General features: G+C 71.8%; 102 protein-coding genes and 2 pseudogenes (1 of these 104 only partly in view). 58 read left to right on the top strand and 46 right to left on the bottom strand.

All coding sequences use genetic code 11. The features are described from left to right. The 7 genes from hypB to ACIRQ7_RS34235 form a co-directional block, all read left to right on the top strand. Positions 1-623: the 3' portion of a hydrogenase nickel incorporation protein HypB gene (gene hypB, locus ACIRQ7_RS34265; protein WP_404266443.1), read on the top strand. It extends 238 nt beyond the left edge of the window; only the last 623 of its 861 coding nucleotides appear in the window; its start codon lies beyond the left edge, outside the window; its stop codon occupies positions 621-623. Then, the gene (hypF, locus tag ACIRQ7_RS34260) at positions 623-3,034 is read left to right on the top strand and encodes a carbamoyltransferase HypF (protein ID WP_404266442.1); all 2,412 of its coding nucleotides are present in this window, start codon (positions 623-625) and stop codon (positions 3,032-3,034) included. Before hypB ends, hypF begins: the two co-directional genes overlap by 1 nt. 53 nt (positions 3,035-3,087) lie before the next feature. Further along, positions 3,088-3,432 (top strand): HypC/HybG/HupF family hydrogenase formation chaperone, encoded by a 345-nt coding sequence (locus tag ACIRQ7_RS34255; protein WP_404266441.1) that lies wholly within the window; start codon positions 3,088-3,090, stop codon positions 3,430-3,432. Next, entirely contained in the window at positions 3,429-4,553 is a 1,125-nt protein-coding gene (gene hypD / locus ACIRQ7_RS34250; RefSeq protein ID WP_404266440.1) for a hydrogenase formation protein HypD, read from the top strand. Before ACIRQ7_RS34255 ends, hypD begins: the two co-directional genes overlap by 4 nt. Continuing rightward, positions 4,546-5,655: a hydrogenase expression/formation protein HypE gene (gene hypE, locus ACIRQ7_RS34245; RefSeq protein ID WP_404266439.1), complete on the top strand. Its 1,110-nt coding sequence runs from the start codon at positions 4,546-4,548 to the stop codon at positions 5,653-5,655. Before hypD ends, hypE begins: the two co-directional genes overlap by 8 nt. 241 nt (positions 5,656-5,896) lie before the next feature. Continuing rightward, positions 5,897-6,163: an acyl-CoA carboxylase epsilon subunit gene (locus ACIRQ7_RS34240; protein ID WP_404266438.1), complete on the top strand. Its 267-nt coding sequence runs from the start codon at positions 5,897-5,899 to the stop codon at positions 6,161-6,163. 165 nt (positions 6,164-6,328) lie between these two features. Then, positions 6,329-6,583: a hypothetical protein gene (locus tag ACIRQ7_RS34235; protein ID WP_404266437.1), complete on the top strand. Its 255-nt coding sequence runs from the start codon at positions 6,329-6,331 to the stop codon at positions 6,581-6,583. On the opposite strand, the gene ACIRQ7_RS34230 is transcribed toward ACIRQ7_RS34235, so the two are convergent. Further along, on the bottom strand, positions 6,574-8,049 hold the full coding sequence (locus tag ACIRQ7_RS34230; RefSeq protein WP_404266436.1) for an MFS transporter: 1,476 nt from the start codon (positions 8,047-8,049) through the stop codon (positions 6,574-6,576). The two genes, ACIRQ7_RS34235 and ACIRQ7_RS34230, sit on opposite strands and share 10 nt — an antisense overlap. A 124-nt stretch (positions 8,050-8,173) precedes the next feature. Here ACIRQ7_RS34230 and ACIRQ7_RS34225 point away from each other — a divergent pair, with 124 nt between their 5' ends. The 5 genes from ACIRQ7_RS34225 to ACIRQ7_RS34205 all read left to right on the top strand — a co-directional run bounded on the left by ACIRQ7_RS34225 (position 8,174) and on the right by ACIRQ7_RS34205 (position 12,913). Further along, positions 8,174-8,473 carry an ArsR/SmtB family transcription factor gene (locus ACIRQ7_RS34225; RefSeq protein WP_404266435.1) on the top strand — a complete coding sequence of 100 codons (300 nt, stop codon included), beginning with the start codon at positions 8,174-8,176 and terminating at the stop codon, positions 8,471-8,473. Continuing rightward, positions 8,461-8,913: a hypothetical protein gene (locus ACIRQ7_RS34220; RefSeq protein WP_404266434.1), complete on the top strand. Its 453-nt coding sequence runs from the start codon at positions 8,461-8,463 to the stop codon at positions 8,911-8,913. The genes ACIRQ7_RS34225 and ACIRQ7_RS34220 overlap by 13 nt, the downstream gene beginning before the upstream one ends. A 284-nt stretch (positions 8,914-9,197) precedes the next feature. After that, positions 9,198-10,733 carry an APC family permease gene (locus ACIRQ7_RS34215; RefSeq protein WP_404266460.1) on the top strand — a complete coding sequence of 512 codons (1,536 nt, stop codon included), beginning with the start codon at positions 9,198-9,200 and terminating at the stop codon, positions 10,731-10,733. Positions 10,734-11,026: 293 nt separating this feature from the next. Further along, positions 11,027-11,860, top strand: a complete 834-nt coding sequence (locus tag ACIRQ7_RS34210) for a PP2C family protein-serine/threonine phosphatase (RefSeq protein WP_404266459.1) — start codon at positions 11,027-11,029, stop codon at positions 11,858-11,860. A gap of 63 nt (positions 11,861-11,923) precedes the next feature. Further along, positions 11,924-12,913: an MASE1 domain-containing protein gene (locus ACIRQ7_RS34205; protein WP_404266458.1), complete on the top strand. Its 990-nt coding sequence runs from the start codon at positions 11,924-11,926 to the stop codon at positions 12,911-12,913. Positions 12,914-12,956: 43 nt separating this feature from the next. Here the strand turns inward: ACIRQ7_RS34205 and ACIRQ7_RS34200 are convergent, their stop codons facing one another. Beyond that, complete coding sequence (locus ACIRQ7_RS34200) at positions 12,957-14,018, bottom strand: ATP-dependent DNA ligase (RefSeq protein WP_401477924.1); 1,062 nt, start codon at positions 14,016-14,018, stop codon at positions 12,957-12,959. Positions 14,019-14,110: 92 nt separating this feature from the next. Here ACIRQ7_RS34200 and ligD point away from each other — a divergent pair, with 92 nt between their 5' ends. The 5 genes from ligD to ACIRQ7_RS34175 all read left to right on the top strand — a co-directional run bounded on the left by ligD (position 14,111) and on the right by ACIRQ7_RS34175 (position 19,309). Next, a complete protein-coding gene (gene ligD / locus ACIRQ7_RS34195; protein WP_403669440.1) occupies positions 14,111-15,121 on the top strand; it encodes a non-homologous end-joining DNA ligase in 1,011 nt (336 codons plus the stop codon). Between the two features lie 239 nt (positions 15,122-15,360). Next, positions 15,361-16,866, top strand: a complete 1,506-nt coding sequence (locus ACIRQ7_RS34190) for an MFS transporter (RefSeq protein WP_401478417.1) — start codon at positions 15,361-15,363, stop codon at positions 16,864-16,866. 104 nt (positions 16,867-16,970) lie between these two features. Further along, positions 16,971-18,212 (top strand): PP2C family protein-serine/threonine phosphatase, encoded by a 1,242-nt coding sequence (locus ACIRQ7_RS34185; protein ID WP_404266433.1) that lies wholly within the window; start codon positions 16,971-16,973, stop codon positions 18,210-18,212. 204 nt (positions 18,213-18,416) lie between these two features. Beyond that, positions 18,417-19,040, top strand: coding sequence for a DUF6629 family protein (locus ACIRQ7_RS34180; RefSeq protein ID WP_404266432.1), 624 nt, complete (start codon positions 18,417-18,419; stop codon positions 19,038-19,040). 59 nt (positions 19,041-19,099) lie between these two features. Further along, on the top strand, positions 19,100-19,309 hold the full coding sequence (locus ACIRQ7_RS34175) for a hypothetical protein (RefSeq protein ID WP_404266431.1): 210 nt from the start codon (positions 19,100-19,102) through the stop codon (positions 19,307-19,309). A gap of 18 nt (positions 19,310-19,327) precedes the next feature. Here the strand turns inward: ACIRQ7_RS34175 and ACIRQ7_RS34170 are convergent, their stop codons facing one another. Then, positions 19,328-20,875 carry an AMP-binding protein gene (locus tag ACIRQ7_RS34170; RefSeq protein ID WP_404266430.1) on the bottom strand — a complete coding sequence of 516 codons (1,548 nt, stop codon included), beginning with the start codon at positions 20,873-20,875 and terminating at the stop codon, positions 19,328-19,330. A gap of 376 nt (positions 20,876-21,251) precedes the next feature. On the opposite strand from ACIRQ7_RS34170, the gene ACIRQ7_RS34165 reads away from it, so the two are divergent. Both ACIRQ7_RS34165 and ACIRQ7_RS34160 read left to right on the top strand, forming a co-directional pair. Beyond that, on the top strand, positions 21,252-23,333 hold the full coding sequence (locus ACIRQ7_RS34165) for a SpoIIE family protein phosphatase (protein WP_404266429.1): 2,082 nt from the start codon (positions 21,252-21,254) through the stop codon (positions 23,331-23,333). 317 nt (positions 23,334-23,650) lie between these two features. After that, complete coding sequence (locus ACIRQ7_RS34160) at positions 23,651-25,147, top strand: APC family permease (protein WP_404266428.1); 1,497 nt, start codon at positions 23,651-23,653, stop codon at positions 25,145-25,147. Between the two features lie 325 nt (positions 25,148-25,472). Here ACIRQ7_RS34160 and ACIRQ7_RS34155 read toward each other — a convergent pair whose 3' ends face one another. Beyond that, positions 25,473-25,829, bottom strand: a complete 357-nt coding sequence (locus ACIRQ7_RS34155) for a hypothetical protein (protein ID WP_404266427.1) — start codon at positions 25,827-25,829, stop codon at positions 25,473-25,475. Between the two features lie 625 nt (positions 25,830-26,454). Between ACIRQ7_RS34155 and ACIRQ7_RS34150 the strand changes: the two genes are divergently transcribed. Continuing rightward, a complete protein-coding gene (locus ACIRQ7_RS34150; protein WP_404266426.1) occupies positions 26,455-29,160 on the top strand; it encodes a SpoIIE family protein phosphatase in 2,706 nt (901 codons plus the stop codon). A 226-nt stretch (positions 29,161-29,386) separates the two neighbouring features. After that, on the top strand, positions 29,387-30,202 hold the full coding sequence (locus tag ACIRQ7_RS34145; RefSeq protein ID WP_404266425.1) for a hypothetical protein: 816 nt from the start codon (positions 29,387-29,389) through the stop codon (positions 30,200-30,202). 94 nt (positions 30,203-30,296) lie between these two features. Here the strand turns inward: ACIRQ7_RS34145 and ACIRQ7_RS34140 are convergent, their stop codons facing one another. Next, positions 30,297-31,145 (bottom strand): bifunctional 5,10-methylenetetrahydrofolate dehydrogenase/5,10-methenyltetrahydrofolate cyclohydrolase, encoded by an 849-nt coding sequence (locus ACIRQ7_RS34140; protein WP_404266457.1) that lies wholly within the window; start codon positions 31,143-31,145, stop codon positions 30,297-30,299. A gap of 221 nt (positions 31,146-31,366) precedes the next feature. On the opposite strand from ACIRQ7_RS34140, the gene ACIRQ7_RS34135 reads away from it, so the two are divergent. Further along, the gene (locus ACIRQ7_RS34135) at positions 31,367-31,642 is read left to right on the top strand and encodes a hypothetical protein (protein WP_403669423.1); all 276 of its coding nucleotides are present in this window, start codon (positions 31,367-31,369) and stop codon (positions 31,640-31,642) included. A gap of 164 nt (positions 31,643-31,806) precedes the next feature. Further along, positions 31,807-32,052, top strand: a complete 246-nt coding sequence (locus ACIRQ7_RS34130; protein ID WP_404266424.1) for a hypothetical protein — start codon at positions 31,807-31,809, stop codon at positions 32,050-32,052. 192 nt (positions 32,053-32,244) lie between these two features. Here ACIRQ7_RS34130 and ACIRQ7_RS34125 read toward each other — a convergent pair whose 3' ends face one another. Next, positions 32,245-32,784: a TetR/AcrR family transcriptional regulator gene (locus ACIRQ7_RS34125; protein WP_404266423.1), complete on the bottom strand. Its 540-nt coding sequence runs from the start codon at positions 32,782-32,784 to the stop codon at positions 32,245-32,247. A 185-nt stretch (positions 32,785-32,969) separates the two neighbouring features. On the opposite strand from ACIRQ7_RS34125, the gene ACIRQ7_RS34120 reads away from it, so the two are divergent. Both ACIRQ7_RS34120 and ACIRQ7_RS34115 read left to right on the top strand, forming a co-directional pair. Further along, complete coding sequence (locus ACIRQ7_RS34120; RefSeq protein ID WP_404266422.1) at positions 32,970-33,383, top strand: PPOX class F420-dependent oxidoreductase; 414 nt, start codon at positions 32,970-32,972, stop codon at positions 33,381-33,383. A 453-nt stretch (positions 33,384-33,836) separates the two neighbouring features. After that, positions 33,837-34,196: a hypothetical protein gene (locus tag ACIRQ7_RS34115; protein ID WP_404266421.1), complete on the top strand. Its 360-nt coding sequence runs from the start codon at positions 33,837-33,839 to the stop codon at positions 34,194-34,196. Positions 34,197-34,258: 62 nt separating this feature from the next. On the opposite strand, the gene ACIRQ7_RS34110 is transcribed toward ACIRQ7_RS34115, so the two are convergent. The 3 genes from ACIRQ7_RS34110 to ACIRQ7_RS34100 all read right to left on the bottom strand — a co-directional run bounded on the left by ACIRQ7_RS34110 (position 34,259) and on the right by ACIRQ7_RS34100 (position 37,433). After that, entirely contained in the window at positions 34,259-35,428 is a 1,170-nt protein-coding gene (locus ACIRQ7_RS34110) for a hypothetical protein (RefSeq protein ID WP_404266420.1), read from the bottom strand. A 213-nt stretch (positions 35,429-35,641) separates the two neighbouring features. Further along, on the bottom strand, positions 35,642-36,514 hold the full coding sequence (locus ACIRQ7_RS34105; RefSeq protein WP_404266419.1) for an undecaprenyl-diphosphate phosphatase: 873 nt from the start codon (positions 36,512-36,514) through the stop codon (positions 35,642-35,644). 217 nt (positions 36,515-36,731) lie between these two features. After that, positions 36,732-37,433, bottom strand: coding sequence for a TVP38/TMEM64 family protein (locus tag ACIRQ7_RS34100; protein ID WP_403669408.1), 702 nt, complete (start codon positions 37,431-37,433; stop codon positions 36,732-36,734). A gap of 430 nt (positions 37,434-37,863) precedes the next feature. On the opposite strand from ACIRQ7_RS34100, the gene tuf reads away from it, so the two are divergent. The 3 genes from tuf (at position 37,864) to ACIRQ7_RS34085 (ending at position 40,984) form a co-directional block, all read left to right on the top strand. Beyond that, positions 37,864-39,036 (top strand): elongation factor Tu, encoded by a 1,173-nt coding sequence (gene tuf / locus ACIRQ7_RS34095; protein ID WP_401477985.1) that lies wholly within the window; start codon positions 37,864-37,866, stop codon positions 39,034-39,036. Between the two features lie 178 nt (positions 39,037-39,214). Next, positions 39,215-40,099, top strand: a complete 885-nt coding sequence (locus ACIRQ7_RS34090; RefSeq protein ID WP_404266418.1) for a patatin-like phospholipase family protein — start codon at positions 39,215-39,217, stop codon at positions 40,097-40,099. 30 nt (positions 40,100-40,129) lie between these two features. After that, positions 40,130-40,984: a spermidine synthase gene (locus tag ACIRQ7_RS34085; protein WP_404266417.1), complete on the top strand. Its 855-nt coding sequence runs from the start codon at positions 40,130-40,132 to the stop codon at positions 40,982-40,984. On the opposite strand, the gene ACIRQ7_RS34080 is transcribed toward ACIRQ7_RS34085, so the two are convergent. Continuing rightward, entirely contained in the window at positions 40,971-42,239 is a 1,269-nt protein-coding gene (locus ACIRQ7_RS34080; RefSeq protein WP_404266416.1) for an MFS transporter, read from the bottom strand. The two genes, ACIRQ7_RS34085 and ACIRQ7_RS34080, sit on opposite strands and share 14 nt — an antisense overlap. Positions 42,240-42,467: 228 nt before the next feature. Here ACIRQ7_RS34080 and ACIRQ7_RS34075 point away from each other — a divergent pair, with 228 nt between their 5' ends. Next, positions 42,468-42,923 carry a DUF4442 domain-containing protein gene (locus ACIRQ7_RS34075; RefSeq protein ID WP_403669401.1) on the top strand — a complete coding sequence of 152 codons (456 nt, stop codon included), beginning with the start codon at positions 42,468-42,470 and terminating at the stop codon, positions 42,921-42,923. 237 nt (positions 42,924-43,160) lie between these two features. Further along, complete coding sequence (locus tag ACIRQ7_RS34070; RefSeq protein WP_401478000.1) at positions 43,161-43,808, top strand: DedA family protein; 648 nt, start codon at positions 43,161-43,163, stop codon at positions 43,806-43,808. Positions 43,809-43,910: 102 nt separating this feature from the next. On the opposite strand, the gene ACIRQ7_RS34065 is transcribed toward ACIRQ7_RS34070, so the two are convergent. The 4 genes from ACIRQ7_RS34065 to ACIRQ7_RS34050 all read right to left on the bottom strand — a co-directional run bounded on the left by ACIRQ7_RS34065 (position 43,911) and on the right by ACIRQ7_RS34050 (position 47,398). Beyond that, positions 43,911-44,627, bottom strand: coding sequence for a hypothetical protein (locus ACIRQ7_RS34065; protein ID WP_404266415.1), 717 nt, complete (start codon positions 44,625-44,627; stop codon positions 43,911-43,913). 242 nt (positions 44,628-44,869) lie between these two features. Continuing rightward, complete coding sequence (locus ACIRQ7_RS34060; protein ID WP_403669395.1) at positions 44,870-45,091, bottom strand: hypothetical protein; 222 nt, start codon at positions 45,089-45,091, stop codon at positions 44,870-44,872. Positions 45,092-45,345: 254 nt separating this feature from the next. Further along, complete coding sequence (locus ACIRQ7_RS34055) at positions 45,346-46,995, bottom strand: ATP-binding protein (protein ID WP_404266414.1); 1,650 nt, start codon at positions 46,993-46,995, stop codon at positions 45,346-45,348. A gap of 31 nt (positions 46,996-47,026) precedes the next feature. Then, on the bottom strand, positions 47,027-47,398 hold the full coding sequence (locus ACIRQ7_RS34050) for a hypothetical protein (protein WP_404266413.1): 372 nt from the start codon (positions 47,396-47,398) through the stop codon (positions 47,027-47,029). Between the two features lie 607 nt (positions 47,399-48,005). Between ACIRQ7_RS34050 and ACIRQ7_RS34045 the strand changes: the two genes are divergently transcribed. From ACIRQ7_RS34045 to ACIRQ7_RS34015, 7 genes are all read left to right on the top strand, one after another. Next, the gene (locus tag ACIRQ7_RS34045) at positions 48,006-49,202 is read left to right on the top strand and encodes an ATP-binding protein (protein WP_404266456.1); all 1,197 of its coding nucleotides are present in this window, start codon (positions 48,006-48,008) and stop codon (positions 49,200-49,202) included. Continuing rightward, a complete protein-coding gene (locus ACIRQ7_RS34040) occupies positions 49,199-49,606 on the top strand; it encodes a roadblock/LC7 domain-containing protein (RefSeq protein WP_401478012.1) in 408 nt (135 codons plus the stop codon). The genes ACIRQ7_RS34045 and ACIRQ7_RS34040 overlap by 4 nt, the downstream gene beginning before the upstream one ends. Further along, positions 49,603-49,983, top strand: a complete 381-nt coding sequence (locus ACIRQ7_RS34035) for a DUF742 domain-containing protein (protein ID WP_401478015.1) — start codon at positions 49,603-49,605, stop codon at positions 49,981-49,983. Before ACIRQ7_RS34040 ends, ACIRQ7_RS34035 begins: the two co-directional genes overlap by 4 nt. Continuing rightward, complete coding sequence (locus tag ACIRQ7_RS34030) at positions 49,958-50,548, top strand: GTP-binding protein (RefSeq protein WP_401478018.1); 591 nt, start codon at positions 49,958-49,960, stop codon at positions 50,546-50,548. Before ACIRQ7_RS34035 ends, ACIRQ7_RS34030 begins: the two co-directional genes overlap by 26 nt. A 12-nt stretch (positions 50,549-50,560) precedes the next feature. After that, on the top strand, positions 50,561-51,928 hold the full coding sequence (locus ACIRQ7_RS34025) for a cytochrome P450 (RefSeq protein WP_404266412.1): 1,368 nt from the start codon (positions 50,561-50,563) through the stop codon (positions 51,926-51,928). 465 nt (positions 51,929-52,393) lie between these two features. Next, positions 52,394-53,293, top strand: a complete 900-nt coding sequence (locus ACIRQ7_RS34020; RefSeq protein ID WP_404266411.1) for a cytochrome P450 — start codon at positions 52,394-52,396, stop codon at positions 53,291-53,293. A 54-nt stretch (positions 53,294-53,347) separates the two neighbouring features. Then, positions 53,348-54,112: an enoyl-CoA hydratase/isomerase family protein gene (locus tag ACIRQ7_RS34015; protein WP_404266410.1), complete on the top strand. Its 765-nt coding sequence runs from the start codon at positions 53,348-53,350 to the stop codon at positions 54,110-54,112. Between the two features lie 90 nt (positions 54,113-54,202). On the opposite strand, the gene ACIRQ7_RS34010 is transcribed toward ACIRQ7_RS34015, so the two are convergent. Then, a complete protein-coding gene (locus ACIRQ7_RS34010) occupies positions 54,203-54,742 on the bottom strand; it encodes a gamma carbonic anhydrase family protein (protein WP_404266409.1) in 540 nt (179 codons plus the stop codon). Between the two features lie 142 nt (positions 54,743-54,884). On the opposite strand from ACIRQ7_RS34010, the gene ACIRQ7_RS34005 reads away from it, so the two are divergent. Then, on the top strand, positions 54,885-55,643 hold the full coding sequence (locus tag ACIRQ7_RS34005) for an acyltransferase (RefSeq protein WP_401478031.1): 759 nt from the start codon (positions 54,885-54,887) through the stop codon (positions 55,641-55,643). 39 nt (positions 55,644-55,682) lie between these two features. Here ACIRQ7_RS34005 and ACIRQ7_RS34000 read toward each other — a convergent pair whose 3' ends face one another. After that, a complete protein-coding gene (locus tag ACIRQ7_RS34000) occupies positions 55,683-56,279 on the bottom strand; it encodes a dihydrofolate reductase family protein (protein WP_404266408.1) in 597 nt (198 codons plus the stop codon). 133 nt (positions 56,280-56,412) lie between these two features. Continuing rightward, the gene (locus ACIRQ7_RS33995) at positions 56,413-57,282 is read right to left on the bottom strand and encodes an EamA family transporter (RefSeq protein ID WP_404266407.1); all 870 of its coding nucleotides are present in this window, start codon (positions 57,280-57,282) and stop codon (positions 56,413-56,415) included. A 130-nt stretch (positions 57,283-57,412) separates the two neighbouring features. Here ACIRQ7_RS33995 and ACIRQ7_RS33990 point away from each other — a divergent pair, with 130 nt between their 5' ends. Both ACIRQ7_RS33990 and ACIRQ7_RS33985 read left to right on the top strand, forming a co-directional pair. Further along, a complete protein-coding gene (locus tag ACIRQ7_RS33990) occupies positions 57,413-57,985 on the top strand; it encodes a helix-turn-helix domain-containing protein (protein WP_401478039.1) in 573 nt (190 codons plus the stop codon). A gap of 97 nt (positions 57,986-58,082) precedes the next feature. After that, positions 58,083-58,640 carry a YbaK/EbsC family protein gene (locus ACIRQ7_RS33985; RefSeq protein ID WP_404266406.1) on the top strand — a complete coding sequence of 186 codons (558 nt, stop codon included), beginning with the start codon at positions 58,083-58,085 and terminating at the stop codon, positions 58,638-58,640. A gap of 36 nt (positions 58,641-58,676) precedes the next feature. Here the strand turns inward: ACIRQ7_RS33985 and ACIRQ7_RS33980 are convergent, their stop codons facing one another. From ACIRQ7_RS33980 to ACIRQ7_RS33970, 3 genes are all read right to left on the bottom strand, one after another. Beyond that, on the bottom strand, positions 58,677-59,168 hold the full coding sequence (locus tag ACIRQ7_RS33980) for a GNAT family N-acetyltransferase (protein ID WP_404266405.1): 492 nt from the start codon (positions 59,166-59,168) through the stop codon (positions 58,677-58,679). Positions 59,169-59,193: 25 nt separating this feature from the next. Next, positions 59,194-59,601, bottom strand: a complete 408-nt coding sequence (locus tag ACIRQ7_RS33975) for a CoA-binding protein (protein ID WP_404266404.1) — start codon at positions 59,599-59,601, stop codon at positions 59,194-59,196. Between the two features lie 178 nt (positions 59,602-59,779). Continuing rightward, on the bottom strand, positions 59,780-60,565 hold the full coding sequence (locus ACIRQ7_RS33970; protein WP_404266403.1) for a type VII secretion system-associated protein: 786 nt from the start codon (positions 60,563-60,565) through the stop codon (positions 59,780-59,782). Between the two features lie 212 nt (positions 60,566-60,777). Between ACIRQ7_RS33970 and ACIRQ7_RS33965 the strand changes: the two genes are divergently transcribed. Together ACIRQ7_RS33965 and ACIRQ7_RS33960 are read left to right on the top strand one after the other, a co-directional pair. Next, positions 60,778-61,404, top strand: a complete 627-nt coding sequence (locus ACIRQ7_RS33965) for a YigZ family protein (protein WP_401478054.1) — start codon at positions 60,778-60,780, stop codon at positions 61,402-61,404. A 129-nt stretch (positions 61,405-61,533) separates the two neighbouring features. Beyond that, positions 61,534-63,048 carry an APC family permease gene (locus ACIRQ7_RS33960; protein ID WP_404266402.1) on the top strand — a complete coding sequence of 505 codons (1,515 nt, stop codon included), beginning with the start codon at positions 61,534-61,536 and terminating at the stop codon, positions 63,046-63,048. Between the two features lie 137 nt (positions 63,049-63,185). Here the strand turns inward: ACIRQ7_RS33960 and ACIRQ7_RS33955 are convergent, their stop codons facing one another. Beyond that, the gene (locus tag ACIRQ7_RS33955; protein ID WP_404266401.1) at positions 63,186-64,595 is read right to left on the bottom strand and encodes an MFS transporter; all 1,410 of its coding nucleotides are present in this window, start codon (positions 64,593-64,595) and stop codon (positions 63,186-63,188) included. 186 nt (positions 64,596-64,781) lie between these two features. Then, complete coding sequence (locus ACIRQ7_RS33950; RefSeq protein ID WP_401478063.1) at positions 64,782-65,657, bottom strand: LysR substrate-binding domain-containing protein; 876 nt, start codon at positions 65,655-65,657, stop codon at positions 64,782-64,784. A gap of 158 nt (positions 65,658-65,815) precedes the next feature. Between ACIRQ7_RS33950 and kdgD the strand changes: the two genes are divergently transcribed. The 5 genes from kdgD (at position 65,816) to ACIRQ7_RS33925 (ending at position 74,247) form a co-directional block, all read left to right on the top strand. Then, the gene (gene kdgD, locus ACIRQ7_RS33945; protein WP_404266400.1) at positions 65,816-66,730 is read left to right on the top strand and encodes a 5-dehydro-4-deoxyglucarate dehydratase; all 915 of its coding nucleotides are present in this window, start codon (positions 65,816-65,818) and stop codon (positions 66,728-66,730) included. A 1-nt stretch (position 66,731) separates the two neighbouring features. Then, entirely contained in the window at positions 66,732-68,333 is a 1,602-nt protein-coding gene (locus ACIRQ7_RS33940) for an aldehyde dehydrogenase (NADP(+)) (RefSeq protein ID WP_404266399.1), read from the top strand. Between the two features lie 53 nt (positions 68,334-68,386). Continuing rightward, positions 68,387-69,568, top strand: coding sequence for a mandelate racemase/muconate lactonizing enzyme family protein (locus ACIRQ7_RS33935; RefSeq protein WP_404266398.1), 1,182 nt, complete (start codon positions 68,387-68,389; stop codon positions 69,566-69,568). A 345-nt stretch (positions 69,569-69,913) separates the two neighbouring features. After that, positions 69,914-71,080: an exonuclease SbcCD subunit D gene (locus ACIRQ7_RS33930; RefSeq protein ID WP_404266397.1), complete on the top strand. Its 1,167-nt coding sequence runs from the start codon at positions 69,914-69,916 to the stop codon at positions 71,078-71,080. Beyond that, complete coding sequence (locus ACIRQ7_RS33925; protein ID WP_404266396.1) at positions 71,077-74,247, top strand: AAA family ATPase; 3,171 nt, start codon at positions 71,077-71,079, stop codon at positions 74,245-74,247. The genes ACIRQ7_RS33930 and ACIRQ7_RS33925 overlap by 4 nt, the downstream gene beginning before the upstream one ends. A gap of 29 nt (positions 74,248-74,276) precedes the next feature. On the opposite strand, the gene ACIRQ7_RS33920 is transcribed toward ACIRQ7_RS33925, so the two are convergent. Further along, complete coding sequence (locus tag ACIRQ7_RS33920; RefSeq protein ID WP_401478081.1) at positions 74,277-74,723, bottom strand: Lrp/AsnC family transcriptional regulator; 447 nt, start codon at positions 74,721-74,723, stop codon at positions 74,277-74,279. A 67-nt stretch (positions 74,724-74,790) separates the two neighbouring features. Between ACIRQ7_RS33920 and ACIRQ7_RS33915 the strand changes: the two are divergent. Then, positions 74,791-74,999, top strand: a pseudogene (locus ACIRQ7_RS33915) (hypothetical protein); the annotation flags it as partial. On the opposite strand, the gene ACIRQ7_RS33910 reads toward ACIRQ7_RS33915, so the two are convergent. From ACIRQ7_RS33910 to ACIRQ7_RS33890, 5 genes are all read right to left on the bottom strand, one after another. Then, the gene (locus tag ACIRQ7_RS33910) at positions 74,989-76,413 is read right to left on the bottom strand and encodes a GNAT family N-acetyltransferase (RefSeq protein ID WP_404266395.1); all 1,425 of its coding nucleotides are present in this window, start codon (positions 76,411-76,413) and stop codon (positions 74,989-74,991) included. The pseudogene ACIRQ7_RS33915 and the gene ACIRQ7_RS33910 sit on opposite strands and share 11 nt — an antisense overlap. Before the next feature lie 121 nt (positions 76,414-76,534). After that, positions 76,535-78,229 (bottom strand): DUF885 domain-containing protein, encoded by a 1,695-nt coding sequence (locus ACIRQ7_RS33905; protein WP_404266394.1) that lies wholly within the window; start codon positions 78,227-78,229, stop codon positions 76,535-76,537. Positions 78,230-78,396: 167 nt separating this feature from the next. Then, complete coding sequence (locus tag ACIRQ7_RS33900) at positions 78,397-79,794, bottom strand: GNAT family N-acetyltransferase (RefSeq protein ID WP_404266393.1); 1,398 nt, start codon at positions 79,792-79,794, stop codon at positions 78,397-78,399. Between the two features lie 83 nt (positions 79,795-79,877). Further along, positions 79,878-81,467 carry an alkaline phosphatase D family protein gene (locus ACIRQ7_RS33895; RefSeq protein ID WP_404266392.1) on the bottom strand — a complete coding sequence of 530 codons (1,590 nt, stop codon included), beginning with the start codon at positions 81,465-81,467 and terminating at the stop codon, positions 79,878-79,880. Positions 81,468-81,777: 310 nt separating this feature from the next. Next, positions 81,778-82,608: an alpha/beta fold hydrolase gene (locus ACIRQ7_RS33890; protein ID WP_404266391.1), complete on the bottom strand. Its 831-nt coding sequence runs from the start codon at positions 82,606-82,608 to the stop codon at positions 81,778-81,780. 252 nt (positions 82,609-82,860) lie between these two features. Between ACIRQ7_RS33890 and ACIRQ7_RS33885 the strand changes: the two genes are divergently transcribed. Next, on the top strand, positions 82,861-83,745 hold the full coding sequence (locus ACIRQ7_RS33885; protein WP_404266390.1) for an RNA polymerase sigma-70 factor: 885 nt from the start codon (positions 82,861-82,863) through the stop codon (positions 83,743-83,745). On the opposite strand, the gene ACIRQ7_RS33880 is transcribed toward ACIRQ7_RS33885, so the two are convergent. After that, positions 83,697-84,404, bottom strand: coding sequence for an aspartate/glutamate racemase family protein (locus ACIRQ7_RS33880; RefSeq protein WP_404266389.1), 708 nt, complete (start codon positions 84,402-84,404; stop codon positions 83,697-83,699). The two genes, ACIRQ7_RS33885 and ACIRQ7_RS33880, sit on opposite strands and share 49 nt — an antisense overlap. A gap of 288 nt (positions 84,405-84,692) precedes the next feature. Between ACIRQ7_RS33880 and ACIRQ7_RS33875 the strand changes: the two genes are divergently transcribed. Beyond that, on the top strand, positions 84,693-85,439 hold the full coding sequence (locus ACIRQ7_RS33875) for a GntR family transcriptional regulator (protein WP_404266388.1): 747 nt from the start codon (positions 84,693-84,695) through the stop codon (positions 85,437-85,439). A 110-nt stretch (positions 85,440-85,549) separates the two neighbouring features. Here the strand turns inward: ACIRQ7_RS33875 and ACIRQ7_RS33870 are convergent, their stop codons facing one another. Then, the gene (locus tag ACIRQ7_RS33870; protein ID WP_404266387.1) at positions 85,550-86,707 is read right to left on the bottom strand and encodes an ROK family transcriptional regulator; all 1,158 of its coding nucleotides are present in this window, start codon (positions 86,705-86,707) and stop codon (positions 85,550-85,552) included. Positions 86,708-86,890: 183 nt separating this feature from the next. Between ACIRQ7_RS33870 and ACIRQ7_RS33865 the strand changes: the two genes are divergently transcribed. Further along, positions 86,891-87,349: a hypothetical protein gene (locus ACIRQ7_RS33865; RefSeq protein WP_404266386.1), complete on the top strand. Its 459-nt coding sequence runs from the start codon at positions 86,891-86,893 to the stop codon at positions 87,347-87,349. An 89-nt stretch (positions 87,350-87,438) separates the two neighbouring features. On the opposite strand, the gene mug is transcribed toward ACIRQ7_RS33865, so the two are convergent. From mug to ACIRQ7_RS33850, 3 genes are all read right to left on the bottom strand, one after another. Beyond that, a complete protein-coding gene (mug, locus tag ACIRQ7_RS33860) occupies positions 87,439-87,987 on the bottom strand; it encodes a G/U mismatch-specific DNA glycosylase (protein ID WP_404266385.1) in 549 nt (182 codons plus the stop codon). Between the two features lie 27 nt (positions 87,988-88,014). Then, the gene (purB, locus tag ACIRQ7_RS33855; protein WP_404266455.1) at positions 88,015-89,448 is read right to left on the bottom strand and encodes an adenylosuccinate lyase; all 1,434 of its coding nucleotides are present in this window, start codon (positions 89,446-89,448) and stop codon (positions 88,015-88,017) included. Between the two features lie 111 nt (positions 89,449-89,559). Further along, positions 89,560-90,351 (bottom strand): SGNH/GDSL hydrolase family protein, encoded by a 792-nt coding sequence (locus ACIRQ7_RS33850; RefSeq protein WP_404266384.1) that lies wholly within the window; start codon positions 90,349-90,351, stop codon positions 89,560-89,562. 62 nt (positions 90,352-90,413) lie between these two features. Here ACIRQ7_RS33850 and ACIRQ7_RS33845 point away from each other — a divergent pair, with 62 nt between their 5' ends. Continuing rightward, complete coding sequence (locus ACIRQ7_RS33845; RefSeq protein ID WP_404266383.1) at positions 90,414-90,971, top strand: GNAT family N-acetyltransferase; 558 nt, start codon at positions 90,414-90,416, stop codon at positions 90,969-90,971. Between the two features lie 81 nt (positions 90,972-91,052). Here ACIRQ7_RS33845 and ACIRQ7_RS33840 read toward each other — a convergent pair whose 3' ends face one another. From ACIRQ7_RS33840 to ACIRQ7_RS33810, 7 genes are all read right to left on the bottom strand, one after another. Further along, positions 91,053-92,075 (bottom strand): hemolysin family protein, encoded by a 1,023-nt coding sequence (locus ACIRQ7_RS33840; RefSeq protein WP_404266382.1) that lies wholly within the window; start codon positions 92,073-92,075, stop codon positions 91,053-91,055. Then, complete coding sequence (locus ACIRQ7_RS33835) at positions 92,072-93,415, bottom strand: hemolysin family protein (protein ID WP_404266381.1); 1,344 nt, start codon at positions 93,413-93,415, stop codon at positions 92,072-92,074. Before ACIRQ7_RS33835 ends, ACIRQ7_RS33840 begins: the two co-directional genes overlap by 4 nt. Before the next feature lie 200 nt (positions 93,416-93,615). After that, complete coding sequence (locus ACIRQ7_RS33830; protein ID WP_404266380.1) at positions 93,616-94,041, bottom strand: GNAT family N-acetyltransferase; 426 nt, start codon at positions 94,039-94,041, stop codon at positions 93,616-93,618. Between the two features lie 225 nt (positions 94,042-94,266). Further along, positions 94,267-95,349 (bottom strand): B12-binding domain-containing protein, encoded by a 1,083-nt coding sequence (locus tag ACIRQ7_RS33825; protein ID WP_404266379.1) that lies wholly within the window; start codon positions 95,347-95,349, stop codon positions 94,267-94,269. Then, a complete protein-coding gene (locus ACIRQ7_RS33820) occupies positions 95,346-96,917 on the bottom strand; it encodes a PP2C family protein-serine/threonine phosphatase (RefSeq protein WP_404266378.1) in 1,572 nt (523 codons plus the stop codon). The genes ACIRQ7_RS33825 and ACIRQ7_RS33820 overlap by 4 nt, the downstream gene beginning before the upstream one ends. Positions 96,918-97,547: 630 nt before the next feature. Further along, positions 97,548-98,219 (bottom strand): CAP domain-containing protein, encoded by a 672-nt coding sequence (locus ACIRQ7_RS33815; RefSeq protein ID WP_404266377.1) that lies wholly within the window; start codon positions 98,217-98,219, stop codon positions 97,548-97,550. A 541-nt stretch (positions 98,220-98,760) separates the two neighbouring features. Beyond that, positions 98,761-99,651 (bottom strand): LLM class F420-dependent oxidoreductase, encoded by an 891-nt coding sequence (locus ACIRQ7_RS33810; RefSeq protein WP_404266376.1) that lies wholly within the window; start codon positions 99,649-99,651, stop codon positions 98,761-98,763. Between the two features lie 435 nt (positions 99,652-100,086). Between ACIRQ7_RS33810 and ACIRQ7_RS33805 the strand changes: the two genes are divergently transcribed. Continuing rightward, positions 100,087-101,565, top strand: coding sequence for an aldehyde dehydrogenase family protein (locus tag ACIRQ7_RS33805; RefSeq protein WP_404266375.1), 1,479 nt, complete (start codon positions 100,087-100,089; stop codon positions 101,563-101,565). Positions 101,566-101,678: 113 nt separating this feature from the next. Here ACIRQ7_RS33805 and ACIRQ7_RS33800 read toward each other — a convergent pair whose 3' ends face one another. The 4 genes from ACIRQ7_RS33800 to ACIRQ7_RS33785 form a co-directional block, all read right to left on the bottom strand. Next, the gene (locus tag ACIRQ7_RS33800; RefSeq protein WP_404266374.1) at positions 101,679-102,812 is read right to left on the bottom strand and encodes a TIGR03364 family FAD-dependent oxidoreductase; all 1,134 of its coding nucleotides are present in this window, start codon (positions 102,810-102,812) and stop codon (positions 101,679-101,681) included. Between the two features lie 84 nt (positions 102,813-102,896). Beyond that, complete coding sequence (locus ACIRQ7_RS33795) at positions 102,897-104,228, bottom strand: MFS transporter (RefSeq protein WP_404266373.1); 1,332 nt, start codon at positions 104,226-104,228, stop codon at positions 102,897-102,899. Positions 104,229-104,400: 172 nt separating this feature from the next. Next, positions 104,401-105,666: a phosphonoacetate hydrolase gene (gene phnA / locus ACIRQ7_RS33790; RefSeq protein WP_404266372.1), complete on the bottom strand. Its 1,266-nt coding sequence runs from the start codon at positions 105,664-105,666 to the stop codon at positions 104,401-104,403. Positions 105,667-105,818: 152 nt separating this feature from the next. Then, positions 105,819-106,484: a GntR family transcriptional regulator gene (locus tag ACIRQ7_RS33785; RefSeq protein ID WP_404266371.1), complete on the bottom strand. Its 666-nt coding sequence runs from the start codon at positions 106,482-106,484 to the stop codon at positions 105,819-105,821. Positions 106,485-106,707: 223 nt separating this feature from the next. Here ACIRQ7_RS33785 and ACIRQ7_RS33780 point away from each other — a divergent pair. Next, positions 106,708-107,508, top strand: a pseudogene (locus ACIRQ7_RS33780) (multidrug resistance efflux transporter family protein); the annotation flags it as partial. Positions 107,509-107,517: 9 nt separating this feature from the next. On the opposite strand, the gene ACIRQ7_RS33775 reads toward ACIRQ7_RS33780, so the two are convergent. Then, positions 107,518-108,999 carry an APC family permease gene (locus ACIRQ7_RS33775; protein WP_404266370.1) on the bottom strand — a complete coding sequence of 494 codons (1,482 nt, stop codon included), beginning with the start codon at positions 108,997-108,999 and terminating at the stop codon, positions 107,518-107,520. A 210-nt stretch (positions 109,000-109,209) separates the two neighbouring features. Between ACIRQ7_RS33775 and ACIRQ7_RS33770 the strand changes: the two genes are divergently transcribed. Genes ACIRQ7_RS33770 through ACIRQ7_RS33760 form a run of 3 tightly spaced genes read left to right on the top strand, consistent with a single transcriptional unit; the run spans position 109,210 to position 110,826 of the window. Beyond that, complete coding sequence (locus ACIRQ7_RS33770) at positions 109,210-110,133, top strand: LysR family transcriptional regulator (RefSeq protein ID WP_404266369.1); 924 nt, start codon at positions 109,210-109,212, stop codon at positions 110,131-110,133. A gap of 52 nt (positions 110,134-110,185) precedes the next feature. Next, positions 110,186-110,458, top strand: coding sequence for a toxin-antitoxin system HicB family antitoxin (locus tag ACIRQ7_RS33765; protein WP_401478157.1), 273 nt, complete (start codon positions 110,186-110,188; stop codon positions 110,456-110,458). Beyond that, positions 110,455-110,826: a fic family toxin-antitoxin system, toxin component gene (locus ACIRQ7_RS33760; protein ID WP_401478160.1), complete on the top strand. Its 372-nt coding sequence runs from the start codon at positions 110,455-110,457 to the stop codon at positions 110,824-110,826. Before ACIRQ7_RS33765 ends, ACIRQ7_RS33760 begins: the two co-directional genes overlap by 4 nt. 69 nt (positions 110,827-110,895) lie before the next feature. Here ACIRQ7_RS33760 and ACIRQ7_RS33755 read toward each other — a convergent pair whose 3' ends face one another. Beyond that, positions 110,896-111,570 (bottom strand): class I SAM-dependent methyltransferase, encoded by a 675-nt coding sequence (locus tag ACIRQ7_RS33755; RefSeq protein ID WP_404266368.1) that lies wholly within the window; start codon positions 111,568-111,570, stop codon positions 110,896-110,898. A gap of 341 nt (positions 111,571-111,911) precedes the next feature. Here ACIRQ7_RS33755 and ACIRQ7_RS33750 point away from each other — a divergent pair, with 341 nt between their 5' ends. Continuing rightward, entirely contained in the window at positions 111,912-113,210 is a 1,299-nt protein-coding gene (locus tag ACIRQ7_RS33750; RefSeq protein WP_404266367.1) for an MFS transporter, read from the top strand. The last annotated feature ends 103 nt before the right edge of the window (positions 113,211-113,313 follow it).

Below are 113,313 nucleotides of genomic sequence, written 5' to 3'. Positions count from 1 at the left end.
GCTCCAAAGTGCCCGTCAAACAGGTCCTCACCGACGGGCTGTGCCACCTCGAAGCGGGGATGCTGGGCGGCCACCTCGACGGCTGGCTGCCGGCGGGCACCCGGCTGCTGTTCGTCGAGAACGTCGGGAACCTGGTCTGCCCGGCCTCCTACGACCTCGGGGAGACGCTGCGCATCGTGCTCGCGTCCGTCACCGAGGGCGAGGACAAACCCCTGAAGTACCCCACCGCCTTCGGCCTCGCCCACCTGGTCGTGGTGACCAAGACCGATATCGCCGAGGCCGTCGACTTCGACGAGAAGGCCTTCCGGGCCAACGTCGAACGCGTCAACCCCGGTGTCGAGATCGTCCTCACGTCGGCGCGCCGGGGCGAGGGCGACGGCGTGCTGCTCGACCGGGCGCTCGCGGCGCGCGACGGCGCTCCGGTGCACCTCCCCGTCATGGCCCGGCAGTCCCACCAGCCGCACGACGCCGACAGCCACACCCACGACGGCGGTCACACCCATGCCGACGGCAGCGCCCACGACCACAGCCATGCGCACGAGCCGCACACCCACCCGCGCCACACCCACGGGGCGGCCCGCTCCCACGCGGACGGTCCCGGCAGTGTGGAGTCGAGCCGCTGATGACCACCGGGCAGGCCCGCGCGGTCCCCGTGGCGGCCGCCGTACGCCGCCGGATCACCGTGCGGGGAGTCGTCCAGGGCGTCGGCTTCCGCCCCTTCGTCCACGCCCTCGCCACCGAACTGGGCCTGTCCGGCCATGTGATCAACACCGGCGACGGCGTCGTCACCGAGATCGAGGGAGCACCCGCTGCCGTCGGCCGCTTCGGTGAACGGATCGGCGCCGACGCACCTCCGCTGGCCTTCGTGGAGGCCGTCGAGGGCGAGGACATCGCGGCCACCGGCGACGCCGGCTTCGCCATCCTCCCCTCCCGTGGCGAAGGCCCCTCCCGCACCCTGGTCTCCCCGGACGCCGCCACCTGCGACGCCTGCCACAGCGAGCTGACCGACCCCGCCGACCGCCGCCACCGGCACCCCTTCCTCACCTGTACGCACTGCGGACCGCGCTTCACCATCGTCACCGCGCTGCCCTACGACCGCGCGAAGACCACCATGTCCGCCTTCCCGATGTGCACCAACTGCCGTACGGAGTACGCCGATCCGGCCGACCGCCGGTTCCACGCCCAGCCCATCGCCTGCCACGACTGCGGTCCCCGGCTGCACCTGCTGACCGCCGACGGGGACGACCCGGCCCGCCCGCCGCGCCCGTCGGCCGCCCCCGACCCCGTCGCCGGGACCCGCCGGCTGCTCGGGGCCGGCGCGATCGTCGCCGTCAAAGGCCTCGGCGGCTACCACCTCGTCTGTGACGCCTCCGACGACGAGGCCGTCGGCCGGCTGCGCGAGCGCAAGGGCCGCGGCGGCAAGCCCTTCGCCCTGATGGCCCGTGACCTCGCCGACATCAGGCACCTGGTGACCGTCGGACACGAGGAAGAGGCCCTGCTCACCGGCCCCGCACGCCCCATCGTCCTGCTGCGCCGCACTCCACGGGCCGAGCCGTCCGCCACCGCGCCGAAGCTCTCGGCGGCCGTCGCGCCCGGCAGCCCCGACCTCGGCGTCATGCTCCCGTACACGCCGCTGCACCATCTGCTGCTCGGGTTGCCGGGCGACCCGCCGGGACCCCGGCTGCTCGTCATGACCAGCGGCAACCTCGCGGGCGAACCCATCGTCACGGACGACGACGAGGCCCTGCGGCGGCTCGCGCCGCTCGCCGACGCCTGGCTCACCCACGACCGGCGGATCCAGGTCCCCTGCGACGACTCGGTGGTGCGTGTCTGCGACGGCGGACCGCTGTTCGTGCGCCGCTCCCGCGGCTACGCACCCTTTCCGGTGACCCTGCCCGTGCCGGTACGGCCCGCGCTGGCCGTCGGCGGCGACCTCAAGAACGTGCTCTGCCTGGCCGAGGACCGCCGCGCCTGGCTGTCCGCGCACATCGGCGACATGGACGAGCTGGCGACCCAGCAGGCGTTCGAGCGCGCCGAAGCGCATCTGGAGACCGTCACCGGGGTGCGCCCGGGGCTGCTCGCCGCCGACCGCCATCCCGGCTACCGCTCCGGCGCCTGGGCGCGGCGCAACGCCGGTGGCAGACCGCTGGTGCGCGTCCAGCACCACCACGCGCACATCGCCGCCGCCATGGCCGAACACGGCCTCGACGGCACCCGTCCGGTGATCGGCGTCGCCTTCGACGGCACCGGCTACGGCGACGACGGCGCCGTCTGGGGCGGCGAGATCCTGCTCGCCGACTACGACGGGTACCGGCGTTTCGGCCAGCTCGGCTACGTACCGCTGCCCGGGGGCGACACCACCGTCCGGCGGCCTTACCGGATGGCGCTGACACATCTGCGCGCGGCCGGTATCGACCGGGCGGCCGATCTGCCGCCGGTGGCGGCTTGCCCGCCGGACGAACTGCGGGTGCTCGAACGGCAGTTGACGCGTGACGTGAACTGCGTGCCCACCTCCAGCATGGGGCGCCTCTTCGATGCGGTCGCCTCCCTGGCCGGGGTGTGCCAGCGCGCCGGATACGAGGCCCAGGCAGCCATCGAGCTGGAGGCGGCGGCGCTCGGCGCGGGCGCCGACCACGGGCCCGGCTACGCCTTCGCGCTGCGGTCCGCACCGCCGGCCGCTGCGGGCGCCGACACGGTGGCCGACCCCGCGCCGGTGCTCACCGCCGTGGTCCGTGACGTCCGCGCGGGCGTCGCCCCCGCGCTGATCGCGGCCCGCTTCCACACCGCCGTCGCCGCGCTCGTCCGGGACTGGTGTGTGGCGGCCCGTGACCGCGCGGGACTGACGACCGTCGCGCTGAGCGGCGGTGTCTTCGCCAATGTCCTGCTGGCCGGGGCCACCGCCCGCCTGCTGCGGCAGGACGGCTTCACGGTCCTGCTGCACCGCCGGGTCCCGCCCAACGACGGAGGGCTGGCACTCGGCCAGATCGTCGTGGCGGCGCGGGCCACCCCGTCCGGCGCGGCGGCCACCCCTTGAACGGCCGACTGCGGTGAGGCGGCCGGAACGTACCCACGACGAGGAGAACCCCCATGTGCCTGGCGGTACCCGGCAAGGTTTTGGACATCGAGGAGCGGGACGGCACCCGTATGGCCAACGTCGACTTCGGCGGTGTGGTCAAGGAGGTGTGTCTGGAGTACGTCCCCGATCTGGCGGTCGGTGAGTACGCGATCGTCCATGTGGGCTTCGCTCTGCAACGCCTGGACGAGGAATCGGCCCGGAAGACCCTCGCCCTCTTCGAAGAACTCGGTCTGCTGCAGGAGGAGTTCGGCGATCCGTGGGAGGCGGCGGCCGGTGGCGCGCCGCCGTGGGCCACCGAGGCGCGGGCGGTACCGGGGGCGGACAGCAGCGACGGAGCGCGGGAGGCGCGGCAGTGAAGTACATCGACGAATTCCAGAACCCGGAGCTGGCCCGGCGGCTGCTCGATGACATCCACGCCACGGTCACCAGGCCCTGGGCCCTGATGGAGGTGTGCGGAGGTCAGACCCACACCATCATCCGGCACGGGATCGACCAACTCCTTCCGGAAAAGGTCGAGTTGATCCACGGTCCGGGCTGTCCGGTCTGCGTCACGCCGCTGGAGGTCATCGACAAGGCCCTGGAGATCGCCTCCCGTCCCGACGTGATCTTCTGCTCCTTCGGGGACATGCTCCGCGTCCCGGGCAGCGACCGTGACCTGTTCCGGGTCCGCAGCGAAGGCGGCGACGTACGGGTCGTCTACTCTCCGCTCGACGCGCTGAAGATCGCTCAGCAGAACCCGCGGCGCGAGGTGGTGTTCTTCGGCATCGGCTTCGAAACCACCGCCCCGCCCAACGCCATGACGGTGTATCAGGCACGCAGGCTGGGCATCCCCAACTTCAGCCTGCTGGTCTCCCATGTCCGGGTGCCCCCGGCCATCGAGGCCATCATGACGTCACCGAGCTGCCGGGTGCAGGCATTCCTGGCCGCCGGGCACGTGTGCAGCGTGATGGGCATGGGGGAGTACCCCGAGCTGGCCGAACGGTTCCAGGTGCCCATCGTGGTGACCGGCTTCGAACCCCTCGACATCCTCGAAGGCATCCGCCGCACCGTCCGCCAGCTGGAACGCGGCGAGCACAGCGTGGAAAACGCCTACCCGCGCGCCGTCCAGGCCGACGGCAACCCCGCGGCCCAGGCCATGCTGGAGGATGTCTTCGAGGTCACCGACCGGGCCTGGCGCGGTATCGGCACCATCCCCGCCAGCGGCTGGCGGCTGTCCTCCCGCTACCGCGACTACGACGCCGAACACCGCTTCTCGGTGAGCGGCATCACCACGCGTGAGCCCGCCGCCTGCCGCAGCGGCGAGGTCCTGCAGGGCCTGATCAAGCCGAACGAGTGCGCGGCGTTCGGGACCACCTGCACCCCGCGCACCCCGCTCGGCGCCACCATGGTCTCCAGCGAGGGCGCCTGCGCCGCCTACTACCTCTACCGCCGACTCGGCGTCACGCCCACCCCGCTGGAGGCGAGCCCCGTTGCCTGACACCACCCTCCCCGCCGCCAAGGGCCCCTCCTCGGCCGACCGTGAAGCGCCCGCCGTGGACATCGCCGGCTGGACCTGTCCGGCACCGCTGCGCGATCAGCCGCGGGTGGTCATGGGGCACGGCGGCGGCGGCGCGCTCTCCGCCGAACTCGTCGAGCAGGTCTTCGCGCCCGCCTTCGGCGGCGCCATCCTCGCCCAGCTCGGCGACTCCGCGGCGCTGAACCTCGGCGGCGTACGCCTGGCCTTCTCCACCGACTCCTACGTCGTGCGGCCGCTCTTCTTCCCCGGCGGCAGCATCGGCGACCTCGCCGTCAACGGCACCGTCAACGACCTTGCCATGAGCGGCGCCAGGGCCGCCTACCTCTCCTGCGGATACATCTTGGAGGAGGGCGTCGAGATGTCGGTGGTCGCCCGGGTCGCCGAGGCGATGGGTGCGGCCGCGCGGGCCGCCGGCGTCGAGGTCGTCACCGGCGACACCAAGGTCGTCGAGGCGGGCCACGGCGACGGCGTCTACCTCAACACCGCCGGCATCGGGCTGATCCCGGCCGGCGTCGACCTGCGCCCGCAACGGGTCGTCCCCGGGGACGTGGTCATCGTCAGCGGTGACATCGGCGTGCACGGTGTGGCGATCATGAGCGTGCGCGAGGGACTGGAGTTCGGCGTCGAGATCGAGAGCGACTGCGCGGCTCTCGGCGGCCTCGTCGAGACCATGCTCGCCGTCACCCCTGACCTGCACGCACTGCGCGACCCCACCCGCGGTGGCCTGGCCGCCGCCCTTAACGAGATCGCGGCCGCCTCCGGTGCCGGTGTCGTCATCCGGGAGCGCGACATCCCCGTCCCTCCGACGGTGGGCAACGCCTGCGCCATCCTCGGTCTCGACCCGATGTACGTCGCCAACGAGGGAAAGCTGGTGGCGTTCGTCCCCCGTGAGCACGCCGACGCCGTGCTCGACGCGATGCGCGCGCATCCGCTGGGCGCCGGTGCGGCGGTGATCGGCGAGGTGGTCGAGGAACACCCCGGGATGGTGGTGGCCCGTACCTCGCTCGGCGGCACCCGCGTGGTCGATCTGCCGCTGGGGGAGCAGTTGCCCCGGATCTGCTGACGGGGAGCGGGACGGCGGCTGTCGTGGTGCGGCCGCCGCCCGCGCCGCCCGGCGTGCGGGTCACAGGGGCCGTGCCGCAACGGCCGTGCCCCGGATGGCCCACCCGGACCGGCTCCCCGCACGACAGTGCTCGTCACGGCTCCTAACGTCGACCCTGTGACCTGCCCGACCACGGCGCAGCGGACGACCCGGGCCGCCTGTCACGCACCGCTCCGTGACATCGAGCCGATGGACACCACGCATGAGCACATCCGCAGAATCGCCTCCCGAAACCCCTCCCGAACCCGTTCCCGCACCCGCCCTGGACTTCCCTCCCGACGTCCCGCTGCGCATCGCCAGAGGCCACGCCGAGCCCGAGGAGCTCGCCGCCCTCACCGTCATCCTGTACACCCGCCTCGCCCACCTGCGGGCCGCGGCCGACCGGCATGAGCCGGAGCCGCGCGCCGCGTCGCGCCACGCCGCCGGCGCCCGGCCCTCCTGCTGGTCGGGCTGCTGGACCTGCGGCTGAACGCGGCAGGCGGGTGCGCGGCAACCCCGGGCACCCGCCCGCCGTTTCCCTCCCGGACCTCCCCGCATGCTTCGCCGTGGGCGGGTAGGAGAACGAAGCGGGGCGAGCCGAAGGCAACCCGTGAGGCGGACACAGGGAAGCAGTACCTAGGCAGGGAGCAGTGGGATGACGTTGCCGTGGCGTGAGGACGAGCACTGGCGTCAGCGGTATCCGCAGCCGGGCCCCGACTGGACGCAGGGCATGCCGCAAGGCCGGTCGGAGCCGCTGACACCGATGGGGCGGATCGAACAGTACGGCCGGATGGGCGGCGCCCTCCGCGGCGGATATCTCGCGCCCTGGCAGCGCAGAGTGATGCACGCATTCGTCATCGGGGCCGTCGTCGTCGCCGTGGCATCGGTGCTGCTGGCCGTCTACGGCTGACCGCTGCCGCCGTGCCCCCGGCCGCTGCCCGCGGATCGCCGGGCCACGGGCCGCTGCGACGACAGCGGTTCGGGCTCCCGCCCCGGTCCGGCGGCGTACCGTGCCGCGAGCGCCGCCGCCACGAGGAATCCCGCGGCGCCGACGAGCACCGCGGTGTGCAGGCCCGCGACGAGGCCGCCGGCGATCAGCGTGCCGAAGAGGGCGACGCCGAGCGCGCTGCCCAGCTGGCGCGCGGCGTTGAACACCGCCGCGGCGGCGCCACCGCGGTCGGCGGGGACGGACTCCATGACGGCGGCGGTGGCGGCCGGCATGGTCAGCGCGGTACCGAGACCGGCGGCGGCCATCGGCACGACGAGCACGGCATAGGGCGTGTCCGGGCCGGCGAACACCCAGCCGGCCAGCCCCGCCGCCCCCACCACGAGGCCTGCCACCATGGGCGGTCGCGGCCCGGTCCGCGCGGTGACACGACCCGCCAGCGCGGAGCCGACGGCGATGAGGCAGACGGCCGGCAGCAGCGCGAGCCCGGTGCGCAGGGCGCTGTAGTGGTGCACCTGCTGGAAGTACAGCGGCGCGAGGAACAGCAGCCCGTAGAACCCGGTGTTGAGCAGCAGGCCGATGACCGTGGAGGCGGAGAATCCCGCGGCGCGGAACAGGGCGAGCGGCAGCATCGGCGCGGGCGAGCGCCGCTCCAGCAGCAGGAAGGCGACGAGCGCGACGGGGAACACCCCGAAGGCGCCGAGGACCACGGGATGCGTCCAGCCCAGCGCACCGGCCTCGATGCCTCCGGTGGCCAGACCCGCCAGGCCCACCGCCGCCGCGGTCTGGGCCCGGAGGTCCAGTCCGCGGCGGCTGCGGTCGGCGGCGGATCCCGGGACGTGGCGCACGCTCAGCATCAGCGCGGTGAAGCCGACGGGAAGGTTCAGGAGGAACACCGAACGCCAGCCCAGCCCGGCGACGAGGACGCCGCCCAGCACCGGCCCGGCCCCGGCGGCGAGCCCCGCCACCATGCCCCAGACGCCGAACGCACGGGCCCGCTCCGCCCGCCCGGGGTAGGCCGCCCGCAAGAGTGACAGCGAAGCGGGGACCAGCAGGGCCGCGCCGACACCCTGGATGAGCCGGGCCAGGATCAGCACCGCCGACGTCGGGGCGGCGGCGCATCCGGCGGACGCGAGCGTGAACACCAGCAGTCCGGCCAGGAACACCGGTTTGCCGCCCAGCCGGTCGCCCAGCCCGCCGCAGAAGAGCAGCAGCCCGGCGAAGACCAGGGTGTAGCCGTCCACCACCCATTGGAGCCCGGTCACCCCGGAACGCAGCGCGTCGCCGATCACGGGCAGGGCGACGGTGACGACGGTGACATCCAAAATGACCATGAAGTACCCGAGGCAGACGGCCACCAGGGGCAGCCGGGGCATCCGGCCACCGGCAGGGGACCGGGGGTTTCCGCTGGGCGCGTCGATCGTGGGCATGCCGTCAGTGTCCGGCCCCAACGCTACGGCGCCTGCCGAAAGGTGCCGGTGGGCCAGGGCTGCCCTCCCGCGGGCCCGGGACCTTTCGCCGTCCGCCGAGACGTCCCCGGCGTACCGTCGAGACATGAGCGCCCGTACCGAAACCGACGTGGCCCACGTCGCCGCGGCGATCGGCGACCCCTCCCGCGCCAAGGTGCTGCTCGCCCTCGCCGGGGGCGGGGCGCTGTCGGCCGGTGCGCTCGCCGCCGAGGCCGGTGTCAGCAACTCCACCATCAGCGGCCACCTCGCGAAGTTGCGCGAGGCCCGCCTGCTGACCGTCGAACTCGACGGCCGGCACCGCTACTACCGCATCGCCACCACGGACGTCGCCCGCGCGCTCGAACAGCTCGCCCTCATCGCCCGCCGCTCCCGGTGCGGTCGCTGAACGCGGACACCCGCGCGAAGGCTCTGCTGCGGGCCCGTCTTTGCTACGACCACCTCGCCGGGCGCCTCGGGGTCGCGGTGATGGACGCGCTCCGGGACGAAGGCTTCCTCGCCGCCGAAGGGGCGCCCCCGGGGGAGGCGCCGCCCGGTGACGCAGCGGGGGACACCGCCTACGTCCTCACCCCGCACGGCCACCGTGAGCTCGGCCGCTTCGGCGTCGACACGGACCGCCTGCCGCGCCGTCGCGCCACCGTCCGCTACTGCGTGGACTGGGCCGAGCAGCGCCACCACCTCGCCGGTTCCCTCGGCGCCGCCCTCACCGCCCGGATGTTCGCGCTGGAGTGGCTGCGGCACGGGAAATACCGCCGGGTCGTCCGCCTCACCGAGGCCGGCCGCGCGGGCCTGGCGTCGACGTTCGGCCCGAACAGTCAACTCTGCTGACCACGGCGCCCGTTGGGCGAATCTCGCGGTGCTGCACCCGGTGCCTTCCGCCGTGCTGTGCGCCGGCCGCGGGCCGCGGTGTGCCGCCTCTGCCGGGCGCGGGGGCGGGGTGGCGTGAGACTTCGGGGTAGCGGAGCGGCAGAATCCACATCGAGGCCCGGCCGACCGGGCCCCTCAGAGCGGAACACTGCACCAAGGAGGACTTTTTCGTGTCGGAGCGTCAGGAATCAGGCGGGGGCGACGGGGCCGGCGCGCCTTCCGGAGTACGCGCGCAGGAGAGCCGATTGCGCAAGGACCTGGGGTTCTGGGGGCTGACCGGCATCGGATTCTCCAACATCGTCGGCTCCGGCTGGCTGTTCGCGGCCCTGTACGCCGCGCAGACCGCGGGCCCCGCCGCGCTGCTGTCCTGGGTCGGCGCCGGTCTCTTGTGCGGCCTGGTCGCCCTGGTCATGATCGAGCTCGGCGCGACCCGACCGGAGGGCGGCGGTACGGTCCGCTGGCCGCTCTTCGCCAGCGGACGGCTGGTGGGCACCCTTGTCGGCTGGTCCGTGCTGCTGTCCGTCGGCGGTACCGCGGCCGAGATCAGCGCCATCATGCAGTACGCCGCGCACTACCTCCCGGACATCTACAACGGCCACACCCTCACCTTCCCCGGGCTGGCGCTCGCCGCCGGACTCAGCGTGCTGCTGACGGCGCTGAACTGGTTCGCGGTGCGGATGTTCGCCCAACTCAACAACCTGATCTCGGTGTTCAAGATTGCCGTGCCGGTGATCACGGTGATCGCCCTCGTCGCCTCCGGCTGGCACTCCGGCCGTCTGACGGACCACGGGGGCTTCGCGCCGTACGGCTACGTCGCCTGCCTGACCGCGCTGGCCGGTGGCGGCATCGTCTACTCGGTCAACGGATTCCAGGCCCCGCTGGACTTCTCCGGCGAGACCCGCAATCCGCGCCGGACGATCCCGGCGGCGGTCCTGACCGGCATCGGCCTCGCCCTCCTGATGTACCTCGCACTGCAGCTGGCGTTCCTCTTCACCGTCCCGGAGAACCTGCTCGGCGGCGGCTGGAAGGGCGTGTCCTTCGAGTCGCCGTTCGGCCAGCTCGCGCTGATCCTCAATCTGCACTGGCTGTCCAGCCTGCTCTACGCGGACGCGGTGATCTCGCCCGGCGGCTCGGCGTACGTCGGCGTGGCGCTCAACGCCCGGCACACCTACGCGCTCGCGAAGAACGGCACCATCCCGCGGTTCTTCATGAAGGTGAACGAGCGGTTCGGCGTACCGCGCCGGGCGCTGGCGATCAACCTTGTCGTGATCATGGTCTTCCTGCTGCCGTTCGGTGGCTGGCAGGACATCGTCAGCGTCATGGGGGACATGTACCTGCTGATCTACGCGGCCTCCGCGGTCGCCGTCGCCGTGTTCCGCGCCGAGCCCGGCGGCAGCACCGCCGGCTGGGTCCCCGGCCTGGACTGGATCGCACCGCTCAGCTTCGTGGTGGCCACCGAATTCGTGTACTGGTCGGGCTGGGACGATCTGCGGTTCGCGCTGCCGCTCGTACTCGGCGGCCTGCTCATCTTTCTGGCGATGCGGCGCTCCCGGCACCAGGCGGGTCTGTCGCTGGCCACCGAACTCCGCACCGGCGCCTGGCTGGTGGTCTACCTCGTCGTGCTGACCGTCGTGTCGTGGCTGGGCACCTTCGAGGGGTCGGGCCGGCTGCCGGCCCCCTACGACTCGGTGGCCGTGGCGGCCATCGCGGTGGCGGTGTTCTTCTGGGCCGTACGGTCGGGCGTCAGCCAGCTGGTCGCCTCGCGGGCCGCGACCGCCTGACGGACAAGGACGGAATGGCGGGGCGGGGCGGGGACGGAGGCCGGTCTTCGCCCCGTTTTCTGCCGTCAAGCGGAAGTCAAACCGCAGAAATATGATGAATTCGGGCACCGCGGCTCCGGTGTGAGCGACGAGGCCCGCAGTCCGCCCCGGGCCGGACCCGCGGCCGGCGGCGGACGGCCAACCGGTGCGGCCGGTCCGGTGCCGGGACGCGCCACGTCAGGAGGCCAGTACGGATATGCCGCGCGGCGAACACCCCGCAGCGGCCCATGAACCGAAGCACCCTGGAGCGGTCCATGTCCCGGCGTCGTCCCCCGCGGTCGGCGAGCGCCGACGACCTGCTGACCACGCTCGGCCGGCTGACCGCCAAGGCACGCGAAGGCGCCGAGCTGCAGCAGGCGCGGGTGGAACTCGCCGAGGCACTCCAACGCGAGATGCTGCCCGCCTCCCTGCCGGAGGTACCGGGCCTGCGGACCGCGGCCGGCTACGCACCGGCGCGGCACGGCCTGGACATCGGCGGCGACTGGTTCGACGGCTTCCCGCTGCCCGACGGGGCGCTCGCCTTCTCCCTCGGGGACGTGCAGGGGCATGACGTCGAGGCGGCCGCGTTCATGGGGCAGATCCGGATCGGGCTGCGCGCGGTGGCCGCCGGCGTCGCCGACCCCGGCGAGGTCCTGAGCCGGGCCAACGACCTGCTCCTCTCGGTGGGCAGCGGCCTCTTCGCCACCTGCACCTTCCTCCGCTTCGACCCGGCCACCTGGGAGCTGTCGAGTGCCCGCGCCGGCCACATCCCCGGCATCTGGGCCACCGTCGACGGACGGTTCGGCCTCGCCGAGGACCCCGGCGGCCTGCCACTGGGCATCCTCCCGGGCGAGCCCTACCCGGTCACCCGCCGTCGGCCGTCGACGGCAGGGGTGTTCGTCCTGCTCACCGACGGGGTGATCGAGGGCCCCTCCTTCCCGATAGAGGCGGGCCTGGCCCACGTGACCCGGTTGGTGCGCGAAACGGCGGGCGACGACCCGGCCGACGTGGCCGAGGGGGTGATGGGCATCGCCGAACTCACCGGGCACACCGATGACGCCGCGGTGCTCGTGCTGCGCTTCGACGCGGCGGCGGACAGGGCCGGGTGAAGCGCGGACGGGTCATGCGTGTCGCGCCCGGCGACCGGCCACCGCCGTTGTCTGATGGCTGATGTGGTGCGTACCGAGGAGTTCCGGCGTCCGGCCGCGGCGGCCCTGAGAATCCTCGGTCTCGCCGCCGTCTACTACGCCGCAGGGCGGATCGGCCTGCTGGAACAGGTCGTCATCGCCGGCGCGGTGGTCACGCCGCTGTGGCCGCCCACGGGCATCGCCCTGGCCTCGCTGTTCATCCTGGGCCTGCGGACCTGGCCCGGGATCGCGCTCGGCACGATGCTGGTCATCCTGACGATCAGCTCGCTCGCCGTCAGCAGCCTGCTCATCATGCTGGGCAACACCCTCGCGCCGGTGTGCTCCTACCTGCTGCTGCGCAAGGTGGGCTTCCGGATGGAACTGGACCGGCTGCGCGACGGGGTGGCGCTGGTGGCGCTCGGTGCCTTCGGCGGAATGCTCGTCAGCTCGACGGTGGCCTCCGTGACCCTGATGGTCAGCGGAAGGCTCCCGGCGAGCGGATTCTGGCCCGCCTGGGCCGCCTGGTGGGTGGGTGACGCGATGGGCGTCCTGGTGGTCGCGCCGCTCCTGTTCGCGCTGCGCACGGTCCGGTGGCCGCGCGCCATCCGTATCTACCGATGGGCCGAAGGCGCGGCACTGCTGGTCAGCGCCGTGGCCGTGTCGCTCGTGGCGACCAGGACCCCGCTCGCGCTGCTGTTCCTCGTCTTCCCGCTGATCGTCTGGGCGGCGCTGCGCTTCCAGCTCCTGGGGGCCGCGCCGGTCGTGCTGCTGGTGTCCGTCATGGCGATCGTGGCCGCCACCCGCCGCATCGGCGCGTTCGAGGGCCAGAGCCTCTTGCAGGCCATGGTCAACCTCCAGGCCCTCAACGGATCCGCGGCGCTGACCGCGCTGCTGCTCTCGGCGATCGTCACGGAGCAGAAAACCGTCCGGCAGAAGATCGAGCAGGCCTGCGAGGAACTGACCGAGGTGGTGGAACGCCTCGCGCCCGGCGAGCGCACCCCCCGTTGGCCGCCCGCCGACGGAAGGAGCCGCTGAGCCCGCGCCTGCCCCCTGAGACGCGCAGGCCCTCCCGCGTCCGTCAGTCCTCCAGCAGCTTCCCCAGGTCGTAGCCGACCGGCTCCTCCAGCTGCGCGTACGTGCAGCTCGCGGGCGTACGGTCGGGGCGCCAGTGGCGGAACTGGGCCGTGTGCCGGAATCGGCTGCCCTCCATGTGGTCGTAGGCGACCTCGCACACCCACTCGGGGCGCAGCGGCACCCACGACAGGTCCTTGCCGCCGCTCCAGCGGCTGGGCCCGCCGGGCATCCGCCGCGACGCGTGGGCCGCCTCCTCGGCCCAGTCGCCCCAAGGATGCTCCGACACGTCGTCCATCCGCAGCGGCGCCAGCTCCTCGATCAGCTGCTTGCGCCGCGCCATCGGGAACGAGGCGCACACCCCGACGTGCTGCAGGTCGCCCTTGTCGTCGTGCAGTCCCAGGAGCAGCGATCCGACCACCGGCCCGCTCTTGTGCAGCCGGTAGCCGGCGACGACGCAGTCCGCGGTCCGGGCATGCTTGATCTTGAACATGGCGCGGTCGCCCGGCCGGTACGGCAGATCCAGCGGCTTGGCGACGACCCCGTCGAGCCCCGCCCCCTCGAACTGCGTGAACCAGGTGCGCGCCAGCTCCTGGTCCTCGGTCGCGGGCGCCGTGTACACCGGCGGCCCGGCCGGCCCCAGCGCCGCCACCAGTGCTTCCCGCCGGGCCGCCTGCGGTTCGTCCAGCAGCGCATCGGAACCCAGCGCCAGCAGATCGAACGCCACGAGCGAGGCGGGCGTCCGCTCGGCGAGCGTACGGACCCGGGAGTCGGCCGGATGGATGCGTTCGAGCAGCTCCTCGAAGTGGAGCCGGCCGTCGTGCGCGATGACGATCTCGCCGTCGACGACGCAGCGACGCGGGAGTTCGGCCCGCACCGCCGTGACCACTTCCGGAAAGTAGCGGGTGAGCGGCTTCTTCGTGCGGCTGGCGATCTCCACCTCGTCGCCGTCGCGGAAGACGATGACGCGGAATCCGTCCCACTTGGCCTCGTACTGCATGCCGGCGGGAATGTCGGTCACCAGTTTCGCGAGCATGGGGGAGACCGGGGGCATGACAGGCAGATCCATGGTCCCGATCCTGCGCCGTGCGTCCGCTTCCCGCGCGTCGGGGAGGCACCGCCCGGCGCGCGGCGCCGCCCTGCGGAACATAGCGTGGAGACATGGCCGCAGGAGCTGTTGAGCTGGACGTCGCCGGGCGCACGGTGCGTCTGTCGCATCCCGACAAGACGTATTACCCGGAGCGCGGGTTCACCAAGCTGGACGTCGCCCACTACTACCTCGCGGTCGCCGACGGGGTGCTGCGCGGCCTGCGCGACCGGCCCACCACCATGCAGCGCTTTCCCGACGGCGTCGAGGGGGACTTCTTCTACCAGAAGCGGGCGCCCAAGGGGCTGCCCGAGTGGCTGCCCACCGCCCGTATCGCCTTCCCCAGCGGGCGGTTCGCCGACGAGATGTGCCCCACCGAACCCGCCGCCGTCCTCTGGGCGGCCAACCTCGGGTGCCTGACCTTCCACCCGTGGCCGGTGCGGCGCGGCGACACCGAGCACCCCGACGAACTGCGGATCGACCTCGACCCGCAGCCCGGCACCGACTTCGCCGACTCCGCCACCGTCGCCCTCGAACTGCGGGAGCTGCTGACGGAGCACGGACTGCGCGGCTGGCCGAAGACCTCCGGCGGCCGAGGGGTGCACGTCTACGTGCCGATCAGCCCCCGCTGGACGTTCACCGAGGTCCGGCGCGCGGCGATCGCCGTGGCGCGGGAACTGGAGCGCCGGATGCCGGATCAGGTGACCTCCGCCTGGTGGAAGGAGGAGCGCGGCGAAAAGGTCTTCGTGGACTACAACCAGATGGCCCGCGACCGGACCATCGCCTCCCCCTACTCCCTGCGCGCCCGGCCCCGCGCGACGGTCTCCACACCCCTGCGCTGGGAGGAACTCCCCGACGTCACACCCGAGGACTTCGACCTGCGAACGGTCCCGCCGCGGTTCGCCGAACTCGGCGATCTGCACGCGGAGATGGACGACCACGCCTTCGGACTCGAATCGATCCTGGAACTCGCCGACCGGCAGGAGCGGGACGACGGGCACGGCGACAAGCCCTATCCGCCCGACCACCCGAAGATGCCGGGCGAACCGGCCAGGGTCCAGCCGAGCCGGGCCAAAAAGCACTGACCGGCGGCCGGTGGACACCGGCGCCGCCCATGACCTGAACGGCGGAAGGCGCCGCTGCCCGCCCCGGCCGTACCTGGCCTGCCGTACGGGACGCGAAGCGGCGTTCGGCGCCGCCCGTCCCCGTGCGGCGACCACGGGGGACGGGCAGCATTCGGCCCGTGGAGAATGACAAGAAACCCCCGGATGCGCAGCCGACGGCACGGGCAGGAGCGGCGAACCAGACGCTCTCCCTCGCGGCCATGCTCTTCGCCGTGTCGATGACGTTCATCGACCAGACGATCGTCTCCATCGCCGCCCCCGACATCACCGACGAACTGCGGCTGTCCTCGTCGGGGATCCAATGGGTCGTCAACGCCTATCTGCTCTCCCTGGCGGCGTTCTTCGCGCTGGGCGGCCGGCTCGCCGACATCGTCGGCCACCGGCGCGTCATGCTGATCGGCACCCTGGTCTTCGTCATCGCCTCCGCGTTGTGCGGCGCGGTACCGAGGGGCGACTTCGCCCAGACCTGGCTGATCCTTTTCCGGGCCGTGCAGGGGTTCGGCGCCGCCTTGATGTTCCCGGCCGCCCTCGCGGTGGTCGTCATGGTCTTCCCCGTCGAACGCCGCGGCCGGGCGCTGGCGCTGTTCTTCGGCCTCTCCGGCGGGCTCACCGCCATCGGCCCGATTCTCGGCGGCTGGCTCACCACCTGGACCTGGCGGGCGATCTTCTGGGTCAACGTGCCCATCGCGGTGATCGCCATCGTCCTGACACTGCTGGCACACATCCCGGGGGACGGCCGCCGGGAGCCGCTGGACTGGCGCGGCGCGATCCTGATCGCCGCCGGTATGGGACTGAGCGTGCTCGGGCTCCAGCAGGCCTCCGCCTGGGGCTGGGACAGCGCCGCCACCTGGGGCTGCATCGTGGGCGGGCTGCTCGTGCTCGGGCTCTTCATCCGCCTCGAACTCCGCACCCGCCACCCCCTGATCACCCTGCGGGTGTTCGCCGACCGGGCCTTTGTGGCCGACAACGCCGTGCTGTTCTTCGCCATGATGGCCTTCGTCCCGGTGTTCTTCTTCGCCTCGGTGTACGCCCAGGTCGCGCTGGGCTCGTCGCCGAACGAGGCCGGTCTGTACCTGCTGGTCTTCTTCATCGGCTTCGGCGTCGCCTCGCAGCTCGGCGGCCGGATCCTGGACACCCGCGGCGCCAAACCCGCGCTCCGGCTCGGGACGGCACTCGGCGCCGTCGGCTTCGGGTTGTGGGCGCACAAGCTGACGGACCTGTCGCTGAGCGCCCAGTGGCCGTACATCGTGCTGGCCGGCGCCGGCATCGGCTTTCTGCTGGCCCCCGCCTCGACGGACGCCGTCAATCGCGCCATCAACGCCTCCTACGGCGAGGTCACCGGCATCACCCAGACCATCCGCAACTACGCCGCCAGCCTCGGCCTTGCCGTGCTGGGCACCGTGCTCACCACCGTCACCACCGACCGGATCGTGGCGAGCCTGGAGGACCGCGGACTGTCCGCCGGCACCGCGCACCGCATGGCCCGCGGCATCGCCGAAAGCCTGTCCGGGCAGGGCGGCGGACCACAGACCGGCAACGGTGCCCCCTCACAGGCCACGCAGGAAGTCATGGACGCGGTCCGCAGGGACTTCGCGGAGGGCAACCAGATGGTCTTCTACGGGATGGCCGCGGCGCTGGTCGTCGCGTTCGTGTGCGCGCATCTGCACCCCGGGACCCGGGTGACACAGGCGCCGCCGGACGCATGAGGACGCGGACCGCCCGAGGCCGGGGCGCTCCGGGGCGCGGGCGGGGCACTTCGTGCCTATCGTTGAGTGCCACCCATCGTGAGCACGGTTGAGGCAGGCGGCACGTGAGCGAACCCGGCATCGACTACGCGGCGGTGTTCCAGGCCCTGCCGGGTGCTGCGCTGCTGCTCACCCCCGAGCTGGTGATCGTCGACGTCAACGAGGCCCATCTGCGGCTCTCGGGGCTTCAGCGGTCCCACCAGATCGGCCGCTACCTCTTCGACGTCTTCCCCGACAACCCCGGCGACCCGGCGGCCTCCGGGGTGCGCAACCTCGAGGAGTCACTGATGCGTGCGGTGGCCACCGGCACGTCCGACGCCATGCCGGTGCGGCGCTACGACGTGCAGGACCCGGACCGTCCCGGCCACTACGCGGAGCGGTACTGGAGCACGGTCAACTCCCCCGTGCTCGGCCCCGACGGCACGGTGCTCCTGCTCGTGCACCGGGTCGACGAGGTCACCGAACTCGTCCGGGCCGTCGGCATGGGCGCCACCACGGACCGCGCCGGTGAACGCCAGCAGATGGAGGCCGATCTCTACACCCGCGCAAGGGAGCTGCAGGACATCAACGAGCGGCTGCGCCAGGCCCACGCCCGCGACCGGCAGGTGGCGCTCGCCCTCCAGGACGCGATGCTCCCGGCGCCCCGGCAGGTCGGTCACCACCGGGCGGCGGTGCGCTACCGCCCCGCCATCGGCGCGCTCAACGTGTGCGGGGACTGGTACGAACTCGCCGACCTGCCGGGGGACCGGATGGCCGTGGCCGTGGGCGACGTCGTCGGCCACGGGCTGGAGGCCGCCTGCGTCATGGGCCAGCTCCGCAGCGCCCTGAGCGCCGCCATTCTGGTGGCCAGGGGGCCCGCGCAGGCCCTGGAGGTGCTCGGCCTCTACGCGCGCACGGTGGACGGCGCCGAATCCACCACCGCGGTGCAGGCCATCATCGACTGGGGCACGGACACCCTCACTTACAGCAGCGCCGGGCATCCACCACCCGCCCTGCTGCACCCGGACGGCACCGTGGTGTTCCTGGACGGCGCCACCGACCCGCCGCTGGGGGCCAGACCCGAGCAGCATGTGGCCCGCCCTGAGGCACAGCTGCCGTTCACCGACGGAGCGATCCTGGTCCTCTACACCGACGGGCTGATCGAACGCCGCGGCCAGGACATCGACGTCGGGCTCGCCTCACTCGCGGGGTCGCTCTCCCGGCACCGCGGAAGCGACCCCGAGGAACTCGCCGACGCCCTGCTGAGGGACCTGCTCCCGCCGGGCGGCACCACCGACGACACCGCCCTGGTCATCATCCGGCTCTGACGACCGCCGCCGGCCGCCCGGCGCGGGGCCGTCGGCGCGGTGCCGCGGTCGGCGCAATCCCGGGCGCGGGGGAGTGGACTTCCGCGGCGCCCGACCGCCGCCGGCGCGGTCGCGGTACCGATCTCCCGGACTCTGACGGTCAGCAGCTACGACGGGACCGGCGCGTGCGCACCGCGACCACGGCGGCCCGGTCTGGGGGACGCGATGTGCTGGAGCGCGACGGCGGATCTGGTGGCGGGCGCCGCCATCTGTGCGCTGGGAGCGGCCGGTGTGACGCGGCTGCGCCGGGCCTGCGATCTGCCATTGGCCGCACTGCCCTTGCTGCTCGGCGCCCACCAGATCATCGAGTCCGTCGTCTGGCGCTCCGGAGGCGGCAGCGGCCCGGCCACGGTGGCCTGGGCGGTCATCGCGCTGCCCCTGCTGGCGGTCTGGGTGCCCTTCGGGGTGCTGCTCGCCGCACCGCCGCGAGCCCGGCGCCGACTGCTCCTCCCGGCCGCCATCGGGACGGCCACCGCCGCCGCCCTCGCGTACTTTCTGGCCACCCGCCCGGTCACCGCCGACATCCGCGGCCACACCGTCGGCTACCTCTTCGACCTGCCGTATGCGCCGCTGCTCGTCACGGGCTACCTCCTGGGCACCGTCGGCTCCCTGCTGCTCGCCGATGATCCGCTGCTGCGGCTGCTCGGCGCGCTGGTCGGGGCGGGGGCGGTGATCTGTGCGCTGCTGTGGCGGCTGGAGTTCGTCTCCACCTGGTGCGCCTTCGCCGCGGTGGCGGCCCTGATGCTGCTCGGCTGGGTGGGCAGGACCCCGCGGCGGCAGGCCGCCTAACCCTCGCGGCCTTCGGCCCGCGACGTGCGCGTGCACGGCCTTGGCCGCAGCCTGGTCCCATGGACGAGCAGCCACCACGGGTGACCGTGCACCCGCCGGGCCCGGACGGGGCACGGCGGGTGACGGTCACGGGCAGGAGACCGGGCACCGCCCACCGGATCGAGGACCTGGTGACCTACCTGCGGCATGCCGGGCTGGACGAGGTGGAGGTCGAGGAGACCGACCTCATCGAATGGCAAGGCGGCGGCCCCGAGGTCTGGAGCGGATAGCAGGTGTCCGCCGGCGGTTCAGCCCGCGGCATTGCCCTCCTGCTCCGCCTGCCGGCGCAGCTCCTTCTTGTCCGGCTTGCCCGCGTCGGTCAGCGGCAGCGCGCCGGTGAACGTGAGGCGGGCCGGCTCGTACATCGCACCGCGCGCCTCGCGCACCATGGCACGCAGCTGCTCCGCGTCGACCCCGCCGCCGGGGGCGGGCACCACCACGGCGTGCACCCGCTCCATGCGGTCGGCGTCCCGGACACCGAAGACGGCGCTCTGCAGGACCTGCGGGTGCGAGTTCAGCAGGTCCTCCAGTTCGGTGGTGTACACATGGCCGCCGACCACGACGATCATGTCCTTGATCCGGTCGACGATGGTCAGGTAGCCGTCGTCGTCGAGGAATCCGATGTCCCCGGTGTGCAGCCAGCCGCCCCGCAGCACCTCGGCGGTCAGCTCGGGCTGCTTCCAGTAGCCCTGCATGATCATCTCGGAGCGTACGCAGACCTCGCCGTGCTCCCCGGCCGGCAGATCGCGCCCGGACTCGTCGCGGATCGCCACCTCGACCTCGGGCAGCACCTTCCCGGCGGAGCGCAGCCGGTCCGGGCGGGCCGGGTCGTGGTCCTCGGAGGTCAGCACGCTGATGCCGCCGGCCTCGTTCTGCCCGTAGCCCTGCAGCAGCACCGGACCGAAGGCGCGTACCGCGTCGGCGATGCGGGCGGGGGACGCCTGGCAGCCGCCGTACGTCAGGGTGCGCAGGCTGGAGGTGTCGGTGTGCGGCGCGTCGGGGTGGTCCATCAGCTGGTAGAGCAGCGGCGGCAGCAGGAACAGGTCGGTGATGCGCTCCTGCGCGATGGTGGCGAGTGCCGCGCCGGGTTCGAAGTCGTCGTGCAGGACGACGGTGCCGCCGTCGTGCAGCGTGCTGTCGGCGATCATGCCGGCGGCGTGCGCGAGGGTCGTGCAGACCAGCTGGCGACGCCCGCTGCCGGGCTCCTCGGTCATGACGCTGCTGAACCACCGCACCTGGTCGAAGGTGGTGCAGATGCCCTTGGGGTGTCCGGTGGTGCCGCCGGTGTGGCGGATGGTGCACACGTCCTGCGGCTGCGCCCGGCCGGCGAACGGCTCGGCCGACTGCCCGGCCGCCAGCTCCAGCAGGTCCTCGCCCAGCTTCGCGCCGCCGAGCGTGAGAACGGCCGGAATGGAGGCCAACTCGGCTATCTCCGCGGCCCGTTCGGCGAAACGGGGGTCGACGATCAGGGCGTGTGTCTCGACGTCGCGGACGATGGCGGCCTGGGCGTCGGCGGACAGCTTGTTGTAGAGGAAGTTGACCCGGCCGCCCGCCAGGTTGGCCGCGTAGCGCGCGGCGATGATCTCCGGGAGGTTCCCGCTCAGCAGCGTGACGGTCCGGCCGCGGTCGACGCCCTGGGCGTGCAGTGCCCGTGCCATGCGGTGGACCAGGTCGCGGAACTCGCCCGCGGTGACCCGCCGGCCTTGATGGACGAGGGCCTCGCGCTCGGGATCGGCGCTAAGTGCATCGAGGTTCTCCTCTACGTAGGTACGGAAGGTCGGGGCGGCGGCTGACATGTGTAGGGCTTCCTCCTGACGCCGGTGTGAGTGTTCACGTACTCCGGCGGTGCGGCATCCGGGTAGTTAGTTGCTAGAGGCAACTAAACCCAGAGTAGCCCCTATTGATCAACAACTCCAAGTCGACGGGCGGCCGTACCGAAGGCTCTCGGCCACACCGGAGCCTCCCCGGCGCCGCGAAATTCTCGATGAAGGAAATCCAGCGTCTTGGAAACTGCTCGCATCGGGGGAAAGATCTCCCGAGCAGGCCGCTCTCCCTGCGGGTCCCTCCCCACTGGAGGGATGATGGAGGGCAGCACAAGCACGGCGAGAGACGGCCGGTGCGCGGAGAGCACCACGGCTGTCGGCCCCGGGAGGCCGACGGAAGGAGTGCTGGATGGGTGCGACCGACGCGTTCCCCGAGGACGTCGCCTCGGTGGGGGCAGGTCCGTCCGAGCCCGGCGGCCTGCTCGACGTGTTGGGCGTGGCCGCCGTGATGCTGGACGCCCGCGGCCGCATCACGCTGTGGAGCCCGCAGGCCGAGGAGCTGTTCGGCTGGACCCCCGAGGAAGCGCTCGGGCAGTCGGCGGCGCACCTCCTCGTCGGTCCCGAACACCTCGACCTGGTACTCGGCCTCTTCTCCCGTGTCATGACCGCGGGGGAGAGCTGGGCGGGCGTCTTCCCGGTACGCCACAAGGACGGCAGCACCCGGCTGGTCGAATTCCGCAATATGCGGCTCCAGGACGAGCAGGGCGCGTCCTACGCCCTGGGCATCGCCACCGACCAGACCGTGCTGCGACGCGTGGAGCGCGATCTGGCGCTGTCCGTACGGCTGGTGGCCCAGTCGCCGATCGGCCTGGCCGTGCTGGACACCGACCTGCGGTTCGTCATGGTCAACCCGGCACTGGAGCGGATCAACGACCTGCCCGCCGAGGGGCACATCGGGCGTCATGTCAGCGACGCCCTGACCTTCCTGGACACCGACGTCATCGTGTCCCGGATGCAGGAGGTCCTCGCCAGCGGGACACCGCTGCTCGACCAGTTCACCGTCGGCCGCACCACCGCCGAGTCCGGTGACGAGGCCTGGTCGGTCTCCTACTACCGCCTGGAGGACCCCGGCGGCCGGGTCCTCGGCCTCGCCACCTCCGTGGTGGACGTGACGGAGCAGCACCGCGCCGCCAGTGAGGCCGCCCGCGCCCGCCGCCGGCTCGCCGTCATCGCCGACGCGTCGGCGACCGTCGGCACCACCCTGGACGTCGACCAGACCGCCCATGAGCTGGCCGATGTCATCGTGCCGGAGCTGGCCGACCTGGCCGCCGTGGACGTCCTCGACGCCGTCCTGGACAGCCGCCGCCCGGCCGGGCTGTCCCGCGGCGGCCCGGCCCGCTTCCGGGCGCTGGCGGTGGCCACGGCGTACCCCACCGACGCGGTCCGCGCCGCCGACCCCACCGGCCAGATCGCCTCCTACGAAGCCGACCGGCTCATCACCCGCTGTGTCACCGACGGCCGCCCCGTTCTCGTGGCCCAGGTCCAGGAGGAGGACCTGCGGCACATCGCCGCCGACCCCGAGGGCGCCGCCCTCCTCGGCCGTGCGGGCCTGCATTCCTACCTCGCGGTACCGCTGATCGCCCGCGGCGAGGTCCTCGGCGCCCTGTCGCTCTACCGCGTCCGCAACCCGCTGCCGTTCGACGAGGACGATGCCGTCCTCGCCGTCGAACTGGCCGCGCGCGCCGCCGTCTGCATCGACAACGCCCGCTCCTACCAGAGCGAACGCCGCACCGCCCTCACCCTCCAGCGCCACCTGATGAACCACCGGCCGCCCCAGCCCACCGGTATGCAGATGGCCTTCCGCTACCAGCCGGCCCAGGCCGCCAGCGAGGTCGGCGGTGACTGGTTCGACGCCATCCCGGTCGCCGGCGACAAGACCGCGCTGGTGGTCGGCGACGTCATGGGCAGCGGCATCAACGCCGCCGCCACCATGGGGCAGCTGCGCACCACCACCCGCGCCCTCGCCGACCTGGACCTCGACCCCGCCGAGGTGCTCCGGCACCTCGACCACATCGCGGCCGGCCTCGATCCGGCCTTCGCCACCTGCCTGTACGCCGTCTACGACCCGCACCGCGAGCTGTGCCGCATCGCGGTGGCCGGCCACCTCCCGCCCATCGTGGTGCGGCCGGGGAAGGCCCCCGAACTGCTCGATCTGCCCACCGGCGCCCCGCTCGGGGTCGGCGGTGTCCGGTTCGAGCAGACCACCGTGCCGCTGCACGTCGGCGATCAGCTGGTGCTCTACACCGACGGCTTGGTGGAAACCCGTGACCAGGCCATCGACACCCGCCTGGACGTGCTCCTCGGCCTGCTCGCCGAGCCCGAGCGCCCGCTGGAAGCGCTCTGCGACTACCTCCTGGGTGCGCTCCGCCACGAGAACGATCACGACGATGTCGCGCTGCTCATCGCCCGCGCCCACGCGCTCGACGCCTGACGGCTCACCTCCGCAGGACCCTCTGAATCCCGCCACCCCCATCGGATCCGGCCACCGCGCTGAGGAATCCGTACGCCCCGCCCAGGCGCGCCATTGCCGCGTAATCCGTGCGTGTCTGGCTCATGAGGAGCGGATCAGGGCCTCAAGAGGCCTTGTACGCAACTGATTTCGTTGCCCATGGGACCTTGACGTACGACCCGGCCGGGGGTTGTATTCGGTCACCGAAGCGAAGCCGGCAGTTTTCCCCGACTGCACCGCTTCGAGGCCCTCACCGCAGAAGGTGCCCCCTTCCCGCCGCCAGCACCGATGGGACACGGATGACTGATACACCCTCCACACCCGTTGCCTCCGCGACTCCCGAGAGGGACCCGCACCGAACGACGGAGGGGAACACCCCCCAACTCACCCGCTCCATCGGTGTGGTGGGAGGCACGCTGCTCACACTGTCCTGCCTGACCCCGGCGTCATCGCTCTTCGTGATCGTGCCGGACTCCTTCGCCTCGCTGGGCACCGGAACGGCCCTCACCATCGCCATCGCGGCCCTGCTCTGCATCGGCGTCGCCTTCACCTACTCCGAGCTGGGCACACTCGTCCCGAGCTCCGGCGGCGAGTACGCCATGGTGGGCACCCTCATGGGCCGGCTCGCCGGATGGCTGGTCTTCGTCCTGTCACTGATCGTGGTCATGATCGTGCCGCCGATCATCGCCCTGGGCACCGCCGAATATCTGGCCCCGATCGTGCATCTCGACCCACAGTTCACCGCGGCCGGCGTCATGCTGCTGGCCACCGCCATGGGCCTGCTCGACCTGCGGGCCAACGCCTGGATCACCGGCATCTTCCTGGTCCTGGAGGTCGTGGCCTGCGCCGTCGTCGCGTTCCTCGGCTTCACCCACACCAACCGGTCGGCCTCCGTGCTCGTACATCCCGTGATCGACGCGGGCCACGGACACAGCACCGCCCTGACCGCCGGCCTCATCGTGACCGGGCTGGCCACCGCGCTCTTCATCCTGCAGGGCTTCTCCACCGCCGTGTACCTCGCGGAGGAGATGGACAACCCACGCCGCAACGTCTCCCGCACCGTGCTGTGGACACTCGGCATCGGCGTCGCCGTCGTGCTCGTCCCGGTGATCGCGATCACCCTCGGCGCACCCGACCTGGCGACCCTCGGCGCCGGAGACGTGGCCGGAATGGTCGAGTCCTGGAGCAACTCGGGCGTCGGCACGTTCGTCAGCCTCTGCATCGCCCTGGCGATCATCAACGCCGCGATCGTGATGGTGATCCAGAACTCCCGGGTGGTCTTCTGCTCGGCGCGCGACGCCGCCTGGCCGAACCGGGTCAACCGCGTCTTCTCGCACGTCGGCAAGCGCTTCGGCTCGCCCTGGGCGGCCACGCTGGGCGTCGGCGTCCCCGGGGCGGCCCTGTGCTTCGTCAACCTCGACACCCTCAGCGAGGTCACTGGCGTGGCCGTCGCCGCGATGTACGTCTTCGTCGCGCTGGGCGCCCTGGTCTCCCGCCGCGGCGAGCACAAGCACCGGCTGGCGTGGCGGATGCCGCTGTGGCCGGCGATCCCGGCACTGCTCGTCCTGGTGCTGGCATGGGTGCTCTGTCAGCAGAGCACCGAGAGCCTTGTCATCACCGGCGCCATCGTCGCGGCGGCGGCCCTGTACTGGGCCTGCTACCTGCGCCCCCGGCAGGAGACCCACTGGGTCATCTCGGTACCCGAGGACGAGCGGGCACCGGCCGCGGAGCCGGACGCCGCCGGCACGGACGGCGATCCCGAGGGTGAGCCCGCGACAGTCCCGGCGTCCGCCTAGGCCGTATCCGCAAAGGCCCGTCTTCCGCCCGGAGGACGGGCCTTTGCGGCGTCCGGTGCGTGCGCTCGGCAGGCCGGGTGCGCGTCCTCGTACCGCGGAGGTTCTCGGGCTTGCGCCCGGTGCGGCGCGAGTGCGTGCCAGGCGTCGCGGGGCCGGGGCACTTACCGGCTCCGGCCGGGGGAGGGACGTTGCGGAAACGGCCCAGGACGTGACGTGGGGATCAGGTCGGCCCCCGCGAGCCCGGCCTCATCCCCACGAAGCTCCTGGGCCCCTCAGGCGAAGACCCGGGGTCCCTCAGGCGGAGCGGCCCTGCCGCTCGCCGCCGCTACCGCCCCGCTGCCCCCTCTTCCCCGGTGGTGCGGGCGAGGGCGAGTGCGTCAAGGAGCAGACAGACGTGGTCGACGGCGTCCCGCCCCGCGGGGCCGTCGGCCACCTCGGCGTCCTCCAGGAGGCCGGCGGTGCCGCGGAGCAGCCCCAGCAGGTCCTCACTGGCGTCACTCGTCGGCCCGGCATGGTCGAGAACGGAGCGGATCTGCTCGCCCGTGAGGGGGCGACCCGTCTCCAGGTAGCGGAACAGCGCCACGGCGGCTCGCCGGTCGGCGTCGTTCGGCTTCCACAGACCGAGCGCGTGGTGGTCGATGAGCGCGGCCGCCTCGGCACGGATCTCCTCTGGAACATGCATGCCCACGAAGCTCTCACACCGGCTCGCCTGCCTGCTGGGAGCCGATCCGGGCGCAGCGCCCGTCCCCGCGCCCGTCAGCCGCCGCCGACGAGCCCGGTTGACCAGGCATCTTGTACGGGTCTTTGCTTTCGCCCGGCCGCCTGGCCGGGGCCGTCGCGGCCACCGGCCCTGTGGCAAGAGTTACACGTCCCGCAGCCCCGCGAGAGATCCGTCATCCGCCGCGGCGGGATCCTGAGGCACACGGACGGCCGCAGGTCGCGTGGACCACGGCTGAGGAGACCCGCGGGCCGCAATACCCCTCCCTTGGCAGAGATTGCCAAGATTCACGCAGCCGCATAGCCGGGAAACATACCCGCTGGTTTACTGGCCCTCTGGTGTCCGAGCCAGGACTACGGGACCATCGAAGCACCTCAGCGGACTGCCCGCGGCCACGTTCGGCGCGACGCCGCCCCGACCCGGGGCCGTGCCTCGCCCGCCGCACCGAGCCACGGGCCGGTTCCCCGAGGAAGGGATCCAGGGCCGCCGGGCCGGGGCCCGCAAACGTCCCCGGCCGGGCCGCGGAAGGGGCGCTGCGCTCCGCATCGCGCGGGTCGCCCACCGTATGCGGGAGGTGTAGAAAGAGGACATGGCCGGACGCTACGGCCGCCCGCGTTCGGTTCTGAAGATGCGAACTGTCGCCGGCCAGGTCTTTCTCCTGCAGGTGGCGATCGTGCTGCTGCTCGTCGCCGCCGCCATGACGGCGCTCGTGCTGCAGTCCAGGACCGACGGGGAGCGCGAGGCCCGCAACCGATCGGTCGCCGTCGCCGAGACCTTCGCCAACGCGCCCGGCATAGAAGAGGCGCTCCGCAGCGCCCACCCCACCACAGTGCTCCAGCCACGCGCCGAAGAGGCCAGGAAACGCTCCGAGGTCGACTTCATCGTCGTGCTGAACACCGACGGCATCCGCTACACCCACCCCCTGCCCGACCGCATCGGCAAGAGATTCGTCGGCAACATCAAGCCCGCGCTCGCCGGCGGCATCGTCACCGAGAAGATCACCGGGACGATAGGCCCCCTCGTCCAGGCCGTGGTCCCCGTCAAGGGTCGCGACGGCACCGTCGTCGGGCTCGTCTCCGCCGGCATCACCATCGACCGCGTCAGCGGCGTCGTCGAGGACCAGTTCCCCCTCCTCTTCGGTGCGGCGGCCGGCGTGCTGCTGCTCACCACCGGCGGCACCGCCCTCGTCAGCAGACGACTGCGCCGCCAGACCCACGGCCTCGGCCCGGCCGAGATGACCCGGATGTACGAGCACCACGACGCGGTCCTGCACGCCGTACGTGAGGGCGTGCTCATCGTCGGCGGGGACGGCCGGCTGCTCCTCGCCAACGACGAGGCACGCCGCCTGCTCGGCCTGCCGTCGGACGTCGAAGGACGCACGATCGACGAGCTGGGGCTGGATCCGGCCACCGCCCAGCTGCTCGCCTCCGGGCGGATCGTCACCGACGAGGTGCATCCGGTCGAGGACCGCCTGCTCGCCGTCAACCAACGGTCCACCGACCAGCACGGCGGTCCGCCGGGCAGCGTCACGACGCTGCGTGACACCACCGAACTCCAAGCGGTCACCGGCCGGGCCGACATCGCCCGAGGACGGCTGACACTCCTCTACGACGCCGGCACCGAGATCGGCACCACCCTCGACGTGGTGCGCACCTGCGAAGAACTCGCGGAGTTCGCCGCGGCCCGCTTCGCCGACATCGTCACCGTCGACCTGGCCCTCCCGGTGCTGCGCGGGGAGGAGCCGGTCGCCACCGGCGCCGACACCGACATGCGGCGGACGGCCGTCGGCGGACACCCCGAGGACACGGGGCTCTACCCCATCGGCAAGACGATCCGGTTCGTCCCGACGACTCCCCTCGGCAGCGGCCTCGTCAACGGTGAGGCGGTCCTCGAACCGGATCTGGCGGCCTTCGCCGGATGGGAGCAGCAGGCCGTCGATCGTGCCCGGCAGGTCGTCGAGAGCGGCATCCACTCCATGATCGCGGTGCCGCTGCGTGCCCGCGGCGTCATCCTGGGCGTCGCCATCTTCTGGCGCTCGGCGAAGCCGGAACCCTTCGAGGAGGAGGACCTCTCCCTCGCCGAGGAACTCGTCGCCCGCGCCGCCGTGAGCGTCGACAACGCCCGCCGCTACACCCGTGAACACACCATGGCCGTGACGCTCCAGCGCAGCCTGCTGCCGCGCGGACTGCCGGATCAGAACGCCGTCGAAGCCGCCTACCGCTATCTGCCCGCCCAGGCCGGGCTCGGCGGGCTCGGGGGCGTCGGCGGCGACTGGTTCGACATCATCCCGCTGCCCGGAGCCCGAGTCGCACTCGTGGTGGGCGACGTCGTGGGCCACGGCCTGCACGCCGCTGCCACCATGGGCCGGCTGCGCACCGCCGTCCACAACTTCGCCAATCTCGACCTGCCCCCCGACGAGCTGCTGTGGCATCTCGACGAACTCGTCGCCCGGATTGACCAGGACGACGCCGTGGACGGCGCCGAGGGCGGGGTCAGCGGTGCCACCTGCCTCTACGCGATCTACGATCCGGCCTCCGGCCGCTGCACCATCGCCCGCGCCGGACACGTCCAGCCCGTGGTGCTGCGGCCCGACGGCACCGCGGAATTCGCCGAGGTGCCCGGCGGCCCGCCGCTGGGGCTGGGCGGGCTGCCCTTCGAGACCTGGGAAGAGCGGCTGCCCGAGGGGAGCCGCCTGGTGCTCTACACGGACGGGCTCGTCGAGGACCGGGACCGCGATATCGACGAGGGGCTGGCGCTGCTGGGCGCCACCCTGGCCGGCCACGTGGAGCGGACTCCGGAGGAGACCTGCGAGGCGGCCCTGCAAGCCCTGCTGCCCGACCGCCCCAGCGATGACATCGCGCTGCTCGTCGCCCGTACCCGCGTGCTGGACACCGCCCATGTGGCCGACTGGGACGTTCCGTCCGATCCCTCCGCGGTGGCCGAGGTGCGTGCCGCGGCGGTCGGCAAGCTCGCGGAGTGGGGCATGGCGGAGGAGTCCTTCACCACCGAGCTGATCCTCAGCGAGCTGGTCACCAACGCCATCCGCTACGCGAGCGGCCCGATCAGCGTGCGTCTCATCCGCGACCGGGCCCTGATCTGCGAGGTCTCCGACCGCAGCAGCACCTCCCCCCATCTCCGGCAGGCGGCCACCACCGACGAGGGCGGCCGGGGACTGTTCCTCATCGCCCAGCTCGCCGAACGCTGGGGCACCCGTTACACCGCGGACGGCAAGGTCATCTGGACGGAGCAGCCGCTGCCGACGGACGCCGCCTCCGGCCATCCGTACGACCCCTGAGCGCGCCCGGCTCCGCCCCTGGGGCGTGTCCCCGACCGGCGCTCCCGCCTCCCTCTCCCGCGCGCAGCAATATTTACATTTGGTGGGCGAATAGGTCCTTTAGAGGGTTTTGGTGGAGAAGATCGATTCGTGTGGACTCTGGTGACGTTGTGTGGGTATGGAGCCAAGAGAGTTGTGGGGACGGCATGCCGTTTTGGCGGAAGCTTTCTGCGCTGGGGACGAACGGGTGAGGGAGGCGCAGGCGCAGCTGGACGAGGCGCAGGCGGACCGTTCGCGGGTGCTCGCGGCGTTTGCGGTGACGGTGGGGAACACGGGAGCCGTGGCCGGGCTGTTCGGGCTGAACGAGCGGGAGGTGCGGGTGGCCCGGCGGACCGTGGGCAAGGACGATGCCCGCGCCGTAGCCGATCAGTTGCTGGCCGCCGCTTCGGATTCCGCGCTGCTGCGGGAAGGCGAGGCGATGGGGGATCCGGGCGACGGGACCGGCGTTTGCCAGGACGGTACGGCGGGTGCTCCGGTGCCGCAGGCCACGACGGGCGCGGTGCCCGGCGAGGGAACGGGCACCAACGGCGCGGGGGAGGCGGGATGGTCGGCGGCCCTCGACGCGGTGCTGGTCGGCAGTTGGCAGACGGGGGTCGATCTGCGGGAGCTGGCCACGGAGTTCGGACTTGATCTGACGCGTTTGCTTGCCAGGGCCCAACAGCTGTCGGCGCAGGGGCGGTTGCCGTCCGGCGCCGTGCACGGCGGGGAGGGGCAGGCGGGACGGCACCGGCGGGGCACGGGCGAGGCCCGCGACGCCGAATGCGCCATCCCCGCCCAGCAGTCGGCGAACTGGAACAGCGCGCCGGGCACCTACGCGGCGGCGGGCTACCCGGCGTCGTCCGCCTGGTACCCCTCCCCGGTGCAGGGGGAATCCGTTCCGGAGATGGCCGCGCTGCCCACCGACTGGGACCACGCCCTCGCCGCATGGGGAACGTTCCCGCCCACCCACGAGGAGCCCACCCACGCCCAGCAGCCCTGGACCCAATACCACCTCAGCTCCTGACGCGGCATCCGGCGCATCCCTGAGCGGTGCGCCGTAACTCCCCCGTCTGCGCGCGGTGGGAGAGCCGGCTCGGCCGTCCCGCGGACGGGGCAGCTCAGCCGGCGTCCAGGGCGATGCCCGGCGCTGTCTGCTCCATGGCGGCGTCGACGGTCTGTGCCGGCAGCACCGCGATCGTCATCGGGCCGACGCCCGGGACCGGAGTGATCAGACCCACGCGCTCCCTTGCGGTGTCGACATCGTTATCGCCCACATTCCCCGGGTGGTAGCCGGCGTCGATGACCACGGCACCCGGCTGGATGTCCGCGCCCCGGAGGAACCGCGGCCGGCCCACCGCGGCGACCAGGACATCGGCCTCCGAGACGACCGAGGCCAGATCCGTGGTCCGCGAATGGCAGTACGTCACCGTGGCATCGCGGGCGAGCAGCAGCATGCCGACGGGCTTGCCGAGAAGGGCACTCCGGCCGACCACGACGGCACGCTTGCCGGCCAGATCGACGTCGTACTCGTCGAGCAGCCGCAGAATGCCGCCAGGGGTGCAGGAAACGAATCCGGGCAGGCCGAAGCTCATCGCGGCGAACGAACGCATCGTGACGCCGTCGACATCCTTGTGGGGAGCGATGGCCTCGAACGCGGCGCGTTCGTCGATATGCGGCCCGACGGGGTGCTGCAGCAGAATGCCGTGCACCTCGGGGTCCCGGGACAGGCCGGTCAGTGTCTCCACCAGCTCGGCAGTGGTCGTGGTGGCCGGGAGGGCCGGCTGACGGGAGCGGATCCCCGCCTTCTCGCACCGCGCACGCTTCATACGGACGTACGTGACGGCGGCGGGATCGTCGCCCACCAGCACGGTCGCCAGGCACGGAGCCGTGCCGGTCCGCCGGGTGATCTCCGCTGCCGTGGCCGCGCTGCGCGCGACGATCCGGCGGGCGAGAGCGGTGCCGTCCATGAGACGGGCGGTCTGTGTACGGGACACGGGCTACTCCTGCGCATCGCGGCGAGTCGCCCAGGCGCGCGGCACATGACGAGGGACGCCGGGCCGCTCACCGGTGGTCTCCACCTCAGCGCCAGTCACGGCCTGCGCCCAGCGTAGGGGAGCCGGAGCGGGTGTGAGGCATGCCTCGGGGGCAGGGCTGGCCACGGACCCCGGCTGGTTGTTAGGGAGGGGGCATGGCTATTGAGATTCCGCCCGTTTTGACCGTGACCGCAGTGAGCACCATCGAATCGACCGATCTGGAGGACGCTCACCGCACCGACTCCTGGATGGTCATCGAGACCGCGGAGCAGGGGCAGTTCCTGCTCAACCTGCCCGGCCCGCTGCCCGAGGCCGTCAAACAGTCCACGTACGTCGCCTCACACCTGGCGGGGGACGGCCGACTGCCGCTCACCGAGCAGGACAGCGCGGCCTACCGCGAGCGCATCGCCGCGCTCGACGCCTGCGAGTAGACCTGCTCTGTGGGTCTGTACTCACAAGCGGAGCGCAGCATTCGGCCTGTTTCCAGAGGTCTCCGACCGACCTGACACCCTGGTCACCCCAGTGGTGGTGAGGACTCGGGACGCCCCAGAAGAAGCACCCCGTCCTGAAGGTCCTGGCCGGCGCCGTCGGCGTCGTGGTGGTCTTCGGGATCGGCGCCGCGGCCGGCAGCGGCGGCGCGGAGGACACCGGCGGCAAGAAGTCCGCCCGACCCGCCCCCGCCGTGACGGTCACCGTCACGGCCGAGGCGAAACTCGCCAAGGCGGCGGCCGGGAAGCCGAAGGGCGCTCCGGAGCCCGCCGAGAAGGGGGCGGCAGAGCCCGGGGACACCATCGGCCAGGGCGGCTGTCTCGTCGGCGAGGACATCGGCGCGGGCACGTAACAAGACAGCAGGCCCCAGCGATTCCGACCTGCCGCTCTGCTACTGGGCGCGCAACAAGGACAGCTCCGGCGAGATGGACACCATCATCGCCCACCGCACTCCGGAGGGCCCCTCCCGCATCACCATCAACAAGGGGGAGACGTTCGAGACCCACGGCTGTGCGGAGTGGAAGAAGGCCGGCTGACACCGGCCTCAGGCGGGGCCGAGTCCGTTGATCAGGGACCGGGCCACCATGTCGGCACCCTGAGCCGGAGTCAGTTCCGGCATCTCGTGTGAGGCGAGGTGGGTGAGGTGGGTGAGCAGCGAGCGGGCCCAGCGGTCCGGGAGGCCGGGGCGGAGGACCCCCTCACGCACCGCGCGGGCCATGAACGCGTCAAGCTGCTCGATCAATTGCCGGAACCGGGCGGCGACCGCGTCGTCCCGTACCTGCTGAAGATCCACCGGCCACCGCCTGGCGACGGTGATGATGCCCTCCGCATACCGGTGCAGCGCCACTGCCACGGGCGCCTCGGCCGGCCGTGCCTGGGCAAGGGCCTGCTCGCAGGCGTCGAGTTTGGCCGCGTGAATGGCGGTCAAAAGGGCCTCGCGGGTGTCGAAGCGGCGGTAGACGGTGCGCCGGTCGACGCCCGCTGCTGCCGCGATCGCCGCGATGCTCGTCCCGGGATCGCTCGCCAGCAGGCGCGCTCCGGTCTGCAGGACCGCGTCCAGATTGCGTGCCGCGTCAGCTCTCATCGTGACCGGAGCATAGGCATGGCCGGGACCGATGAACCAGAACATGACTGGGACCGATACCCCGGAAAGTGCCCTCCGGCTCTTGCGACGGGACGGTTAACTGTCACATAGGTGTGGCACTTGATGCTCGACTGTCCCGCTCGACGGTCCCGCCGTCGCGCCCTTCCTCCTGCCGGGAGTCCTGTGTGCGCCCGATCCGCATGTCCGAGAAGTTGAAGAACGTCGTGGATTCGAGGGTCTTCGTCACCGTCGCGACCCTGCAGCCCGACGGGAGCCCGCACCAGTCGGTGGTGTGGGTGGGCCGCGACGGTGACGATCTGTTCTTCGTGACCGGTGTCGACAAGCTCAAGGTGCGCAATCTGCGACGCGATCCGCGGCTGAGTGTGCCGGTCAACCCTCCGGACGAGCCCTACGGATACGCGGTGATCAGCGGGATCGCACGGTTCGAGAGTGCGGGCAGCCGCGAGCGGATGGACCAACTGGCCCTCAAATACACCGACAAGACCTTTGCCGCGCACCGTCCGGAGGCCCAGGCCGCCCTCCCGGAGCTGGTCACCGTCCACCTCACCCCGAGGAAGATCGCGTCCCGTCTCCTGTGAGCCGAGGAGGCGATGCCCGGCGCATCCGGCTTCGCGAAATCCCCCACTCGCCGCGACCGTGAGATGACCGGCCCCGCGCACCGCAGCCGAAGTCGCCTACCACCAAGGCGACGTGGGAGCTACCACGCCGGCTCTCCCCGCGCGGGCGACGTCATCACCGCGGCGTCCCGCAACCACCGCTACCCCCACTGCCCGTCATGGCAGAGTGAGCACATGCTCATATCCCCGCATCAACGACGAAGACACCTCGCCGCCGCCCTGCTCCTGAGCGCCGCGTTATCCCTGACTGCCTGCGGCCCGCAGCGCGTCGCGGCGAGCGCCCCCAATACATCCCCCAACCCCAGCCCCAGCCCCAGCTCCTCCGTTTCCGGCGCCTCCCCCTACGTGGAACCCGGAGCCAACGACGGAGCCCCGCACCACAACGAGAACAACGCCGGCCGCCAACCCCGAGACATGTCCCCCACCAGCGAGAAGGACGCACAGCGGGAAGCGAAGCGCATCGAACCCGTCCTCAAACGGCTCTGGAAACAGGGGAAGTGGGACCCCGGGACCGTGCGCTCGGAGATGCTCGCGCTCGGCTACAAGGAACGAACCGGCCCCCATGGCGAGCAACTCGGCGGGAACCTCGACGTACGTGGCATGGATCCCCGTGACGAGTCCGGCCACTCGGTCACACCCGAAGGCGCCCAGATCGGGCTGCACGTCCACCAGGACGCCTGCGTCACCGCATTCGTGCAAAAGACCAACTACCAGGTGCAGGTCAACGGGCCGTACCTGGAGTCAGGTTGCTTCACACCGCCCTTCGCCCACTGATGACCCGCGGGGCCCCGACGGCACACTCTCCATGACGCCGCATTCCCTACGGGCCGCCCTGCCTACACCAACGCTCCCGAGGACGTGACGGTGAAGGCCCGTCCTCGTACGGCGAGATCCGACGTTCCGTCGTCGTCGGCCCACGCGATGAAGACGGATTCCGCTTCGCCCCCGAAGGCCGACGCGGCGCAGACCTGGAAGCGATTGCCGTTCGCCGCCGTACTGACCTGCACCTTGCCGCTGAGAGAGAGTTCGGTGGCGGAACACATCTTCGCCATGACGGTGGGGACGGTGTCGAAGGTGGCCGCGCTCTGCTCCACCCAGGCGAGCAGGAAGCGGCCACCCGGCAGAGGTGCGAGGGCCGGACCGGAACGGTTGAAGTCCCGCGGCTGGCCTGCGGTCACGCTGGTGACCTCGTCGCCGTTTCCGTTCGGATCGTAGATGCCGGCTTCCACGGTGGTCTGCGCTACCCCGAGGTCGCTGGGCCCGATGCCGTCGATGTGCGCGACGACGAACTGTCCGTTGTCGAGCAGCGTGATGGCGTTGTCCCCGTTGAATCCCGAAGCGTTGGGCTGGATCTCGCTGCTCTGCGGGGCTCCTTCGAAGTCGAAGACCCTGAAGGTGAGCCGGCCTCCGCCGATCGATGAGGGGTCGGTCGTCCAGGCGATGACGTAATTCCCGTCCGCCAGAACCGTCACGGCCGGGTTCTCATGGAACCCCTCGGTCGTGTTGACCGTGAATTCCGGGCCCGCCTTGGTGCCCTCGGACTGGAAACGCTGGGCACGGATCCGCTGGTCCGCGCGTGAGCCCGCCCAGGTCACGAGACAGCCACCGTCGATCATGTTGGTGACGGACGGCCGGGTCGCCGGGTCGATGCTGGTGCCGTTGACCTGAACTTCGGGCCCCGACGGTTGCCCGTCGACGAATCGCCGCAGTTTCAGCTGCGGGACGGGCGGGGGATTGACGGCCTCTTCCCTCCACACCGCGAAGGAGGAGAACCCCGAGGATTCCACTGTCGGCCACTGCCGCGTCATGTTGCCGCCGGGCGGCGTCGGCGTGCTGACGTGGAACTCTTCACCGAACTTGGTCCCGGTCCTGCCCAGGTTCTGGCCTGTGATGCCGGCGTCACTCCCGTCCGCCCACATGGCCACGTACTGCGCACCCTGCACCGAGTCGACGGACGGCTGGAACTGGGCCCCGCTGGTGGTCGTACTGACCAGAATCTCGTCCATGGCCGTACTCCGTTTCGTCGCTTCGCTTCAGACAACGGGTGCCAGGACCAGGCGCTATGCCAAGCGTGACACGTCACCGACGCCCCTGCATCCGCACTCTCACGACGTACGTCGGGTGCGGATCCTCCACTCGCGACGGGTGCGGGCCCAAGGTGCTCAGACCGTCGGCCAAGCCCGCTCGGCCGCTTCCGGGGAGGCCGCCGACTCCGCCCCTCAGCCCGCCGACTCGCCCGCGTGCGGAGCCAGCGTTCCCGCCGCGATCAGGGCGAACAGGGCGATGCCCAGCAGGATGCGGTAGATGACGAACGGCATGAAGCTGCGGTGCGAGATGAATTTCATGAACCAGGCGATCACGGCGTAGCCGACCACGAAGGCGATGATCGTGGCGAAGATCGTGGGGGCCCAGGCGACGTGACCCTCGCCGGCGTCCTTGAGTTCGTATGCGCCGGAGGCCAGTACGGCCGGGATGGCGAGCAGGAAGGAGTAGCGGGCCGCCGATTCGCGGGTGTAGCCCATCAGCAGGCCACCGCTGATGGTGGCGCCGGAGCGCGAGACGCCCGGGATCAGCGCCATGGCCTGGCAGATGCCGTACAGCAGGCCGTCCTTGACGTTCAGCTCCTCCAGCGTCTTGCGCTGCTTGACGGCGCGGTGCCGGCCGCCGGCCTCGTCGCGGGCGGCCAGCCGGTCGGCGATACCGAGGACCACGCCCATCACGATGAGGGTGGTGGCGATCAGCCGCAGATCGCGGAACGGGCCCTCGATGGCGTCCTTGAGGGTGATGCCCAGCACGCCGATCGGGATCGAGCCGACGATCACCAGCCAGCCCATCTGGGCGTCATGGTCGTGCCGCAGCTCACGGCGGAAGAGGGAGCGTGCCCACGTCGAGACGATCCGCGCGATGTCCTTGCGGAAGTAGATGATGACGGCCGCTTCGGTGCCGATCTGCGTGATGGCTGTGAACGCCGCGCCGGGGTCGTGCCAACCTGCGAACGCCGCGGTCAGTCGGAGGTGCGCGCTGGAGGAGATGGGCAGAAACTCGGTCAACCCTTGGACGAGTCCGAGAACGAACGATTCAAACCAAGTCATGGAAACTACGCTATCCAAGGGTGATCAAGCGCTTACCGGCGCGGGCGGGGAGAAAGCGGACTGCGGCGGCGGATGCGGAACAGATCGCCGCCGACGGGGGGCAGCGTAGCGCCCGAAGATGTCCGCGGGGCCACCAGGCCTTGGACGGTGCGTGCGCGGCGCGGAGGGGGATGGCGGGCCGCGCCCGCCCGCGCACGGGCCGGGGAGGGCGCCGGAGTCACTTTCCGCGCAGGGACTTACGTTTGCACCATGCCACGATCAGCGCGCCCAGACCGCTGACCGCGATGAAGCCCATGGAGATCAGGAACGCCGGCGAGGTGGGGGTCGCGGCCTGCGCGCCCGCGACGGCGTACGCCGCGGTGTTGGGCACGCTGCCCAGCGCCGTCGCGAGGAGATAGGGGAACCAGCCCATGCGCGAGATGGCGGCGCAGTAGTTCGTGGCGCAGAACGGCAGGCCGGGAAAGAGCCGGATCGCCAGCATCGAGCGGAAGCCGTGCTCGCTCAACTGCCGGTCCGCGGCCGTCAGCCAACGGGCGCGCAGCAACGGCCGCAGCGCGTCCTGGCCGAGCAGTCGGCCGAGCCCGAAGGCCAGCCCGGCGCCCAGGACCGTACCGGCGAGGGCGGAGACGAGGCCGGCCTGACTGCCGAAGAGCGCGCCGGCCGCGAGGTTGAGGATCGGCCGCGGTACGAAGGCGGTGGTGCACACGCCGTACGCGAGGGCGAAGACCACCATGGCCGTGGGGCCGGAGTACTGCGGCGGCCAGCCGCCGGCAAGGAGGCGCTGCGGCTGCCACAGCAGCATCGCGGCGGCGGCGCAGGCCAGCAGCACCAGCAGCAGGGCCAGCCGGGACCACGGGGAGAAGAGCACACGCGTGCAGCGCGCGGCGAGGCCGTCGGGCGATGCGGCGGTTTCGAGCATCCCGGGAGCGTAGCCGACACGGCTGTCAAGGGAGTGTCACCGTGCCGGGTGTGCGGCCGCGTTCTGTCCGCGGCCGGTCCATCGGTGGGGGATGTCCGTCGGTCCGTTGTCGGAGGAGCCGTCGGTCCGTCGGTCCGTCGGTCCTCCCGTCCGTCGGTCCGGCGGTGGATTAAATCGGTCGACGACCGAGGCGCTGCCCGGCACCATGAGACGCATGTTCCGGCACGCCTTCACCTCGCTCCCGTCCGCAGCCGCGGACGCGTCGAAGGCTGCCGTCGACTTCCTCGCGGTGATCGCCGCAGCAGACGGCGCACGAAGCTGACCCTCTCCGGATCGTCCGGCGGACCCCACAGGGGGAGGGTCGGTCGGACCGGGGGTCCCCACGGCGCCAAGTCGCCGTCCTCACCGCATTGTTGCGAGGAAGAACACCATGCCCAAGACGGCATACGTGCGCACCAAGCCGCACCTGAACATCGGCACCATGGGTCACGTCGACCACGGCAAGACCACGCTCACCGCCGCCATCACCAAGGTCCTCAGCGACCGGGGGAGCGGCACCTTCATCCCGTTCGACCGAATCGACCGGGCCCCGGAGGAGGCCGCCCGCGGCATCACCATCAACATCTCGCACGTCGAGTACGAGACCGGCACCCGGCACTACGCCCATGTGGACATGCCCGGCCACGCCGACTTCATCAAGAACATGGTGACCGGCGCGGCGCAGCTGGACGGCGCGATCCTCGTCGTCTCGGCGCTCGACGGGATCATGCCGCAGACCGCCGAGCATGTGCTGCTCGCCAAGCAGGTCGGCGTACGCCACATCGTCGTCGCCCTCAACAAGGCCGACGCCGGCGACCCGGAACTCACCGACCTGGTCGAGCTCGAAGTGCGCGAACTGCTGGGCGGGCACGGCTACGACGGGGAGCACGTACCCGTCGTGCGGGTCTCCGGGCTGCGGGCGCTGGAGGGTGACCCGCGCTGGACGGAGGCGATCGACGCGCTGCTGGACGCCGTGGACACCTACGTCCCGATGCCGGAGCGGTATGTCGACGCGCCGTTCCTGCTGCCGGTGGAGAACGTCCTCACCATCACCGGGCGCGGCACCGTCGTCACCGGCGCTGTCGAGCGCGGCACGGTGCGGGTCGGTGACCGGGTCGCGGTACTGGGCGCGGAGACGGAGACGACGGTCACCGGGCTGGAGACATTCGGGAAGCCGATGGAGTCCGCCGAGGCCGGCGACAACGTCGCGCTGCTGTTGCGCGGCCTGCACCGCGACCAGGTGCGCCGGGGCCATGTGGTCGCGGCTCCGGGCAGCGTCACACCGCGGCGCCGGTTCACCGCCGAGGTGTACGTGCTGTCCACCGAGGAGGGCGGCCGCCGCACACCGCTGTCCAGCGGCTACCGGCCGCAGTTCTACATCCGCACCGCGGACGTGGTCGGCGACCTCGACCTCGGCGAGCGCGCCGTCGCCCGCCCCGGCGAGACGGTGACCGTGTCCGTCGAACTCGGCCGGGACGTACCGCTGGAGACCGGCCTCGGCTTCGCCATCCGCGAGGGCGGCCGGACCGTCGGCGCGGGCACCGTGCGCACCGTCGAGGAGTGAGGCGGGGCTGCCCGTAGGCCACCGGCACCGTCACACCGCATGCGCCCCGCGCCCTTTCCCGGGCGCGGGGCGCAGTCGTGGACGGTGCGGCGCCCGGGGCCCGACGGGTGAGCTGGTCGCCCCTCACCGCCACCTGGCCGGATGCGAGACTGCTCGTCCGGGGAGGAAGGGGCGTCACATGGCGGGCACGGAACCGGGCACGGAGCCGGGCGTGGGCAACGGCACGGCACTGGTCCTGGGCGGTGGCGGGCTCACCGGCATCGGATGGGAGATCGGCATGCTCGCCGGCCTCGCCGAGGCGGGAGTCGAACTCGCCGGCGCCGATCTCGTCATCGGGACCTCCGCCGGATCGATCGTCGGCGCCCACCTCGCCGCACGGTCGTCCACACCGGACGAGCTCTACACGCGCCAGCTCGCGGCGCCCGAACGGCGCCCGGGCGCCCGGATGGGGGCGGTCGCGATGGCACGGTTCGTGACCATCGCGGTGCGTTCGCGGAGCACGGCGTCCTTCGGGTTGCGGATGGGCCGCCTCGCGCTGTCCGCCCGTACCGTCCCGGAGGCGGAGCAGCGCGCGGCGATCGCCCGCACCCTGGAGTCCGCCGACTGGCCCGCGCGGCCGCTGGTGATCACGGCGGTGGACGCGGCGACGGGGGAGCGGCACACCTTCGACGCCACCAGCGGTGTGTCACTCGTCGACGCGGTGACCGCGAGCTGTGCCGTCCCCGGCGTCTTCCCGCCCGTCACCCTGGACGGCCAGCGGTGGATCGACGGCGGAGTGCACTCCACCGCCAACGCCGATCTGGCCGCCGGGTACGGCCGGGTGGTGGTCATCGCGCCGATGGCCGTCAGCGGCGGCCCCATCGCCGGCCCGCGCTCCCAGGGCGAGGCGCTGGCCCGCCAGGGCGCCCGGGTGTGTGTGGTGACCCCCGACCGCGAGGCCAGAGCGGCGTTCGGCCGCAATGTCCTGGACCCTGCCAAGCGCGCGGACGCGGCCCGCGCCGGACGCCGGCAGTCCGCCGTCCACGCCGAGGAGATCCGCCGGGTCTGGTCGGACCGGCCCTGACCACCGGCGGCGCACCGGCACAATGGGACGGTGGACGACGCACCTGACCCGATACCCGTCACCCGGACCGTGGACTGCGGCACCGCCAAGCTGATGCCGGATGTCGACCGCCCCCGCTCCTGGCTGCTGACGGTCGACGGCGCACCGCAGTCGTATGTCGACCTCGACGCGCCCACCCACCTGGAATTCGAGTACGTGCGCAGGCTCGCCCACGTCCTGGACGAGGCCGCCGCCCCCGGTGAGCCGCTGGACGTCCTCCACCTCGGCGGCGGGGCGCTGACCCTGCCGCGCTATCTGGCCGCCACCCGCCCGCAGTCCCGGCAGGACGTCGTCGACGCCGATCGCGGGCTGCTCTCCCTGGTGGAGGAACACCTCCCGCTGCCGGCCGGCTCCGGTATCGGGCTGCGCGCACAGGACGCCCGCGCGGCCCTGGAAGCGGCGCCGGAGAACGGCGCCGATGTGATCGTGGCGGACGTCTTCGGCGGCTCGCGGGTGCCCGCACATCTCACCTCGGTCGAGTACGCGCAGGCCGCTGCCCGGGTGCTGCGGCCGCACGGGCTCTACGCCGCGAACCTCGCCGACAGTGCGCCCTTCGGCTTTCTGCGCGGCCAACTCGCCAATTTCGCCACCGTCTTCGACCACCTGGCACTGATCGCCGAGCCGTCCGTGCTGCGCGGCCGGCGTTTCGGCAACGCCGTGCTGATCGCCTCCTGCCAGCAGCTCCCGGTCGCCGCGCTCGCCCGGCGGGCCGCCGGCGACGTGTTCCCGGCGCGGGTCGAGCACGGCGCCGCGCTGCGCCGGCTGATCGCGGGCGCCGCTCCCGTACGGGACACGGAGGCGGTGGCCTCCCCGGTCCCGCCGGACGGGGCCTTCAGCATCGGCTGACCGCGTCGGCCTCGACACCGGCGCCACCGGCCGCCGGCTCCGTCGTACGCCGGGTCAGCTGCCGTACCCCGCGGATGCCCAGCACCCCGGCCGTCAGCAGCGCGATCAGCGCGGAGCAGCCCCAGAGGGCGGCGGTCCGGCCGATCAGGTCCTGCACGGGGCCGGCGAGTGCGGTGGCGAGCGGGACGACGGCGATCGAGCCCAGCCAGTCGTAGGAGGAGACCCGGGAGAACTTCTCCTCGGGGATCTCCTGGTGCAGGGCCGTCATCCAGTTCACCGCGAAGACCTCGATGGTGATGCCCGTGACGAACATGACGAGGGTCAGCCAGGCCGCCGACAGCGGCACGGCCAGCGCGGCCGACGGAAGGGCGAGCGGGAAGACGCAGAGCACGCCGGCGAGCAGCATCCGGCGCGGCTTGAAGCGGGTCATCAGCAGCGCGCCGACCACGGTCCCCACGCCGAAGGCGGCGAGCGCCAGGCCCCACGGCCCGGGGCCGCCCAGATGCTCCTCGGCGACCAGCGGTCCGTAGACCGCCTCGGCGGCCGCGACCACCGCGTTGACGACGGCGAACTGCACCACCACGGCCCATAGCCAGGGCCGGGAGACGACCTCGTGCCACCCGTCGCGCAGATCGTGGCGCAACCCCCGCCCGGCGGCGCGTTCCGGGACCTTGCTGACGTCGAGGAAAGCGCGCAGCGCCCCGGCGAGGGCGAAGGCGGCCGAGTCGATCGCCAGCACCCAGCCGGGACCGACGGCGGCGACCATCGCGCCGCCGAGCGCCGCACCACCGATGTTCGCGCCGTTCATGCCCATCCGGAAGACGGCGAAGGCACGTCCCGCCTGCTCACCGGAGACGGTGGCCAGCACCATGCCTTCGGAGGCGGGAGCGAAGAAGGCCAGCCCGGTGCCGCCGAGCGCGGCCAGCAGCGCCATCTGCCACAACTGCGGGTCACCGGTCAGCACGAGCAGGGCGAACAGACCCTGGGAGACGCAGCTGAGGGCGTTGGCCGCGACCATGACGTGGTGCCGGGGGAGGCGGTCGGCCAGCGCGCCGCCGATCAGGAGGAAGAGGAGGAGCGGAACGGTGCGCGCGGTGGCGACGAGTCCCACGTCCGTGGCGGAGCCGCCTGCCCCGAGCACGGCGAAGGCGGACGCGATCAGCGCGCCGGAGCTGCCGAGGTTCGCGATCACCGTGGCGCCGGTGAGCAGGGTGAAGTTGCGTCCCGCCCAGGCGGGCCGCCGGGCGGTCACCAAGACCGCACCGGCAGGGCGGCTGCCTCTGAGCGGGGACCGGGGGACTCTCCCGGGGTGCGGTGTGCCGGGTGCGGGGTCCGCCCGTGCACGGTCTGCTGCTGTCCTCGCCACATGGGGGTCAACGATATGCGGGGCCGCACGGGAGGAACACGGCGCCTGCGCGGGGCCCGCCGTACCGGCTCCGGGCCACGCTTCCCAAGGCAAGCTACTCGTTGGTAACGTAACGCCATGGCCTCTGAGACCCTGCCGTCTATCGGCGACATGATGACGGCATCCGTGCCGATGGTCCGCACCCTCAACCTCGAGTTCACCGAGACCACCGCCGAGCGTGCCGTGGTCCGGATGCCCGACCAGACCGACTTCCACAACCACGTCGGCGGTCCGCACGCCGGGGCGATGTTCACCCTCGCCGAGTCCGCGAGCGGCGCCATCGTGATGACGGCGTTCGGCGATCAGCTGAGCCGCGCGGTGCCGTTGGCCGTACGCGCCGAGATCGGCTACACCAAGCTCGCGATGGGACCGGTGACCGCGACCGCGCAGCTGGGCCGTCCGGTCGCCGATGTGGTTGCTGACCTCGACGCCGGGCAGCGGCCCGAATTCCCCGTACAGGTCGAGATCACCCGTGAGGACGGCGCCGTCACCGGTGAGATGACCATCGTGTGGACCCTGCGCCCCCACAAGTGAGCTGACCCGAGCGCACCCGCGGCCCGCATCGGGCGAGCGGGACCGTCACCTCTTCCGCCGCGGGGCGTCCGGATCCGTCCTGTCGCCGACCGCGTAGCTGAGCCCTCTTCGTCCCGAGCCGATCGAGTACGCTTCCCTGGCGCGCTGTGGCGGCGCGCCAGGGAATGACCGGCACCGGCGTCACGGATGCCTGGGCAGCGGCCCACGGGGGCCTTACATCATGCGGAGGAAGCGGCGTTGCACATCCAGGAGTGGCTCGAGACGGTACCGGCCGTGAGCGTCTACCTCCTGGTGGGGGTAGTCATCGGAGTGGAGAGCCTGGGCATTCCCCTGCCGGGCGAGATCGTCCTCGTCAGCGCGGCGATTCTGGCCGCGACCCAAGATCACATCAATCCCTACGCGCTGGGTGCCTTCGCGTCAGGCGGCGCGATCATCGGTGACTCCATCGGGTATCTGATCGGGCGCAAGGGGGGCCAGCCACTGCTCAATTGGGCCGGCCGGAAGTTCCCCAAGCACTTCGGCCCCGACCATGTCGCCATGGCCGAGGCGAAGTTCGACAAGTGGGGGATGTGGGCGGTGTTCTTCGGCCGCTTCGTCGCCCTGCTGCGCATCTTCGCGGGTCCGCTCGCGGGCGTGCTGAAGATGCCGTACTGGAAGTTCCTGATCGCCAACGTGCTCGGCGGCATCGTCTGGGCCGGTGGTACCACCGCCCTCATCTACAGCGTCGGCATCGTCGCCGAGCCGTGGCTCAAGCGCTTCTCCTGGCTGGGGCTCGTCGCCGCCCTGCTCTTCGGCGTCGGCTCGTTCCTCGTCATGAAGCGGCGTGCGCAGAAGGCGGCGGCCGCCCGTGAGGCGGAGGCCCCGGTCCCGGCGGCGGTCGACTGACACCGCTCGTACGCTGCCGCCGCCCCGCCCGACCAGCGGAGCGCGGCACAGTCACCGGCCCGGCAGCACCCGCTGCCGGGCCGGCGGCGTTCGCAGCCGCACTCAGGCGGCATCCGCATAGCTCGTGCCGACCTTGAGGCCGTCGATCCAGTTGATGACGCGCTTGTCCGTGACCTCGGTCCCGTAGGTGCCCCAGCGCGTGTCATTGCCCAGGTCGTCCCAGGTACGACCGGCGAATGACGCCACCTTGGCCCCGTTGTAGTACGCCTCGACCCAGCCGGTGCCCGCGTCGTCCGAGGTGTGGATCCCGAGAACGATGCGCTTGTACGTGCCGGTCGTCACGGGAGTGCTCCACTTCAGGTGCCACTCCTCCCCGGCCTCGATGTGGAAGAGCTTGAGCTCTCCGCCCTCGACCTTCATCAGCACCGGGTAGTTCTGCTGCTGCTGGTCGCCGGTGCCGTACGACTTCCACTGGAAGATCGTCGCGGCGTCCGCCGTGTTGGTGGAGGTGTCCCAGCCGAGGTAGTAGGTGTGATCGTTGCGGAAGGTGTAGCGGGAACCGCCGACGGACAGGCCGTGCGCTTCGCAACGCTTGAGCCCCAGCGGCTTGTTGAACTTGAAGACCATGCCCCGTCCGTCGTGGTTGTCCTGTGCGGTGACGCTTCCCGGTGCGTCACACAGGAGCGAGGAGAAGACCGCGGTACCGCCGGCGGCGTCGCCGTTCCAGATGACCGAGGCACTGGCGGGTGAGGCCAGTACGAGCGTGAGCGCCGAGCCGATGACGGGGAGGGCGCCGATGACGCCCGCGCGCTTGTGCATTGCCGTTCCCTTCGGTCGGGAGTGCCGGAGAAACCCGGTCGACCGCAGCCCTGCCGAGCGCAGCCCTGCGGGCCGCGGGTCGATCAGGTTCCTGAACGGTTTGTACCCATGGAAGGTCGAACGCTCAAGCAGTTCAACGAAGTTGATTGTTTCGATCGAATGGAGCGAAGCGTTCGCACGGCGACAGGCTGAGCAGAAGGGCCAATGCGGTGGGGCGAGACGCGACAGGGCGGAACGCGCGGTCAGGGCGCCGACCAGATGTCGGGGCCGCCGTCGCGCCACTCGAAGAGCGCGGCGTCGTCCCAGACGAATTCGGCGGTGGGGAAAGCGCTGGGGAAACCGGCCCGGCGCAGGAAGGCGGCCACATCACCCTTGCGCAGTGCGCGACCGAGGTCCTGTCCGCGGAGCGTGACGCGACGGCCGCCGGTGCAGGGCGGATGCACGATCACGGGTGCGCGGTTCATCCTCCCAGCATGCGACCGACCCGGCGGTTCCGCACACCGAAAGCCGTTTCGATGTCACGCTGGGTAGCTGGGTAGCTGGGTAGCTGGGTAGCCGGGCAGCCGGGCATCGAGGCGTCCATCGGCTCGCGGTCGCCTCCGGTGCCGGTGCCGGTGCCGGTGCCGGTGCCGAGGCCGGGGCCGGGGCGTGGCGGGATCCGTGCGGGCCCCGCTGCCCGACGGGGCCGACGGCGTCCAGGACGGACGCCGGGCGCAGATCAGGACCCGGTACGAACCCGCGTGAAGAACGGTGCGCCCCGGGCGCCGCGCCGCCACCACCGGACCTCCTCGTCGACAGCCCGCCCGCCTTGTCCGTCCGGTCCCTCACCCGCCCGGTCCCGTGCCCCGCGCCGCAGACCGGCCAGTATGTTCCGGGCGCCGGCGATGAACAGGGGGTCGCCGATGAGCTTCTTCGCCGCCAGGGCTTTTCGGCAGGCGCGCAGCGCGGCCGCCGGCTGTCCGTGAGCACGCTCCGTGAGGGCCTGGGCATACAGGACGGTGGAGTACAGCCAGAAGTCGCCGTCGGAGTGCCGGGCCTCCCAGGCGCGGCGGCCCGCGGCCTTCGCCCGTTCGGCGTCGAGCGACGACAGGGCCACCGCGAGCATCGCCCCGCTGTGGGCGGGCCCCGGCCCGAACCACGGATCCGTGGAACGGTGCCGGGCCGCCTCCTCCAGGCACTCCACGGCCGTGCTGACGTCCTCGCGGTAGAGGGCCAGCACCCCGTGGACATGCGCGATACGGGCCAGCCCGTCGGAGTCCGCGTGTATCACGGCCGCCGTCCACGCCTGGTCCAGCAGCTCTTCCGCCGTATCGAGCGCATGCTCCTGCGCGGCCAGCCATCCGACGAGCCACAGCGCGCGGGCCCGTAGCGCGGTGTCCTCCCGGGAGAGCAGCAGCAGCCGGCCGAGATGGGCACGGCCCTCGCGGCGGAAGCCGCAGGCCGCCCACCGGAACCACAGGGACACCGCGATCTCCAGGGCGCTCAGCGCATCCTCGGCGTCCTGGGGCGGACGGGTCAGCGCCGCGTCGAGATGGTGCTGTTCGTCCTCGACGAGGCGGACGGCGAGCTGTTGGTTCGGCCCCTGCCAGGCGACCTGCGCCTCCGCGGCGAGCGCCGCACAGGCCTGGCGGAACCGGCGCAGCGCCGCGGCCTCCTCACCCGCCTCGCGCAGCTGCGTACGCCCGAATTCCCGGGCGCCGCCGGGCAGTCGGTACCGCGGCGGGAGCGCGGCTCCGGTGTCCGGTGCCTCGGCACCCCGCTCCCGTACGCTCTCCAGGACGGAGGCCAGCCGCAGGCGTTCCAGCGAGGCCTGGACCTCGGCTGCAGGAACGTCACTGCTCGTACATACGCACCCCGCGAGCCAGGGGTCGAAATCCCCGGGCAGCACCGAAAGCCGCGCCCACACCCGCCGGTCGGTGGGGGAGCAGAGCGCGTAACCCGCAGCGTGCGCCGCGTAGAGCGAGGTGTGCCGCACGGTCGGGGCCGGCCCCGAGTAGAAGAGCGGGCCGTCCGCGCCCACCTGCGCGGCGAGCTGCGGCAGCGACATCCGGTCCAGCTGCTGGGCCGCCAGCTCGATCGCCAGCGGTGAACCCTCCAGGGACTCGCAGACGGCGACGAGGAGTTCGGGCGCCGCGGGCCCCGTCCGGGCGGCGAGCAGCTCGACGGCCGGGCCCGCGATCCCCTCGCCCAGCGTCACGGGGAGCGGCTCGACGGGGACGACCTGCTCGGTGACCAGCCCGAGACGACGGCGGGTCGTCACCACGATCCGCAGGTCCGGCTCCGCCTCCAACAGCCGCCGCACCAGGCGCGCGCACTCCTCCAGCACCGGATCGCAGTCGTCGAGCAGCAGCGTCGCGCCGCGCTCCACGCAGTGCGCGGCAAGCGCGGCGACGGTTGCCTCATCGGCGGTCCGCGGTGCGAACGCGCCGGTGGTGGCGGCCGCCTGGCCGGGGACGGGCTCCGTCGCGCAGGGGTGTGCCGTACGCCGGGCGATGACGCGTGCCGTGTCCGGCAGACCGGCCGCCCGGACCAGTGCGTCGGTCAGGCCCCCCCTCGGCGATGCCGTCCCAGCAGCCGACCCGGATGACCGTGCCGTCGTGGCGGGCGGTGCGCTCGTCCAGGACGGCGCGGGCCAGCACGCTCTTGCCCACGCCTGCGGCCCCGGTGAGCGTCACCAGCCGCGCGCTGTCCAGAAGGCCGGAGACCCGCTCATGTTCCGCGGCCCGTCCCACCACGGCGGGCGGCGGCGAGTCCTCGGCCCACGCGCTCATCGGTCATCCCCGTCCACGGCACGGCGCCCGCGCCCTTCCGTATGGGCATCAACGATGCCAGAACCGGACGACCGGTAAACGGCTGAGGGCCTTCCCGATCGGGCGAAACCAGGCCGATGTGCTTGACGCGCCCGGTCCACACGGCCTGGCGAGGGGGCGCGGCGGGGCGCCGCCCATTCCCCTCCGCCCTCCTGTGCGTTGCGTTCGCCAAGGTGCCGGGAGGCGGTCGGGGGAGGCCGGGAAGGGGCTGACGCGGTTGGCAAGAGAACGGACAGGAACACCCAATGGCCCACAAGGGAACCATTGTTGAATCTCCGTCAGCCGTCGTATCGAGGCCGTATGGAGATGGACGGCGGCCGTCATCGTGATGCTAAGATCATCACACTTGCCAAGCAGTCTAATAAGCTGCTATGGCATAAGGGAAATTCCGCGCATTGGTCCAGGAAAACCGCCACCCGGGGAGAACTATGCCATTGGCCGGGCCTTTTACGGCTGTCTGGCAGGCGACTGTGCGCGGCTGTTCCTGTACGGCCGGATTCGTGAGCATCACGCCGTGCCCGCGCCCGCCGTGCAGCACTCGGTGGCTTCGTCGTCCGAAGAGAGTCTTATGACGCAATACTTCCAGGATCCAGCGCTCTGGGGTTTGATCGCTGGTACCCCTGTCGCCGCCACCGCGATTATTCGCGGCCGGAAGAAGATCACGGAGCTACGGAGAGAAAAGGAAGGCCTGAAGCAGCACTACGCCAACCTGGAAAATCACTACGCAGACGCCGTGGAAGAGGCCAAGGAACGGGCCGAAGAAGCCACGAAGAATACGCTGAAGGCTGCCATGCGGACGCTTCAGGGTCTTGCGAGTGAGCAGCAGCTGGCGATTTCAAAAATGCAGGAGAATTACGGCGAGCGCCAGATTCTCCAGGATCTCCTCGGCATCGACCACATGAACTCGCAGTTCGCGAGGCGGGCCCAGTCCATTGCCGTGCTCTGTGATGGTTGGCTCGGTCGCCGGCGTACCGCAGCGTCGATCTACGACGTCGTTCGCAGTGCAAAGGGGCGCATCCGCCACTTCACGCGCGTCGAGATCCGCTCGCAGAGTAACTACGCCATCGTGAACCGTGCCGTCGAACCGGTTGCGCTCACGCTCGCCGAACTTCTCGACAACGCCACGAGTTACTCGGCTCCGGAAACGATGATCGAGATCAACATTCGCCCCGTTCCCAAGGGCGTCTGCATCGTCGTGGACGACGCCGGTGTCGGTATGAACGAGGAGGAGAAGACGCGGGCCGGTGCGCTGTTGTCCAGCGACCACTCGCACGGCGTCTCCAGCCTCGGGAATCCGCCGCAGTTCGGATTCACCGTCATCGGTGTGCTCGCCGCCCGCTACGGCTTCAGCGTCTCCGTTGATTCCACCTCTCCCTATGGCGGCGTGCGTGCGGTCGTCCTGATCCCAGACGACCTGCTCACGTCCGTGATCGAGCCCGAGGAGAGTCCTGCTGTGGCCGCTTCCAGCCCGATGCCGGCCGAGGAGAACCCTGCGGCCGTTCCGACTCCGCCGCCGCCGGCGGCGGCTCCTTCGACGACCGCGGGCGGACTGCCGAAGCGCCGCCGCCGCGGAGCCATATCGATTGTTCCGGCCGGCGAGCAGGACGGGGAGACGGCGGCGACGGGGGAGACCAAGGAGAACCCGGACGGCCCGGAAACCCGCGACAGTGCACGAGCCGCTTCTGTCATGGGTGCATTCCAGCGCGGTACGCAATCGGGCCGTCGTTCCACCAATGCAAGCAGTGAAGGGCATGAAGCTCAGTGAACTACGATCTGTCGTGGATGCTTGACAGTGCTCTGGAAGTGCCCGAAGCACAACACGCCATCCTCGTTTCCGCCGACGGCCTGCTCATGGCTCGTTCGAAGGATGTCGGCAGGGACCACGCCGACACCGTTGCTGCCGCAATGAGCGGTATGCAGTCGCTGAGTCGCACGGTCGCCGACTTCTGCGGCGGACCTAACAGGCGACCGCAGTGGCGGCAAACGCTGGTGGAGTTCGATCACGGCTGGGTCTTTCTGATCTCGGCCGGTGAGGGTGCCTATCTGGCTGTCTCGGCAACGCCCGACGTTGATATGGCCGAGATTACCTTCCGTATGCAACAGCTCGTCGGTCAGCTCGGTAAAGCGCTGACCAGCCCTCCGCGTGAGAGGGCAGATATCCAACCATGACAACCCCGGACGAGTCGGAACTGGAACCCGAAGCTGCGGAATTAGTGCGACCGTATGTCATCACCAACGGTCGTGAACTTCTCGACGACAGTGATTTTACACTGATCACACTGGTCACAGTGAACGAGAATCCGCCCCGCACAAAGCCTCTCGATCCCGAAAAGCTCCAAGTGCTGGAGTTGTGCGCGGGAGGTTTCCTTTCGGTCGCCGAAATCGCCGGACACACACGACTGCCGGTAGGCGTCGTCAAAATTTTGGTGTCCGACCTCTCGGAGGAAGGCCATCTCTACTCTCGTGCACCGATACCGACCGCCCAGCGCGTCGACAGGCAAATCCTTGAGGAGGTGCTGAATGGGCTCCAGGCTCGCTTTGGATGACGGCGTCTACCTGCGCAATTCAGTGCAGACCGCTGCGAAGATCCTCGTGGTCGGCCATTTTGCCGTCGGGAAAACCACCTTCATCGGGACCATGTCCGAGATTCCCCCGCTGCGTACCGAAGAGGTCATGACGCAGGCGGGCGCGGGAATTGACGACCCGAAAGGTGCCCCGGGCAAGACCACGACGACGGTCGCCATGGACTTCGGCCGTCTCACGCTCAGCGAGAAGCTGGTCCTGTACTTGTTCGGAACGCCCGGCCAGCAGCGCTTCGTTCAGGTGTGGGAGGACATGACCCGGGGAGCGCTCGGTGCGCTGGTGCTCGTCGATCCCGAGCGCCTTGAGGAGTCCTTCCCCGTGATGGACCTGGTCGAGCACTACGGCATCCCGTACGCCATCGCCGTGAACCAGTTCGACGGGACGCCGACCCACTCTCTCGAAGAGATTCGGGAGGCACTCGACCTGCTTCCCGAGACACCTGTTGTCACCTGTGACGCACGTGACGAAAGGTCATCGGCGGATTCGCTGATCACACTCGTCCGTTATCTACAGTCCCGCCTCAACTAGGAGTTCAGGCATATGCAATCCTCTCCGGAATTCCAGGATCCGCCACCCGGGTGCCCCGCCCACGCCGGCGGCCGGAGCGTGCCTCTGTACGGCCCCGAATTCGCCGCCGCTCCCGGTGCGTTTTATGAACAGCTACGGAAGTACGGCCCCGCCGCTCCGGTCGAGCTCGCTCCCGGCGTGGAGGCCGCACTGGTCACCGACTACGCAGCGGCGCTCCAAGTCCTGCAGAATCCGGATACCTTCGCGCGGGACCCGCGCCGCTGGCGCGCGCTCAACGCGGGGGAGGTCCCCTTGGACAGCCCGGTGCTGCCCATGTTGATGTACCGGCCGAACACCATGTTCTCCGACGGAGCCGTGCACTTGAGGCTGCGTCAGGCGGTGACGGACAGCCTTGCCCGGGTGGACATGCACCGGATGGGCCGGCATGTCGACCGGGTAGCGGCGTACCTCATCGAGCAGTTCAGCAACAGGGGCAAGGCCGACCTGGTCACCGACTACGCCCAGTGGCTGCCCCTGCTGGTCTTCAACGACCTCTTCGGCTGCCCGGCCGAGATCGGGGACCGGCTGGTCTACGGGTTCTCCGGCATCTTCGACGGCGTCGACGCGGAGAAGGCGAACGAGGTCCTGACGGAGTCGCTGTTCGAGCTGGTCGCACTCAAGCGTGTCCAGCCCGGCGAGGACGTCACCTCGTGGCTGATGGCGCACCCGTCGCAGCTCACCGACGAGGAGATGATCCATCAGCTGGTGCTGCTCATCGGAGCGGGCGCGGAGCCGATGCAGAACATCATCTCCAGCGCCCTGCGGCTGCTGCTGTCCGACGAGAAGTATGCGGGCGGCCAGCACTCGGCGGGCCTGCTGGTCGACGACGCCATCAACGACGTGCTGTGGAACAGCCCGCCGATAGCCAACTACGCCGTGCACTACCCCCTGCAGGACGTGGAGCTCTCCGGCAGCAAGCTCGGGGCCGGGGACCCGCTGCTCATCAGCTTCGCGGCGGCCAACACCGATCCGAACCTGTCCGTGGGCCGGCAGACGCTCAGCAAGCGGGCGCACCTCGCGTGGGGAGCCGGCCCGCACGCCTGCCCGGCGAAGGACCCCGCTCTGCTGATCTCCGTCCAGGCCATCGAGAAGCTGCTGAACACCCTGCCGGACATCGAGGTGGGTGTGCCCGACGAGAGCCTCACCTGGCGGCCGGGCCCGTTCCACCGGGCGCTCAATGCGCTCCCCGCCCGCTTCACCCCGGTACGCACCGAGAGTCGGTCATCCATTCCCTATTCCACGCCTGGGCAAAGCACCGGAAATGCACCGGTCGAGGAAGCTCAGGGAAGGTCGCGCAAGAGTAGTTGGTGGAGCGGATTCCTGACCTGGTGGAAGGTGTGATGTTCACGACAATACCGAACTTCCTTACGCTGTATGGGTGCTCGATTACAAGGGTAGACAGGGGTGTCGCTATCACTATGACCGTCTGAAGAAGGAGTCGCTGTGGAGCCCGCCCTGGCCTCCCCGTCCGTCGACCGGCGTTCCGTGGTTTCGCTCTTCTCCCGCCTGCGTACGGCGAGCGGGCAGGCGAATCCGCTACCGCTGTACACGGAGTTGAGGTCCATGGGAGATGTCGTTCCGGCTCCGTGGGGCGGGTACCTGATCACCTCGTTCGGCCTCTGTGACCAGGTGCTAAGAGATCGAGCGTGGCAGGTACCCGACAGCGACTGGCGGGCTCGCCAAGGTGCGGGGGCGCGTTGGAGCGCGCGTTCGTCGCGTGAAATGAGCAGAACTCTTCCTGCACTCAACGGACCGCAGCACACCCGGGTGCGGCGGTCGTTGGGGAATATGTTTGACCGCAAATCCGTGGCGGTCATCAAGGGAGCGATCGAGGGCCGGGTGGAAAGCCTTCTCGATCGACTCGCCGGCGCATTGCGGCTTGGTGATGTCGATTTCAGTTCCATGGTCAGCGAAGAGCTGCCCATGAGTTCGATCGGTGAATGGCTGCACATTCCGCCCGCCGATTACCCCATGCTGCGCGAATTGGCTCATGAGCAGGTATTCACCCAGGAATTGCTGCCCTCGGCGAGCCAACTCGCCCGGTCGGATGCCGCGACCGACCAGCTGCGGAATTACTTCACCGCACTGGTGCAGGACCGCCGCCGGGCACCTGGGGACGACCCCATATCGGCATGGCTCCGTACCTGGGACGACCTCGAATCCGATCGCGAAGCCGCCGACGAAGCCGTTTACCTCCTCGCGCTCCTCGTCTTCCTGGCCGCCCCGGAGACCACCGCGACCCTGCTGTCCACCATGGTCTGGCTGCTGCTGGAGCACCCGCGTCAGCTGGCGTGGCTGCGCGCGCATCCGGACCACGTGCCGGACGCGGTCGAGGAAGTGCTGCGCTTCGACTCCCCGAACCATGTGATCAGCCGGGTGGCCGCCGAGGACACCCTGTTCGCGGGAGTGCGCATCGAGAAGGGGAGCATGGTGCACCTCATGGTCGGCGCAGCCAATCACGACCCGGCGCACCACATCGACCCCGGGCGCTTCGACATCCACCGCAAGGCCGCCCACCTCAGCTTCAGCGGCGGAATCCACTACTGCCTGGGCGCGCCGCTCGCGCGTCTGGAGGCAACCACGCTGTTGAGCGGCCTGCTCGGACGCCTTCCCGGTCTTCCCGGTCTGCGCGTCAGCGCGGCTCCGGTCTGGGCGCCGCGGGTGGGCTTCCGCCGCATCATGGAGCTGCGCGTGGCCACGTCCTGACGTGGTCACCTTCGGGGGAGAACCGGTAACGAGAATCGAGAAGCAGGGAACACCGTGGTGGAAGACTTCAAGGCACTTCGCGTCATACCCGAGGGCCCGGTGCTGAGAGTCGAGTTGAACAGCCCGGAGACCGGCAATGCCGTTTCCGGCCTGATACTCGACGAGCTCCTGGCCGTACTGGGCACCCTGCAGGACGAGACCGGCGTCCGTGTGCTGATCCTCTCCGGTGCGGGACCGGACTTCTGCCTGGGCGGCGACCGCAGGGAGTTCGGTGAACTCCTCGCAGCCGACCCCGGTGGTGCGGAGCTTCGGGTGCTCGCCAACAAGGCGCGCCGGGTCTGCGATGCACTGGCCACGGCGAATGCGGTGACGGTCGCCCGCCTCCAGGGCGGGGTGATCGGGGCGGGAATGGCGCTCGCGTTGTTCTGCGATCTGCGAGCGGGGGCCGACAACTGCCGTTTCCGCATGCCCGAACTGGCCCTCGGGATGCCGCCCGCCTGGGGCGGCGCACTGCCGCGGCTGCTGAACGAGACCGGAGCCGCCCGGATCCGTGAGTTGATCCTGACCGGTGCGAGCTTCGACGCGGCGAAGGCTGCCGAGTTGTCCATCCTTCACAAGGTGGTTGCCGAGGAGGAGTTGGACGACGCCATCAGGCAGTGGACGAAGCCCCTGCTTCGCAGGTCCCCCGTTGCCCTGCGGACCGCCAAGGTGATGATGAACGCGTATGCGGGGGCCAACCGCCTGGCGGACGCCACCCTCTTCGACGCGGAACTCATGACGTCGGTGCTGGCCGCCGCGGCGTCCGACCGGCGCGTCTGAGCGGCCGGGGCCGGGCGCACGGAGGGCGTCGTACCCGGCCCGCGTTCGTGCCGGTCCGTCATGTGACGGACCGGCGGCAACGCCTCTGGCTCAGCTCTCCCCGTCCGTCACCGCGTCCCGGTGCTGTGCCGCCAACTCGACGTACATCGTGGCGTTCAGCTTGATGACCTCCCGCTCCTCGTCGGTCAGCTCTCGCTTGACCTTCGCGGGTACCCCCGCCACGAGTGAGCCGGGCGGCACCTGCATCCCCTGGGGGACCAGCGCCTGTGCGGCGACCAGGGAGCCCGCGCCGATGTGGGCGCCGTTCAGGACCGTGGCGCCCATGCCGATCAGCACATCGTCCTCGACGGTGCAGCCGTGCAGGACGGCGTTGTGCCCGACCGAGACCCGCTCGCCCACGGTCACCGGGAAGCCCGGGTCGACATGCACGGTGCAGTTGTCCTGGATATTGCTGTCGGCGCCGAGGACGATCGGACCGCAGTCGGCGCGCAGCACCGTGTGGTACCAGACGCTCGCCCCCGCGGCCATGGTGACGTCGCCGAGGACGACGGACGTCGGCACGGTGAAGGCTGCCGGATCGAGATCCGGCTCCTTGCCGCCCACCGCTGAGATCAGTGCCCGTCCTGTCATTCCGGCCTCCTTGCCAGTGCTACGCCGCGCCTTGAGCACCGTAGAGGACGGGGCCGGCGTTCGGTGGTGGCAGCGGCCGGTGGGGTGAAGATCACAGCGCAGCGCGCGGCGGGTGGTCCGGCGCGCTGAGTACGGTGTCTCCGTGCCGATAAAGCAGAACGTGTTCTCGTCCTTCGTGGCCTGGCGGCGCCGGACCGTGTCGCGTGCCGTCCATCGCGGCGCGCGCTGGGTGAGGCAGGCCGCGGCCGTCACGGCCGAACGCCCCGGCCCCTACCGCTTCCGCGGTATCGGCGTCGGCGCGCGACTCGCGTTTCCGCAGGGCACGGTCTTCGGCGACCCGTGGATCGAGATCGGCGACCACTGCATCATCGCCCAGGACGTGACGTTGACGGCGGGCATGATGCCCGACCTCGACCTCGGCCAGGAGCCGATCCTGACGCTGGGCAACGGCGTCGTGCTCGGCCGCGGCAGCCATGTGATCGCGGATGTCCCGCTGACGATCGGTGACGACTGTTTCTTCGGTCCCGGGGTCTACGTCACGACCACCAACCACAGTTACGACGACCCCGACGTGCCGGTCGGCAAGCAGTGGCCGCGTACCGAACCGGTTTCCATCGGCTCCGGCAGCTGGATCGGTACGGGCGCGGTCATCCTGCCCGGCGCGCGGCTGGGCAGGAACGTGGTCGTGGCGGCCGGCGCGGTCGTCCGCGGTGAGGTGCCCGACCACGCGGTCGTCGCCGGCGCCCCGGCCCGGATCGTTCGCAGCTGGGACCCGGAGGCGGGCTGGCAGCCACCGCTGCGTACGCCCGCGCCGGTGCCGATTCCGGAAGGCGCCACCCCGGAGCAACTGGTCGCCGTGGCCGAGTGGCAGGCGCGGAGCGAGGCGGCGGACGCGACGTAGGGCGGCGCACGGGGGAGCCCCGGCAGGCGACGCCCCGGCCTACCTCGCGCCGGCCGGCCGGTAGGTGCACACGTGCACGCCCGTGCCGCTGGTGACGGTGGAGACCAGCTCCAGGCTGCGCAGCGTGCCGTCGTCGGGGAAGATCGTCTTCCCGCCGCCGAGGGTCACCGGCAGGATCATGAGCCGGAGTTCGTCGACGATGCCCTCGCGCAGCAGGGTGCGGACGAGTGTGGGGCTTCCCATGACCAGCAGGTCGCCGCCGGGCGTCTCGTGCAGCTTGCGGATGCGGGCGACGGCCTCCTCGCCGGGGATCCGCGTGCTGTTGGCCCAGGTCAGCTCACCCTGGCCCAGTGTCCGGGACACCACGTACTTCGGGAGGGCGTTCATCCGGTCGGCGAACGGGTCGCCCGCGCGCTCGGGCCACGCCGCGGCCATCGTCTGCCAGGTGCGCCGCCCGAACAGCAGCGCCTCGGCCGTGGCCAGCGCGTCGTCGAACGCGCCGCCCATCACCTCCGGATCGAAGAACGGATGGGACCAGCCGCCGTGGGCGAAGCCGCCGTCGGTGTCCTCGTCGGGTCCGCCCGGAGCCTGCACGACGCCGTCCAGGCTCATGAACTCACTGATCGCGATGCGCATGGGACTCGCTCCTCATGGTGTCTGGTGGGGGAGTGCGGCAAGGGAGACCGCGGTGCCGCCCCGGAATCATCGCGCCCGCCCTCGCAAAGTGACACACAGCACATTGTCGCGTGTTCCGGCCGGTCTTCGGGGGTCAGCTGCCCGCGGCGAGCAGCACCGTGCCGACCAGCGCGAGCGAGGCGCCCGCCGTCTGGATCGCGCGCATCCGTTCCTTGAGCAGGCCGAGCGCGGCGAGGGCGGTGACGACGGGGTAGAGCGAGGCGAGCACCGCGGCCATGGTGACCGGACCGTTCTGCGCGGCGACGGCGTAGGTGCCGTTGGCGGCGACATCCGCGATCCCGATGAAGGCGAGCGCGGGCAGGGAGCCGCGCAGGGCCGCGAAACCGCCCTCGGGCAGTGCCGGGGTACCGCGCCGCACCGTCACGTACAGGGCGGCGCCGCCGACGGCGACGTTGCACAGCCGCTGCACGAACAGGGCGAGGAAGAGGCCGGTCACGGTCGTGGACGCCTCCGCGATCAGCGCCATCACCGCGCCGAACCCGAGCGCCGACACCAGCGTGAGCACGATCGTCTGGCGCGCCACCGATGCCCCGCTGATCCGCGGCCCGCCGGCCAGCAGCACGCCGATCACGGCCACGACCATTCCCGCCGCCTGCAGCAGCCCCGGCCGTTCGCCCGCCACGATTCCCACGCCGAGCGGTACGAGGACGGTGCCGATCGAGCCGAGTGGAGAGACCACGCCCATCGGGCCGAGGGCCAGGGCCCGGTAGAAGCACAGCATCGCCGCGGGCCCCACGACGCCGGCCGCGACCGCGAACCACAGCTGCGGCCCGGCCTCCTGGAGGCCGCCGGTGGCGACCACGATGACGCCGAGGACGAGCGCGGCCAGGGACTGCGAGACGACGACCACGGTGAGGGCGTTCAGCCGCCGGGTGAGGAGTCCGCCCCCGAAGTCGGCGAGCCCCCACATCAGGCTGGTGGCCAGGGCGAAGAGCGCTGTCATGGTGAATCCTCGCAGTACAGTGTGCTGAACGCGGAAGTGCAAGACACCGTAGTACAAGGAAAGCGACTACGGAATTTAATATATTGACCTCCGATGGCAGCTCGATGGACGACCCCGACTTGGACGGCCTGTGACGGACCTCGATCAGCTCACGCAGTCGCTCGCGCGCAACCTCAAGCGCTGGCGCACCGAACGCGGATACACCCTCGACGCGCTGGCGGCCCGTGCCGGCGTCAGCCGCGGCATGATCATCCAGATCGAGCAGGCCCGTACGAACCCGAGCGTGGGAACCACCGTCAAGATCGCGGACGCGCTCGGCGTCAGCATCACCACACTGCTCGACTACGAACAGGGCCCGCAGGTACGGATCGTGGCACCGGGTCAGGCCGTCCGGATGTGGTCCACCGACGCCGGCAGTCACACCTCGCTGCTCGTCGGCGCCGAGGCGCCCGGACCGTTCGAGATGTGGGACTGGAAGCTGATGCCCGGCGACGCCAGCAGCTCGGACCCGCATCCCCCCGGGACCGTCGAGCTGATCCATGTCCGCACCGGAACGCTCACCCTCGTCGTGGACGGCGAGGAGCACACGGTGGCCGCGGGCGCCTCCGCGACGTTCGAGGCCAAGGTCACGCACGACTACCGCAACGACGGTGCGGAGCCGGTGGAGATGACCATGTCGGTGCTCATCCCGCCCGCCCGCTGAACCGCCGCCCGGGTCCGCCCGCGAGGCAGGCCGGAATCGCCGTTCACGTCTCGGGACGGCAGGCCGCGCGAGCTGCGGCGACTGTTAGCTTGTGAGCATGCCCGTGCCGATGGATGCATTCGACGATGTCCGGCCCGCCACCGACTGCCTGGACCTGCTGAGCGAGCCCGTTGCCGCCGCGCTCCGCGACTGGCGGGGCAGCGTGCCGGTGGAGGAAATCCGGTTCGTGGACACGGACCCGGAGATCGCGGACACCGGACGTCTCGTCGAGCACTACGGCGCCTGGCTCCTGGAGCAGTCCGCGAACTGCGTCGTGGTGGCCGGCAAGCGCGCCGGCGAGGTCACTCTGGCCGCCTGCCTGGTCCTGTCCCACACCCGGGTCGACGTCAACGGCGCGGTCCGCCGCCAACTCGGCGCCCGCAAGGCGTCGTTCGCGCCGATGGACACCGCGGTCGGCGACAGCGGAATGGAGTACGGCGGGATCACCCCGATCGGCCTGCCCGCCGCCTGGCCGATCCTGGTGGACGCCGCCGTCGCCGATATCCCGTACGCGCTGATCGGCAGCGGCAGCCGCCGCGGCAAGCTCATCGTGCCCGGCAAGGCCCTCGCCGAGCTGCCCGGCGGCACGGTCCTGGAGGGGCTGGGCGTTGCCTGAGGGCTGCCCCGGACGCTGTCCGGCGGCCGACGGACGCTATCCGGCTGCCGGGTGCGAGCGCAGATCCAAGGACAACGCGGTGGAGTGCTCGGTGAAGCCGAGGCTGCGGTAGAGCGCCTCGGCGTCATCGGTGGCGTGCAGGTCGATACGGGTGGCGCCCCGCTCGGCGAACCAGCCCAGCAGCGCCTGTGTGGTCGCGCGGGCATGGCCCCGGCCGCGGTAGCGGGGATCGGTGCAGACGCTGAACACGAAGCCGAAGCGGCCCGAGGGGTGGCCGGGCGCCGGCAGCCGTTCCTCGACCCGGCCGACCGCGCACGCCGCCAGATGCGGCGCCCCGGCCGCGTTGCCGTCCACCACGAACGCGCCCATCGCCGGCTCCGGTCCGGACAGCTCGCGCCGCGCCATCACCTCGGCGTCCTGCTCCCAACTCCCCGGCTGATCATGGCCGTTCATGGCGAAGAACATCAGGCGGCGCAGCCGGACGAGCTCGGCGGCGTCCTCGGGGAGGGCAGCACGTGGCGTGATCATGGGCGGACGCTAACGCACCCGGCGCTCAGCCCGAACGGGGTATCTCAATGGCCGGACAGCGATCCATCACCATGGCGAGACCGGCGGCGCGGGTACGGTCCCAGGCCGCCTCGTCGACGACCCCGAGCTGGAACCACAGCGCCTTCGCGCCGATCGCCACCGCCTCGTCGGCGACCCCGCCCGCCAGGTCGCTGTTGACGAACACATCGACGACATCGACGGGGAAGGGGATGGCGGCCAGCGAGGGATATCCCTGCTCGCCGTGCACCGTCTCGGCCTTCGGGTGCACCGGCACGACCCGCTTGCCGTAGCGCTGCAGGACCTCGGCGACGCCGTAGGCCGCGCGCTGTTCGTTGTTCGACAGGCCCACGACCGCCCAGGTGTCGCCCAGCTCGGTGAGGATCCTGCGGATCGTGCCGCTGTCGCCGTACACGCACTGCCTCCTGCGGATTGAAGGGTTCTGTGCGGATCAACGGCTGCCGCCGTCCGGAGATTCCCGGTCCGGGCAGGAGTTCGGCGGAGAGGACGTCCGGCGGCGTGCGGCCGTCCCGGACAGGCGGACGCCCCGCCCGAAGGGGAAGACGGGCGGGGCGGGTTCTGGTGCCGGCGGATCAGTTCGGGCGGCCGGCCATCCCCGCGCGAACGGCGCTCGCCGCACGGGCCGGCTTGCCGATCGCCATCCCGCCGCTCACCGGCTCGGCCCCGGCCGCGCCGGTCCCCGGGCGCAGCGCCCGCACTGCCGCTTCCGGCAGGCTGTCGACCTGCGCGGACGTGTCCTCGTCCGTTCCCGCACCGGCCGCCGCCAGCGCCGCGCGCAGCTGGTCGGTCTCGACCAGCATGCTCACCGGGCCGGTCGGGTTCAGGTAGAGGGCGTGGCCCGGCGGCAGCTGCTCGACGAGCTCGGCCACCGACCGTCGGTCGTACAGCAGCCGGCCCACCGACTCCAGATGGACCGGCGAGGTGTAGACCGGGATGACCGGGGTGCCCTCGGGGGAAGCCGCGGCAAGCGGGCTGCCGGTCGCGGTGACCAGGACGGACACCTGCGCGCCTGCCAGCGCCGCGGGGACGTCCTCCGCGGGGCCGTAGCCGGTCGCGGCGAGCTGCAGCGCCCTGTCCACGGCGTCGGCGGGGTCGGCCCAGTCCAGCATCTGCGGCGACGGCCGGTACTCCGGGTTGTCCCGCCACTCCTCGATCTCGCCGGTCGGGCCCGACCGCCACTGTCCGATCAGCGCCCACAGCGGTGGCGGACCGTCGCCCGACCACGTCAGATCCACCATGGCCAGCCAGTGGTCGGGCGCGTTCCGTGCCGCCTCGACGACCTCCGGTGGCGGCTCGGGCATGTCCGCACCCGTCACGGGAACGCCCGCCGTCATCGCCGACTGTGTGTCCTTGTCCATGAAGCCTCCGCCAACCAGCCGTTCCGTTCCAGTACGAGCGGGCAACACAGTGCCCACGGGCAGGCGCGGACGTCGTCCCGACGCACCGTGCGGACCCCTCGCGTACGCCGCGTGGCGGTGCGCACTGCCGCCGTACGGCGGACACCGCAGCGCGGCGCGACCACCGGGACCGCAGACGTCCGAGCGTTTCGGGGTCCGCATAGGGTGGTGCGATGCAGGAGCAGTACCGGACTCTCGCCCGCGAGGGTGTCCACGAGATCGAGATCAACAAGTCCCGCTTCCTCTGTGCGCTCGCGCCCGTCGCGACCGAGGCCGAGGCCCAGGACTTCATCGCGCGCATCCGCAAGGAGCACCCCGCGGCCCGCCACCACTGCTTCGCGTACGTCATCGGTGCCGACGGCGGAGTGCAGCGGGCGAGCGACGACGGCGAGCCGGGCGGCACCGCGGGAGTGCCGATGCTGCAGATGCTGGTGCGCCGCGAGGTGCGCTATGTCGTGGCGGTGGTCACGCGGTACTTCGGTGGCGTCAAGCTCGGTGCCGGCGGCCTCATCCGCGCCTACGGGGGCGTGGTGGGCGAGGCGCTCGACGCGCTCGGCACCGTCACCCGGAAGCGCTTCCGGCTGGTGACCGTCACCGTCGACCATCAACGGGCCGGCCGGCTGGAGAACGACCTGCGGACGACGGGCCGCACGGTGCGCGAGGTGACGTACGGGGCCGATGTCCGCATCGAACTGGGGCTCCCGGAGGCGGACCTCGACGCCTTCCGGGCCTGGCTGGCCGACACCACCGCGGGCACGGCGGTGCTGGAGCTGGGCGGCGAGGCCTACGGGGACCTCTGACCCGGTGCGCGGTCCGGCGGCGGAAATCCTGTCCTGACCGGTGCGCGGGGCCGCCGATCGTGTCAGCCTTTTGCGCGGCGGAACAGGGCCGCGATCCGGCGTGCGAGCCGGCACGAGAAAGGGCTGACCATGCCTGACCTCCTCGACGAGCGCGTGGGATTCGTCCGCCGTATCGGACTGTTCCAGGCCACCGCCATCAACATGAGCCAGATGTGCGGCATCGGACCCTTCGTGACCATCCCGCTGATGGTCGCCGCGTTCGGCGGACCGCAGGCCGTCATCGGCTTCCTGGCGGGGGCGGTGCTGGCGCTGGCCGACGGGCTGATCTGGGCCGAGCTGGGTGCCTCACTGCCCGGCGCGGGCGGCAGCTACGTCTATCTGCGGCAGGCCTTCCAGTACCGCACCGGCAAGCTGATGCCGTTTCTGTTCGTGTGGACGGCCATGCTGTTCATCCCGCTCGGGATGTCCACCGGGGTCATCGGGTTCGTGCAGTACCTCGGCTATCTCTGGCCGGGCATGAGCCAGGGCCAGGGCGATGCCGTCGGACTCGTCGTCACCGTCGGCGTCATCGTGCTGCTGTGGCGGCGCGTGGAGCGCATCGCCAAGCTCACCGTCGTCCTGTGGACGGTGATGATCACCTCCGTCGTGCTGGTCATCGTCGCCGCCTTCACCCACTTCAGCCCCGAGCGCGCCTTCACCTACCCCGCGCACGCCTTCGAGCTGACGTCGAGTCACTTCTGGATCGGCTTCGCCGCGGGCCTGACCATCGGCATCTACGACTACCTCGGCTACAACACCACCGCCTACATGGGCGCCGAGATCAAACAGCCCGGCCGTACCCTCCCGCGCGCCATCATCTACTCGATCCTCGGCATCATGACGATCTACCTGCTGCTGCAGATCGGCACGCTCGGCGTCGTCAACTGGAAGGACATGCTCGACCCGGACAGCACCGCGTCCTCCTCCGTCGCCTCCGCCGTCCTGGAGAAGGCCTGGGGCAAGGGCGCCGCCGCCACCGTCACCGTGCTGATCCTCGTCACCGCTGTCGCCTCTGTCTTCGCCGGCCTGCTCGGCGGCTCCCGCGTCCCCTACGACGCCGCCCGCGACCGGGTCTTCTTCCGCCCCTACGGCAAACTCCACCCCCGCCACCGCTTCCCCGTCATGGGGCTGCTCACGATGGGCGTCGTCATGGCGGTCGGCTTCCTCATCGGCCGGCACACGGACCTCGCCACGATCATCCAGCTGCTCACCACCGTCATGGTGATCGTGCAGGCGCTCGCCCAGGTCGCCGCGGTGACCGTGCTGCGCCGCCGCCAGCCGGGGCTGCGCCGCCCCTACCGGAAGTGGCTCTACCCGCTGCCGAGCATCGTGGCGCTCGTCGGATGGCTGGTGATCTACGGCTACGCGGACCGGAACTCACCCGGCCGGCACCCCATCGAATGGTCGCTGGCGTGGGTCGCGGCCGGCCTGGTGGCCTTCCTGCTGTGGGCGCGCTACGAGAAGGAGTGGCCGTTCGGGCCCAAGCGCATCAGCGAGGAGTATCTGCACGGGGCGGATCCGGACGCCGAGGCCCCCGAGGGGCAGACGCAGCCGGCAGCCCGACCGGAGCCGCCGGCGGAGCCCGCCCGCGAGAGCGGCGGCTGATCGCACCCGCGACCGAGGGCCGCCGCGGGACCGGGGCGGAACCGGCCCCCGCGCGACGGGGGCGGGGCCTTGCGCGCGGCGCTGCCCCGCAACGCGTACGGCGTTCCGGGGCGTGCGGCGCGGGTCCGTCGTGACCGTCAGACCGTGCCGGAGGCGGCGGCCTCTTCGCCGATGTCGTCGAGTGCGAGGCGCTCGATGTCCCGGGCGATGAAGAGGTAGCTGACGACGGCCATGGCGGCGGAGGCGCCGACGAAGACGAGGGCGAGGTCGAAGGAGCCGGTGGCGTCGATGATGTAGCCGATGACGATCGGGGTGACGATCCCGGCGACGGCTCCGAAGGTGTTGAAGACGCCCCCGGCGAGGCCGGCGATCTGCTTCGGGGAGATGTCGGCCATGACGGCCCATCCCAGGGCGCCGAGGCCCTTGCCGAAGAAGGACACGGCCATGATGGTGACGACGAGCCAGGACGCGTCGACGTAGTTGCAGATCAGGATCGAGGTGGACAGCAGGAGCCCGACCACGATCGGGGTCTTGCGCGCGGCGGTGAGGGACATACCGCGGGCGACGAGGCGGTCGGAGAGGAAGCCGCCCAGCACGCCGCCGGTGAAGCCGCACAGGGCGGGCAGCGAGGCGACCAGGCCGGCTTCCAGGATGGACATGCCGCGTTCCTGGACCAGATACACCGGGAACCAGGTCAGGAAGAACCAGGTGATGGTGTTGATGAAGTACTGACCGACGAAGACGCCCAGCATGGTGCGGTGGGTGAGCAGCTTCTTGAGGTGCACGAGGTTCTGTTTGGCACCGGTGGTGCCCCCATCGGCGTCCCTCGCGCCGGTGCCGTCCTTGACGGTGTGCCGGTCCATGTCGATCAGCGCGCCGCCCGCACTGATGTGGTCCAGTTCGCCTTGCCTCATGCGGGGGTGGCTGCGCGGCGGGTGGATGACCCGGGTCCACACCAGGGCCAGGATCACGCCGATGCCGCCGATGATCGTGAAGACGTGCTCCCAGCCGACGGCGACCACCAGCCAGCCCATGAGGGGCGCGAAGGCGACGGTGGCGAAGTACTGGGCGGAGTTGAACAGGGCGGCGGCGAAGCCGCGTTCCCTGGTCGGGAACCAGGCGGCGACGATGCGCGAGTTGCCGGGGAAGGAGGGGGCTTCGGCGAGGCCGACGAGGAAGCGCAGCAGGAAGAGGAGGGCCACGGCCGCTCCGGAGAAGAAACCGATGGCGCCCTGCGCCATGGTGAAGACCGACCACAGGAAGATCGCCCCGCCGTAGACCTTCTTCGAACCGAATCGGTCCAGCAGCCAGCCGCCCGGTATCTGGGCGATGAGATAGGACCACGAGAACGCGGAGAAGAGGATCCCGAGCTCGCCGGAACTGACCCCGAGATCTTTCTGCATGGAGTCGCCGGCTATCGAAAGCGTGGCCCGGTCGGCGTAGTTGATCGTGGTGACCACGAAGAGCATGGCCAGAATCCAGTACCGAAGGCGGCCCTGCCCGGTACGGGTGCGAACCGGCTCGTCCTGCCGGTCAATAAGTGTCATGGCGGGTCAATCTCCTCGACCTTGAGGGAGGTGCCTCGCCCCCGTCCCTGTGGCCCGGACCACATTCGGGGGTGGGTGGCAACTGACCGTAGGGCCGCCCTTTGATTCCCGTCTATATCGAATGTTGTATGCGCCGATACCTTTCTTGGATCGCCGAACGGCGACGTGTCCAGCTCTGGATGTTTCTCACAGGTGGGCGAGAAGGCGGTGCAGGGCCGGGTTGTCGTTGTTCCGCCGCCAGGCCAGGGAGAGTTCGACCGCGGCGGGGGCGGCCAGGGTGACCGGTTTGAAGGTCACGCCCGCGTAGCGCAGCTGGGTGGCGGCCTCCGGGACGAGGGCCACACCGCGGCCGCCGTTGACGAGCGCGAGGATGCTGTGGACCTGGCTGAGGTACTGGTGGAAGACCGGAGCGATGCCCGCGGCCCGGAAGACGGAGATGAGCAGTTCGTGGAAGTAGCGGGCCTCGATGGGGGAGTACATCAGCACGTCCAGTCCGTCGAACTCGCTGATGTGGAGGGCCCCGGCCCGAGCGGCCAGCGGGTGATCGGCGGGCAGGGCCGCGAAGATGTCCTCGCGGGCCACCGGGCGGGAGTCCAGGTCGGGGGAGGTGACGGGGGGTCGTACCAAACCGAGGTCGAGGCTGGACTCGGTGAGCGCTTCGAGCTGGTCACGGGTGACCAGCTCGCGCAGCACGATCTCCACATTCGGTGTGGCGGTACGGGCCTTGTCCAGGAGGGTGTCGAGCATCGTGTAGGCGCCGGCCGCGGTGAAGCCGACAGCGAGGCTCCCGGCCAGCCCGGATGACACCTGCCGCACGGCCAGGATCGCCTGCTCGGACTGGCGCAGGACGCGGCGGGCTTCGTTGAGGAAGGTGCGGCCGGCGTGCGTGAGCCGCACGGAGCGGTTCGTGCGGTCGAACAGCTGGACCCGCAATTCGCTTTCCAGAAGCTGGATTTGGCGGCTGAGCGGGGGCTGTGTCATGCGGAGCCGCTCGGCCGCCCGCCCGAAGTGGAGCTCCTCTGCAACGGCCACAAAGTTGGTCAGTTGCGCGAGAGTGAACAACGATGCTCTCCAGGTATCAATGGATGCGTTTTTGGTGTTGGACGTGAATCGTTCGTGATCCTAGCCTCAGTGGAGCCGCACCCGAGCGGTGGAGAGTTGAAGGTCACACGGCCCTTTCTTCATGAGCAATGTCTTCACGCTGAGGAGTTCCGACGATCATGCCGCAGTTTTCACCTGAAGAGGCCGCCCGGAAGATGGGCTCGGGGCTGCTGTCCTTCCCCGTCACGCATTTCCGCGACGACTTCTCTTTCGACGAGGCGGCTTACCGGGAAAACATCGGCTGGGTCGGTGAATTCGCACCCGCCGGACTCTTCGCCGCAGGCGGCACCGGCGAGTTCTTCTCCCTCACCCATGAAGAGGTCGGACGGGTCGTCACCGCGACGGTGCAGGAGGCGCCTGAAGGGCTGCCCGTGATCGCCCCGGCCGGCGGCGGCACCTTCCACGCCATCGCACTGGCCCAGCAGGCCGAGACGTCAGGCGCGGACGCGATCCTGCTGCTGCCGCCCTACCTCACCGAGGCCTCGCAGGCGGGCCTGGCCGCCCACGTCACGGCGGTGTGCCGGGCCACCACGCTCGGCGTCATCCTCTACAGCCGGGCGAACGCCGTCTACGACGAGGCGACCGTCGCCGAACTCGCCGACACCTGCCCCAACCTGATCGGCTTCAAGGACGGCGTCGGCGACCTGGAGCTGATGACCCGCATCCGTGCGCGCCTGGGCGACCGGCTCCTGTACGTCGGCGGCCTGCCCACCGCGGAGATGTTCGCCCTGCCCTATCTGGAGATGGGGGTCAGCACCTACTCCTCGGCGATCTTCAACTTCGCGCCGCGCTTCGCCCTCGACTTCTACGACGCGGTGCGGGCCCACGACACCGAGCAGGTCTTCCGCCGCCTCAACGACTTCGTGCTCCCGTACTGCGCGATCCGGCGCCGGCAGCCCGGGTACGCGGTCAGCATCGTCAAGGCCGGCATGAGGGTCATCGGCCGCCCGGCCGGCCCCGTGCGTACCCCCCTCACCGACCTCACGGCCGCCGAGCTGGCCGAACTCACCGACCTGATCAAGAAGGTGGTCTGACGTGCTCACCGCGGCGGAATCCCGTCTCACCGGGGACCAGTTGACCGGCGGCCACGGCAGCACGGGCGGCGGCGGATCCTTCCACGCCGTCGACCCGCGCACCGGCCTGCCCCTGAGCCCGCAGTTCAGCGCCGCCTCCCACGAAGACGTCGAGCGGGCCGCCGCCCTTGCAGCCGAGGCCTTCGACACCTACCGGCACACCACGCCGGAGGTACGGGCGGCGTTCCTGGAGGGGGTCGCCGACCACATCGAATCCCTGGGTCCCCTCCTGACGGAACAGGTGCGGGCCGAGAGCGGTCTGCCCGCCCTCCGGGTGGCGAGCGAGACCGCCCGCACCACCGGCCAGCTGAGGCTCTTCGCCCGCCTGGTCCGCGAGGGCAGCTGGCGAGACGTGCACATCGACCCCGCACAGCCCGACCGCGCCCCGCTGCCACGCCCCGATCTGCGCAGCCGCCGGATCCCCCTCGGGCCGGTCGCCGTATTCGCTGCCGGCAACTTCCCCCTGGCGTTCTCCGTCGCCGGCGGCGACACCGCCTCCGCGCTCGCCGCGGGCGCCCCGGTCGTCGTCAAGGCGCACCCCTCCCACCCGGGAACCAGCGAACTGGTGGGCCGCGCCGTCCAGGCCGCGGCGCGCGAGAACGGGCTGCCCGAGGGGGTCTTCGCCCTGCTGCACGGCCCCGCCGACGACCTCGGACACGCCCTTGTCACCGACCCGCGCATCAAGGCCGTCGGCTTCACCGGCTCCCGCCGGGGCGGACTGGCCCTGGCCGCGGCAGCCGCCGCCCGCCCCGAGCCGATCCCGGTCTTCGCCGAGATGTCGGCCACCAACCCCGTCTTCCTCCTCCCGCACGCCCTGCGGCAGGGCGCCGCCGACCTGGCGCGTGACTTCATCGCCTCCATGACCAGCGCGACCGGCCAGATGTGCACCAGCCCCGGCATCGTCCTGGCCGCGGAGAGTGCGGACCTGGAGACGTTCATCCAGGCGGCGAGCACCGCGGTCGCCGCCTGCGCCGCCCCCCCGATGCTGTCCGCCGGCATCCACGACGCCTACGAGCAGGCCCTCTCCCGGCTCGCCGCCATCGACGGCGTCACCGTCCGGGCCCGTGGCACGGACGCCCCGGAGGTATCCACCGCAGGGCGGGCCGCCGTCCTTTTCACCGACGCCGCGACGTTCCTCGCCCACCCCGAGCTCCAGGAAGAAGTCTTCGGACCGGCCGCCCTCATCGTGCGGGTCCCCGCCGACCGCAGCCTGCAGACCCTGGCCCGCGCACTGGACGGCCAGCTCACCGCCACCCTCCACGCGGCCGGCGCCGACCGGGAACAGGCCGCCGCCCTGCTGGACATCCTGGAACTCAGGGCGGGACGGATCATCGTCAACGGCTGGCCCACCGGCGTCGAAGTGGGCCACGCCATGATCCACGGCGGCCCCTACCCCTCGACGACCGCACCTGCCACCACCTCGGTCGGCACCGGGGCCATCACCCGATTCCTGCGCCCGGTCAGCTACCAGAACCTGCCCGCGGACCTGCTGCCCCCTGATCTGCGCGACGACAACCCGCTGCACCTGTGGCGCCGTATCGACGGCAACCCCACCCGCGACTGAACCCCGCACCCCGTCGTATCCGTCCCTCTCACAGTCAGGCAGTGGTGACCACGATGACCACGACCACGCACGCCGCGGCCCGCGCCGCGTTCCAGGCCGGCGAAGCGACTCTCGACACGATCTGCTGGATCAGGCTCTCCTCCGTCCACCTCCCGCTCGCCACCCCCATCAGCGATGCCAAGGTCCTCACCGGGCGGCAGCGTCCGATGACCGAAGTCGCTTTCCTCTTCGCCGAGATCGGGACCAAGGGCGGACACACCGGGCTCGGCTTCAGCTACGCCAAACGCGCGGGCGGCCCCGGCCAGTTCGCGCATGCCAAGGAGATCGCTCCCGTCCTGATCGGTGAGGACCCCAGCGACATCGGCAAGCTCTGGACGAAGCTCTGCTGGGCCGGCGCCTCCGTCGGCCGCTCCGGTCTCTCCACCCAGGCCATCGCCGCTTTCGATGTCGCCCTGTGGGATCTCAAGGCCAAGCGCGCCGGCCTGCCGCTGGCGAAGCTGCTGGGGGCGCACCGCGATTCGGTGCGCTGCTACAACACCTCGGGCGGATTCCTCCACACCCCCGTCGAACAGGTCCTGGACAACGCCACCGCCACCCTCGCCAGCGGTATCGGCGGCATCAAGATCAAGGTCGGCAGTCCGGACCGTCGTGAGGACCTGCGCCGGCTGACCGCGGTGCGCGAGCACGTGGGCGACGACATTCCCCTCATGGTCGACGCCAACCAGCAGTGGGACCGCCCCACCGCCCAGCGCATGGGACGCGCCTTCGAGGAGTTCGGGCTCGTCTGGATCGAGGAGCCCCTCGACGCCTACGACGCCGAGGGGCACGCCGCCCTCGCGGCCTCTCTCGACACCTCCATCGCCACCGGTGAAATGCTGGCCAGCGTCGCCGAGCACTACGAGCTGATCCGGCACAAGGCAGCCGACATCCTCCAGCCCGACGCCCCGCGCATCGGCGGCATCACCCAGTTCCTCAAGCTCGCCGCCCTCGCCGAGCACCACCACCTTTCCCTCGCACCGCACTTCGCCATGGAGATCCACCTCCACCTCGCCGCCGCCTACCCGCACGAGCCCTGGGTGGAGCACTTCGACTGGCTGGAGCCCCTCTTCAACGAGCGCCTGGAAACCAGCAACGGCCGTATGCATGTCTCCGCCCGCCCCGGTCTGGGCATCACCCTCACCGACCGAGCCCGCGGCTGGACCCAGGAGACCTTCGAAGTCGGCACCCCTGGCTGACGCCCTTCGCCCCCACGGTCTGCTGCCGGCAGCCCGGCCCGCCCGGCCCCCCCGGCAGGGCGGGCCGAGCCGCTGTGCACGGTCCGCGCCGACTCCGGCGTCGCCACGCCGTGCCCGTCCCGCCCGACCGAAATGGCCGAGTTGAGTGCTTTGGTGCGTCCGCGACACTCCGGATCGCGACCGACCTCCACCGTCCACCGGCCCCGGACCCGGGTGCGAGAATGAGGGCCGTGACGGATGGGGTGTCGCGGAAGCCGGCCTGAACACGGTCTGCTCGTGGCCCCGGCTGACCCGGTGCCGGCCAAGGCGCCTCGGAGGGAGAAACGTGCAGGTCGGAGCGGTCAGTTGAGATTTCTGCACACCTCCGACTGGCATCTGGGGCGGTCCTTCCACCGCGTGAGCCTGCTCACCGCCCAGCGCGCGTTCCTCGACCACCTCGTCGAGACGGTCCGCGACCGCGAGATCGACGCGGTCCTCGTCGCCGGGGACATCTATGACCGCGCCGTCCCGCCGCTGTCCGCCGTAGAGCTCTTCGACGACGCCCTGCACCGCCTCGCGGCCCTCGGCGTCCCGACCGTCATGATCTCCGGCAACCACGACTCCGCCCGCCGGCTCGGTGTCGGCGCCGGACTGATGCAGCACGCCGGAATCCATCTGCGGACCGACCCGGCGGACTGTGCCACCCCCGTGCTGCTCGCCGACGCGCACGGCCCGGTCGCGCTCTACGGACTGCCGTATCTCGAACCGGCCCTGGTGCGCGACGCGCTCGGTGCCGGGCGCGCCGATCACACCGAGGTGCTGGGCGCGGCGATGGACCGGGTACGCGCCGATCTGGCCGAGCGCCCCGAGGGCACCCGCTCCGTCGTGCTCGCGCATGCCTTCGTCACGGGGGGAGCGGTAAGCGACAGCGAGCGGGACATCACCGTCGGCGGTGTCGACTCCGTCCCCGCGGCCGTCTTCGACGGCGTCGACTACGCGGCTCTCGGCCACCTGCACGGCTGCCAGACGCTCACCGAGCGCATCCGCTACTCCGGCTCCCCGCTCGCCTACTCCTTCTCGGAGACCGATCACCGCAAATCGTCCTGGATCGTCGACCTCGACGCGGCGGGTGCCGTGCACGCCGAGCGGGTGGACTGCCCGGTGCCGCGCCCACTGGCCCGGATCCGGGGACCGCTGGAGGAACTGCTCGACGACCCGTCGCTGGAGCGCCACGAAGCGGCCTGGGTCGAGGCGACGCTCACCGACACGGCCCGCCCGCAGGAACCGATGGCGCGGCTCGGCAAGCGCTTCGCGCACCTCGTCAGCCTCGTCTTCGACCCCGACGAGGGGCCCACCCGTTCCCTGGCCTCGTACGCCCAGCGGCTGCGCGGACGCAGCGATCAGGAGATCGCCGAGGACTTCGTGGAGCATGTGCGGTCCGGCCGGGCGGCCGACGCGGACGAGCGGGCCGAACTGCGGTCGGCAATCGATGACGTACGGGTCGACGACACCGTGCAGGAGGTGGCGCGATGAGGCTGCACCGGCTCTCCGTCACGGCCTTCGGGCCCTTCGGCGGCACCCAGACCATCGACTTCGACCGGCTCTCACGCGAGGGCCTGTTCCTGCTGCACGGGGCGACGGGAGCGGGCAAGACCTCGGTGCTGGACGCCGTGTGCTTCGCGCTCTACGGCTCGGTGCCGGGCGCCCGGCAGAGCGGCCAGGCACTGCGCAGCGATCTGGCCGACCCGCTGACCCTCACCGAGGTCGTGCTCGAACTGACCGTCGGGGAACGGCGGTTGAAGATCACCCGGCTGCCCGAACAGTCCCGCCCCAAGAAGCGCGGCAGCGGCACGACCCGGGAGAAGGCACAGAGCCGGCTGCGGGAGTTCGTGCCCGACGGCGACACCGGCCGGTGGAAGGCGCTCAGCCGCTCCCACCAGGAGATCGGCGAGGAGATCGGCCAGCTGCTCGGCATGAGCAAGGAGCAGTTCTGCCAGGTGGTACTGCTGCCGCAGGGCGACTTCGCGAGGTTCCTGCGCGCCGACGCCGAGGCCCGCGCCCGGCTGCTCGGGCGGCTCTTCGACACCCGCCGGTTCGCCGCCCTGGAGGACCAGCTGAGCACCCGCCGCAAGGCCGCTGCCGACCGGGTTGCCGTGGGTGACGAGCGGCTGCTCGCCCTGACCCACCGGATGGTGCAGGCGGCCGGGGACAGCGCCGACCTCGCCGACCCGTCCGTTCCGGCGCCGGAACGCTCCGCGGCCGCGACACCGACCGCACCGGCACGCGGGCGCGGCCGGGCCGCGGCGACCGTGCCGGAACAGGCCGGGCCCGCGGCCCGCCCGCCCAAGACCGTGCCGGGTGCGCGGACCGGATCCGCCGGCGCGGCCCCGGACACCCCGGCGCTCGCCCCCGGGGAGCCGGGCTTCGCCGACGCCGTCCTGGTCAGAGCCGCCGTCGCCCGGGTCTTCGCACGCGAACGGCTGGCGAGCGCCGGATCCGCGGTGCATGCCGCGGAGGTGGCCGAACGGGCCGCCGCGGTACGGATGGACGAGACCCGCGAGCGGCACCGGCTCCAGCAGCGGCACGCCGACGCCCGCCATCGCGCGGACCGGCTCGATGCGCACGCCGACGAGCGGGACCGCATCCACAGCAGGCTGGAGCGGGGCCGCGCGGCCGCCGAGGTCGCCCCCGCCCTCGCGCTGAGCGCCGCCGCACGGCACGAAGTGGACGCCGCCCAGCGCACCGAACGGCAGAGCAGGGCCACCCTGCCGCCCGACCTCGCCGAGGCCGAGGGTGACCGGCTCGCCGCGCTGGAGAGGCAGTTGCGGCAAGACCTCGGATCGCTCGGCGCGGCCCGGCGGGCCGAGCGCCGGGCCGCCGACATCGGCCAGGAGCGGGCCGGTCTGGACCGTGAATCGCGCGCCGACGACCAGACGCTGCTGGACGCGGCGGAGTGGCTGGCCGGCTGGGACACCGTCCGCCGCGGCCACGAACGGCGTATCGAGACGGCCCAGGAGGCGGCGACCCGTGCCGAACAGCTCGGCGCCCTGATCACCCCGGCCGCCGAGCGGCTGGAAGCGGCCCGGCGCCGTGACCGGCTCGCCGCGGAAGTACGCGACACCGAGCGGGAGTTGCTCACCGTGCGCGAGCGGGCCACGGCGGCGCACGGTCACTGGCTCGACCTCAAGGAACGACGGCTGCGCGGCATCGCCGCCGAACTCGCCGAGGGCCTGCAGCAGGGCCGGCCCTGTGCGGTGTGCGGCGCGACCGAGCACCCCGAACCGGCCCGCGCCGGCGCCGGGCACATCGACCGCACGGCCGAGGAAGCCGCCCACAGCGCGCACCGCCGGGCCGAGGACGAGCGCCAGGAGGCGCAGTCGCGCAGCCAGTCGGCCAAGGAAGCGCTGGCCGGCGCGGCCGCCACCGCAGGGGACACCCCCACCGGTGAGCTGGCCACCGAAGTGGAGGAGCTGCGGGCCGATTTCGCCCGCGCCCGTGCGGCCGGAGCCGACCTGCATGCCGCCCGCGAGACCCTCGGGCGCGCCGAACGCGAATACGAGCGGCGACGCACCGAACAGCAGCAGGCCGAACGCCGGGTCGCCGCCCGCACCTCGCACCGTGAGGCGCTGGACCGTGAACGGGCCGCGCTGGAAGAGGAGTTGAGCCAGGCCCGGGGGGAGTGCGCAAGCGTGGCCGACCGGGCGGGACGGCTGGAGCGGCAGGTCGCCCTGCTCGCCGCGGCGGCCGAGGCGTCCCGTACCGCGCGTGCCTGCGCCGCCCGCCTCAAGGAAGCCGACGCCGCACTCGCCGATGCCGCCCGCCACGCCGGCTTCGACACCCCGCAGGCCGCAGCCGAGGCCCGGCTGCGGGACGACGAATGGCGCGCGCTGCAACAGCGGCTCGACGCATGGCAGGCCGAATCGGCCGCCGTCCTGGCGGAGTTGGCCAACCCGGAGATTCTGGACGCGGCCGCGCTGCCGCCTGCGGACCCGGACGCCGCGCGCGGCGCTCTGGACGCCGCGGGGGCGCGGCTGCGTGGCGCGTCGGCGACCCATGCCGCGGCGCGCGAGCGCTGCACGGAACTCGACCGGCTCTCGGCCGCCGCCGAGGCGGACGCCCGCGGGCTCGCCCCGCTGCGCGCCGCCCACGACCGCATCGCCCGGCTCGCCTCGCTCACCTCCGGCACCTCCAGCGAGAACGAACGCCGGATGCGCCTGGAGTCGTATGTCCTCGCCGCCCGCCTCGAACAGGTCGCGGCCGCCGCCACCGCCCGGCTGCACCGGATGTCCGCCGGCCGCTACACCCTCGTGCACTCCGACGAACGGGCCGGTGGCGCCCGGCGGTCAGGCCTCGGCCTGCATGTCATCGACGCCTGGACCGGCCGCGAACGCGACACCTCCAGCCTCTCCGGCGGCGAGACCTTCTTCGCGTCACTGGCGCTGGCCCTCGGCCTCGCCGACGTCGTCACCGACGAGGCGGGTGGCACCCGGCTCGACACCCTCTTCATCGACGAGGGATTCGGCAGCCTCGACGAGCAGACCCTGGACGAGGTGCTCGACGTTCTGGACTCCCTGCGCGAACGGGACCGCAGCGTCGGCATCGTCAGCCATGTCGCGGACCTCCGAGCCCGCATCCCGGCCCAGCTGGAGGTCGTCAAGGACCGAGCGGGCTCGACGGTGCGCCACCGCGTCCGCGGCTGAACCAGGCGCTCAGAGGGTGGCCGCGCAGGTCAGGGGCCGACCGCGCGGCGGGGCAGCGGCGAGGAGTAGACGACGCTGGTGGTCACCGCGCCGAGGGCCCCGATCCGGCCCGACACCTCCTCCAGATGCTTCATCGAACGCGAGGCGACCTTGAGGAAGAAGCAGTCGTCGCCCGTGACGTGGTGTGCCTCCAGTATTTCCGGCGTCGTCGCCAGCAGGTCGCGGAGCGTCTGGTCGTGGCCGCCGGGATAGCGCAGCCGGACGAAGGCGAGCACCGTCAGCCCGACCCGCTCCGGATCGACCACGGCTGCGTATCCGGATATCACCCCGGCGTCCTCCAGGCGCCGTACCCGTTCGGTGACGGCGCTGGCGGACATCTTCACCGCGCGAGCCAGTTCCGCGTAGCCCGCGCGGCCGTTGTGTTGCAGGACATCGAGGATGCGCCAGTCGGTGGCATCGGGGGAATAGCCGGTCATCCGTGCTGTCTAACAGTGGATTCACCGGCAGATCAAGGGTTTGGCCGGTGATCATCGCCTCGCCGTAGGTCCGGCACACCGCGGATTCCCGGTCGGCCGCGCGCGGAATCCGGTGGCGGCCGGGGCGCCCCGCCGCGACCGTGCGGTGCGGACCTTTCCCGGAGGACGGTCGGTGCGCCGGACGATTCGGCTCGGCTCATCGCCCGGGTCGTGACCGACGAGGCCCGCGGGATCACGGGCGAGGTCATCAACTCCGAGGGCGGCTTCAGGCGTTGACGCCCGGGGGTGAGTCCTCGGTGACGTCGAACTCGTACGTCAGCTGGCCCTCGTGTTCCCCGGTGAAGCGGAAGCCGGCGCGTTCCAGGACGCGCCGAGAGGGCACATTGTCCGGCTCGGTCTGGGCGCACACCGTACGGACCTCGGGGCGCGCCGCCGCCCAGCCGGCCAGCAGACGGGCCGCCCGCGTCGCCCGGCCGGCGCCACGGGCGGAGGGGGAGAGGTCGTAGCCGATCTCGACGCGGCCGGCAGTGTCCGGCGGACCGTGGAAGCCGATGCTCCCGAGCGCTGTGCCGGTCTCGGTGTCGGTGAGGACGAAGACGCCCCAGCCGGGGTGGTGGAGCCCGGCGGCGACGGCCCGGACGACGATCCCGGCACCGCCGGACGTCGCCTCCGGGGGTGCGCCGTCGATCCAGGTGAATCCGGCCGCATCGCCGTCGGCGATCCGGGCCGCCCTGCTCGGCAGCAGGGCGCGCAGGGTCACCGGGCCTGCCGTGAGGGTCAGCGGCCCGCCGGCGCCCGCGGTGACCAGCGCCTCGAACAGGGCATCGGGGTCGGCCCCTTCGGGCAGGTCGCTGACCTGTCCGTCGCCGACCTCCATCACGCGCCAGACCCCGTCGGTGCGCAGCGCCAGATCCGTGGTGAGGAAGCGGCGGCCGAACTCCCGTACAACGGGCGCCACATGGGACAGGTCCGGGTCCGGACGCAGCTCCGGCGTGTCGGGGTGGGGGCCGATCAGCACCGGCTCACCGTCCACCCACCAGACCCGGGCCTCGCCCACCGGATCGAACGTCTCGAAGGCGCGCAGGACCACGCCCCCGGTCAAGAACTCCTCCTGGAGCGCGACGAACCGGCCGACCACGGAGGCCAGTCGCGCGGTGTCGGCCGCGTCGGGGACGAAGGCGGCCTCCTCCCACTCGTGCTTCCGGGACTTCACCCAGTCCTTGACGACGACCGGCCGGTCACCGAACGGCTCGGCCAGCCGCGCCAGCTCCGGCCCTCGCGGGGCCTGGTGCGGCGCACAGGGCAGCCACACGCTGGAGGGCGTGAGCGCGCGGAACGTGCCGTACCAGCCGGGGAGTTCATGGGCGGTGCGATAGGCCGCCGGGTCGGTGAGCAGTCGGCAGCCGCGGGCCGTAAGGGCGGCGGCCAGTTCGGCGTAGCGTCCGGCGGGCAGCATCCAGCCGCGGTACCAGGCCCCGCCCGCGTCGCGCGGTACCCGCGCCACCGCCCCTTCGGCGTCCCCGGCGAGCAGCGCCTCGTGGTCGAGAACGGCGGTCGCCGCGCCCGCGGCACGGGCCGCGGCCGCCTGCGCGGCGAAGTGCGGGTCGGGGCGGCGGGGGCGCAGCGGATCGCCGGCCAGGAGAAGGAGCGGGCGGTCCGTGCTGCCTGTCGCGGAGGTGTCCACTCCCATGTCTCCTGACCCCTCGGACCGCGTGATGTTCGGCTGCCCCGGTGCGGGGCGGCGGACGGCCACCGCGTGAGGCGGGGTGGCCGTCCGCCGTGGCCGCGGCGGTGCGCGCGGCCGTGCGGACTCAGAGCGACGACAGCTCGCTCAGCAGGTCGTCCAGGCCCAGCGAGCCCTGCGACAGCGCCGCCATGTGCCAGGCCTTGAGGTCGAAGTCCGCGCCGTGCCGCGCACGGGCCGCCTCCCGGCCCGCCAGCCAGACGCGCTCGCCGAGCTTGTAGCCGATCGCCTGGCCCGCCAACCCCTGATAGCGGATGATCTCGCTCTCGACGAAGTCGGCCGGCCGGCTGCAGTGGCTCGCGAGAAACGCGTGCGCCAGCTCGGGCGTCCAGCGCTCGCCCGGGTGGAAGGGCGAATCCGCCGGGATCTCCAACTGCAGGTGCATACCGATGTCGATGATGACGCGGACCGCCCGCATCATCTGGGCGTCGAGGTAGCCGAGCCGCCGCTCGGCGTTGGTCAGGAAGCCCAGCTCGTCCATGAGGCGCTCGGCGTACAGCGCCCAGCCCTCGGCGTTGGCGCTGACGATGCCCACGGTCGTCTGGTACCGCGACAGGTCCTCGGCCACATGTGCCCACTGCGCCAGCTGGAGGTGATGGCCCGGCACGCCCTCGTGGTACCAGGTGGAGACCAGGTCGTACGCCGGGAAGCGGGTCTCGCCCATCGTCGGCAGCCAGGTGCGGCCGGGACGGGAGAAGTCCAGCGACGGCTGGGTGTAGTACGGGGCGGCGGCGCTGCCCGGCGGGGCGATCCGCGACTCGACGCGGCGCACCCGCTCGGCGAGTTCGAAGTGCGTCCCGTCGAGCGAGGCGATGGCCTCGTCCATCAGCGACTGGAGCCACTGGCGGGTCTCCTCGACGCCCTCGACGGCCTCGCCGTTCTCGTCGAGCCAGGCCAGCGCCTCCCACGGGGTCTTCGCGCCCGGCAGGATCTTCTCCGCCTCCGTCTCCATCTCGGCCAGCAGCCGGTGGAACTCCGACCAGCCGTAGGCGTACGCCTCGTCCAGGTCGAGGTCGGCGCCGTTGAAGTAGCGGGCGAGGCGACCGTAGCGCTCGCGGCCGACGACGTCCGGCGCGCCCGCGACCGCGGGGGCGTAGACCTCACGGAACCAGTCGCGCAGCTCCACCAGGGCGCCGGTCGCGAGGTCGGCGGCGCCGGTCAGCTCGCCGCGCAGCGCGTCCGGGCCCGGGGCGGTGAACTCGGCGAACCAGCTGCGGTCCGTACCGATCCACTCACCCAACTGGCCGATGACGGTGGACACCTGGAGCGGGCCCGCGCGGAGGTTCCGCTTGATGCCGGCGTCGAGCGAGGCGCGGTAGCCCTCCAGGGCCGCCGGCACCGCGCGCAGCCGCTGCGCGATCGCGGCCCAGTCGTCGTCGGTTTCGGCGGGGGTGAGCTGGAAAACCTCGCGGACGGCGTGCAGCGGCGAGCTGAGGTTGCTGACCGCACGCAGGCCCTCGCCGGCCTCGTGCACCGCCAGCTCCGCGGACAGCCGCTCGCGCAGCAGCCGCGCGCAGATCTGCTCGGCCGCGGCGTCCGCGCCCGGCCGGGCCTCTGCCGCGGCGAGCTTCTCCAGGGTGGTGCGGGCGAGCTGGGCCGTCGCTTCCTGGCCCGTCGGCGAGAAGTCGGGCAGCTTTCCGGAGCTCTCGGCGATGCCGAGGTAGGTGCCGGTGATCGGGTCCAGATCGACGAGGGCGTCGACGTACGCGTCGGCGACCTGGCGGGGCAGCGTGCCGCCCGCGGAAGGAGTGGTGAGGGACATGCGGGCCATCTTCGTACGGAAGGCCGCGTTCCGTCACCATCAATAGAGCGGACGTTCCTGTCGCTTTACGGTCTCGTTGCCCGGCCGGCTGCCTGACACCCGCCCACGGGACCGGCCGCCGAGCTGTGCCGGCGGCCGGTAGGGGGATTCTTGTGAAGGGGACGGGCTCAGCGGCGGCCGGAGCCGTCCGGTGTGCGTACCGCCTCCCGCGCGGACCGGTGGGCGGGCACGCCCGTCGGGCGGGCGGTGATCACCAGGGTGCCCTCCTCGATCTGGTAGTCGAGGGGCAGGCCCAGACCACGCATCGCCGCCACCATGCCGGTGTTGGACGCCTGGGTGACGGCGTACACGCTCTCGCAGCCGGTCTCGGAGGCCATCGCCATCAGCCGGCGCAGCAGCTCGGCGCCGATCCCGCGCTGCTGCCAGGCGTCCTCGACGAGCAGTGCGACCTCGGTCTCGTCACCGTCCCAGAGCAGATGACCCAGCGCCACCAGACGGCCGGACGTGGTCTCCACCGCGAGGGTGCGGCCGAATCGCGGGCTCAGCAGATGGCCGAGGTAGCGGTCGGCGTCGGTGACCGGGCCGTGGTAGCGCAGCGCGAGGGTGTCGGCGGAGCAGCGGTCGTGCATCTCGCGGGCGGCGGCCCGGTCGGTGGTGTCGGCGCGTCGGATCGTGATGGCGTTGCCCTCGGGCAGCGTCAGCACATCGCGTCGTGGCGGCACCCGCTGACCCAGCCTCGTGTCCAGGTCGACCAACGCCCGCACCCGGGCGAACTCGGTGGGTGTGAACGGCAATTGCGGCCTTTCGATGGTGAGGGACCCCCCGGAGGGGTCGCGGAATGTCATGGTGTGTTCGTCCAGCACGCCCTCGGCGGGCACCTGCTCGGCGAGCGGCCGGCCGCGCAGTGACCGGGCGGGCACCGAGTGGATGGTGCAGCGGCCCAGCAACTGGCGCAAAGCCAGCGGGAGTTCGGCCGAATCGAGTGCCGTGCGGGTGGCCAGACCCAGCATCCGGGTCGGCGCGTCGACCAGGTCGTGCGCGTCCGCCCGCTCCAGCCAGGTCTGCGCGCCGCCCGAGCCGGCCACCGTACGGGTCAGATCGGCGGGCGCCAGCAGGGCGGGCGCCCGCAGCAGGAACTCGTCGACCGTGCCGTCGGACAGCGGGTGGGTCTGCAGGCTGAGGATGTCCACCCGCTGCGCGGCGAGCGCCGTGCACAGGGCCGCCAGGCTGCCGGGCTCGTCCTGGACCGTGGTCCGCATCCGCCACAGCGCCGTCTCCTGGCCGCCGGCCTTGGGGGCCTCGGCGGGGGAGTCCGACGCCGCGGCGCCCGTATCGGTCGGCGGGGGTGCGTGTCCGTGGCGGCGTGACCACCACAGGTGGAAGCCCGTCGCGGCCAGCAGGGAGCCGGCCGAGGCGTACAGCATCACCGGACCGGCGGGGCCGTGGGCCACGGTGTTGGCCACGGAGTCCGCCACGCCCACGGCGGTGAACAGGGCGGCCAGCTCGACGATGTCCTTGCGCCAGTGGTGGCGGCGGGAACTGTTGGGAGAGGTTGCTTCAGTCATGCAGACAGCCTCGCCGACGGGTGTTGCCTGGTCGCCAACACATTGTGTCCGACGGGTAAAAGACGCAATCGACGCATTGGCCCCTACTGTCCTACCCGTCCGGGTTGCAGCACCTTACGGAACAGCACCTCTCCACCCTCCTGACGCAGTCGCACCGTCAGCTCCCCACTGCCTCCGTCGATGTCGATCTCGCCGAAGTACTGCGGACTCTCCGCAGGGGAGGTATTGGCACGGTCCGGCGCCTTGATGAACGGTTGCTCGGGCCCGAATGTTCCGTCCAGCTTCAAAGAAGCGAAACCGCCCGCGTTGAGCGGCCCGGACACGAACTCCCAGAACGGCTCGAAGTCCTTGAACGCGGCCCGCTCCGGCGCGTAGTGCTGCGCCGAGGTGTAGTGGACGTCCGTCGTCAGCCAGACGGTGCCCGTCACCCGCTCGTGCTTGATGTGCCGCAGCAGCTCCGCCAGTTGCAGCTCCCGTCCCAGCGGCGCGCCCGGATCGCCCTGCGCCACCGCCTCGAAGTTCGTCTTGCCGTCCGGCACGACCAGCCCCAGTGGCATGTCGGAGGCGATCACCTTCCACACCGCACGCGAGCGCGACAGCTCCCGCTTGAGCCAGCGCAGCTGCTCGGCCCCGAGAATCCCCTGCGGGTCATCGGTCTGCCGGCCCGGCGAGTTGGCGTTGCGGTAGCGCCGCATGTCCAGCACGAACACGTCCAGCAGCGGGCCGTACCGCACCACGCGATAGACCCGGCCGCCCCGGTCGGCCCGCAGTGTACGGATGGGGAAGTACTCGCTGAACGCGCGCAGCGACCGCGACGAGAGGACGTCCGCGTCCTTCTCCGTGTACCGGTCGTCGTCCAGCAGCTGTCCCGGATACCAGTTGTTGTGCACCTCGTGGTCGTCCCACTGGGTGATCGTGGGCACCTGGGCGTTGAACCGGCGCAGATTGTCGTCCAGCAGGTTGTAGCGGAACGCGCCACGGAACTCCCCGAGCGTCTCCGCGACCTTCGCCTTCTCCTCGGTCGTGACATTCCGCCAGATCCGGCCGTCGGGCAGCGTCACCTTCGCCTCGATCGGGCTGTCGGCGTAGATGCTGTCGCCGCTGCACAGGAAGAAGTCAGGGTTCCGGCGCCGCATGTCCTCGTAGATGCGGTAGCCGCCACGGTCCGGATTGATGCCCCAGCCCTGCCCGGCCAGGTCTCCCGACCAGTGGAACCGCAGGCCACTGTGCCCGCGGTGCTCCGGCGCGGTGCGGAACGTCCCGGTGACCGGCTCGCCCGAGCGACGCGGGTCGTCCGGATCGGCCAGCCGCACCCGGTAGTGGATCTGCTCACCGGACGGCAGGCCGTGCAGGGAGGTGACGCCGGTGAAGTCCGTGCCGGCACCGATCACCGGCCCGTGCCAGGTCCTGGCGTTGTGGAACGACTCGGTGGCGGCGGTCTCCACCACCATCCGGGCCGGCCGGTCGGAGCGCACCCACACCAGCCCCGACGACGTCGTCACATCACCGACCTGCACCCCCCAGTCGGCGCTCGGCCGCCCGCTGCGGGCCTGTGCGGGCGCGGCGCAGGACAGCGCGGGCAGCGCCAGCGCCGCGGAACCGGCCGCGGCGCCGTGCAGCAGCGAACGCCGTCCGAATCCCGGTCCGAATGCCGTGCCGGATCCCTGCGCCATCCGAAAAACCTCCGTCTGCTCGTTCCGTCGCGGTGACGTCCCGTTCGTACCGCTGCCCGATGCCCCACGGACGAACGGACGGTGAACTCCACCCGCCCGTCCTGGTGGCGGACCGCCCATGGTCGCAAGACCGCCGTCCGATCGCCAGGACGGCGGCACGACCCATACGCACCAATCCGGCACCCGGACGCCCACGCGCCGCACCGGCTCCCCAACGGGCGGACGCCGCGCGCGAGGTCCGCAGGCGGCGGACGCGCAGCCCGCGACGCGACGCGCCGGCCGGGCGCGGCTACGGAACCGGCGCCCGCCCTCAGCGCACCGTGTCGAGAATGACCCGCGCCACCAGCGCCGGATCGTCGTTCATCGGCACGTGTCCGCAGCCCGGCAGCCGCACCAGCCGGGCGCCGGGAATCGTGTGCTTGGCGCGTACGCCCTGACGGCGCAGCAGCAGGCGGTCCCGGCTGCCCCAGCCGATCGTCACCGGGACGTCCGGGACATCGCCGGTGAAGCGCACGCCCCGGCCTGCCGCGAGCGTCGGGGCGAATCCGGGGGCCTCGCGCAGCGCCCGGGTCTCCGCGGCCACCGCGTCGGCCGAACGGCGCCCGGGGTGGGCGTAGATGGTGCCGGTCAGGGAGGCCCGCCCGATGGCGGACCGGGCCAGTGACTCGACCACCGGCTGCGGCAGCGCGTGGGCGCCCGCGTGCATCCCGCGCAGCACCCCGAAGGCGTAGCGGCGCTCGGCCTCCGTCCAGAAGCCCGCCGGGGAGAGCGCGGTGACCGACCGTACGGCCCGTGCCCGGCCCAGTTCGAGTGCCAGCAGCCCGCCCAGGGAGTTGCCCACCACGTGCGGACGCTCGACGCCCAGTTCCGTGAACGCCGCGGCGAGCAGCGGGACCACTGTCGACAGGTCGTACGAGGAGCCGCCGGGCAGCGCGGGTGAGGCGCCGAAACCGGGCAGGTCGAGGGCGATGACCTCGTGCGAGGCGGCGAGGATGTCGCAGACCGGCCGCCAGGCCTGGAGGTGGTGACCGATGCCGTGCAGCAGCACGATGGGCTCACCGGTGCCCTTGCGCTCGTACGCGACGGTGAACGGCGGCCGGTCCGCGGGGCTGACACGGGCGTAGGAGACCGGGGCGGCCATGGGCGCTCCTCAGGGTTGCGTGCCGGCGCTCCCGCCCGGAGGTCGGGGCACGGCGCGGGGCGGCAGGGACGTGCGCAGACACGATGCCAGCAAAAGCTACTGAGGGGTATACGGCGGCGGATCCGAGCGCCCGCCACCGCGCCCACCCCGCCCGCGGCACCCTCGCACGGTGTGCCGCACACCACCCCCCGGACCGCCGCGTTTCCGCCGTTTCCGCTGGACAACACCGCGGCCGCCCGGTGGGATGGAGGGGTGCTGACCGATCCTGCGACCGATGTCTTCGAAGAGCACCGCCCCGTGCTGCACGGCGTGGCCTACCGCATGCTCGGCCGGGTGGCCGACGCCGAGGACGTGGTCCAGGACGCATGGCTGCGCTGGTCCGCCGCCGACCGTGCGGAGGTACGCGAACCGCGTGCCTATCTGGTCCGCGTCACCACCCGGCTCGCCATCGACCGTCTCCGGCAGGTCCAGTCACGCCGTGAGACCTATGTGGGCCCGTGGTTGCCGGAGCCCGTCGTCACCGACATCGGCGGCACCGCGCCCGACATCGCGGAGCGGGCGGTGTTCACCGAATCCGTGACGCTCGCGATGCTCGTCGTCATGGAAGCCCTCTCCCCGTTGGAGCGCGCCGTGTTCGTGCTGCGGGAGGCCTTCGGCTATCCGTACGCTGAGATCGCCGACGCCCTCGACCGCAGCGAGGCCGCCGTGCGCCAACTGGCGGGCCGCGCCCGGCGGCACGTCGAGGAGGGCAGGCCGCGCTTCGAGGTCGACCCGGACCGGCAGCGGACGCTGACCGAGCGGTTCATCGCGGCGGCCGCGGGGGGAGACCTGGACGGGCTGCTGACCCTCCTGGCCGCCGACGCGCGGCTCGTCGGGGACAGCGGCGGAAAGTCCAAGGCGCCGCTGCGGATCATCGAGTCCGCCGACAAGGTCGGCCGTTTCCTCGTCGGCGTCGCGCCGACCGGGGGACCGGGCATGGAGTTCACCCTGCTCGAACTCAACGGCGGCATCGGGCTGTTGGCGCACTACGGCGGCAAGCCGGACACGGTCATCCAGCTCGACATCGAGGACGGGCTGATCCAGACCGTCTACATCGTGCGCAACCCGGACAAGCTCGTCTCGCTGGCGTTCGACTGAGCGGCCGCCGCCCGCAGACCCCGGCGCGGACTCGACAACACGACCGGCGCCGCGCCGCCGGTCGCACCGTCAGCCGCCGGCCGTCCCGCCGCCCTCGGTCGTTCGGCCGCCGCCGCCATCGACGCCTGCGCCAGCACGATCGCATCGGCGTCCCGCACCTCGTCCACCGCAGCGGCGACCGCCGCCAGACAGCCCTCGGTGTCCCCGGCCTCGAACCGCTCCCAGGCGCCGGGCACGAGCACCGTACGCACCGTCACCTCGCGCCCGGCCCGTTCGGCCTCCTCGGTGATCAGATCCGCGGTCGGGCCCAGCGTGCTCTCCAGCGCGGCGAGCACCGTGATCCGCGCTCCGGCGGCGACGGCGGCCGCGGCCATCGGACGGTCCACCCGTAGGACGGGCAGCCCGAGCGCGGCGCCGGCCGCCTCGGCCACCGCGCCGATCGTCGAGCAGGTGCAGAGCACCGCGCGCGCCCCCTCCCGGGCCGCTCCGGCGAGTGCCCCGGACACCTCCTCCGCCACCGCTTCGGGGCCCTGCTCCCGTGCGCGGTCCAGGAGTTCGGGGCGGACGAGATGCCGCAGGGGCAGCCCCGGGGCGTCCTCGTCGCGCAGCGCGTCGAAGACCGGGACGTGGACGGGCGAGGTGTGCAGCAGCGCGAGCATGCACGCAGGCTAGCCGGTGGCGTACGCGGTCGCCCGACGGGCCCGAGGGCGCACCAGGGCCGCAAAACCCGAGGGCTGATTGGTCTTGACCAAGGGTGGGGGCGGCCATATCGTCGGGATACTGCAACAACCTTTAATAAAGAAGCGCTCATATTCCGGATCGCGTGCGGGCAGGTGCAGGAACGGCTCCCGCGCGAGGCTCCGGAGGGCGGCGGACCGCGGTGCGAGAGCGCCGGATGTGCCATGGCAGCGCAGCCCCGCGGGGCAACGGCCAGTGCGGAGGACAGGGTGGGGACCACGCAGCTCGAAACGGTGCCGGAGCCGAAATACTGGCACCTCAAGACCGTGCTCAGCGAAGCGCTGGACTCGGAGTTCGCCGTCGGCGAGGTTCTGCCCAACGAACGTGACCTCGCGGCCCGGTTCGGCGTCGCGCGCGCCACCCTCCGGCAGGCGCTGGAGCAGCTGGAGCTGGAAGGCAGGCTGCACCGCCGCCGAGGCGTGGGCACCACGGTCGCACCGCCGCGCGTCGGGGTGGCCGTCGACCCGGCCCGCCACACCTGGCCCGGCGCCGCCGGCGACGACTGGCAGCCGGTCGACGCCGTCGAGACCGAAGCGGTGCCCGCCCCGATCGCCCGCCTTCTGGAGACCGCCCCCGGCGACCGCGTGCAGATCGTGCGCCGCAGCCGCGTGACGAACGGCCAGCCCGTCGCCGCCGAGCTGCTGTACGTACCGTCGGCCTCGGTCCCCGGCTGCTCGGAGGTGGCCGCGGTCAGCGCCCAGAGCCGCGCCCGCGCCGTACTCCACGAGCTGCAGGGGCTGGAGCTGGAGGGCCAGGACCGCACCGTCGAGTTGGGCTCGGCCCGCGCGGAGGACGCCAAGCAGCTCGACCGGTTGCCCGGGGCCCCGGTGCTGGTCGTCACCACCCGCTACTTCTGCGCGGGGCGCACCACCGCCGTCGCGGTCTCCACCTACCGCGCCGACACCTGCCGCCTCACCTTCGGCGAGAGCGAAGCGGTCGCCCTGCTGGCGGGCTGAGACGCGAGCGCGGGCGGACATCCGGGCCCGGAGCCGCCGCAGCCGCCCGCGTCCGCACGGGCCCGTACCGAACCCGCTTCGGTACGGGCCCGTCGTCCTGCCCGGCCGCCTCAGCGCCGCCCCGTCACCGTGCCGTCCACCGCGAACAACTCGCCCTCGACATGGTCCAGGGCCAGCCGCAGCGCGCCGGTGGCCACCGCCGCCTCACCCAGCATCGACAGGGTCACCTCCGGCGGGCGCAGGCAGTAGCGCGCCAACTCGCCGCGCAGCGGCTCCAGTACACCGGCCTGCCCCGCCGCCCAGCCGCCGATCACCACCAGCTCCGGATCCAGCGCGAGCACCAGCGCGGCGACATCGTGCACCAGCCGCTGGATGAAACGGGCCACCGCCTGCCCGGCGCGTACGTCACCGCCCCGCGCCAGCGCGAACACCCGGGCGACCTGCGCCTCGTCCAGGGGATGCAGTGGCTCCCCGGTCGTCGACAGCAGCGTCTCCGGGGTCGCCTCGCGCCCCAGCAGATGCAGCGCGCCGATTTCGCCGGCGGCCCCACCGAACCCGCGGTGCAGTCGGCCGCCGATCAGCGAACCGGCCCCCGGACTCAGTCCCGCCAGCACCATCACGATGTCGTCGGACCCGGTCGCCGCGCCCTTCCAGTGCTCGGCCACGGCGGCGGCATTGGCGTCGTTCTCGACCAGCACCGGGCAGCGGAACGACCGCCGCAGCCGGTCACCGAGCGGCAGCCCGGTCCAGCCGGGCAGCGCGGTGCCGAGCCGTACGGTGCCGTCGGCCTCCACGATGCCGGGACCCGCCACCCCCACGGCGCGCAGCGAACTGCGCGCCACCCCCGCCCGCCGCAGCAGATCGGCCACCACGGTGCGCACCCGCTCCAGCCGTTCGTCGGCGGGCGCGGACTCCTCCACCGGGCGCTGCGCCGAATCCAGCACCCGCCCGCCGAGGTCGGAGAGCAGGGCCGATACGCGGTGCGGTCCGATCTCGATGCCGAGCAGATGCCCGGCCTCCGTACGGAACCGGAACCGCCGGGCCGGCCGTCCTTGACGGCGGGTTCCGCCCTCCTCGGCGACGGCCTCGACGACCAGACCGGTCTCGATGAGCCCCTCGACCACGCCCTCGACGGTGGGCCGGGACAGGCCCGTCACCTCGACGAGATGGGTGAGCGTGGGGGAGTCCGCGGCGCGCAGCGCATGCAGCACCACCGCGGAGTTGATCCGTCGCAGCAGGGAGGGGTCCCCGCCGGTGAGCCGCCCCAACGTCCGTCCTCCTCGCGTCGCGTGTCTGGCGGATCGTAGCCGGTCAGCGGGTGTGCGGCGACCCCCGGTGAGCCGCCGGACGCGCTGCGGAACGGTGGCCGGGGCGCGGGTCGTGGCAGGCCGTGGCGGTTCGAAGGCCCTGACGGGCGGCCAATTGTCAGACCCCAGCGGTTTACTGACGGTATGACTGGCGCACCGCTCACCACCACCGCCCGGCAACTCGCCCTGATCGACGAGCTGCGGGGCCGCGCGTTCCCGTCGCAACGCGGCCCCTCCGCCGCCGGCGAGAGCGGGCCGGGCTTCCACCTGGCGCGGATATGGCAGAGCCCGCCGCTGTGGGACGCGGACCCGGCGGAGGTGGTGGAGGCCCGCGAGGACTGCGCGGCCGAGCTGGCAGCGCTGACCGCGGTGCTGTCCTTACGGTGGGGCGAGCCCGCCGCTGTGGAGCTGTCGGCGGAGCTGGAGCGGACGGCGATGGGTCTGCCGGTCGCGCCGCCGCTGGACGTCCTGTGCGCTCTGGTGCCGCGGGTCCACACCTGGCGGGTGGCGGGCCGCTGGGTGGCGGTCGGCGCCGGGCAGAGCGGCCCCGAACTGCCGTGCCAGGTGCTGGCGGCGGTGGCGGACGCCAGGGGGCCGGGGTGAGGGGGAGCGCGAGGCGTGACGGGGTGAGGGGCGGGCCGGGGCGGGCTGTGCTGCGGCGGCTGCTGGTCGCGCGCCGGGCCCGGGGCCCGTCAGGGCTCGCCGAAGGCCGCCGCGCGGAGCCGGCCGTACTCCTCCGCCATGGTGGCAAGCGTCCAATGGGCGTTGAGACCACTGGGGTTCGGCAGCGCCCAGATCCGTGTGCCGCCCAGGGTGTGCTCCTGGGGGCCGATCGCGGCGTGCTTGTCGCCGAAGGCGACGCGGTAGGCCGTGACGCCCGCGACCGCGAGCCACCGCGGCCGCAGCCGGTCCACCTTCTCGGCGAGCAGCCGCCCGCCCTCGCGATACTCCTCGGCCGTCAGCTCGTCGGCCTTGGCGGTCGCCCGCGCCACGACGTTGGTGATGCCGAGGCCGTGGGCGAGCAGCTCCTCCTGCTCGGCCGGCCGGAACTGCCGGGGCGTGAAGCCGGATGCGTGCAGCACGGGCCAGAAGCGGTTGCCGGGCCGGGCGAAATGGTGACCGGTCGCCGCGGTCATCAGCCCGGGGTTGATCCCGCAGAAGAGCACCCGCAGGCCGCTCGCCGCCACGTCAGGGACGAGACGGTCGCGAGCGGCCTGCAGTTCCTCAGGGGTGAAACCCACGTCGGATGCCCTTGTCGGAGGTACGCGTCAGAGGATCGAACCCGGGGCGTACGCCGCGGCCTCGGGGTGCTGCTTGGCGATCTCCTCGATGCGGGCCACGACCGAAGCGACCTGGTCGGCCGCCGCACCGGTGAAGGACAGCTTGTCCGCCATCAGGGCGTCCAACTGCGCCTTGTCCAGCGGGATCCGGGAGTCCGCCGCCAGCTTGTCCAGCAGCTCGTTGCGCTCCGCGCCCTGCTCGCGCATCGCGAGCGCCGAGGCGACCGCGTTCTCCTTGATCGCCTCGTGCGCCTCCTCGCGGCCGACACCCGCGCGCACGGCGCCCATCAGCACCTTCGTGGTGGCGAGGAAGGGCAGGTAGCGGTCCAGCTCGCGGGCGACGACGGCCGGGAAGGCGCCGAATTCGTCGAGCACGGTCAGGAACGTCTCCAGCAGCCCGTCCAGCGCGAAGAAGGAGTCCGGCAGCGCGACCCGGCGCACCACGGAACAGGACACATCGCCCTCGTTCCACTGGTCGCCGGAGAGCTCCCCGGCCATCGAGGCATAGCCGCGCAGGATCACCATCAGACCGTTGACGCGCTCGCAGGAGCGGGTGTTCATCTTGTGCGGCATCGCCGAGGAGCCGACCTGACCCGGCTTGAAGCCCTCGGTCACCAGCTCGTGCCCAGCCATCAGCCGGATCGTCTTGGCGGTGGAGGAGGGCGCGGCGGCGAGCTGCACCAGCGCGCTGACGACGTCGTAGTCCAGCGAGCGCGGGTAGACCTGGCCGACGGAGGTGAACGCCTGGCCGAAGCCGAGGTGCGCGGCGATCCGCTGCTCCAGGTCGGCGAGCTTGGCGCCGTCGCCGCCCAGCAGGTCGAGCATGTCCTGCGAGGTGCCGACGGGGCCCTTGATGCCGCGCAGGGGGTAGCGGGACAGCAGGTCCTCCAGCCGCCCGTAGGCGACGAGGAGCTCGTCGGCGGCGGTCGCGAAGCGCTTGCCCAGCGTCGTGGCCTGCGCGGCGACATTGTGCGAGCGGCCCGCCAGGACCAGCTCGGAGTACTGCGCGGACAGCGAGCCGAGCCGCGCCAGCACGGCGACCGTACGGTCGCGCATCAGCTCCAGCGACAGCCGCACCTGCAGCTGCTCGACGTTCTCGGTCAGGTCGCGCGAGGTCATGCCCTTGTGGACCTGCTCATGGCCGGCGAGGGCGTTGAACTCCTCGATCCGGGCCTTGACGTCGTGCCGGGTGACCTTCTCGCGCTCGGCGATCGAGCCCAGGTCGACGGTCTCCAGGACCCGCTCGTAATCGGCCAGCGCCTGCTCGGGGACCTCCACCCCCAGGTCCTTCTGCGCACGCAGCACGGCAAGCCACAGCTTCCGCTCCAGCTTGACCTTGTACTCGGGGGACCACAGCACGGCCAGCTCCGCGGAGGCGTAGCGGCCGGCAAGAACATTGGGGATGCGAGGCTTCGCAGACACAGCAGTCACGTGGCCAGAGTCTACTGGCGATTTACGCAGGCCAGCGCCCCGGTCCCGGCTGTGCTTTCCTCCAAGCCGCACAGTCCGGCCGTGCGGACGCCCTGCGGCCGGTCACCCCTCGTACGGCAGCAGGTCGGGGCGCTTGGCCGGCCGGCCGTCGCCCGACGAGCGGCCGGTCAGCCGGCGCCCTATCCACGGCACCAGATATTCGCGGGTGAACCGCAGATCGGCGGCCCGCCGCGCACCCCAGCCCGGCGGTGCGCCCGGGGGGAGCGGCTGGTCCCAGTCGGACTCGGCATCGAGGCCGAGTGCCTGCCAGACCGCCTCCGCGACCCTGTGGTGGCCCTCGGCGTTGAGGTGCAGCCGGTCGTCCGCCCACAGCCGCTGATCGGACAGCGCCCGCGACGCGTAGAGGTCCACGACCATCGCGCCGTGCCGCTGTGCCACGGTGTCGATCTGTGCGAACAGCTGCTCCATGCGCGGCCGGAAGCGTTCCAGCACCGGACCCTGCCGCCCCGGGCTGCGCATCAGCACGAGCTGCCCGCCGCCCTTGGCCAGCAGCTCGGCGGCGGCCGCGAACTGCGCGCACACCTGGTCCACATCGCACTTCGGCCGCAGGACGTCATTGAGCCCGCCGACCATCGTCACCAGATCGGCGCCCATCGACGCCGCGGGGCCGCACTGCTCGTCGAGGATCTGGCCGATGAGCTTGCCGCGCACCGCGAGGTTGGCGTAGCGGAAGCCGGGTGCCTGCGCGTCGGCACCGCGCAGCCGCGCCGCCAGTCGGGCGGCGAGCAGATCGGCCCAGCCGCGGTAGGAGCCGTCGGGCAGTCCGTCCGACATGCCTTCGGTGAAGCTGTCGCCGACCGCGACGAAACTGGTGTAATGGGCATTTATTTTCATGGCGCCGAGATTTTATCCCGAAGCCCGGGCCGGGTTGTCGTCAGGTGGCGGAAGATCGGCGCATGCAGACACCGCCGAGCGACTTTCCCGCAGAACCGGTGCGGCTGGAGGGGCAGGGCCTGGTGCTCAGGGAATGGGGCGAGAGCGACCTCCCCGTCTTGGCCGAGCTGTACGACGACCCGGAGATCAGCCGCTGGACCCCCGTTGCCTCGCCCTTCGACGAGGCGGCCGCGCGGGCCTATGTGGCGAGCGCTCGGGAGGCCCGCTGCGCCTGCCGTCGGATCCAGTGGGCGGTCACCACCGACGGGGGTGAGCCGCTGGGCGAGGTCCTGCTCTTCCGCGCCGGTCCGGACGACCGGGACATCGAGATCGCGTACGGCATCGGGAGCCGGTTCCGGCGCAGGGGACTGGCCGGTCGCGCGCTGGGATTGGCGACGCACTACGCGTCCGGCCGGTTGCGGGCGCGGCGTGTACTGCTCCGGATCGAGGCGGACAATCTGGCGAGCACCGCCGTCGCCCGGTCGGCCGGGTTCCGTCTCACCGGCGACGCGCTCCTCGTGCGGGAGGTCAAGGGGCGTCGAGTGGTGCTGCGGACCTGGTGCCACCGGCCTTCGCGGTGAGCCCGGAGTCCGCCATGGAGAGGGCGGGGCGCGTCGTGAACGCGCCCCGCCCCTGTCGGCAACCGCGGCCGCCGGCCCGGTTCAGGCCGCCGGTGGCCGCTGCAGCACCAGCTGCCTCAGCACGTCCTCCATGGTCACCAGGCCGGCCAGCGTTCCGTCGTCGCCGATCACCGCTGCCAGGTGCGTACTCGAACCGCGCATCGCCGTCAGGACGTCGTCCAGCAAGGTCGCGGCCTTGACCCGGGCGATCGGGCGCAGCGCGGCGACGGTGAACGGCATATCGCGCGGCGTGGCGTCCAGGGCATCCTTGACGTGCAGATACCCGAGGATGCGGCGGGTGTCGTCGACGACCGGGAAGCGTGAGAAGCCGGAATCGCCGGCCATCCGCTCCAGGCCCTCCGGCGTGATCCCCATCCGGGCGGACACGACCTTCTCCACGGGCAGCACCACGTCCCTGACCGGGCGGCGGCCCAGCTCCAGGGCGTCCCGCAGCCGTTCCTTGGCGCGGTCGTCCAGAAGGCCCGCGTCCCGCGAGTCCTCGACCATCTTCGCGAGCTGATCGTCCGAGAAGGTCGCGGCCACCTCGTCCCTGGTCTCCACCCGCAGCAGTTTCAGCAGGCCGTTGGCCAGCGCGTTGATGGCGAAGATCACCGGGCGCAGCGCCCGGGTCAGGGCGACCAGCGGCGGGCCCAGCACCAGGGCGGTGCGCACCGGCTCGGCGAGCGCCACGTTCTTCGGCACCATCTCGCCGAAGAGCATGTGCAGATACGTCGCCAGGGCCAGTGCGATCACGAACGAGATCGGGTGGATCAGGCCCTCCGCGATCCCGACGGCGTGGAACACCGGCTCCAGGAGATGCGCGATCGCCGGTTCGGCGACGGCACCCAGCACCAGCGTGCACAGCGTGATCCCGAGCTGGGCGGCGGCCAGCAGGGCCGAGACGTGCTGCAGGCCCCACATCACGCTCCGGGCACGGCGGTCACCCTGCTCGGCATGCGGTTCGATCTGGCCGCGGCGTACCGAGATCAGGGCGAACTCGGCGCCGACGAAGAAGGCGTTGACGACCAGCGTCAGCAGGCCGACGAACAACTGGACGGCGGTCATCGGCCCGCCTCCGCTTCCCGGTCGTAGGAACTGCCGGGCAGCGGGGCGTGCAGCAGCACGCGCGCCGCCCGGTGGCCGGAGGCATCGAGCACGTCCACCGACCAGCCGGCGACCTCCAGGGTGTCGCCGTCGACCGGGATGCGGCCGAGCTCGGTGGCGATCAGGCCGGCCAGCGTCTCGTACGGGCCGTCGGGCAGCCGGAGCCCGATCCGCTGCAGCTGGTCGGTACGGGCGGCGCCGTCGGCCTGGTAGACGCTGCGGCCGTCGGCGTCGTTACCGGCCGGTGCCAGATCGGGGTTCTCCAGCGGGTCGTGTTCGTCCCGGACCTCGCCGACCACTTCCTCGACGATGTCCTCCAACGTCGCGACGCCGGCGGTGCCGCCGTATTCGTCGATGACCACGGCCATCGTGCGCTTGCCGGACAACCGGTCCAGCAGCCGGTCCACGGTCAGCGTCTCGGGAACGAGCAGCGGCTCGCGCAGCAGCTCGGCGACGGGGTGGCGGGGGCGGCGCTCGGCCGGGATCGCCAGCACGTCCTTGATGTGCGCGACACCGACGACGCTGTCGAGGCTGCCGCGGTAGACGGGGAAGCGGGACAGGCCCGTCGCGCGGGTGGCGTTGGCGACGTCCTCGGCGGTCGACTGCACCTCCAGGGCCATCACCTGTACCCGCGGCGTCATGACGTTCTCCGCGGTGAGGTCGGCGAGGTTGAGGGTGCGGACGAACAGCTCGGCGGTGTCCGGCTCCAGTGCGCCCTCCTTGGCGGAGTGCCGGGCCAGCGCGACCAGCTCCTGCGGGCCGCGCGCGGAGGCCAGCTCCTCGGCGGGCTCCAGGCCCATCCGGCGCACCATGTGGTTCGCGGTGGTGTTGAGATGCCCGATCAGCGGCTTGAAGGCGGCGCTGAAACCGCGCTGGGCGGTGGCGACCTTCTTGGCGATGACCAGCGGACTGGAGATGGCCCAGTTCTTCGGTACCAGCTCGCCGACGACCATCAGGACGACGGTGGAGATCGCCGTGCCGAGGACCAACGCCACCGAATCGGCAACGGACCGGGACAGGCCCATGGCGCCGAGCGGTCCGGCCAGCAAAGTGGCGATGGCGGGCTTGGACAGCATGCCGATGACCAGGCCGGTGACGGTGATACCGAGCTGGGCGCCGGACAGCTGGAAGGTGAGGCCGCGGACGGCCTTCAGGGCGCTGTCGGCGCCGCGGTCGCCGCGCTCGACGGCACGCTCCAGATCGCTGCGCTCGACGGTCGTCAGGGAGAACTCGGCCGCGACGAAGACACCACAGGCCAGGGTCAGGAGGAGCGCCACGGTCAGCAGGAGCAGCTCGGTCATCGGGTCACCTCCATCCCATGATCGAACAGGATCGGGAGGTTCGCGCTCTCTTGGGAGGGCGTTCGACAACTAGGAGGTTCGCCCATGGCTGGACGCTCACACACCTTTCACTGGGGGAGGGGACTCACCATGGTAAAGGATCAGCAAAGGGGTAGGTGGGGCGGTGAGCCCCGCCCACCGGGCGGGGCTCCGGGGGCTTCTCAGCCGTCGAGGTGCTTGACCCAGCGGCTCCACTGCGGCTCGGGCGCATAGCCCGACGCGCGCCACGCATGCTGGGCGAGCGCGTTTTCGTCCAGCACCATCGCGTCACCCCGCCGGCCGCCCAGCGCGGTGAACCGCTCCTCGGCCGCGGTCAGCAGCGCGCCGCCGATGCCCGCTCGGCGGTGGTCCGGGTGGACCGCCAGCCGGTAGAGATGGCAGCGCCAGCCGTCGAAACCGGCTATCACCGTTCCCGTGAGAAGGCCGTCGCGCTCCGCGAGGAGCAGAGCCCCGGGATCTCTGGTGATGAGTCGCGTTACCCCGTCGTGGTCGTCGGAGATGCTGGTTCCTTCGGCGGCTTCGCGCCAGAACCGCAGTACGGCGCCGACGTCGGAGAGGGTGGCGCAGCGGACGTGAAGATCGCTCATGGGTCGAGCCAAGCAGAGCGTCCGCCTGTTCGGCCAACGGCTTCCGTACGCGGTCGAGCTCGCGGCGGCAGGTGTCAGGTGGCAGGCGGCGACCCGTAGGGAACACCTGGCCGTGGATCCGCATGTACCGCATGTACCGCATGTACCGCATGTGCGGCAGCGTGCCGGGAAAGCCGCCGCGGGGCGTACTCCCGCCCACCCCGCGGGAGTTGGCGAGCGGCAGGCCTAGGCGCCGGTCGCGGGACGGCGCTCCGCTGAAGGGCGGGTGAGGTGTGTGTCGAGCCAGGTGCGTCCTGCGGCGAGGTGCCTGGCCAGGTGGGGTGAGTCGCTGAGCGGAGCCGCCAGGAAGTCCAGTACGGCGAGCAGGCGGGCCGGGTCGGTGGAGCGGGCCGTGAGGAACGCGGCGGCGAAGGACAGGTAGTCGATGAACACCCGCGGATCGTCCACGAACGCGCCTGCGGCGAGGGAGTCCAGGAGCTGTCCGAGGGTTTCGGTGGTGGCTTCGTCTTGGCGGTGGGTGGGGTCGCGCAGGTCGGGGAAGCGGTCCTGCAGGCTCTGCACGACGTGGCGCAGAAGTGCGGAGCGGCGGCGGGCGAGATGGGCGTAGGCCTCGGTGGAGCCGGCGTCGAGGGACGGCTCGCCGGTGAGGGGCGGCGGCCACTGACGGCGCAGCAGGGTGTCGGCGGTCGGTGCGTCGGGGGCGTAGAGATCGGCGCCGAGCGCGTACGCCCAGGTGCCGTCGGGACCGAAGCCGCAGCCACCGGCGAGAACCGGCACGCCGGCCGGACGACATGCCTGGATGAGCCCGTGGGCGAGCGGCAGCCGCATCGGCAGGGTGCAGGACAGGGCGACCACGTCCGGAGCGTTCTGGTGGAGGTCGGAGACCAATTGGGCGGCGGGGACATGGCCACCGAGGAATCGCACGTGGAAGCCGCGCACCCGCAGCACTTCGGCGAGCAGGCGGGCGGGCAGCGTGTGCCATTCACCGTCGCTGCACGTCACCAGCACCGCGCCCGCCGTACCCGCCGGGCCCGGTTCGGGGATCGCGGCGGCAACGGTGGCGACGGACCGCTCGCTGACGTGGGTGGCCGCGTGCTCCTGCGCCACGGTCCATTCACCGGACGCCCACCGCGTGCCGACCCGCTGCTGAGCGGGCGCCACCAGCCCCAGCAGGACATCCTCAGCCCGCACGCCGTCCTGGAGCAGGCGCACGGTCAGCGCTACCGCGCCCTCCTCGTCGGCGTGGACGAGGCAGTCGTCGAAAGCGGCCCGGACGTCGCCGGTGATTCCGGGGCGGTCGTGGCTCATGGGAGGGGCCGCCTCGGGAGCGGGCCGGGCGGGGCCTGGAGGGCCAGTACGGCGATGTCGTCGTGGGGGCGGCCGGCCAGCCACTGGGTGGTGAGGAGCTCCACCCGCTCGGCGACCGCGCCTGCCGGCATGCGCAGGCAGTCGGCCAGCGCGCGGGACAGCCGTTCGTCGCCGTACAGCTCCCCTCCGGTCGGTCCGCCCCGTGCCTCGGTCACCCCGTCGCTGTAGAGCAGCATCAGCTCGCCGGGGGCCAGGTGGGAATCCGTCCGGCCGAAGAACGGATCGGGCAGGATGCCGACCAGCGTGCCGTCGATCGAGACCTCCTCCACCCGGCCGTCCCGGCGCAGGATCAGCGGGGGAAGGTGGCCTCCCCCCGCGGTCACCACGGTCAGACCGCCGTCCGGGGACGGGCGCGCGGATCCGTTCACCAGGGTGGTGAAGCGGCTTTCGTCGCCGAGCAGCGCCTGATTGAGCAGGTGCAGTGCCCGCACCGGGTCAGGCTCGGTGAGTTCCAGGGTGCGCAGACTCTGCCGCACGAGTCCGGCCAGGACGGCCGCCTCCGCGCCCTTGCCGCACACATCGCCGAAGAAGAAGACCACGCCGTCGCCGGGATGCGGGGCGACGCGGTAGAAGTCACCGCTGATGCGCAGCGCCTGTGCGGCCGGCCGGTAGGCGGCACCCAGCCTGACGGCCTCGACCGCAGGCAGCGGGTCGGGTGCCAGGCTCTCCTGAAGGACGGCGGTGGTCCGTGACTGCTGGGAGTAGAGGGACGCGGTGGCCAGCGCGAGACCGGCCCGCTCGGCGAACTGCCACGCCAGCTTGACGTCCGTCGCTGCGAAGCCCGCCCGGCCCGGACCCCGGATCAGGATCAGCGCGCCGGCCGAGACGCCGTTGCCGGAGAGCTGGATGACCAGTGCCTCGCCGCCCTCCCCGGGGTCCGCGGGTAGGGCGGCCGCGAGGCCCTCCAGCTCCTGCACGGAGGTGGCAGCGGGGTGAGGACGCAGGCCCGAGAGCGCGTCCGCGACCGCCGGCACCCGCGCCAGCGTCTTCGCGGACACCTGGCCTGCGTCCTCCGCGCCATCCGGCCCGGCCCGGTGCCACTCCGTGCGGCGTCCGTGCACCGGCAGCACGACGACCGCGATATCGGCCAGCTCCGGCCGGGCGATCCGCACCACGGAGCGCACGGTACGGCCATGGTGCAGAGAGGCACCGAGCCGTAGGCCTGCCTCCTCCAGGAACGCCGACCGCTGCCGCTCCGCCAGCAGGGTGTCCGCACAGGCCCGTACGGCGCTGACGTCACGCACCAGCCACATCACCTGGTCCCGGCAGGTTTCCCGGTGCCCGAGGAGTGCGCGGCCCTCGAAGGGGGCATCGAAGCTGTCCGCCCCCTGTTCCGTTGCCAGGGCGAGCGGGCCCGCCATCGAGGTGCTGAGCGTCGCCCCGACCCGCAGCAGGGGGAAGAGGCGGCCGGCCGAGGTGGTGTACGCGCGCACCACACCCGCCGCGTCGCAGGTCACCACGGCCTGGTCGGCCGGGTTCACCAGGTCCAGGAGCTGTAGCGGGTCCACCGGTTCCACCGGGCAAAATTCCGACCGCCCGCGGGGCGACTGCCCGCACGACGGCTCCGCCGGAGCTGAGCGGCCCTCGCCCCCGGCCTCCTCGCGTCCGGTCTCCGTCATCGGTGGTGGCTCGCGTCCACGTGCGCGTACGGCGGTGAGAGGTGGCCGGAAGCTCTCGCGCGGGGCCCCTCGTCGTGGGGCGCCGCGGGTGGTGGGGGGCGCTGTGCGACGGTGCGCACCGCAGTGGTTCCCATCCGGCGACCGCCGCTTCTCCCGCCCCAGTCGTGCGCTGCGACCTGGCCCGCTTGCCCTGCCGCTTCCTACCCGGGCCCCTTGGCTCGTCCGGACTCCGGCCGGCCCGTTGACACGGCCTCTTCTCGTCGAAGGGCTCTTCGAGTCCACCTCGATTCCACGCTACGCTCCGCCGCCCGATAGCGATATTCACGAGCGGCCTCTCGCGGGGGCCAGGGCGGAACCTCCGGGCCGCGGGCCGGTCGCGCGCAGCGGGCGGGAGCCGGTCCGCGGAAGGTGCCCGTGCGTGCCGCCTGACGGGAAGCCCGTGCACGCCTCACCACGAGCGGCGCGTGAAGAGCGGTACCTACGGTCGGGGCGGGCCCCGACCGTAGGTACCGGGCGGCGTCAGCCGGCCGTGCCGAAGTCCTGCGTCCAGTAGTCGCCGGGCTGCGCGAGTCCGACGCCGATCTCCTTGTACGAGCAGTCGAGGATGTTGCGCTTGTGGCCGGGGCTGTCCATCCAGCCCTTCATCACGCTCTCGGGAGTGGCGTATCCGTAGGCGACGTTCTCGCCGTAGCTGTTCCAGTCATAGCCGGCGGCCTTGATCCGGTCGTCCGGAGACGAGCCGTTGGAGCCCGTGTGGGACATGTTCCGATGGTCCGCCATGTCCTTGCTGTGAGCCTGGGCGGCCTTTGTGAGCTTCGCGTTCACGGTCAGCGGCTTGCACCCGGCCTTGCTGCGCTCGTCGTTGACGAGTTCCACCACGCGGGCCGTCGCTCCGGATGCGGGGGCGGTGGATTTCTTCGAGGCGCTCGGCGCCGCGGAGGGCGCCTTCGAGGCGGTGGGCTTCTGTGCTGCGGTGGACTTCTGCGGCGCGGCCGCGGCGGCCTTTTTGCCCTTGGTCTTCGTCTGCCAGTGAGCGTGGGACGCATTCTTCCACTGGCCGTGGTGCTGCCTGCCCTGGCTCTCCTGCCCGTCCTTGCAGGCCATGGCGACGGAGGGCACGCCCACGGCGCCAATGGCCAGGGCTGCGACGGCTATTCGCCGGTAATGCCTCTTCCTGCGATGCGTCCTCATGTCTGACCTCACTCGGTGAATGCGAAGCGAACCGGCGCGGTTCGCTCTGCCTGATCTCCGCCCCTGAGCTGCGGAGATGCCGTGGGCCGACATTCTTGGACCGCCATTCGGGCAAGGCAATGGGCACATCTACTACTCCGTTTAGTAGGTGCCGCCACCCTTGCCATGGCTGTCCGGGCATGCTGTTCCCGGGTCGGACTCTCCCCGGTATTCCTGCTGTGTCGTCAGGAACCGTTATGCGCTCGATGCGCGGACGAAAGAAAGCGGCGGACCGCCGGCTCTCCGTCCGGGCGCGGGAAATTCCCAGCCCAAGGCGGACAAGTCCCGTATGTCCCTGAGGAGGGCATCTACTATTCGCGATAGTAAGAGCCCGTCCTGGTTATGACGGATGTCACTCGGTCCTGAGGTGTGACGGCGGGGCGGTCGCGTACGGGACCTCGGATCTGCCCGCCGTCGCTCGTCCGGGTCCGGGCGGGACGGCAGTCGCACGACTCCGCCGGCGGGGCGCGCAGGCCCCTGCCGAGCGGATCGTGCGCTCCGGTCAGCTGCCGGCCAGCTCCTCGATCACCGGCGCGAACGCCTCCAGGAACGGGTCCAGAACGGTGATGTAGGAGAACCCGAACCGCTCCCGCCGCTCCCGCAGCTGCTCGGCCATCTGCGCGGGCGTACCGATCAGCAGCGTCGGGGCGTCCAGCACCTGTTCCTCGTCGAGGCCGATGCCGAGCCCCGCGATCTCCCGGGCGACGGCGACGCGGTCGTCGGTGACCCGCACCTGCTGGACGAGGATGTTCAGCTCCGCGGGCTCGGCGCGGTCGGCGGCGTACTCCTGGTACCGGGCCACCGAGGTGGCCAGCTCGTCGGCCGGCAGCAGGTTCAGCGTGCCCTCCGGCTTGCCCGGGGCCTGCCGGCCGCCGGTGAACGCCGCGATCTCGGCGTGCCGGGCGGCCAGCCGCAGCATGCGCGGGCCGTTGCCGCCGATCAGCAGCGGCGGCCGCGGCAGCTGGGTGGGCCGCGGCGCGTACTCGGGATCGCCGACCAGCCGGTCCAGCTCCTCGACGGTGCGCTCCAGATGGTCGACGCGTCGGCCGGGCGTCTCCCAGGGCAGACCGGCCGACTCGAACTCGTCCCGGACGTATCCGGTGCCCAGGCCCAGTTCGAGCCGGCCGCCGGTGAGCGCGTCGGTGGTGGCGACCTCGCGGGCCAGTAGGGCCGGGGTGTAAAAGCCCGTGTTGAGGACGAAGGTGCCGACCCGGGGGCGCTCGGTCGCCTCCGCCGCGGCGATCAGTGCGGGGAACGGCGCCGGCATGCCGAGATGGTCGGGGACCAGCAGCACGTCATAGCCCAACTCCTCCGCCTGGCGGCACTTCCGTCGCCAGGACTGCCCCGAGTCGATGGTGAGCATGTTGACGCCGAAGCGGAACGGACGTGGCATGAGGGCCCCCTTGAGATGCGCGGTCAGCGTCGGTCGTGACCGGCTCGGATCATGGAACCAGACCCGTACGGAGGGACGTTGGCCGGTGTACCCGCAGCGCGGTCGTTGCCGCACGGCGGGCCCTGTGGGCGGGGCCGTGGCCGGGGAGGAGGGTGTCTCCGATGGCCATGGGGGCTTCTTCGCGGGTCCGTGTCGGGTCGCGCGGCCGGTGCCCGGTCCGGGACGGCGCCGTCCCGGGCGCGCTCGAAACGCGGCGGACGATGGCAGAAGGTGCGGCGCAGTGATGTCCTGGTACGGCTCCGTGGAGCGGCCGGGAAGGCGCCGGCGCAGCCGATAGTCCCCGGCTATCGCCCGCATTCGCAATCCATGGATGGTGTGCGGCCGCCGACTGGGTGAGCCTGGCCGGGACCGAGACGTCCGACGAAGGGGCAGGACATGGCCTACGTTCCGCAGCGGCAACCGGTGGCGGCGCATCATCTGCTGAACTTCATCGACGGCCGCTGGAGCCCGGCCGAGTCCGGACAGACCAGGACCGATGTCAACCCGGCCGATCTGGGCGACCATGTGGGGGAGTTCGCCGAGTCCGGCGGCGTGGACACCGACCGGGCGGTGGACGCCGCCGCGACGGCCCTGCCCGCCTGGCGGGCGCGCGGACCGATCGAGCGGGCCACGTTTCTGACCGCGATGAGCCACCAACTCGCCGAAAGGGAAGCGGAGTTCGCCGCGGCGATCACCCGGGAGCAGGGCAAGCTGCTGAGCGAGGCGCGCGGCGAGGTGGCCCGAGCCCGCGCCGTACTCGACTTCACCGCGGGACAGGCCCGGCTCCTCGGCGGGGTCACCGCGCCCGCCGAGGAGGACCGCACCTTCGCCTACACCTTCCGCCGCCCCATCGGCGTCGTCGGACTCGTCTCGCCCTGGAACTTCCCGCTCGCCATCCCGGTCTGGAAGGTCGCCCCGGCCCTGCTCTCCGGCTGCACCGCGGTCCTCAAGCCGTCCCCGCTCACCCCCCTGACCGCGGCCCTGCTCGTCGACGCGGCACAACGGGCGGGCCTCCCGGACGGTGTGCTCAACCTCGTCCAGGGCGACGCGGCGGCAGGCGAGGCACTCGTCGCGCATCCGGACGTGGCCGGTATCAGCTTCACCGGCTCGCTCGCCGTGGGGAGGGCCATCCATACCGGCGGCGCGTCCCGGCTGCTGCGCACCCAGCTCGAACTCGGCGGCAAGAACGCGGTGATCGTGCTGGACGACGCCGACCTCGACCGGGCGGTGGACGCGGTGGCACAGGGCGCCTTCGGCCAGGCCGGTCAGCGGTGCAGTGCCACCAGCCGCGCCGTCGTCGACCACCGGGTACGGGACGCGTTCCTGGACCGGCTGGTGGACCGGGTCGCCGGGATGCGGGTCGGCCCCGGCGACGACCCGGCGTCGCAGATCTGCCCGGTCGTCAACCCCGCCCGGATGGAGGCCGCGCTGAACGCCGTCGCCGGGGCGCGGCGGGACGGCGGCAAGGTCCTCTGCGGCGGCGAGCGCGCGGACGATCCCGGCCTGCCGGACGGCTGCTACGTCCGTCCCACCGTCATCCGGGATGTCCCCTGGGACAGCGAACTCGCCCAGGAAGAGGTCTTCGGCCCGGTCCTCGCGGTCATCGACGCGGACGGGTTCGATGACGCGCTGCGGATCGCCAACTCCGTCAAATACGGCATGTCGGGCACCGTGTTCACCGCCTCCCAGTCCCGGGCGTTCGAGGCCGTGGACCGCTTCGAGGCCGGCATGCTGCACGTCAACCGGCCGGGCGTCGGTGCGTACGCGCATCTGCCGCACGTCGGCGCCAAGGCCTCGCAGTACGGCCCGCCCGAATGCTCACCGCAGGTCTGGGACTTCTACACGCAGTGGCACTCGGCCTGCATCAGCTACTGACGGAAAGCCGTGGATCCGCGGCTTCCGCCCCGTCGGAACTGCCGCCGCCGCATACCTACGACCGGGCCCCGGCCGCCGCACGGCGGCCGGGGCCCGGTCGTGCCCGGGGGAGCTCAGCGCGCCAGCACCTCCTCCGCCAGCCCGAACGACAGCGTCATCCCGGCGCCGCCGACGCCATTGACGACCGTCACCCCCGGTTCCGGATCGACGACCAGCTCGGTGCGGCCGTCGCGCAGTGAGGGGTAGCAGCCCGTCCACCGCTCCGTGATCCGCGGATCGGGCAGCCGCGCGAAGCCCCGCAGATACGTGGTGATCGCCTCGTTGATCTCCTCACTGGCGAACGGGTCGTGGGTGGCGGCATAGGCATGGCTGTCGCCGATCGTCAGCCGGCCGTCCGCGGTCTGCGACAGCAGCACATGGATGCCGTGCTCCCGGTGGAACGGCAGCTCCTCGCGCATCCGGGCATCCAGCGCGGCCCGCGCCGTACAGTCCTCGAACGCCGCGTAGTGCAGCAGCGTCAGCCCGCCGCAGAGCATCGGCCCCAGCTGCCAGCCGTCCGGCTGCACGCCCGTACGCAGCATCTGCAGTTTGCAGCGCACCAGGCCGCTCGCCGCGAAGACCTCCGGATACAGCGTCGCGAAGTCGTTCCCGCTGCACACCAGGATCCGGTCCGCGCGCCACTCCCCGGCGGTGGTGGACACCGTCGGCGCCGCGATACCGCGCACCGCGGTGCCGAACCGCACGTCCACGCCGTACTCCTCGGCGAGATACCCGGCAACCGCCGGGATCGCCTGCCGCGGATCCACATTGACCTCGGTGGGGCTCCACATCGCGCCGATCAGCCCCTCCTCGCGCACCGCCCGGCCGCGCTTCACCGCCTCCGCCGCGGTGATCATCGTCGTGCCCCGTTCACGGGCCGGAGCGGTGGTGGCGACGAACTCCTCCAGCACCGCGAGCTCGTCGGGCCGCTGGGCCAGGTGCAGGGATCCGGTCGGGGCGGCCCACAGGCCCGTCTTGGCGCTGATCTCCTGCCAGATGTCGCGGCTGCGCAGCGCCCGCTGGTAGATCGCGCCGCGCTGCTGGCCGACCGCCCAGATCATGCCGAAGTTACGGATCGAGGCGCCGACGGCGTGCTCATCGCGTTCGAAGAGCACGACGCGGTCGCCACGGCGGGCTGCGGCGAGCGCGTGCGCGAGGCCGACTATGCCGCCGCCGACGACGACGGTGTCGACATGGTTGATCGCCATGAATGTATCCCTCTCTGAAGGCGTGGGAGACGCGGGAGACGTGGGAGACGCGGGGTGGCTACAGGAGGTAGGGGGAGAGTCGGGTCAGGCGGGTGCCGGGACGCGGTTCCACTGGGGGAGCATCAGCAGCCCCGCCAGCAGGGCGGCGCCCGCGAAGCCGTAGAAGAGGGTGGTGCCGGCGAGGAACCCGGGCAGCAGGCCGCCGAGGATCGCGCCCACCGAGCCGCAGCCGTTGACCAGCCCGGCGGCCGTCCCCGCGCCGCCCGCACTGCCGAAGTCGACCGCGGCGACGCACGAGATCATCGCGTCGGCGGCATAGACGGACAGGCCGATCAACGCCAGCACCGCGATCATCACGCCCGTGCTGCCGGTCGCCGTCAGCGGCATGAAGAGCAGGAGCGACACCGTCAGAATTCCCAGTGCCAGCACACATGGTGGCACCCGCCGGGACCGGAAGACCGTGTCGGACAGCCAGCCGATCAGGACCGGGGCGAGGACCCCGGCGACCCCGAAGGCGATCGGGATGAGTGTCGCGCCCACCTTGCCGACCTCCGGCAGCCGGCGGCTGACGATCACCGGGCCCCAGAGCAGAATCGCGTAACGGGCCGGTTTGAGCAGGAAGTAGGCGGCGCCGAGCGTGAGGACCATCCGGTCCTGGAGAGTCTCCCGGTACAGCGCGAGCGGCGCACGCTTCCCGGCCGGTTCCGCCGCGGGAGCCGCCTCCTCGGAGCCCGCCGCAGCCGGCGCTCCCTCCGGGGGCGTATCGCGCTGGAAGAGCAGGAACGCGCCCAGCACCACGGCGAGGGTGGCCGCCCCGGCGAAGAACGCGGCATGCCAGCTGTCGAAGACCGAGTACGCCCACCAGCCGAGGAACGGCGGCGCGGCCAGCCCGCCGAAGGCGTAGTTGCTGCTCCAGACGCCGAGCACCTTGCCGCGTTCGCGTACCGGGAAGAAATTGCCCATGTTCTTGCACAGCGGCGCCCAACCGGCGGACTGCGAGAGCCCCTGGACGACCATCGCGCCACCGAACACCAGCAGCGCGCTACTGACCCCCATGGCGCAGGAGGCGACGATCGCGCCGAGCATGCCGCCGACCACGACGACCCGCGGCCCGAAGCGGTCGGCCCACATGCCCCAGAGGAACTGCCCCACGGCGTACGCCGCGAGATAGACCGCATCGATCACCCCGAGCACCCGCTCGGTGAGGACGGCGTGGACGCCGGGGGCGGGGTCGTCCAGGATCCCCAACTTGGCGACGGAGAAGGCCTGGCGGGCGAAGTAGAAGCCGGCATAGGCGATCCAGGTGATCGCGAAGATCTGCCGGCGCCAGCGGGTGGCGCTCTTGAGGGCGGCACGGGTGCTGAGAGGTGGTGGGGGAGGGTCGTGCGGGACGTGCTGCGGTGCGAGGTCGGCCATGGCGGTGTCCTGTCCTCGGCGTGGAGGGGGAGGTAGGGGAGGGGAAAAGAGTGAGGGGAGGGGAGGGGAGGGGCGGGGGTGCGGCGGGTGGGGAGAACGAGGCCCCGGCGCGCGCCTCGGCGGCGCGCCGGGGCCGGGAGCGGGGTGGGAGGGGAGCGGCAGGCCTGCCGGGTCAGCCGGCCGGCGTCCGCCCGGCGGCGAGTGCGGTACCCACCCAGTAGCTGTCGAAGTTGCGCAGCCGGTGTCCTTCCGGCAGCTCGCCGACCGGCGCGTTCACCAGGAACGGGACCCGCTGTTCGGTCAGCCCGCCGTGCGAGCGGAGCGGTTCGGTGAAGCCGGAGATGTCGTGCCGGGCGGGAGTGGTGCCCAGCGCCGTATTGCGCTCGGCGATGACGACGAGTTCACCGATCCGGTCGCCGGGCAGTTCGAAGCGTGCGCAGGCCTCGTCGCGGGTCAAGACCGTCGCCACGCCCTGGATGTCTTCGAGTTCACCGGCCAGTGCACGGGTGCCGGCCTCGTCGAGCGAGGCGGGCAGATGCACCGTCGCGTACGAGCCGAGCGCCCCGTGGTGAACCGTGTACGGGTCGGTGATCGGCAGCACCACACGCGCCGCGCCCACCCCCAACCGGCGGTCCAACCGGTCCTGGAGAAAGACCACTTGGGCGTCGCCCGCGCCGTCGGTCTTGGCGTTCATCCCGTGGTCGGCGGTGACGACGAGGACGGCGCCGAGTGCGTCGATCCGGGCGAAGTAGCGGTCGAGCATGGCGTAGAAGTCATTGGCTACTGGCGAGCCGGGGGCGTGCTTGTGCTGGATGTAGTCCGTCAGCGACAGGTACATCAGCTCGGGCCGGTCCCGCTCCAGCACGTCCACGCCCGCGGCCAGCACCAGTTCGCTCAACTCGGCGCTGTAAACCGACGGCAGGTCCATGCCGGCCCGTTCCAGGACCTTGTCGATGCCGTTCTCGTCCTCGGTGACCTGGTCGGCCTTCTCCGCCGAGAAGCAGATGCCGTTCTCCAGGCCCTGGCCCAGCAGCCGCCGGAGCTTGTCCTTCGCGGTGATCACCGCCACCCGCGCGCCCTGTTGGGAGAACGCCGCGAACAGGGTCGGGGCGCGCAGCAGGGCGGGATCGTTCATCATGACCTCGCTGTCCGAGGCCGGGTCGTAGAAGTAGTTGCCGCAGATGCCGTGCACACTGGGCGGTGCGCCGGTCGCGATCGAGAGGTTGTTGGGGTTGGTGAAGGACGGCATCGTGCAGTCCGCACGCAGATCGCTGCCGCTGAGCAGCATCTGCTCCAGGAAGGGCATCCGCCCGTCCGCGACGGCCCGTTCGTGATAGGCGTCCTCGCTGCCGTCGATGCACACCACGACCACCGGGCGCTGAGGCCAGGCGTAGTCGCGTCCGTTCACCCGCAGCTGTCCGGCACCGGCTTCCTTCATGTACGGATCCACCCCTGAGGTCGACGTCGGAGGGCGGTGGGATCCGCCCTGCCTCATGGGTAGCACCGGCCGTCAGCGCCGTAGAACCACCGAAATCGCTATACCGGCCATAGCCTTTTCCGCGCGTACGACCGAGCTCCCGGACATCGCGCCTACGTCGCGTCCCCCGGGCCGCTGTCCGCCCCCGCGGCGTCGAGCCCGCCCCAGATCTCGCCCGACAGCTCCACCGCGGCCGCGACCTCACCCGCCGCGCAGGCCTCGATCAGTGCGTCGTGCCGCTCGGCTGAGGCGCGCGCCGCCGCGCTGGAGAAGCGGCGCCGCTCCAGCCTGCGCAGCAGCGGGGTGTAGCGGCGGACGGTCTCGGCCAGCGCCGCGTTGCCGCAGACCTCAAGGGGGACGGCGTGCAGCGCGTCGTCCGCCGCCAGCGCGGCCATCGCGTCCTCCGCATCCAGCGCCCGGACGAACGCGGCGTTGGCCGTCCGCATCCGCCCGAGATGTTCCCCGGTCATCAGGGGGACCGCCTCGCGCACGGCGAGTGCGTGCATCGCCTGGACGACGGCGAGCGCGTCCCGGGTCTCGCGCGCCACGACCGGTGCGACCCGGGTATAGCTCTGCGGTTTGGAGACCACCAGGCGTTCGGCGGTCAGCCGGGCGAGCGCCTGGCGGACCGGGGCGCGGGACAGCCCCAGCCGCTGGGCGAGTTCGGCGTCGCTGAGCTTGGCCCCGGGCGGCAGCTCGCCGGAGACGATCGCTTCCAGCAACGCGTCGTACGCCTCGTCGCGCAGCAGCCTTCTCGGCACCGGTTCCAGTGCGGTCACGCCCTGATCCTAAGCGCCGACCCCGGCCGGTGGGCGCACCTGGAGGGTGATTAACATTTCAGATATCAATTTCCGCCAGCGGTCCGCCTCCCCCGATACCGGGGGTGGGCCGCCGGCCGGCGGTGGACCGGACGGCGAAGCGGCAAGGCCAGTGAGGAGATGGACCGTGTCGGCATCATCACGGACAGCGGGACGGGCGGCCAGGGGCGGCGTCGCGAGACCGATGGCCCTGGGGATCGTCGCCGCCGCCTGCTTCGCCACCACCTTCGTGCTCAACCGCTGGATGAGCGTGTCGGGCGGCTCCTGGATGTGGAGCGCGAGCCTGCGCTACCTCTTCATGGTCGTGCCGATGGTCGTGCTGGTGGCGGTCCGCGGCGGACTGCCCGGCGTCCTGCACAGCCTGCGCACCAGGCCGGTGCTGTGGCTTTGCTGGTCGACGGTCGGCTTCGGACTCTTCTACGCGCCGCTGACGTGGGCGGGCGAGGCCGGCGCCGGATGGCTGGTCGCCTCGACCTGGCAGCTGGTGATCGTCGCCGGCATCGCCATCGGCGCGCTCGGCGGCGGCCGCGTGCCGCTGCGCACCCTCGGCGTCTCGGCGCTGATCGTCATCGGCGTCGCCCTGGCCCAGCTCCAGCACGCTCGGGGGGCGGGCGTCGGCACGGTCCTCCAGGTGGTGCTGCCGGTCGCCGTCGCCGCCGTCGCCTACCCCCTCGGCAATCGCCGGCTCCTCGGTGTCGACGGGCTGGACGGTTTCCAGCGCACCCTGGCGATGACGCTCGGCTCGCTGCCGCTGTGGATCGCACTGGCCGGTACCGCGACGGCCACCCACGGGCCGCCCACCGCAGGGCAGTTGACGCAGTGTCTGATCGTCGCGCTGGTCTCCGGCGTGATGGGCACCACGTTCTTCTTCCGCGCCACCGACCTGGTACGCCACCACCCCGCCGCCCTGGGCGCGGTCGAGGCGACCCAGGCGGCCGAGGTGCCGTTCACGCTGCTCGGCGAGGCGCTGGTGGTGGGCGTCGCGGTGCCGCGGCTATCGGGCTGGGCCGGACTCGCGCTCATCGTCGTCGGGCTGTGCGTGCATGCGCTGGGCCAGATATCCGGCGGTGCTCACGGCCAGCAGCAGGACGACGGTGCCGAGCGTGAAGGCCTCGAACGCGGTCCGGGAGACGCCCCAGGTCGTCCGGAAGTCGTAGCCGAGTCCGAAGAGCGGCTCCAGGGTGCCGGGAAACAGCGCCACCCATGAGCCCAGCAGGATCCATGCGTAGACGAACACCGTCGCGATCGTGAATCCCGGGGTGCCGAAGGGGACACGGTAGGGGCGTGGCACATCGCGTCGGCGCAGCCGCAGCACGAGCAGCGCGGGCACGATGCACAGGTAGGACAGCAGCAGCGTGGTGATCGCGACGGACAGCACCACCCCGAAGACGGCCGAGGCGTCGCCGCCCGCCAGATTCATCGCCGCGGCCATGAAGACCGTGGCGGTGATGCCCGAGAGAACGTTCATCCGCACCGGCGTCCCCAGACGCGGGTGGAAGGCGCCGAGCGACCGGCTGAAGAACCCGCCGTCGGCCGCCGCCATCGCCTGCATCCGGTCGGCGACGATCATCCACGCACTGCCCTGGGTCAGCAGCGCGAAGGCGAACAGTGCCGCGGTGGCCGTCAGCAGTGGCCCGCGCAGGCTCCCGTACACGTCGAAGACCAACCCGGCGGCATCCATGAAACCGCCGATCCCGGTGACCGCCCCGGCCGGGGCCGCCGAGAGAATGGCCAGCACCGGAAGCAGATAGCAGCAGGTGGCGATCAGCCCGGCGACGCCGATCGAGACCGGCACATCGCGCTGCGGATCGAGCATCTCGTCGCCGGCCGCGTTGGGCGCCTCGAATCCGACGTAGGCGAAGAGCAGCACGGGCACCAGCGCCAGGAAGCCCGCGCCGGTGGGGGAGAAACCGGTGCCCTCCAGCCCGCGGAAGCCGTGCCGGACCCCGTAGGCGACGGCCGTGCCGGTGAAGACGGCGAGGGTGAAGACCTTGGCGGCCGCCCCGGCCGTGGTGACCCATTTGCCGCGGCGCAGCGAGACGACGGCGGTGAGGATGGCGGCCCAGATGAAGATCAGTTTGAAGAGGTAGTCGGCGACCGTGCCGGAGCCTAGCGGGAAGACGAAGCCGTCCCAGGCCTGCGCGGCGACGAAGGCCAGCGAACCGCCCAGCCAGACGGGGTTGGTGACCCAGTAGAACATCGTGGTCAGCGCTGCCGCCGCGCGTCCGAAGGACAGTTTCACCCAGACGTAGGGGCCGCCCTCCTGCGGGAAGGCCGCGCCGGTCTCGGCGAAGATCAGCGCGTACGGCAGCAGGAAGACCGCCGCCACGACGCCGACCCAGGTGACGGCCTCGCCACCGCCGGTCGCGATCTGCCCGATCACATCGAAGGAGATCACGGCGGCGACGCTCATCGCCATGATGTCGAAACGGCGCAGGCTGCGGTTCAGGTGGAGTGCGGGGGCTGGGGCGGACACGGCAGGGGTCCTCCTGGTGGCGAAGCGGCGGATCACATCGTCCGGTATCCGCTCCACCGGTATCGGGAGCGGCGCGCACCCACCTGCCGCACCCGTCCGGTCCGTCCCACCCCTGTCCCTCAGGGACATCGCTGGCTAGGCTCGTCGCGCGGTCGATCATGGATTGCCGAGCGGCGCCGCGCAGCGTGCGGCGGCCATCGAGGGAGGGCCATGGAACTCAACCTCCACCGACTGTGGATCTTCATGCAGGTCGTCGAACACCAGGGGTTCTCCGCGGCCGCCCAGAAGCTGTACATGAGCCAGCCGTCCGTCTCCAACCAGGTGCGCCGGCTCGAACAGTCGCTCCACGTCACCCTCGTCGACCGCTCCGGGACCCGCGCCCGGCCGACCGCCGAGGGGGAGGTGCTGGCCGAGTACGGCAAGCGGGTCTTCCTGCTCGCCGAGGAGGCCGTCGCCGCCGTCCAGCAGGTCGGCGGACTGGTGGCCGGGCGGCTGCTGATCGGCGGTTCGACCACCGTGGGAACGTATCTGCTGCCCGCGCTGTTGGCCCGCTACCAGCGCCAACACCCCGGCATCGACTGCGACGTCTTCGTCGGGAACTACGAGGCCGTCCAGGAGCAGCTGTTCGGCGGCGGCATCGGTGTCGCGGTGGTCGCCGGCACCCCGCACGGCGACCGGCTGGTCGTCGAGTCCGTCCTGGACGAACGCCTGGTGCTGATCGCGGCTCCCGATCACCCCCTCGCCGAGCGCGCCGACCTCGCCCCCGACGACCTCACCGGCAGCCGCTTCCTGCTCCGCGAACCCGGCTCGCAGACCCGGGAGCTGCAAGAACGGGTGCTGGCCGACTGGGGGCTCGGCGCCGCGCCGCGTGCCGACATCTGGGGCCCCGAAGCGGTCAAGCAGTGCGTGGCCGCCGGGATGGGACTCGCCCTGATCTCCGAGCACGCCGTCGTCGACGAGGTACGGGCCGGCACCCTCGCCGTCCTGCCCGTCACCCCGGCCCCCGAGCCCCGCCCCATCAGCCTCGTACGCCGCAGGGACCGGCTGCTCTCCCCGGCGGAACGCGCGTTCCTGGACGTGCTCCGGGGGCTGCGCCACTGGCCCGGCAGGACGGGTGAGGCGGAAGCCGGATGAGGCGGACGGACCCCACTTGCCGGTGCTAGCGGGTGCGCGCTAGCTTAGGAGGGTGGCGAAGACACAGCTGAATGTCCGTGTGGACGAAGCCACCGCCGAAGCGGCGCGAGAGCGCGCCCTGCAGCGGGGAGTGAGCATGAACCGCTATATCGAAGAACTCGTCCTCAAGGACGCCGGAGAGGTCGGCCAGACCTTCGTCGAGGCCGCCTCCGACTTCATGAAGCAGTACGAACGAGTCTTCGCCGAAGAATTCGGCCTGGACCCGAGCAGCGACCGCGGCCCCTCGAAAGCCACGGACCGGGAAGGACAGCCGGGCCCCACGTGACACTGCGCATCGACCTCGCCTGGCTCCTCCTGATCGCCGAACAGCACACCCCCGGAGACCCCCAGGTCACCGACTGGGGCGCTCTGGTGGCCGCCGTCAGCCGCCACGACGCGGAGATCCTCGGCGTCCCCGTCTACACCGAACCACAGGACCGCGCCGCGGCACTCCTCCAACTACTCCTGCGGGTACCGGCGTTGGAGCGCTCCAACGCGATGTTCGCGACCGCCGTCGCCTACGGCTACCTCGTCGCGAGCGGTCTGAAGATCGCCACCTCCCCCGAGCGGGTCCGCGACCTCGCCCGGCTCGTCAAGGAGGGCACGACCGACGTCCACGCCATCGCGGAGGAACTGCGCACCTGGACGGTGTGACGGCCGCGGGCACGGACCCGGTGACGCGCACGGACACGATCGCCTTCAGGGGGGTGCCCCCCGCCCTGCTCAGTCGTCGATCGGCCGCCGCGCCATCCCCATCACCACGGGCGACGTGGGAAGCGTCGGCCCGCGCTCCGGCACCCGCAGCCGCCTCGCGTGCACCACCTCGAAGCCCGCCGCCCGGATCTCGGCGAGCGGATCCCGCCAGGTGTGACAGCCGCCCATCAGCAGCGGCCAGACCGTGCGGTCCAAAGACCACTGCGCTGCCGCGAGCCCCCGCCCGGCCGCCCGCCCGTGCTCGAAGAACCGCAGCTCACCGCCCGGACGCAGCACCCGCCGCAACTCCGCCAGCGACCGCCGCACATCACGCACCGAACACAGCACCAACGACGCCACCGCCGCGTCGAACGCCTCGCTCTTGACCGGCAGCGCCTCCGCGACTCCCGGCACGAGATCCACCGGCACGCCCGCATGCGCCGCCGCCTTCCGCGCCGCCGCCCGCAGGGTGGCCTCCGGCTCGATCGCCACCACCTCCGACACCGTCCGCGGATAGTGCGCGAAGTTCAGTCCGCTGCCCGCGCCGACCTCGATGACCCGGCCCATGGATCCCGTCAGCAACTGCTTCCGCAGGGCCGCCACGCCCGCCCGCTCGTCCGCCGCGGGCCCGCAGCACCGCGCGTAGAAGCGGGCGAAGACCGGATGGTGCACGGTGTCCCGCGAAACTCTCCTGCGCTGCAACATGACGGACCCTTTCGCCGGCGATGCCCGCTCGTGCTGTCAGTCTCCCCGCTGGAACGCGGCCGAGACCCGCGACGCCGCGCCGGAAGGGACCGGCGGCCCGCACCCGGCAGTCACGCGGTCCCCCTCCCGGCAGCCACCGGGCCGCCTGCCCGCACATCATGCGGATGCCCGAACGCACACCCGGGGCCGCCCCCTAGAATGACGCCTCGGCCGCACCGGCGCGGACCGGCCGGGCCGGCCGTTTCCCCCTCCGTACGCGCCTGCCCGCCGTCCCACGACCGGCCGCGCCGCACCCCGTACGCCCGGACATCCGGCACCCGAGGACCAGGACGCAAAAACGCATGCCCCACCACCCCGCGCAGGCGGACCCCCGCCCCACCCCTGACGAGCCGTCGGCCGCTGCCACACCCCCACAGACCCCCTCCCCGGCAGGCCATCAGCGCACCGAACCCGACGCCTACGCCCGCAAGGCCGTCCTCGCCTCCGCCGTCGGATACGGCCTCGAAGGCTTCGACCTCCTCATCCTCAGCTTCGCCCTCTCCGCGCTCACCGCCGGTCTCCACCTGACCTCCACCGAGGCGGGGTCACTGACCACCATCACCCTCACCGGCTGCGTCGCCGGCGGCCTGCTGTTCGGCGTGCTCTCCGACCGCCTGGGCCGCATCCGGGTGCTGTCCTGGTCCATCGTGCTCTTCGCCGTCTTCACCGGACTGACCGCGCTGTCCCAGGACTTCACCCAGCTCGCGGTCTTCCGGTTCCTCTCGGGCATGGGCATCGGCGGTGAATTCGGTATCGGCATGGCCCTGGCCGCCGAGGCCTTCCCCAGCCGCAAACGCGCCCGCGGCACGTCCTACGTCGGCCTCGGCTGGCAGACCGGCGTCCTGGCCGCCGCCCTCGTCTCCGCCCCGGTCATCAACGCCTGGGGCTGGCGCGCCCTGTTCGCCCTCGGCGTGCTGCCCGCCGTCGCGGCATTCCTCTTCCGCCGCACGATGCACGAGCCCGCGGCGTTCACCGAGGCCGCCCGCGCGGCACGGCCCGCCACCGCCCCGCTGCGCAGCCTCCTCGACACCCCGGCGGCCCGCCGCACCACCCTCGGCATCCTCGTGCTGACCTCGGTACAGAACTTCGGCTACTACGGCATCATGACGTGGCTCCCGAGCTATCTGTCCGAGGAGTTCGGCTACAGCCTCACCAAGTCCGGCGCCTGGACCGCCGTCACGGTCGTCGGCATGGCCCTCGGGATCCTCGCCTTCGGCCACCTCGCCGACCGGATCGGCCGCCGCCCCACCTTCTGGATCTTCCAGGCCGGCTCGGTCCTCGCCGTCGTCGCCTACGCCACCCTCTCCGCCCCCACCGCGCTGCTCATCGGCGGCGCCGTCATGGGCGCCTTCGTGAACGGCATGACCGGCGGCTACGGTGCCCTGATCGCCGAGCTCTACCCCACCCACGCGCGTGCCACCGCCCAGAACGTCCTCTTCAACCTGGGCCGCGGCGTCGGTGGCTTCGCCCCGCTGGTGGTCGCCCTCGTCGCGGACTCCTACGGCTTCCAGAAGGCCATCGGCCTGCTCGCCGTCATCTACCTTCTGGACATGGCGGCCATGTTCCTGATCCCGGAACGCAAGGGAGCCTCGCTGGACTAGGGGCTGTCGTGGGGGTGAACCCCCCCCCCCCCCCCCCCCCCCCCCGGGGGCCCCCCCCCCCCCCCCCGGGCGCGCCCCCCCCCCCGGGCGCCCCGGCCAGACA

The sequence above is a fragment of the Streptomyces sp. NPDC101393 genome, from assembly GCF_044767385.1.
Lineage (GTDB): Bacteria > Actinomycetota > Actinomycetes > Streptomycetales > Streptomycetaceae > Streptomyces.
Note: the sequence above shows the minus strand (reverse complement) of the source record. Positions and strands in the feature narration are given on the sequence as shown.

Coding starts and splice junctions, on each gene's coding strand:
- ACIRQ7_RS33890 (WP_404266391.1), bottom strand. CDS start 82,608: ATGGCCGCCCCGGTCTCCTACGCCCGTGTCAGCCCCGCGGACCGGCCG.
- ACIRQ7_RS33835 (WP_404266381.1), bottom strand. CDS start 93,415: ATGACCGAGCTGCTCCTGCTGACCGTGGCGCTCCTCCTGACCCTGGCC.
- ACIRQ7_RS34045 (WP_404266456.1), top strand. CDS start 48,006: ATGACGCAATACTTCCAGGATCCAGCGCTCTGGGGTTTGATCGCTGGT.
- ACIRQ7_RS34165 (WP_404266429.1), top strand. CDS start 21,252: ATGGGTGCGACCGACGCGTTCCCCGAGGACGTCGCCTCGGTGGGGGCA.
- ACIRQ7_RS33955 (WP_404266401.1), bottom strand. CDS start 64,595: ATGACACTTATTGACCGGCAGGACGAGCCGGTTCGCACCCGTACCGGG.
- hypF (WP_404266442.1), top strand. CDS start 623: ATGACCACCGGGCAGGCCCGCGCGGTCCCCGTGGCGGCCGCCGTACGC.
- ACIRQ7_RS34110 (WP_404266420.1), bottom strand. CDS start 35,428: ATGGACGAGATTCTGGTCAGTACGACCACCAGCGGGGCCCAGTTCCAG.
- ACIRQ7_RS34225 (WP_404266435.1), top strand. CDS start 8,174: ATGAGCGCCCGTACCGAAACCGACGTGGCCCACGTCGCCGCGGCGATC.
- ACIRQ7_RS34075 (WP_403669401.1), top strand. CDS start 42,468: ATGGCCTCTGAGACCCTGCCGTCTATCGGCGACATGATGACGGCATCC.
- ACIRQ7_RS33825 (WP_404266379.1), bottom strand. CDS start 95,349: ATGAGCCACGACCGCCCCGGAATCACCGGCGACGTCCGGGCCGCTTTC.
- ACIRQ7_RS33995 (WP_404266407.1), bottom strand. CDS start 57,282: ATGACAGCGCTCTTCGCCCTGGCCACCAGCCTGATGTGGGGGCTCGCC.
- ACIRQ7_RS34180 (WP_404266432.1), top strand. CDS start 18,417: ATGTGCTGGAGCGCGACGGCGGATCTGGTGGCGGGCGCCGCCATCTGT.
- ACIRQ7_RS34000 (WP_404266408.1), bottom strand. CDS start 56,279: ATGCGCATCGCGATCAGTGAGTTCATGAGCCTGGACGGCGTCGTGCAG.
- ACIRQ7_RS34235 (WP_404266437.1), top strand. CDS start 6,329: ATGACGTTGCCGTGGCGTGAGGACGAGCACTGGCGTCAGCGGTATCCG.
- kdgD (WP_404266400.1), top strand. CDS start 65,816: ATGCCGCAGTTTTCACCTGAAGAGGCCGCCCGGAAGATGGGCTCGGGG.
- ACIRQ7_RS33895 (WP_404266392.1), bottom strand. CDS start 81,467: ATGGCGCAGGGATCCGGCACGGCATTCGGACCGGGATTCGGACGGCGT.
- ACIRQ7_RS33795 (WP_404266373.1), bottom strand. CDS start 104,228: ATGGCCGACCTCGCACCGCAGCACGTCCCGCACGACCCTCCCCCACCA.
- ACIRQ7_RS33880 (WP_404266389.1), bottom strand. CDS start 84,404: ATGCTCGCGCTGCTGCACACCTCGCCCGTCCACGTCCCGGTCTTCGAC.
- ACIRQ7_RS34155 (WP_404266427.1), bottom strand. CDS start 25,829: ATGCATGTTCCAGAGGAGATCCGTGCCGAGGCGGCCGCGCTCATCGAC.
- ACIRQ7_RS34060 (WP_403669395.1), bottom strand. CDS start 45,091: ATGAACCGCGCACCCGTGATCGTGCATCCGCCCTGCACCGGCGGCCGT.
- ACIRQ7_RS33750 (WP_404266367.1), top strand. CDS start 111,912: ATGCCCCACCACCCCGCGCAGGCGGACCCCCGCCCCACCCCTGACGAG.
- ACIRQ7_RS33905 (WP_404266394.1), bottom strand. CDS start 78,229: ATGTCCCTCACCACTCCTTCCGCGGGCGGCACGCTGCCCCGCCAGGTC.
- phnA (WP_404266372.1), bottom strand. CDS start 105,666: ATGAAGGAAGCCGGTGCCGGACAGCTGCGGGTGAACGGACGCGACTAC.
- ACIRQ7_RS33800 (WP_404266374.1), bottom strand. CDS start 102,812: ATGGCGATCAACCATGTCGACACCGTCGTCGTCGGCGGCGGCATAGTC.
- ACIRQ7_RS33900 (WP_404266393.1), bottom strand. CDS start 79,794: ATGACTGAAGCAACCTCTCCCAACAGTTCCCGCCGCCACCACTGGCGC.
- ACIRQ7_RS33920 (WP_401478081.1), bottom strand. CDS start 74,723: ATGACCGGCTATTCCCCCGATGCCACCGACTGGCGCATCCTCGATGTC.
- ACIRQ7_RS33850 (WP_404266384.1), bottom strand. CDS start 90,351: ATGAAAATAAATGCCCATTACACCAGTTTCGTCGCGGTCGGCGACAGC.
- ACIRQ7_RS34200 (WP_401477924.1), bottom strand. CDS start 14,018: ATGGATCTGCCTGTCATGCCCCCGGTCTCCCCCATGCTCGCGAAACTG.
- ACIRQ7_RS34160 (WP_404266428.1), top strand. CDS start 23,651: ATGACTGATACACCCTCCACACCCGTTGCCTCCGCGACTCCCGAGAGG.
- ACIRQ7_RS34230 (WP_404266436.1), bottom strand. CDS start 8,049: ATGCCCACGATCGACGCGCCCAGCGGAAACCCCCGGTCCCCTGCCGGT.
- ACIRQ7_RS34135 (WP_403669423.1), top strand. CDS start 31,367: ATGGCTATTGAGATTCCGCCCGTTTTGACCGTGACCGCAGTGAGCACC.
- ACIRQ7_RS33965 (WP_401478054.1), top strand. CDS start 60,778: ATGCAGGAGCAGTACCGGACTCTCGCCCGCGAGGGTGTCCACGAGATC.
- ACIRQ7_RS33815 (WP_404266377.1), bottom strand. CDS start 98,219: ATGAGGACGCATCGCAGGAAGAGGCATTACCGGCGAATAGCCGTCGCA.
- ACIRQ7_RS34035 (WP_401478015.1), top strand. CDS start 49,603: ATGACAACCCCGGACGAGTCGGAACTGGAACCCGAAGCTGCGGAATTA.
- ACIRQ7_RS34190 (WP_401478417.1), top strand. CDS start 15,361: ATGCTCTTCGCCGTGTCGATGACGTTCATCGACCAGACGATCGTCTCC.
- ACIRQ7_RS34255 (WP_404266441.1), top strand. CDS start 3,088: ATGTGCCTGGCGGTACCCGGCAAGGTTTTGGACATCGAGGAGCGGGAC.
- ACIRQ7_RS34105 (WP_404266419.1), bottom strand. CDS start 36,514: ATGACTTGGTTTGAATCGTTCGTTCTCGGACTCGTCCAAGGGTTGACC.
- ACIRQ7_RS34090 (WP_404266418.1), top strand. CDS start 39,215: ATGGCGGGCACGGAACCGGGCACGGAGCCGGGCGTGGGCAACGGCACG.
- tuf (WP_401477985.1), top strand. CDS start 37,864: ATGCCCAAGACGGCATACGTGCGCACCAAGCCGCACCTGAACATCGGC.
- ACIRQ7_RS33960 (WP_404266402.1), top strand. CDS start 61,534: ATGCCTGACCTCCTCGACGAGCGCGTGGGATTCGTCCGCCGTATCGGA.
- ACIRQ7_RS34210 (WP_404266459.1), top strand. CDS start 11,027: ATGTCCCGGCGTCGTCCCCCGCGGTCGGCGAGCGCCGACGACCTGCTG.
- ACIRQ7_RS33830 (WP_404266380.1), bottom strand. CDS start 94,041: ATGAGCGATCTTCACGTCCGCTGCGCCACCCTCTCCGACGTCGGCGCC.
- ACIRQ7_RS33910 (WP_404266395.1), bottom strand. CDS start 76,413: ATGGGAGTGGACACCTCCGCGACAGGCAGCACGGACCGCCCGCTCCTT.
- ACIRQ7_RS33755 (WP_404266368.1), bottom strand. CDS start 111,570: ATGTTGCAGCGCAGGAGAGTTTCGCGGGACACCGTGCACCATCCGGTC.
- ACIRQ7_RS34010 (WP_404266409.1), bottom strand. CDS start 54,742: ATGACAGGACGGGCACTGATCTCAGCGGTGGGCGGCAAGGAGCCGGAT.
- ACIRQ7_RS33935 (WP_404266398.1), top strand. CDS start 68,387: ATGACCACGACCACGCACGCCGCGGCCCGCGCCGCGTTCCAGGCCGGC.
- ACIRQ7_RS34125 (WP_404266423.1), bottom strand. CDS start 32,784: ATGAGAGCTGACGCGGCACGCAATCTGGACGCGGTCCTGCAGACCGGA.
- ACIRQ7_RS34025 (WP_404266412.1), top strand. CDS start 50,561: ATGCAATCCTCTCCGGAATTCCAGGATCCGCCACCCGGGTGCCCCGCC.
- ACIRQ7_RS33805 (WP_404266375.1), top strand. CDS start 100,087: ATGGCCTACGTTCCGCAGCGGCAACCGGTGGCGGCGCATCATCTGCTG.
- ACIRQ7_RS34050 (WP_404266413.1), bottom strand. CDS start 47,398: ATGAGCGCGTGGGCCGAGGACTCGCCGCCGCCCGCCGTGGTGGGACGG.
- ACIRQ7_RS33770 (WP_404266369.1), top strand. CDS start 109,210: ATGGAACTCAACCTCCACCGACTGTGGATCTTCATGCAGGTCGTCGAA.
- ACIRQ7_RS34140 (WP_404266457.1), bottom strand. CDS start 31,145: ATGGACGGCACCGCTCTCGCCCGCCGGATCGTCGCGCGCAGCGCGGCC.
- ACIRQ7_RS33845 (WP_404266383.1), top strand. CDS start 90,414: ATGCAGACACCGCCGAGCGACTTTCCCGCAGAACCGGTGCGGCTGGAG.
- ACIRQ7_RS34065 (WP_404266415.1), bottom strand. CDS start 44,627: ATGCACAAGCGCGCGGGCGTCATCGGCGCCCTCCCCGTCATCGGCTCG.
- ACIRQ7_RS34170 (WP_404266430.1), bottom strand. CDS start 20,875: ATGTCAGCCGCCGCCCCGACCTTCCGTACCTACGTAGAGGAGAACCTC.
- ACIRQ7_RS33840 (WP_404266382.1), bottom strand. CDS start 92,075: ATGACCGCCGTCCAGTTGTTCGTCGGCCTGCTGACGCTGGTCGTCAAC.
- ACIRQ7_RS34100 (WP_403669408.1), bottom strand. CDS start 37,433: ATGCTCGAAACCGCCGCATCGCCCGACGGCCTCGCCGCGCGCTGCACG.
- ACIRQ7_RS33925 (WP_404266396.1), top strand. CDS start 71,077: ATGAGGCTGCACCGGCTCTCCGTCACGGCCTTCGGGCCCTTCGGCGGC.
- ACIRQ7_RS33980 (WP_404266405.1), bottom strand. CDS start 59,168: ATGATCACGCCACGTGCTGCCCTCCCCGAGGACGCCGCCGAGCTCGTC.
- ACIRQ7_RS33865 (WP_404266386.1), top strand. CDS start 86,891: ATGACTGGCGCACCGCTCACCACCACCGCCCGGCAACTCGCCCTGATC.
- ACIRQ7_RS33985 (WP_404266406.1), top strand. CDS start 58,083: ATGCCCGTGCCGATGGATGCATTCGACGATGTCCGGCCCGCCACCGAC.
- ACIRQ7_RS34115 (WP_404266421.1), top strand. CDS start 33,837: ATGTCCCCCACCAGCGAGAAGGACGCACAGCGGGAAGCGAAGCGCATC.
- ACIRQ7_RS34175 (WP_404266431.1), top strand. CDS start 19,100: ATGGACGAGCAGCCACCACGGGTGACCGTGCACCCGCCGGGCCCGGAC.
- ACIRQ7_RS34150 (WP_404266426.1), top strand. CDS start 26,455: ATGGCCGGACGCTACGGCCGCCCGCGTTCGGTTCTGAAGATGCGAACT.
- ACIRQ7_RS33810 (WP_404266376.1), bottom strand. CDS start 99,651: ATGCCACGTCCGTTCCGCTTCGGCGTCAACATGCTCACCATCGACTCG.
- ACIRQ7_RS34240 (WP_404266438.1), top strand. CDS start 5,897: ATGAGCACATCCGCAGAATCGCCTCCCGAAACCCCTCCCGAACCCGTT.
- ACIRQ7_RS33970 (WP_404266403.1), bottom strand. CDS start 60,565: ATGGACAAGGACACACAGTCGGCGATGACGGCGGGCGTTCCCGTGACG.
- ligD (WP_403669440.1), top strand. CDS start 14,111: ATGGCCGCAGGAGCTGTTGAGCTGGACGTCGCCGGGCGCACGGTGCGT.
- ACIRQ7_RS34030 (WP_401478018.1), top strand. CDS start 49,958: ATGGGCTCCAGGCTCGCTTTGGATGACGGCGTCTACCTGCGCAATTCA.